Here is a 111941-nt window from a genome sequence, read left to right on the forward strand (position 1 = left end):
ACGCTGACCTGCCGCGCACTTGCTGCGGCTCTGCGCACGCGTAAGCCCGCGCAGGGCACATTGTTCCATAGCGATCGCGGCATCGAGTTCATCGCTGGCGAATTCAAGCGCCAGTTACAGCGCGCAGGCTTCGCCCAGTCGGTCAACCGCCCCAAGCGCATGAACGACAACGCGCACATGGAGTCCTGGAACAAATCCATGAAGTCAGATCTGTATCACCGGCAGACCTTCGCCAGCGACCAGGACCTGCACGCTGCCATCCGCAGCTACGTCGACTTCTATAACCACCAGCGCCTACACTCGGCGCTGGGTTACACCGCACCCGCCGCGTACGAGCGCACATGCGCCTAACCAACGGGTGTCCACTTTATCGAAGGAAGTCCCAGCCGCTTCGCGGCGCGTTTAACTTAAGTGCTAGCCCCTACAGAGAGGTTCCCGCAAATGGGTGAAAACAATCCATTTTCCCGCGCGCTTGCCGCATATGTGGAGGCCGTTCTCGCCAAGGATGTTGACGCATTCGCCGCACTCTATGACCAGGACATCCATGTCTTTGACATGTGGGGCACATGGTCAATTCACGGCCTGGCGGCATGGCGTGAGATGGCTGCGGGCTGGTTCTCATCGCTCGGGGATGAGCGTGTTGTTGTTAGTTGCGACAGTGCCGATTCAACTGTGTCCGAAGACCTGGCTATTGGCCATGCCATTCTCACCTACACTGCGGTGGCGCCTGACGGCACAGCGCTCAGATCTCTCAGCAATCGGGCCACCATGGCCCTGCGCAGGACTGGAGATTCATGGAAGATCTTCCATGAGCACACATCGGCACCCATCGATCATCAGTCACAGCAGGCAATCCTGCGTCGCGACGACGGCTGACAGTTCATTCAAGCCGCACCCGCTTCGCGGCGGGGCCTAATTCAAGCGTCAGCACTCCGGGAAAGTTCGATGCGGTTTGCAGCAATTGTGGGCGCGGCAATGCTTCTCGCCGCAGGCGCGCTGAGCGCCCAAGACCATCCGAAGATTCCAGACCGACCGGCACCGCTGAAAGCGCTGGACGGTGACTGGGTCATGTCTGGAGATGTCATGGGCGAGCCGGTGACTTACCGGATGGTCGCGGGGCCTACGCTCCAGGGCGCTTTCACCGAAATCCACATGAATGATGTGCAGGTGCCCTCGCAGTACGAAGCTCGGGTTCTGATCGGTTACGACACCGAGAGCGGGACTGTCATCGCTCATTGGATGGACAGTTTTGGGGCAAAGTACTCGGTACCGCACGGTAGCGGATCAGTTTCCGGAAACACGGTGCAGTTCACCATTCCTTACGAGAGCGGCGCGTTCCGCGATACGTTCACCTATAGCCCGGACACGGATACGTGGCTGTTCGTCCTGGAGGCTGCTCAGCCCGATGGCAAATGGAAGCACTTCGCACGCTACACGGCTCACCGTCCGTAGCTGAGTGGCAGCAATTCATTCAAGCCGCACTTCGCGGCGTGATCTGGTTCCAGCGCTGACCCACGCAGGAGCGGCCATGGGCAGTCGCAAGTCTCCTTCCGCAGGTTCCGTGGCCGACTACATTGCCGGCCTGTCCCCGCCACTGCGGGGGGACGTCGAAGCTTTGCGCTGCGCGATCCTTGCGTCCGCCGACGACATCGGGGAAGAGATCAAGTGGAATGCCCCCAGCTTCTGCACCGGCGAACACTTCGCCACCATGCGCTTGAACGGCAAGGTTCCCCTCCAGCTCATCCTGCACCTGGGCGCCAAGAAGAGTTCCATCGCGCACGACTCGATTGAAGATCCGCAACGCCTGTTGCAATGGCTCGGCCCGGATCGCGCCTGCATCAGCTTTCGGTCTCCCGGCGCTGTTGCGAAGCAGGTTGCTCCGGTCCAGCACATTGTTCGGCAATGGGTACACCATGTCCCGGCCCGGGCCGCGGGCTGAGAATCGTCCTGTCAGCCGACAAAGACAGGCTGCCAGGCGCGCTACTGCGGACCGATATCGCCTTGTCGTATGCCGGCCCCGATCTGCCCCCCTGCGTCGCGTGATCTGACGCGCGCGACGAGCATGACCACCCTGCCGGGTCCGCAGTGGCGATCACCCGTGGCAGCAGCGGATTGCGACGCCAAGGTGACATGTCCACGCATGCGGGCGGCGTCCGCCCGGCCCGAGGTTCCGGGCGCGTTGCATGTCCGCCGCCCCGTCGCGACTTGCCGACGGCGCACCGCGAGCGCAGCCGCCCTCACCGCGCCGCGATCCGTTTCCCGGTTGAATGCGCACATGCCGGAATCCCGATCAGCCTCCCCCGCCGCTCCAGCCGCACGCCCGCGAGATCTCACCCATGGTGCGATCGCGCCCACGCTGTTCGCGTTCGCGCTGCCGATCCTCGGCGGCAACGTCATGCAGTCGCTCAACGGTTCGGTCAACGCGGTCTGGATCGGCCGCTTTCTCGGCGAGGACGCGCTGGCGGCGATCGCGAACGCCAACAACATCCTGTTCTTCCTGCTGGGCGCGGTATTCGGGGTGGGCATGGCGGCGTCGATCCTGGTGGCACAGGCGATCGGCCGCAGCGACCTGGCCGGCGCCAAGCGGGTCATCGGCACCAGTGCGACGTTCTTCCTGAGCGCATCGGTACTGGTCGCGCTGATCGGCCTGCCGCTGTCGCGGCATGTGCTGGTGTGGATGGGCACGCCGGCAGGGGCGTTGCCGCACGCCGAAGCCTATCTGAAGCTGATCTTCCTGGCGGTGCCGTTCCTGTACGCGTTCGCGTTCCTGTCGGCGATCCTGCGTGGCGCCGGCGACGCACGCACGCCGTTCCTGTTCCTGCTGCTGGTGGTGGCGCTGGACATCGTGATGGTGCCGCTGCTGATGCTGGGTATCGGCCCGTGGCCGGCGATGGGCATGGCCGGCGCGGCCATGGCCAGCCTGATCGCCAACGCGCTGGGACTCGCCGCCCTGCTCGGCTGGCTGCGTCACCGCCGGCACCGGTTGTGGATCCACCGCAACGAGCGGAATCTCTATCGGCCCGACTGGGCCATCGTGCGTGCACTGCTGGTCAAGGGCGTGCCGATGGGCCTGCAGATGGTGATGCTGTCGGCGGCGATGATCGCGATGATCTCGATGGTCAATGTGCACGGCGTCGACACGACCGCAGGCTACGGCGCGGCGCTGCAGTTGTGGACCTATGTGCAGATGCCGGCGATGGCGATCGGCGCGGCATGTTCGACGATGGCCGCCCAGAATGTCGGCGCCGGGCGCTGGGACCGGGTGTCGCGCATCGCCGGCACCGCGGTGGCGTTCAACCTGCTGTTGACCGGCGGGCTCATCACCCTGCTGCTGCTGCTCGACCGCGCAGCGCTGTCGCTGTTCCTCGGCGATGCCAGCGTGGCGCTCGACACCGCGCGCCACCTCAACCGCATCGCGATCTGGTCGTTCCTGTTCTTCGGCGTGACCTTCGTGCTGTTTGGCGTGGTGCGCTCGACCGGCGCCGTGCTGGCGCCATTGCTGATCCTGGCGGGCACCCTGTGGGGCGTGCGCGTGCCGGTCGCCACCCTGCTGCAGCCCAGCCTTGGCATCGACGCGATCTGGTGGAGCTTTCCGGTCAGTGCCTTCGTCGCGATGCTGCTGGCGATCGCCTACTACCGCTGGGGCGGCTGGCGGCATGCGCACATGCTCGATGGCGAGGAGCGCGAGCCGGTGGCGATTCCCGCCGAAGTGCCCGGACAGCCGCCGTCGCCCGTCGCCGAGCTGGAACCCACGGATGCGGCAGGCGACCGGTCAGGGCCCGCACCCCGACCGCCCCTGAATCCACGGGGCGGCGCGGCTTGATCCAACGCCACCGGAGCGGCATCTGTCAGGCAGATGCGCGCCATGCGCGGACTTCCGGATTCCCATGCGAAGCGTCACCTTGCTGATGACCCTGCTGCTCGCCGCCTCGTTCCCGGCGCTTGCCCAGCAGCTGCGCAATCCCGCTGAACCACCCGCACGTGCAAGCGGCAGCTTGCGCCCGGTGGATGCGCCGTCGCGCCTGCCCGCGCAGATCGAGACCCCGGCGACGCGGGATCCCGCTCGCGAGCGCTGCCTGCAGCAGGCAGCGCGCACCATCACGCCGACCAGCGATGCGCGCATCCGCAGCGCGCAACGCCGCGCGGCCGCGATCGAAACGCAGCGCGCCGCGCGTGGCGGCGATGCGGCCGACCCCGCGGACCGCAGCGGCCTGCGTGCCAGTCGGGACGCGCAACAACGGGCCGCCGCGCGCGAGCGCAACGCCGCCAATCAGCGCATGGCGATTGCCGAGGCCAATTGCCGCTGAGGCGTCGCACTCTTCGCGCAACGTGCCCGCGCACAACGTGCGCCCGCGCCAGCTGCGCGTGATGCGGCAGCCGTTGCCAGCCGGGGATGCGCAGCGGCGCCGGTCGCGTTTCGGGACCGCGCAGCGCGCGGCTCGCGGGACCGGGATCGGTCAGAGCCGCGGATTCCTGCGGTGGCCCGGCTCGGCCGGGCAAGCGGGGCGGGCCTTCCCGCTCAATTCCACCCGGGCAGTCTGGTCCGGTCCAGACCCGCAACCTCGAAGACCGCGGTCCGGGTGCCGCCGGCCTTGACCGGGAACTCGATGGCAACGGTGCTGGCGCCGTCGAGCAGGCGCCACAGCGCGCGCTCGTCGTCGATGAACATCGCGATGGCTTCGTCGGTCCGGGGCCGGTTCGCGGCCATCCGGCGCGGCTCGCCGTCGTCGACACGCACCGAAACGCGGCAGCTGGGATAGCAGTCGAAATCGCCGGCCTGCAGCACGAGGTAGCTGCTGCGACCCCAGGATGGATGGTCGCGGAAGATCAGCCGCACCTGCTTGGCGCCGCTGCCGTCGACATCGACCTCGTCGCGGGCGTAGATCGCCGCCGAGAGCTGCTGGCCACCCTCGACATTGGCCGTGTTGTAGGACCACAGCGCCTGCGTGCGCGCCTGCTCGCGCACCGCGTCGCCCTTGGCCTTGACCTCGTCGAACTTCGCGCGCACCCGGGCCGCGGCCTCGGTGTCGGGATAGCGCGCCAGCAGCACGTCGGCCTGGGCCTTGGCCAGCGCCCAGTTCTCGGTGGCGACTGCGGACTCGAAATCGCGTTCGCTCGCTGCGGCCTGCGCCTCGTTCGTCGCGGCCTGCGCCTGGGCCTGGGCAGCGGCGCGGGCCTCCGGATCCTGGCAGGCGGTCAGCGCAAGCAGTGCTGCGGTCAGACCGGTGGCCAGCAGGTGTCGGGTTGTCATGTAGATCGTCCTCGTTGCAGCGATGCGCCGCGGCCGCGCGGCGAGACCATCAGGATGTTGCGTCCACTGTTCGGGCTGGCGGGTTCGCGCGCGGCGCTGTGCAGCCTAGCGCGTCACCGGGCGCGGATCGAACGACCCTCGCGCGGCAGCGCGCTTGCCGGCCTCGAAACGCACGCGGCCGCCACGAGGGCGGCCGCGCACGGATCCGATCGCCTGCAACTCAATTCGCGGGTGCAGGCTTCTCGTCTGCGGCCGCATCAGTGGCCGCAGGGGCCACCGGTGCGGGCGCCGGCTTGGCACCGGCGATCAGCGCTTCCACCGAGCCGGTGGTGATCGGGTGGTAGCCCGGGCGCGCGGTCTCGAAGATCTGCCTGGCGAGCGCCAGGCCGGGCTCGGTCTGCACCAGCGCGGTGTAGATCGGCATGATCAGCTTGCGACGGCCGACGCGCGCGGTGAACTCGGCCAGTGCCTCGTTCGCCTGCGTGTAGCCACTGCGCACGGCGAGCGGATACCAGCGCATCGCGATCTCGCCGTTGTCGGTCCCGGTGAAGCCGTAGGCTTCGTCGAGCTGGGCCAGCTGCTCGATGGTCAGGGTCGGCGGCAGGCTGTCGAGGAAGTGCAGCCATTCCTGCGTCGACCAGGCATCGGTGATCTGGCGCGGGGGCAGCTGGCCACTGCCCAGCCATGCCAGGCGCGCGGAATCGACGATGCCGAAATTGCGCGACATCACCTGCGGCGCGGAGGCCGGAATGCCCGGTGCATAGATCCACTCCTGGATCTCGGCATCGGTCACGGTGCCGGGGAACTTGTCGAACAGGTGCTCCTTGGCATAGGCGAGGAACTGCTCGGTGGTGACGCTCTGGAAGGCGAAGTGATCGAAGTAGCCGCGCAGGAAGGCGTCGAAGTTCTCACGGCCGAAGCGCTGCTCCAGGAACTGCAGGAACCACGCGCCCTTGTCGTAGGCGACCGCGCTGAGCGCGTCGTCGGCGTCGAGCTCCGTACCCGGCTTGACCGCCAGCGCCTGGGTGGCCTCGGGCATGCCGGCGATGTTCTCGCGCAGCGCATTGCGCGAGATCACGTACTCCATGTCGCTGACCTCCTTGCCGTACAGCGACTCGACGATGCGGTTCTCCACGTAGCTGGTGAAGCCTTCGTTGAGCCAGCCGTGCTTGGCGCTGGAGAACGTGACCAGGTTGCCCGACCAGCTGTGCGCGAGCTCGTGCGCGATCAGCGAGACCAGCGACTTGTCGCCGACGATGACGGTGGGGGTGATGAACGACAGGCGCGGGTTTTCCATGCCGCCATACGGGAACGACGGCGGCAGGATCAGCAGGTCGTAACGCCCCCAGCGGTAGGGGCCGTAAAGCTGCTCGGTGACCTCGATCATCTTCTCGGTGTCGGCGAACTCGGCGACCGCGCGGTCGACCATCGCCGGCTCCGCCCACACACCGGCGCGATCGGAGATCGGCTTGAACACCAGGTCGCCGGCGGCGATCGCCATCAGGTACGACGGGATCTTCTGCGGCATCTTGAAGGTGTACTCACCGGTGCGCTGCGCGGCCGGATCGTTGTCGGCGCTCATCAGCACCATCACGTCCGGACTCGTCGTGACACGGGCGGTGTAGGTGTAGCGGATCGCCGGGGTGTCCTGCAGCGGCACCCACGAACGCGCGTGGATCTGCTGCGACTGGCTGAACATGAAGGGCAACTGCTTGCCTTCGGTCATCTCCGGGGTGAGCCATTGCAGGCCCGAGGCCTCGGGCGAGGTCTTGTAGGTCACGCGGACCTTGGCGTTGCGCTCCGGGGTCTCGATCGTCAGCTTGCTGCCGAGCGTGGGATCGGCCTCGGCCAGCGTGTACTGCAGCGGCTGCCAGCCGTTGGCGGTTTCGCCTTCCACCTTCTCGATGGTCAGGTCGCGGGTATCGAGCACCAGCTGCGTGGCCGAGGGGTCCTTCCACTGCAGGGTGTAGGTCGCGGTGCCGGCGATGGTGCGCGCGTCGAAATCGAGCGCGATGTCCAGGGCGAGATCGTCGGTGACGACCTTGTCGGGCTCGGCATAGGAATGCTCGTCGCGGTCCGCCGCGACGGCGGGTGCGGAACCGGGCGCGGCGTTCACGGGATTGGGGTCTCCGGATTCGCGCTGGCAGCCAACGGCCAGCATGGCGAGCAGCAACGCCGGCAGGAACCGGCGGATATCCAGCTTGGATCGCATATTGGGGTTCGACAACGGACAGGGACGTACAGTCTAGCGCGCGGCCAGCGGGCGACTTTGGCCCGTGTATGCGGCGACCGGCATTTGGCACGCCGCCGGCCGGCTCGTATCCGCGCTTGCACGAAGCCGGCTGCAACAGTGCCTGCATCCTCTCGACCCGCATTTCCGTGAACGCCGTCAGGTTTTCGAACGTGCATCCCCGCGTGGACCCGTCAGACAGCGCCGCGCCTATGGCGAAAGCCCGCCGATCGCGGACAATGCAAACGTGAATGGACAATTTCAGAGCGCCGCGCTGCCCATGAGCCCGCCAAGGGCTCCGACGGCTGATGTGACCGGGCAGGCGAACGCAGGCCGGTCGGGCGGGTGCCGTTGGCCACCGGTGGCCATGTGTCGCCCGCAGGCGGTGCAGGCGCGATCGGGCACTCGCCCGTCCGCGTGCCTGCCCACCCGTCGGGCGCCTCAGGCCGGCGCGCGCCTTGCCCCCCGCCGCGGCGTGTGGCGGGGGCCTGATCAGCTCGAGCTTCGGCGCCGGGCACATGAGGCGATACGCCGCGTCACCGGACGTCACGCCGCGACTCCGGTGTGCACCCTCGATGCGGAGGCCGCATGAACGTGTCTGCCGACCAGACGGCGCCCGAGGACGTCGAAGTACGGTTCGACACGCCCCGTGCGGACGAAGATCCGCTGACCGGCCTGCCCAATCGCGCCGGCCTGCTGCGCGCGCTGGATAGGCGCCGGGCGCAGCACATCCCCACCGCGGTCGCCGTGCTCGGCATCGACAACTTCCACTCGCTGGGCGTGACGCTCGGCCCCGGCATGGCCGACATCATGCTGCAGGTGATCGCCGCGCGCCTGCTCGCGCGCCTGCCCGACGATGCGTTCCTGGCCCGCCTGGACGGCGACGAATTCGCGATCGCGCTGTCGGTCCGCGGCCAGAAACCGCGCGGGACCGAGGCCCTGCTCAACGCCATCCTGCTCGACCTCGCCCAGCCCTGCGAAGTCGACATGCACCGCGTGCACCTCGATGCCTGCGTCGGGGTGCTGCTCGACGCCGCCGACGACGACAGCGGCGCGACGCCCGTCGTGCCGGGCACACCCGACGACACCGGGGCCACCGACAGCCTGGAACTGGTCGCGCGGGCGCAGCTGGCGATGCATTACGCCAAACGCAGCCGCGGCCAGGTGCTCCGGCGCTTCGAGCCGAGCATGCGGACCGCCGCCATCGATCGCCGCCGGCTCGACCTCGAGCTGCGCCGAGCGCTCAACGAGCGGGAATTCGAACTGCACTACCAGCCGCAGATCCACCTGGAGACCGGACGCCCGGCCGGCGCCGAGGCGCTGCTGCGCTGGCGCCACCCCGAGCGTGGCCTGGTGATGCCCGCGGGCTTCATCGATGCGCTGGCGATGAGTGGCATCGCCGCGCTCGTGGGCTGGTGGATCCTCGACCGCGCCTGCCGCGACGCGGTGACATGGCCGAGGATCGACGGCCGCCCGATGTCGGTAAGCGTGAACCTGTTCCCCTCGCAGTTCGGGCATGCGGACTTCCTGCACCATGTCGATGCCGCCCTGCGCGACAGCGGCCTGCCGCCGGAATGTCTGGAACTGGAGCTGACCGAAACCATCGCACTGCGCGATGACGGCGCCGCCGCCGCCACGCTGCAGGCGTTGCGGCAGCGCGGCGTCCGCGTCGCCTACGACGATTTCGGCACCGGCTATGCCTCGCTGTCGATGCTGCGCCACCTTGCCGTGGACCGGGTCAAGATCGACCGCAGCTTCGTCTGTGACGTCGTCGACGATCGCGGCGATGCGGCCATCGTGCGCTCGATCCTGATGATCGCGCGCAACTTCGATATGCAGGTCACCGCCGAAGGCGTGGAATCGGCGCCGCAGGCCGACTTCCTGCGCAAGCTGGGTTGCGATGAGGTGCAGGGCTTCTATTACGCGCCGGCGCTGCCGCTGGCGCAGTTCGGCAGCTGGCTGTCGGACTACGAGCGCCACCGCGCCCGGGTCATGGCCATCGGCTGACCACCTGCGCTGCCGCGCTGGCATCGCGAGCATCCACGACCACCGGCACGCGGTCGGCAGCGCGGCGCCGATTGCCGCCGCGTGAGCCCGGTCGGTCGCGGCATCCACCCGGGCCGCGACGACAGGCGCATCCGCGGGCGTCACGCCCGGCCGCGTGCGTGCGCGATTGCCGGCAGGCATTCAGCCTCGTGCCGCATTGCTATGATTCCGTTCTTCATGTCGCGCAGGGAAATGCCGTGCATCTTGTCTTAGCGTGGGATCACGGTGACGAGGTCACGCGTTTGCAGAACGAACTCGCGACGCGCGGACTCGACTGGCGGGTCAGCTGGCTTCCGCCCGGCGTCGATGCGGGCAGTTCCGCCGCCGCGCTCGAGCCCGATGCATTCGTGTGCTCCGCCGACAGCGACTGGCCCCGCTGCAACCGTCTGCTGGACGAAGTCCGTGTCCGTCGTCCGCATGCGGTGCGCATCGTGCTGATGGAGTCCGGCGACAACGCCCGCGCGGTCGAGGCACTCGAATACGCCCAGCGCGTGCTGGCCGAACCGCTCGACACCCGCACCATCGCCGCAGCGGTGCAGGGCATGCAGGATCTCCAGCGCCTGCTCGATGATCCGGAACTCAAGCGCGTGATCGCGGGCATCGGCACCCTGCCCGCCGCGCCCCGGCAGTATCTCGCGCTGACGCGCCTGCTGCGCGACCCCGAAGCCGGCCTCCACGCGATCACGGCGATCACCGCGCAGGATCCGGCGCTGGCGGCGCGCGTGCTGCGTCTGAGCAATTCGGCCTACTACGCGGCGGGGCGCGAGATCTGCGATCTGCGCACCGCGGTGGTCCGCCTGGGCAAGGAGGCCCTGCGCCGCATGGTGCTGGTGAGCGAGGTGTTCGCCTCCGGGCCCGAGATGGATGGGCTGCGCGAGCGCGCCCTGCGCACGTCGTGGCTGGCCGGACAGCTCCTCCCGGGCGTTGGCGCCGGCGTCGCCGCGACCGCGGGCCTGCTCGCCGAAGTGGGGCGCCTGCTGCCCCAGGAAGACCTGGGCGAAGTACCGCACAGCGTCGCCGGGGCGTACCTGCTCGGGCTATGGGGCCTGCCGACGCCGATCGTCGAAGCGGTCGCCTATCACGACCAGCCCACGCAGATGTCGGGCGCGTTCTGGATCACCGGCGCGGTGCACGTCGCCGCGGCGCTGGTCCGCGGCACCGAGGTCGATCACGACTATCTGGCCCGCGTCGGCGCGCTGCCCATGCTGCCGCACTGGCGCGCGCTGGCGGCCGCGTCGCCCGGGGACGCCGGCACCGCGTCCTACTGACGCCTTGCGCGGCGCAGCGGCGCCGCGCGCTCGATCAGGCCTTGTAGCCGTCGTGGATCGCGACGATGCCGCCGTTGAGGTTGCGGTAGCGGCAGCGGGCGAAGCCGGCCGCCTCCATCATGGCCTTGAGCGCGTCCTGCGGCGGGTGCTTGCGGATCGATTCGGCCAGGTACTGGTAGCTGTCGGCATCACGCGCGAACAGCTTGCCCAGCCGCGGCAGCACCTTGAACGAATGGAAGTCGTAGATCGGCCTGAACCAGTCGGCCTTCACTTCCGAGAACTCCAGCACGCGCGCCTGGCCGCCCACCTTGAGCACGCGCAGCATCTCGCGCAGCGCCGCGTCCTTGTCGGTCACGTTGCGCAGGCCGAAAGCGATCGTGACGAGATCGAAGCTGTTGTCGGGGAACGGCAGCGTCTCGGCATTGCACTGCACGTACCCGAAGCCGCGCACCTGGCCACGGTCGGTCATGCGGTCGCGGCCGACGCGCAGCATCGAGGCGTTGATGTCGCCGAGCACCAGCTCGCCCGAGTCGCCGACGCGCTCACGCAGCAGCGCGGCGATGTCGCCGGTACCGCCGGCGAGATCGAGCACGCGGTCGCCGGTGCGCACCTGCGCGGTGGCCACGAAATACCGCTTCCAGACCCGATGGATACCCAGACTCATCAGGTCGTTCATCAGGTCGTAGTTGCCGGCGACCGAGGAGAACACCTCGCCGACGAGCTTCTGCTTGTCCCCGGTGGGCACGTCGCGGAAGCCGAAATGGGTGGTACCGGGCTTGCTGGATTCGTCGCTCATGGGCCGATTATCCCTCATCCGGCAATCGCGTGATCCGCAGCTTGCCCACGCGCCGCCGTTCCAGCGATTCCACACGCAGCAACTGGCCTTCCACGCGCAGTTCATCGCCTTCGACCGGCATGCGGTCGAGCAGGTGCAACACCAGGCCCGAGAGGGTCACGTAGGTCGCATCGCGCGGCAGGGTGATGCCCGTCGCATGCTCCAGGTCCTGCAGCGACATCGAAGCGTCAACCAGCCAGACCCCGTCCTCGATCCACTGCGCACCGTAGTCCGCGTCGCGGGTGTCGACCAGATCGCCGGCGATCGTCGCCAGCAGGTCGTTGGCGGTGACCATGCCTTCGATGCTGCCGTATTCATCGACCACCACGGCCACCGGGATCGGATGGGCGCGGATCTGCTCGAGCACGCGCAGGGTCGACGTGCCTTCGGGCACCACGAGCGGCTCGCGGACGAAATCGGTGACGTTCAGCGCGCGGCCCTGCAGCACGCTCGAGAGCAGTTCGCCGCTCTGCACGAGGCCCAGCATCTGGTCGAGCTCGCCGTCACAGACCAGCAGGCGCGTATGCGGCGATTCGATCAATCGGGCGGTCGCATGCTCGATGCCGCGCGTCGCGTCGATCCATTCCAGGTCGCTGCGCACCGTCATCACGCTCGACACCGGCCGCTCGGCCAGGGTCAGCACGCTGCGGATCATGTCGTGCTCGGCGGCCTCCAGCTGCTCGCCGCCGTCGCCGCGCGGGGCCTCGGGGGTGCCCGGCTCGAACTGGGTTTCCGGGCGCGTGCCCAGCAGACGCAGCACGGCGTCGGCGGTGCGCTGGCGGAACGGCAACTGCTGGACGTGCCGTTCGCGGTTGAAGCGCGACCACTGGTTGAAGGCCTCGACCAGGATCGAGAACACGATCGCCGCATACAGATAGCCCTTGGGGATCTTGAAGCCGAACCCCTCGGCGACCAGGCTGAAGCCGATCATCAACAGGAAACCCAGGCACAGCACGACGACGGTGGGATGCTTGTTGACGAAGGTCGTCAACGGCTTGCTGGCCAGCAGCATCACCGCCATGGCGATCGTGACCGCGGCATACATCACGCCGAGGTGCTCGACCATGCCGACCGCGGTGATCACCGAGTCGAGCGAGAACACCGCATCGAGCACGACGATCTGCGTCAGCACCACGCCGAACGAGGCGTAGACCTTCTTGGTATTGCTCTGGCTCTGATGCCCCTCCAGCCGCTCGTGCAGCTCCATCGTCGCCTTGAACAGCAGGAATACGCCGCCCAGCAACAGGATCAGGTCGCGTCCCGAGAATGCCTGGCCCCAGACCGTGAACAGCGGCGTGATCAGCCCGGCGATCCATGCGACCAGCGCGAGCAGCACCAGCCGCATCAGCAGCGCCAGCGTCAGGCCGATCACACGCGCCCTGTCGCGCTGCTCCGGGGGGAGCTTGTCGGCAAGGATCGCAATGAACACCAGATTGTCGATGCCCAGGATGATCTCGAGGACCACCAGGGTCGCCAGACCCATCCATATCGTCGGGTCGGCCAGCCATTCCATAGGTGTTCTTGCGTCACTAAAGGGAGGGGCGCGGATTCTGCCACGCAGTTGTTAAAAATTCGCAGCCTCGACCCGGCCCTGGACCAGGGGCAGACTGCGCGTCCGCATCCAGGAGACCGCTCCGATGATCAGCACACCCGACTACCGCGCCCTGCTCGACACCGCCATCGCCGAGGCCCGGAAGGGCCTGGCCGAAGGCGGCATCCCGATCGGCGCCGCGCTCTACCACCAGGACGGGCGCCTGCTCGGCTGTGGCCACAACCGCCGCGTGCAGGAGAACGACCCCTCGGTGCACGGGGAAACCGACGCCTTCCGCAAGGCCGGGCGCCAACGCAGCTATCGCGACACGATCATGGTCACCACGCTCGCGCCCTGCTGGTACTGCAGCGGTCTGGTGCGCCAGTTCGGCATCGGCACGGTGGTGGTGGGCGAATCGGTGACCTTCCAGGGCGGTATCGACTGGCTGCGCGAGAGCGGCGTCGAGGTCGTCGACCTGCAGAGCCAGGAATGCGTGGACCTGCTCGGCGGCTTCATCGCCGCACATCCGGACGTCTGGAACGAGGACATCGGCGAGGACTGAGCCGCGTCGCGTCCGCTAGACTGCGCGCCCCGTGTCTCACCCAGCTGCCCCTTCGATGACGACCACGCCACCATAGCCTCGACGTCGCGCCGCCCGACCGGGCTGGCCGCCTGCTATGCGTGCATACCGTCATTCCGCCGGCCGCGGGTTCCGCGTCCGGCCCGTCAGGGCTTTTCCCCATGCAATCGAAGATTCCGCTGCGCCAGCAATGGTTCGGCAACATCCGCGGCGACGTGCTCGCCGGACTCGTCGTCGCGCTGGCGCTGATTCCCGAGGCGATCGCGTTTTCGATCATCGCCGGCGTCGACCCCAGCGTCGGCCTCTACGCCTCGTTCTCGATCGCGGTGATCACCGCGATCGTCGGCGGCCGCCCGGCGATGATCTCCGCCGCGACCGGAGCGATGGCGCTGGTGATGGTCACCCTGGTGCGCGACCACGGCCTGCAATATCTGCTGGCGGCGACCATCCTCACCGGCCTGCTGCAGATCGCGGCCGGCGCATTGAAACTCGCGACGCTGATGCGCTTCGTGTCGCGCTCGGTGATCACCGGTTTCGTCAACGCGCTGGCGATCCTGATCTTCATGGCCCAACTGCCCGAGCTGATCGGCGTGCCGGCCCTGGTGTATCCGATCGTGATCGCAGGCCTGGCCTTGATCTACGGCCTGCCATGGCTGTCGCGCCGGCTGTTTCCCGGCATCGGGCAGATCCCGCTGGCCGTGGGGCTGGCGCTGGGGATCGCGAGCCTGGGCGACGGCCTGCTGTTGCCGGCGCTCGGCCTCGGCCTGTCGGCGGTCGCGGTGCTGCTGCGCTGGTCGCGTGGCGTAGCGGTGCCGCCGCCACTGGTTGCGATCGTGCTGCTGACCGGCGCGTCCCTGTACTTCGGCTGGGTGATCCCGACCGTCGGCGACAAGGGCGCCCTGCCCGACAGCCTGCCGGTGTTCCTGCTGCCGCAGATTCCGCTGAACTGGGAGACGCTTGCGATCATCTTCCCGGTATCGGCGACGCTGGCCGTGGTCGGCCTGCTCGAGTCGCTGATGACCGCGCGCATCGTCGATGACATGACCGATACCGCCAGCGACCGTCACCGCGAATGCGTGGGCCAAGGCACGGCCAATGTCGTCACCGGTTTCCTCGGCGGCATGGCGGGCTGCGCGATGATCGGCCAGTCGGTGATCAACGTGAAATCGGGCGGGCGCGGGCGCCTGTCGTCGCTGGTGGCCGGCACAGTGCTGCTGGCGCTGGTGGTGTTCGCCGGCGCGTGGGTGGCGCGCATCCCGATGGCGGCCCTGGTCGCGGTGATGATCATGGTCTCGATCGGCACTTTCAGCTGGCAGTCGCTGCGCGACCTGCGCCGGCATCCAGCGGGCTCGAGCGTGGTGATGCTGGCGACGGTCGCCGTCACCGTGGCCACCCACGATCTGGCCAAGGGCGTGCTGACCGGCGTGCTGCTGTCGGCGCTGTTCTTCGCGCGCCGCGTCGGGCACCTGCTCGATGTCGAAACGATGCAGGACGCCGACGGCACGCGCCGCTACGTCGTGCGTGGCCAGGTGTTCTTCGCGTCGGCCAATGCCTTCGGCGATGCCTTCGACCTGCTGGAGCCGGTGCAGCGCGTGGTGATCGATGTCAGCCATGCGCACTTCTGGGATCTCAGCGCGATCGGCGCATTGGACACCGTGGTGATGAAATTGCGTGCGCGGGGCGTCACTGTGGAGGTCCTCGGGCTCAATGCCGCCAGCGCCACCCTGGTCGAGCGGTTGGGCGTGCACGACAAGCCGGCTGCCGAGCCGCCGCCGCTGCACTGAAGGCCGGGCGGCGCAAGGACGCGCCACCTTCCGGGAGCAGAGCCGGCGATGGGCGGACGCCGGATACCGCTGCCAGCTGCGAGAAACGGCAGGTCAGGGCGCGCTGTCGAGCGCGGCTTCGAGCAACGGTTTCGCCCAGTCGGGCGTGGCCGCCAGCGCCTCGAGGTCATCGGCATCCGGCACCACCAGCGCGCCGCCGACCATCTCCAGAAGCAGCACCGGATCCGGCACCGACTCTCCACGCGCGACGTCGACGCTGTTGTCGTAGACCTGCAGCTGCGCGAGCACCGGCATCAGTGCAATGAGGTTCTCGCGGGCGCGGGTCCAGCGCGCGCGGATGCTGGCCTCGGGAATGTCGTGCCCGCCGGCGGCGACGCGGGCCTGCACACGGGCGATGTGCTGCTCTGGCGAGGCCAGGCCGCAGAACCACATCAGCACGTCGTGGGTACGCGCGGCCTGCGCGATGCGCGCCGGCACGGTGTTGCCGCCGAGCGTGGTCTCGAACGCGTGACTGCGGCCCGCCGCCAGTGCGATATCGAGCCGGCGCATGCCTTCCTGCCAGGCTTCGGCATTCGCTTCGGCCATCGTGCAGCCGGTGACTGCGGCGAGTTCGCGCGCGAAGGTGTCGGGGTTGAACCAGGCCATGCCGGCGCGCTGCAGCAGGTAGCCGCCAACCGAACTCTTGCCGGCGCCATTGACGCCGGCCAGCACGTAGAGGACCGGGCGCGTCACGCTCAGCAGGTCGCGCCGGCCTTGACCTTGCCGTCCAGCCGCGCCGGCCCGGCCATCACCGCGCGCAGGCGCGCGCCGGCGTCGTCGGCCTCCAGGGCGGCCAGGCGCTCGTCGAAGCGTGCGCGCAGGGTGTCCAGCGCCGAGCGCTGCGAGGCACCGGCCGCGTCGAGCGCGCGCAGGATCGCGTCGTACTCGTCGGCCGAGAGGATCACCGCCTCGGGGGTGTTGTGGTTCGTCACCACGACCTTGCCGCCACGCGCTATGGTCTTCATCACGCCGCGCCAGCCGAGCTTCTTGACGTCGGAGGCCGGCGTACGCGGCAGCGCATCGAGGGCATCGAGCTTCAGGGACATCGTCATCGCGACCACTCCGCGCCAGGGTGATGGCCAATATACCCCAATTGGCCCTTGCAGCCCTCACGCCGACACCGCGTACGGCCTGGGCCTTCAGCGCCGCGCGAAGCGCAGCACCAGCCAGAGCACCAGGGCCAGCAGGTTGACCCCGAGCACCGGGGTCGATGGGCCCGCCACCGCCAGACGCAGCGCTTCCGACGGCACCGACCAGTCGAGATCGAGGACGACGTGTCGCCCGAACCGCAACTGCAGCGGTACGGTCGCACCGACATGCCAGGCATAGCTCAGCCAGGGCGTGGCGATCACCGGAATCTGCAAGGCCAGCGCAATCCGCGACAGGCGTTCGCCAAGCGCGTCCCCCTCGAGCAGCAGCACGCCGGCGATCATCGCGAACGTCGACAGCAGCAGGCCGATCACCAACACCAGCACCGCACCCCCGCCACCCTGGCCGGAGGCGAGCCGCAGCAACGCATCCGCCAGGCCGTAGAAACCACCGGCGATCTGCAGGATCGCGACGAGTCGAAGCAACAGGGACATGGAAGATGCGCCAGGCAGGGCGCGCGATTGTGGCAACGACTTCCGGCAGGCTCAAGGCATACCGGCGGCCGGGTCGGCCACGCGCCACAGCACCGGCCAGTCATCGGGGGCCAGGCCGCCGCATCGCGTCATCTCGGCGTAGTGCGAGAGCGCGAAGCCCCGGCCGTCGAACTGCCATCTGGCGTGGTACCCGCAGTCGCCGATACCGCGCCCGCGCGCGTGTTGCGACAGTGTGCCGGTGCGCGGATCGTAGCCGGCGCCGACCAGCAGGCTGAAATCCTCCCGAGGCTCGGAGTCGCCGGACAGCCGAGGCGCCGGCAGGATCAGGCGGGTGGCCTCGGTGCCGTCCCGGGCGGCGCGGAACACAAGGGCGGCGCTCTGGTAGGCACCGCTGTAGCAGGTCACGAAAACCAGCGCCTGCGTCGCATCGAGCGGGAGGGCCGCGTCCTGGCGCGACACGTCGAACGCGCCGCCGGGGGCGTCGCATTCTTCGGCATGCAACGCGGCGGCCTGCGCCTCGCGCACGCTGCGGATGAGGCGCCCGGTTTCGTCTTCCGGGAGCGCCGGAGGCGAGGCCGCGGATTTCGCCAGCACGGGCAGCGCGGGCGCTGGAGGTACGGCCGCGTCATCGCGTTCGCCGCGTCGCGCCCATGCACCGGGGGTGTCGAGGCGTTGCTGGTGTTCGTCGATGTAAAGCAGCGCCGCATTGAGGCCCGACAGCGACACGCTGCGCTCCGCGCCATCGCCCAGATGCGTGCCGTCGCGGACCAGATCGATGAACCGTGCGATCGCCGTCGGGTCCTCGATGCGCAAGATGGCCGACTCGCGACCGTCGCGCTGCCAAGGCAACGCGACGATCGCCGGTGCAGCCGCGCCGTCCAAGGTCATGCCCGAGGTGTCGACCGTGCCTCCAGGTGCTTGCAGCACCAGCGCCTGCTCACCGTCCGCGCCCGCATCGCGGCGTAGCGACAGCACCAGCCCGGACGCGCCGTCGCCAACGCCGATGGCTGCGCAGCGACGGACGTTGTCGCAGGCCACGACGACATCGCGGAACGTCCGGTAGACCGGCTCGGCCGTCGTTCCCGCAGGGACTGCCCGCACATCGGACGACTGCGCGGCGGGCGCCGGGGCGGTGTCGGGTCGCGCCGCAGTCGCCGATGCATCCGGCACTGCCGCATCGCGTGGCGTGCAGGCAACCATCGATGCCAGCAAGGCACTGGCGGCGAGAAGCTTCGGTGCAGGGCTCGACATCGCGGCGCGACCACAAGAAAAAGGGCCCGCAATGATGCGGGCCCGATGGTCGACCGTGGTGAACGCTGTGCGGTCAGAGAATGTAGCGGCTGAGATCCTGGTCCTGCACCAGATCGCCCAGCTGCGCTTCGACATACGCGCGATCGATGACCACGGTGCCGCCCTTGTCCGGCGCCTCGAAACTCAGCGAATCGAGCAGGCGCTCGAGCACCGTGTGCAGGCGCCGCGCACCGATGTTCTCCTGGCGCTCGTTGACGTGCGCGGCGATCTCGGCGAGCCGCTCCACCGCATCGGGCGCGAAGGTCAGGCTGACACCTTCGGTCTTGAGCAGCTGCACGTACTGGGTGGTCAGCGCGGCCTTGGGCTCGGTGAGGATGCGGACGAAATCGTCCTTGGTCAGCGCGGTCAGTTCCACCCGGATCGGGAAGCGGCCCTGCATTTCGGGAATCAGGTCGCTTGGCTTGGCGAGGTGGAACGCGCCCGAGGCGATGAAGAGGATGTGGTCGGTCTTCACCGAGCCGTACTTGGTGCTGACCGTGCTGCCTTCGACCAGCGGAAGCAGGTCGCGCTGCACGCCCTCGCGGCTGACATCGGCGCCGCTCGCGCCGCCCTCGCTGCGCTTGGCGACCTTGTCGATCTCGTCGATGAAGACGATTCCGTGCTGTTCGCAGGCCTCGATCGCGGCCTCGCGCACCTCGTCCTCGTTGACCAGCTTGGCGGCTTCCTCGTCGATGAGTTGCGGCCGCGCGGCACGGATCGCGAGCTTGCGCTTGTGGGTCTTGCCGCCGCCGAGATTGGCGAACATCTGCCGCAGCTGCTGCCCCATTTCTTCCATGCCCGGTGGGGTCAGGATGTCCATGCCCTGCCCGGCGCTGAGTTCGAGTTCGATCTCGCGCTCGTCGAGTTCGCCTGCGCGCAACTGGCGGCGCAGCTTCTGCCGCGTCTCAGACTCCTTCGACGACGGCTCCGCGCCGATGTCGACCGTTGCGGTCTGCGCGCCGAAGCCGAAGCCCGGCTGCGGGGTTTCGCGCCTGGGCAGCAGCGCATCGAGGATGCGGTCCTCGGCGCGGTCCTCGGCCTGCGTGCGCACGCGCACCTTGGCCTGCTCGCGGTAGAGCTTGACCGCGGTGTCGGCGAGGTCGCGGATGATCTGCTCGACATCCTTGCCGACATAGCCGACTTCTGTGAAGCGAGTGGCCTCGACCTTGACGAACGGCGCGTTGGCGAGCGTCGCCAGACGGCGTGCGATCTCGGTCTTGCCGACGCCGGTCGGACCGATCATCAGGATGTTCTTGGGCATGACTTCATTGCGCAGATCGTCGTCGAGCTGCGCGCGGCGCCAGCGGTTGCGCAGCGCGATCGCGACCGCGCGCTTGGCCGCGTTCTGGCCGACGATATGGCGGTCGAGCTCCTGCACGATCTCGCGCGGGGTCATGGTCGAGGAATTGACGTTGGTCATGGGAATCGGGTGTCCGTAGAAGCGTGGGCGGGTGCGTGCGACCGGCAGGCGCGTTCGACCCGAGAGGCCGCCACGCGCCGCCGCAGGTCGGTCACAGCTCTTCGACCACCACGTTGCGGTTGGTGTAGATGCAGATATCGCCGGCGATGTTGAGCGCCTCGGTCGCCACCGTGCGGGCGTCGAGATCGGTATGCGCGAGCAGCGCGCGCGCCGCCGACAGGGCGTAGGAGCCGCCCGATCCGATCGCGATGATGCCGTCGTCGGGCTCGATGATGTCGCCGTTGCCGCTGATGATCAGCGAGGTCTCGGCATCGGCGACGGCGAGCAGCGCCTCGAGCTTTCCGTAGCGACGATCGGTGCGCCAGTCCTTGACCAGCTCCACCGCGGCGCGCACCAGCTGGCCGCCATGCTGCTGCAACTTGCCTTCGAAGAGTTCGAACAGGGTGAACGCGTCGGCCGCCGCACCGGCGAACCCGGCGAGCACCTTGCCGCCTTCGCCCAGGCGCCGCACCTTGCGCGCGTTGCCCTTCATGATGGTGTGGCCGAGCGTGACCTGGCCGTCGCCGGCGACGACCACCTTGCCGCCCTTGCGGATCGACACGATCGTCGTGGCGTGGAAAACGTTGGGATTCTGGCTGGGGTCCATGCGGCCTCCGTGGATCGAATCCACTGGATGGGGCCGCGACCGCCCGGATCAAGGCATCCGGCGCTGCGTCATTGCGTCGCGTCGGCCGCAGGCCCGCGTACGTGGCGGTCCAGCCGGCGTCCGGCGCGCACGCCCAGCACCGTGGCGATGCCGGAGACGACGATCGCCATCGCGTTCACAACCGCCGCATCCGCGAACGTGAACTGCCCGCCGCCGAGGCGCTGCACGACGAGCACGCTCGACACCCAGCCCACCGCCCACAGCACCAGCGCCGCGCGCATGAACGGCTGCCGCGCCGCGAAGGCGCCACCGGTCGAGGCCAGCAATGCGATCAGGCCGGCCTGCACCGCGGTCGACACCGGTGCCACGCCGGAGGGCATCGGCGGAAACAGCGAGGCGGCCAGCAGGCCGAGCAGCATCTGCAGGGAAACCGACACGGCCAGGCCGATGACGATGCGCAGGTTCATGGGCAGCTCCGGTTGCGCTTCAGGACTTGCGCCGCGCGCGTGGATGCGCGGCGTCGTAGACCTTGGACAGATGCTGGAAATCGAGATGCGTGTAGATCTGCGTGGTGGCGATGTCGGCGTGGCCCAGCAGTTCCTGCACGCCGCGCAGATCGCCGGAGGATTCGAGCACGTGGCTGGCGAACGAGTGCCGCAGCAGGTGCGGATGCACGCGCTTGAACATGCCCTGGCGCTGCGCCAGCACGCGCAGGCGCAGCTGCACCGCGCGCGCGGTGATCGGCCCGCCGCCACGGCCGGGAAACACCGGCCCCTCGGAAGTGCCATTACTTTCGCGGCGCCACTCCGCAAGGGCGCGCAGCGCATGGCTGCCGACCGGCACGCTGCGCTGGCGGCTGCCCTTGCCGAGCACGGTCACCAGGCCGCCGTCGAAATCCAGATCGCGCCAGCGCAGGCCGACCAGTTCCGACAGGCGCAGACCCGACGAATAGAACAGTTCCAGCAGCGCGCGATCGCGCAGGCCCAGCGGCGCATCGACCGGCACCTCGACCAGTTGCGCCGCCTCGTCGACGTCGAGCACCTGCGGCAGCTTGCGCGGGGCCTTGGGTCCACGCACGCCGGTCGCGGGATTGGCGGTGACGTGCCCATGCCGGAGCAGCCAGTGGTAGAAACTGCGACAGGCCGAGAGTCGCCGCTGCAGGCTTTTCGGCGACAGGCCGCCACGATGACCGGCGGCCACGAAGCTGCGGATGTCCTCGCCCTGCAATGCGCGCAGATCGTCGCGTGCATGCGCGGCGGCCCAGTCCACGAGGGCACCGAGGTCGCGGCGGTAGGCGTCGAGCGTATGCACCGACACCCGCCGTTCGACCTGCAGGTGCGCCAGAAACGCCTGGACGTCTGAATGCATGAGCTGGGCCGCAGACAGGCGTCAGGCGGTCTCGAACCGCCGCATCGCCGTGGCGAAGGCCTCACCCATCATGCGCAGGAACAGTGTGCCCATGCCCGGATAGAAGCGGTTGGCATCGCGGCTGCCGACCGACACCAGGCCGATGCCCGCCAGCGGCAGCAGCGCGCTGGACTGCACCTCGTCCACGCGTGGCCCGTACAGCAGCGACTGCTTGTCCGGATGCAGGCGGCCGCACAGCGGCTCTTCGTCCTTGAGGCAGTCGGCGAACGGCTGCAGCGCGCGGTCGTCGCGCGCGACGATCTGCAGCCAGTCCTCCTCGAGCCCGGGGACCGGGTTGAACAGCACGATGCGCACCAGGTCGCCGTTGAAGTCCTCGGCCAGCGTCGCGGCAAGCGCACGCACGGTGGAGGCGGCATCGGACTGGCGCATCAGCGCAAGGGTGAGCTGGTGTGTCCGCACCGCAAGACGCTCGTTCTCCTGCGAGATCGCGAACAGGTCGCGCAGGCGCTTGGACAGTTCACGGTTCTTGTCGCGCAGCACTTCGAGCTGGTAGCTCGCCAGCGACGCGGCGGGACCATCCTCGCGCGGCACCACCAGGGTCAACGCGAGATCCGGAAACTGCTGCAGGAAACGCGGCTGGCGGCGCAGCCAGGCGGCGACTTCGTGCGCGCCGAGCTTGTCGGTGGTCTCGCTCATGCAAATTCCCCTTCGAATACGAATGCGGCAGGCCCGGCCATCGACAGCGTCGCGTCGTCGTCCGGCCAGTCGATATGCAGTGTGCCGCCGGGCAACGATACGGCGACGCTGCGACCGGTGCGACCACGCCGCGCGAGCACCGCCACCGCCGCGCAGGCGCCGCTGCCACAGGCGAGCGTCTCGCCGACGCCGCGCTCGAATACACGCAGGCGGATACGGTCGGCGGCGACGACCTGGGCGAAGCCGACGTTGACCGATTCTGGAAACCAGGACGAGGCCTGCAGGGCGCGGCCGATCCGCTCGACCTCGGCAGTATCGATGTCGTCGACCTCGATCACCGCGTGCGGATTGCCCATCGACGCCGCGCCGAACGCGAGCGTGCCGACGCCATCGACCGGCAGCGTATACAGCGACAGTGGCGCATCGACACCGGCCATCGGAATGCGCGACGGCGCGAACTCCGGCACGCCCATCGCGACGCGGTAACCGTCACCGGCGCGGGTGACGCCGTGCAGGCCGGCCGGGCTTTCGAGCACGAAATCGTCCGTAGCCGCGCCATCGCGCACCAGCCACGCGGCCACGCAGCGCGCGCCATTGCCGCATTGCTGCGAGGACGAGCCATCGGCGTTCCAGATGCGATAACGCGCCAGTGCACCGGCCGCGCGCGGGGACTCGATGGTCAGGATCTGGTCGCAGCCGACGCCGGTGTGCCGATCGGCGAGTGCCCGGCACAGCGCGGCATCCGGAGGCGCCACGTCGCCGCGCAGGTCCAGCACGACGAAGTCGTTGCCGGCGCCGTGCATCTTGCTGAAGCGCAACGGTGCTGCCCGACGGGACATCAGCGCGCCGACCGCGGAAAGCAGGCGCGCGGCGCGCGCGGACTCACGGCGTGCCCGTGGCCGGTGGCACGTCGAGGATCACCGGCACCGCCGGCGGGGTCGTGACCTCTTCGACGTCAACCTCCTCCACCTCTTCGACCTCGGCGCCCCGGTCGACCTCGACCTCGACTTCTTCGACCTGGTCCGTCGTCGCGGCATCGTCCTCGTCCCAGGCCGCGGCATCCTCGGCTTCGAGCTGTTCGCGGGTCGGAATCGACGACTTGAAGATGTAGCGCCCGCGGTCTTCCGGCGGCACCTCCCGCGGCTGCAGGAGATCGGCCTTGTTGCCGCAGGCGGACAACAACATGGTGGCGGCGAGGAGCGGCAGGAGGCGGATGTGCATGCGCGGAAGTGTAGCCGCGTCGGGATGCGGGCAACACCATCGGCTCCCGCAGATGCCGAACGATCACGGCCGACCAAGGGTCGACCCCAGATTGTCCGCCCCGGCCGCCACTCCCAGACTTTCCGCACCGCGCCGACAGGACCGAAGGATGGGCATTCTCGATGGACTGGGCAACGCCGCCTCGCAGGTTGGCGGTGTCTTCAAGGGCGCGGGAGAGGTGCTCTGGGAAACCGGCGAAGGCGCCCTCGCCCTCGGCGGCAACGCGCTGAAGGCCGGTTACGACCTCGGCCCTGCCGGTTGGGCGGTGGATGGCGTCACCGGACTCTACGAACACGTCAGCGGGGAGACGGTGGCCACGCCGGACTGGCTGCCGTCGGCCGTACGCGGCGGGCACCGCATGGAGGCGGCCGCCGAGGTCGCCTCGACCATCGCGCGCAACCCCGGCCTCCTGGTCGACGCGGTGGTCCAGCCCATCGTCGCCGACTGGCAGGCCGGCAACTACGGCGAGGCGATCGGCCGCGGCGCGACCGAACTGCTGCTCACCGTGGTCGGCACGAAGGGCGTCGACAAGGCCGCGAAGGTCGCGAAGGCCACGGACGTGGCGGATGCCGCCGATGCCGCGCGCGTGGCCGACCGCGTGGAGGCCGCTGGCGACGCGGGCGGCACCAGCGCCGCGCGCGGCGCCGACGAGGCCGCGCTTGCCGACATCCTCGCCAATGCCCGCACCGATCGCAGCATTGGCGGGCGCCCGGTGCTGGCGTTCGAGTCGATGGACGACTTCAACCGCGCCGCCAACACCGCCCGCCCCGACACCGTCTACGAGTTCGGCAACTACCGCTGGACCACCGACGACGCCGGCCGCGTGATCAAGGCCGAAGGCAGCGTGTCGCTCGAGGCAGCGGGGCGCAACGATCCCACGCTGCAGCGCGCGATCGGCAACGAGGGCTACGCCACCGATGTCGGCTTCCATCTGATCGCCGACTCGTTCGCAGGCCCGACCAACCGTCTCAACGTCGTGCCCGGCAACGGCAAACCGCTGGCCGACGGCACCAAGAACCTCAACACCGGCGCCTACGGTCATCAGTTCGAGGGCCAGATCCGCGCGCTCAAGCGCGAGTCCCCCGACCTGGACATCCAGATGCGGGTCGAGCCGAGCTACGACGCCGGCAACACCAGCAACCGACCCGACAGCTTCATCGCGGCCTACCGCCAGGAAGGCGGCAAATGGGTGGAATTCGATTTCGATAACATCCGCTGATCTCCTGTCCGGCCCCTACCTCCATGATCGACGCCGTCGCCATCCAGCAAGCCCAGCAACAGGTCGTGCGTGAAGTCGCCGCCTGTGTCACCGATGTCATGGACGGCGAATGGGGCAACCGGGAGTGGAAGCGCATCGGGCTGCACGCCGAGATCGACACCGAAGGCGGCAAGCGCATCAGCTCGCAGACATCGGCGATCGCCGCGGCGCCGGGCGAGCCACTGGAGGATGTGGATTTCCGCCTCTCGCGCGCGGCCAAGGACGCGCTGGTCGCGCTGCGCGAGGCCATGCGCGACGATCGCGGCGCCTGGTCGAGCACGCTGCTGACGATCGAGCCCAGCGGCACTTTCTCGTTCGACTTCTCCTACGAACCGCCGCGGCGCCTGGCCGGTGACCTGCTCTACTCTCCGCTCGACGGCTTTCTCGAGCAATACGAGGCCCAGACCGGCGCGCGCTGAGCGCTTCACCCCGGCGGCGGCTCCGGTCGCAGCCACAACCAGCACCCGACGGCGACCATGCAGGCGATCGGCAGCGCGGTCATCCACCAGCGGTGCGCGGGGATCCACAGCATCAGTCCGACCAGCACCAGGCCGCAGCCGGTCATCGCCCCGGTCGCGAGCCATTTGGCGCGGCGGGTGACCGCGCCATGCGCCTGCCAGTCGCGGATCACCGGACCGAAGCGCGGGTCGGCGAGCAGCCGCCGCCGCAGGCGTTCCGATCCGCGCGCCGCGGCCCAGGCCGCGATCAGCACGAAGACCGTGGTCGGCAGGCCGGGCACGAACACGCCCGCAATCGCCAGGCCCAGGCTGGCATAGGCCAGCAACCACCAGGCCCAGCGGAAGCGCGCACGTCGTTGCATGCCCGCATTCTATGCGTGGCCCCCGACCGGCCACGTGTGCGAAGCCGGCGCCCCCGCCTCGTCGCGAGGGCCGCGCGTACTGGAGACGAGGCGCGCGCACTGTCGGAGTGCCGGTCCGGCCCCTCTACGCGGGCATGCCGGCGCTGGCACGCGGGCACGCGGCCTGGATGGACTCGAATCAGCGCGCTGGCCCCGCGATGCCCGCTCCCTGCAACGGATCACGGTCGCGGAACGGGACCTCCGCCTGGCCCGGCGGAGGTGGGGCCAAGCGTCCGCGAGGCGTGCGCGAGACGGATCGGACCGATCGATGGCCCGCAGCCCGGCGATGCCGGTGCGCGCATGCAGGCCGATGTTGTCATTGCCCCGGCGCCGGCCACGCCCGAGAATGCCGCATGGACATCTTCAAGGTTTTCACCCTCGAGGCGGCGCACCGGCTGCCCAACGTGCCGCCGGGGCACAAGTGCGCGCGTCTGCATGGGCACTCGTTCCAGGTCGAGGTCCACGTGTCCGGCGAGCCGGGCCCCGAGACCGGCTGGATCATGGACTTTGGCGATCTGAAAGCCGCCTTCCGGCCGCTCTACGACCAGCTGGACCATCACTATCTCAACGACATCGACGGGCTCGAGAATCCGACCAGCGAGCGGCTGGCGATCTGGATCTGGGATCGGCTCAAGCCGACCCTGCCGGCGCTGAGCGCGATCGTGATCCGTGAAACCTGTACTTCGGGCTGCCGCTATACCGGCCCCTGAGCCCACCCGGGATGACGTTTCAAGCGCCGCAAGCCCTTGATACGCAATAGAACTGAATACGCGGGGACCGTTCGTCGGAACAATGTTGCGATGCAACATGGGCGCGTTATGCTGCATCGCACAACCCGGCAGAGTGCCGGCACACGCAGGTAACCGCCATGTCGTATCAGTTCAACGAGCAGTTCACCGCCGCGTCGCGCCAGTTCGCCGATGCCGCCTCCCAGATCAATCACTTGGCGCTGGATAACTTCCAGAAGATCATCGGCCTGCAGCTGACGACCTTTGCCGAGAACGCCAACGCCACGTTCGCCCTTGCCAACGAAGCACTCGACGTCCGCGACATGGACGGCCTGAAGGCGCTGTTCCCGAAGGGCGCGCAGGTCGCCCGCGAAAACACCGAGCGGTTCGTCAATGCCTCGCAGGAAGTGGTGGGCCACACGGTGAAGACGCACGAAACCATCGCCCAGCTCGCGAAGTCCCAGGTCGAGGCCTCGACGGCCGATGTCCGCGCCCAAGCCGAGAAGGTCGCCAAGAGCACCGCGAAGACCGCCCGGCGCTGAGCGCGCTGCGGAGTTCCGGCTCCGCGCAATGAACTCCGGGCGATCCCTCCCTCGCCCGTAGCCGACCCGGCAGCCCCCACGCTGCCGGGTTTTTTTATGCGCCGCCCACCGGCCCGGGCGGCAGCACCATGCGCGCCATCAGGCGCGCGCACAGCCCGTCGGGATCGTCGGTGCGGCCGGTGTGCACCGGCGAGACCTGGATCATCGAGCTGCGCCGCGCGGTGAGCCAATGGAAGCGCGCGCGTGCCGGCAGCGCGGCGATCGGCCCGCCATCGGGATCGCCGCGGCAGATGCGCACGATCGCGTCGAGATGCCGCTGCAGCGTGGCGATGTCGGCATGTGGATCCAACGCGTGCAGGCGCGACGGATCCAGCGCCACCGCGGCCGCGAGCGTGCGTGCCCCCTGGCAGGACACGATCACGCCCGCGTTGATGAATTCCTCGCGTTCGACCCGTGGCACGACCCGGATCACCGCGTAGTCATAGACCCGCTGCATGCGCACGCTGCGCCTCCCCGACGAAGACGGACCGGTGCGCCAGGCGCGTGCAGAAGAACTCCACGTAGGCCGCGCGGTGCGCGTCGGCATCGGCGAAGCGCGGCTCTCCCGCGAGCCACTCGTCGGGCACCAGCGCGACGATGCGGCGGATGTCGGCCTCGCTGATGCGCGCGGACAGCGCCGCATCGGCGGCGTCGAGCGCGCTTGCGAACGGCAGCAGCACGTGGTCGGCGATCCGCGCGAAGGGCCCGGTCGCGATGCGCGCCGCACTGTCCCAGTCGTGGTGGAAATACAACGCCGCGCCGTGGTCGATCAGCGTCAGGCGTCGATGCCAGACCAGCAGATTGGTGTTGCGCGCAGTGCGGTCCACGTTGCAGATGAAGGCATCGAACCAGACGATCCGCGACGCCAGCGCGGCATCGGGCCGGTCCACCCCGGGATCGAAATTGATCGAACCGGGCAGGTAATCCAGGGCCAGGTTGCAGCCTGCGCTCGCGCGGATCAGATGCTGGATTTCCGGGTCGGGCTCGGTGGCGGCCATGTCCGGATCCAGATCGATGAAGACGATCTCCGGCATCGGCAGACCCAGCAGACGGGCGAACTCGCCGCCGATCAGCTCGGCCACCAGTGCCTTCGGCCCCTGCCCGGCGCCGCGGAATTTCATCACGTACATGCCGTCGTCGTCGGCTTCGACGACCGCCGGCAGCGAGCCGCCCTCGCGCAGCGGTGTGACGTAGCGCGTGGCTTCGACCGCGCGGATCACGCGACGAGCTCCGCGCGGCGCGGCAGCGACCAGTCGATCGGCGCGATGCCGCGCTTGCGCAGGAAGTTGTTGGTCCTGGAGAAGTGCCCGCTGCCCAGAAAACCACGGTGCGCCGACAACGGCGATGGGTGCGTGGTGCGCAGCACGCAATGGCGATGGGTGTCGATGACCTTGCCCTTGGCCTGCGCGTAGCTGCCCCACAAGAGGAACACCAGATCCTCGCGCTCGCGGTTGAGCACGTCGACGACGTGGTCGGTAAAGCCTTCCCAGCCCTTGCCCTGATGCACGCCGGGCCTGCCCTCCTCCACGGTCAGCACTGCGTTGAGCAACAGCACGCCGCGCTGCGCCCAGGGCATCAGCCAGCCGTGATCGGGCCGCGCCAGGCCCAGATCGCGTTCGATCTCCTTGTAGATGTTGACCAGCGACGGCGGCACCCGCACGTCCGGTCGCACCGAGAAACACAGGCCATGGGCCTGGCCCGCCCCGTGGTAGGGATCCTGGCCGAGGATCACGACCTTCACCGCGTCGAACGGCGTGGCATCGAAGGCGGCGAAGATCTCCGGACCGGGCGGAAAGATCCGGGCGCCGGCGGCCCTGCGCGCGCGCAGGAACGCCGACAGGGCCTGCATGTCGTCGCGGCGCAGCCACTCCCCGACATGTGCTTTCCACGACGGTTCGAGTCTGATGTCGGACATGTTCGGTTGGACGGCCGGGGGGGCGCGACAGGGTAGCGCGCCCTCAGTCCCGAATTGCCGACAGGCGCAGCTGGAACAGGGCCTTGGTCGCCAGCACCCGTTCTTCGGCCGGCTTGACCACCAGGTCGTTGGCACCGGCTCGCAGCAGCGCGACCTGATTGTCGTGGTTGCCGTCGCCGGTCATCACCAGCACCGGCAGCTGGCGCTTGCCATAGCCGAAATCACGCCGCACCGCGCGCAACAGGTCGTGGCCGCTGAGCTCGCCCTTGAGATAGACGTCGGTGAGCACGAGGTCCGCGCCGGGTGCGGCCGGGCCGTCGCGATAGGCCTCCAGATACGCCAGCGCATCCTCGGCGCTGAGCACATGGGTGACGCGCATCTGCTGGGCCTCGAGCATGCGCCGGGTTGCCAGCGCCACCGTGCGGCTGTCCTCGACGTAGAGCACGTGCGCATCGGGAATCGGCTCCGGCTGCACGTAGCCGCGGATGAACTCGGCCAGGGCGCGATGGCCCAGCGCCTTGTCGAAATGGTCGGTGACATCGTCGGTGAAGCGCCGCGCTTCGAGGTGCGCCTGGGCGTCGGCCGACACCACGATCACCGGCACGTAGCGCTGTCCGGTGGACTCGCGAACGCTGCGGGCCAGCTGCAGGCCGTCACCGTCAGGCAGCGACAGCGCGGTGCTGACCAGATCGACCGGCGCGGCGGCCAGGGCCTGCGTCGCATCGGCGAGGCTGGCGCAGTCGAGGATCTCCACGCCGGGCAGCGACTGTCGCAGCACGTCGCCGATCAGCCGGCGCACCAGCAGGGAGCCGTCGGCGACCATCACCCGGGGCGTGTCGCCGCCGAGGTGGCGGAGGTCTTCCATGCATCAGGTCTCGGTGGGTCGCGTCTGGCGCAGGAAGTGCCCGGTGACGATGCCGCCGCCGAGCCAGCCCAGCAACGCCGCGCCGCCCAGCACCGCCAGTACGCCCAGGGGCCCGAAGCCACGCAGGGCGAACGTGGCGCCATAGCTTGCGGCGAGTTCGGCAAGTGGCGGCTGCAGTGCGCGCCCGGCGAGCGCCAGCAGGCCCAGCGCGACCGCGCCGGCTGCGAGCCCGTACCAGGCGCCCAAGTAGAGGAACGGCCGCCGGATGAAGCCATCGGTGGCGCCGAGCAACTGCAGCACGCCGAGTTCCTCGCGTCGCGACTGGATATCGAGCCGAACCGTATTGCCGACCACCAGCAGGGCGCCGATGCCGAGCAGGGCCGCGAGCACCCAGACCACGCGTCCACCGAAGCGCAGCCAGCCGTCGAGCCGCTCGCGCCACTGGGCGTCGTGCTGGACAAGCTCGATCTCGGGCATCGCGCGCAGGGCGCCCGCCAGCAGCATCTCGTCGCCGCCGGGGGTCACGATCAACACGTGCGGCAGCGGATTCTCCCCCAGCACGTCGATGGTGTCGCCGAACTCGCCTCGCTCGCGCAGTTCCGCCAGCCCCTCGTCCGGCGAACGATGCACGACGCTGCCGACGTCGCCGCGCCCGCGAAGTTCCCCGGCCAGCGCCTGTGCACGCGCATCGTCGACATCCTGCTTGAGGAAGACGCTGATCTCGCGCGAGGCATCGATGCTGCCGCCAAGGCGGCCGACGTTGTCGAGCACCAGCCACAGGCCGAGCGGCAGCGCCAGCGCGACCGCCATGACGCCGATCGTCAGCGCTGCCGACCACGGCTTCCTGAAAAGCCGGCCGAGGCTGGCGAGCACGCTGTAGAGATGATGGTCGAACCAGGTTCCGACCGGAGAGCTGCCGCTGCGCGCAGGCTGGTTGCGGGGCGCCTCAGGCATCGGCGAGATCCTCCGGCGAGATGTCGTCGGCGAGCGTGCCGTGGTCGAGGACCAGGGTGCGCTTCTTCATGCGCTTGACCAGGCCCAGGTCGTGGCTGGCGATCAGCACGCTGGTACCGCGCTCGGGCAACTCGGCGAACAACGCCATGATCTCCGCCGAGAGGGTGGGATCGAGGTTGCCGGTGGGCTCGTCGGCGACCAGCAGCCGCGGTTCGCCGACGATGGCGCGGGCGATGCCGATGCGCTGCTGCTCGCCGGCCGACAGCTGGGTGGGCAATGCGCGCTCGCGGGCGCCGAGCGCCAGACGCTCGAGCACGCTGCGCACGCGCTTGCCGATCTCGGGTCGACGCATGCCGCGCAGGATCAGCGGCAGGGCGATGTTGTCGAACACCGTGCGGTCGGCCAGCAGGCGGTGGTCCTGGAACACCACGCCGATCTCGCGGCGATGCAGGGCGACCCGGCGGCCGCGGACCTTGAGCAGGTTGCGCTCGCCGAACATCACCGCGCCGCGGCTGGGCCGCTCGGCCAGATGGATGAGTTTGAGCAGCGTGCTCTTGCCCGCACCGGAATGCCCGGTGACGAAGATCATCTCGCCGGCCGCCACTTCGAAACTGACGTCCGCCAGCGCCACGTGGCCGCCGGAGTACTGCTTGCTGACATTGTCGAATCGCAGAACGCTCATGCTCCGAAGTATCGCAGGGAAACCGTGCGTGGCGATGTCATGCCCCGCACGCGGCTGCGACGCGCATCGCCGGGCGGGTGCGCGCGAGCGGCTCGACCACGCCCATGCGCCAGCGCCCTCGGGAGACAGCGTTGCGCTCCATGCGGGAGCGCGGCATGCGGTATCGAGTGCGAAGTTCGCGCATCGCGCCGGCCCCGCAGCGCCAGGCCCGGACTGCCGTGGCCGCGCTGCTGGCGGCGCTGCCGTTCCGGGGGCCGCAAGCGCGGCCATGGCCCGCATGCGGGTGCGACCGCCGAGCGCGGCATCGGGTGGAGTCACCGGCGCGCGTTCCCGCCCTGCTCGGTGATCCGCGCGGGAACCGCCCGCACGAAAAAGCCCCGCCGGAGCGGGGCTTTTTCTTCGACGGCCAGGCGACGCCGGATCAGCGCGTGTCGCCACCCGAGACCAGACGACGCAGCCCGCGACCGATGCGGCTGAGCAGCGACGGCGCCGTGTCGGCCTTCGGCGTGGTCGTCGCCGGCCGCTGGGTCGGGCGCACTTCACGCGGACCCTTGCCGGCATCGCCACGCGGCTTCGCCGGCGCCTCGACGGCTGCGGCCACACCGGGCTGCGGCGCGGCCGCACCCTGGACCTTCTTGCCGCCCCGCCGGCGGCGCGGCTTGCGCGGCGGACGCGATTCGTCCGGCGTCGCCTGGGCGACTGCAGCCGCGGCATCGATGACGGGCGCCGCTGCTGCGGCCGGCGCAGCGGGCGCAGCGTCGGCTGCGGCGTCTTCAGGCCGGCGACGCGGCTTGCGCGGTCCGCGCTCGCCACGGCCCTCGCTGCCCGACGCGCGCGCGCCGGGACCACTGCGGCCGCCACCGGCACCGCGGCCGCCGCCAGCGCTGCGACCGCCACCACGCTTGGCATCCTCGACCGCGCGGGCCTCGCGCACTTCCTTGAAGATCTCGCCGATGCTCTCGCCGTCCTCGGGATCGAGTTCGACGCCCTCGCGCGGCTTGCGCGGCAACGCGGTCAGCAACTCCGCGGTGACCGGCTCCACCGGGATCTTCTGTTCGATGTAGGCCTCGATCTCGGGCAGGCTCTGCGCATAGCGCTCGCAGGCGAAGCTGATCGCGTCGCCCTCGGCGCCCAGACGCGCGGTACGCCCGATGCGGTGGACGTAGTCCTCGGCATCGAACGGCAGGTCGTAGTTGAAGACATGGCTGACGCCGTCGATGTGCAGGCCGCGGGCGGCGACATCGGTGGCCACCAGCAGTTCGAGCTGGCCGGCCTGGAACTTCTTCAGCAGGCTCTCGCGCTTCTTCTGCGGCACATCGCCAGACAGCACGCCGACGCGGTAGCCGGCCTTCTCCAGCGCCCGCGCGACCCGCTCGATGAACGCCTTGGTATTGACGAACACCATCGTGCGCGCACCCTCGCTGCGCGAGAGCAGGCCCAGCAGAAGCTGCAGCTTCTCGTCGTCGGCGGGGAAGTACATCACCTGCCGGACCTTGGCATTGGTGATGAACTCGCTTTCGACGACCAGCTTCTCCGGCTCGTTCATGTGCTCGTAGGCGAGCTCGAGCACGCGGTGGCTCAGCGTCGCCGAGAACAGCAGCGTCTGCCGCTCGGTACGGATCGGCATGCGCCGCAGCAGGAAGCGGATGTCCTTGATGAAACCGAGGTCGAACATGCGGTCGGCTTCGTCGAGCACGCAGATCTCGCAGGCGTGCAGGCTGACGACCTTGTGCTGCTTGACGTAGTCGATCAGACGGCCGGGGGTCGCGATGATGACGTCGGCGCCCTCGGTGAGGATCTGCCGCTGCTTGTCGTAGTCCACGCCGCCGTAGACCAGGGCGAACTTCAACCCGAGGTGGCTGCCGAACTTCACCGCGTCCTTGTGGATCTGGATGGCGAGTTCGCGGGTCGGCGCGAGGATCAGCGCGCGCGGGTCTTCCGGCTTGCGGTCGGCCAGCGCCGGCTTCGACAACAGCCGGTTGATCACGGCGACCAGGAACGCCAGGGTCTTGCCGGTGCCGGTCTGGGCCTGGCCGGCGACGTCGCGGCCGGCGAGCGCCAGCGGCAGCGTCAGCGCCTGGATCGGCGTGCAGCGGGTGAACCCGGCCTCTTCCAGCCCGGCAAGCAACGCCGGATGCAGGTCGAAGGACGAGAAGGTGATGTCGGTAAGAGGCTTGTCGCTCATGCGTAGGAAGGTGTCCGGGGCGTCGCCGACTGGAGGGCGCCGCGTGCTTGCGTGGGAGGCAGTCGCGACGGCAGACTGCCTGGGCGCAGGACGCTATGCCGTCCCGCAGGAGCGCCACCTTGATTCCGGTCGGCGATTCCCCATTTTACATCCATCCCGGCCCCGCTGCTTCAAGCGGGCGCCCAGCCACCGGAGACCCCCGTGACCGAAGCCGTCATCCATGCCAGCGATTCAGATTTCGAAGCCACCGTGCTGCAGTCCGACGTGCCGGTGCTGGTCGATTTCTGGGCGCCCTGGTGTGGCCCCTGCAAGATGATCGCCCCGGCGCTCGACGAGCTGGCGGGCGATTACGCCGGCCGCGCCAAGGTGGTGAAGGTGGACGTGGACCAGAACCAGGCCACCGCGCTGAAGTATCACGTGCGCTCCATCCCGATGCTGCTGCTGTTCAAGGACGGTCAGGTCCAGGCGACCCAGATCGGCGCCGTCGGCAAGCCACAGCTTGCCCAGATGATCGACAAGGCGCTCTGAGTCCGTTCAAACCGTCGGCGGACCCTGCAAGGGCGATGCCGACTGAACCGACCGTGCGGCGCCCGCTTGCCGCCGGTCGGGCGCAGTGCTAGGTTTGCGCTGCTCCGGCGTGCCATCGGCCCGCCGCACCCATCTGACGTCACTCCAGACCGTCCATCTTCCGCCACCGCCCGTCCCGGGCGCTCGCACCGAGCGAGGATTTTCCGCTTGTCCGACAATACTTCCGATCCCGGCACGCCCGAGGGCGACACCGCGGTGAAGCGCGTGCGTAAGCCGCGCGTGGCCAAGAAGGCCGCCGATTCCGCACCATCCGACAGCCAGTCGCAGTTGCCGCTGGCCACCCAGGACGCCCCGGCGCCCAGGCCTGCGGCGATCAGTGCGCCTCCGCCCCGGGACGCCGCACCACAGCCCGAAACGCCACGTGCCGACCCGCCCCGGGCGAGCAGTGAATCCGGCCAGGGCAACGGCGACACCCAGCGCGGCAACCCGGGCAGCCCCGGCAATGGTCAGCCCAACGGCGGCCAGCACAATGTCCAGCAGGGCGGCGAACCGCGCCAGCAGGGTGGCGGCCAGCAGAACCAGAACCGCGGCAACAACAACGGCAACAACAACGATCAGGGCGGCAACAACCGCCGCGACCGCTTCAAGAACCGGCGCGACCGTCCGCGCGGCGGTGGGCGCGACGACGGCCTGCCGCAGGACGGCGGCAACGACCACGTCCAGCGCCTGCCGCCACCGAACATCCCGGAAGGCTTCCCGCAGTACACGCTGAGCGATCTGAAGCAGATGCCGGCGCACAAGCTGCTCGACATCGCCGACCAGCTGGCGATCGAAGGCGTGGCCCGCGCGCGCAAGCAGGACGTGATCTTCGGCCTGCTCAAGGTCCTGACCCGCCACGGCGAAGGTGTCGTCGCTGACGGCGTGCTCGAGATCCTGCCCGACGGCTACGGCTTCCTGCGCGCGGCCGAGGCGAGTTATCTCGCCGGCCCCGATGACGTCTACATCTCGCCCAGCCAGATCCGCCGCTTCAATCTGCGCACCGGCGACCATCTGCTGGGCCGCATCCGCTGGCCCAAGGATGGCGAGCGCTACTTCGCGCTGTCGGTCGTCGACACGATCAACGGCGAGCCGCCGGAAGCCAGCAAGGGCAAGGTGCTGTTCGAGAACCTGACCCCCCTGTTCCCGCGCAAGCGCTTCAAGCTCGAGCGTGGCGACGGGTCCAGCGAGGACATCGCCGGCCGCATCCTCGACCTGATGGCCCCGCAGGGCAAGGGCCAGCGCGCCCTGATCGTCTCGCCGCCGAAGGCCGGCAAGACGATGATGATGCAGCAGATCGCCAGCGCGATTACCTACAACCATCCCGACGTGCACATGATCGTGCTGCTGATCGACGAGCGGCCCGAAGAAGTGACCGAGATGCAGCGCACCGTGCGCGGCGAGGTCATTTCCTCGACGTTCGACGAGCCGGCCGCGCGCCATGTGCAGGTCGCCGAGATGGTGATCGAACGCGCCAAGCGCCTGGTCGAGCACAAGAAGGATGTCGTCATCCTGCTCGACTCGATCACCCGCCTCGCCCGCGCCTACAACAACGTGGTGCCGAGCTCGGGCAAGGTCCTGACCGGCGGCGTCGACGCCAACGCGATGCACCGCCCCAAGCGCTTCTTCGGCGCGGCGCGCAACGTCGAGGAAGGCGGCTCGCTGACCATCATCGCCACTGCCCTGGTCGACACCGGCAGCGCGATGGACAAGGTGATCTACGAAGAGTTCAAGGGCACCGGCAACTCGGAAGTGCACCTCGACCGCCGCATCACCGAAAAGCGCGTCTACCCGGCGATCAACGTCAACCAGTCGGGCACCCGCCGCGAGGATTACCTCATCGAGCCGGACCTGCTGCAGCGCATCTGGATCCTGCGCAAGCTCCTCCACCCGATGGACGAAATCGCCGCGATGGAGTTCCTGCTCGACAAGATGAAGAGCACGAAGTCCAACGACGAATTCTTCTCGTCGATGAAGCGCTGACGAAGCGTCGTCCAAGAAAAAGCCCCGCATCGCGGGGCTTTTTTTCGACTGTCCGCCCGTCGGCCGGCCCGATACTGCCCGCCAAACAGCATCGGGATGTCGCGAGTGGAGCTCCCACCCGCGCTCCACGATCAGCCCTCGAGCGCCGTCAGCAGCTTGAAGCGCGAGGACTCGGGTGTCATGCCGCCGGCGACCAGTGTGTCGGGACTGAAGCCCAGAGGCGTGGGCGCCGCCCACGCCGGTCGCTGCACCGGACCCGGGTGATAGGCAATCCACTTGCCATGGGCGGTCTCTCCGCTGTTGTCCAGCCGGAAATCGACAGGCACGCGGACCACCCAGTAGTCGCGTCCGGCGGCTTCGCCCGCATCCGGCGGCGTGAAGACCCAATGCTTGCGGGCATTGTCCACGGCCGTCTTCGCCAGGGCGGTCCGGATCATCTCCATCTCCCGCGCGCTGCCCACTGCAGTGAGGTTGACCTGCTCGGCCACGACATCCATGGGCCTGCCATCACGGCCCACCTGGACCAGCAGGTAGACCGTCCCCTTGCCACCGATCTGCGCGATGTTCATTGGATAGCGCGGCGGACGCAGGTTCGACCGCCGCACGCTGGTGCGATCGCTGTCGGAGTATTCCTCGCCGAAATGCGCGCCCGCGATGCGGAGTTGCATATTGCCGTCGCCATCGCCGGTCGGCTTGGCCACCAGCCGTATGCTCATCTTCGCCCGTGCGAGCACCGGGGCGCCGTCAACGAGGATCGGTTCGAAACGCAGCGCCGGGAGGGCGCGCTCGACCAGGTCGATGACGTAGGGCGGTAGCTTGTCAGGCCGGTCGAGGACGTGCGCGCTGACCCGGCCATCGCGATCGATGTCGACGTGGCCGGTGACCAGCATGCTGGCCTCGACTTGCTGGCGCGCCTGGCGCGCGTTCTGGGCGTCGGCGACGGGCGCGGCGGCGGCAAGAAATGCGATGCCGAGCAAGGCGGAGAGAGTTCGGTGCATGGGTGCGTCCTGCAAGTGACCGGACCTCGACTGTGCCGGCCCGGCCCCTGTCCGGCAAGCCCCGGGCTTGCCGGCCGGCGCCTGGCTCAGCGCTGCTCGCGCAGGAACCGGGCCATCGACACGCCATCCCCGGCCTGGGGCGGGGTGAATTCCGCCGCCACGTCGATGAAGCCGCGCATCACCGCGATCTCGCGCGGGGTGCGGTTGAGCGTGTCGCGCAGGTCCGGGTCGGCACCCGCCCTGAGCAGCCGGCGCGCGATGCGCAACTGGCCGTGCAGGCCCGACAGGTGCAGGGGACCGAAGCCGCGCTGGTCGCGCGATTCGAGCGAGACGCCTTCGTCGAGCAGATGTTCCATCGCCGCCAGCACCACGTCCTCGTCACAGGCAGTGCCGGGCTCGGCGCGGGCGCCGAGCAGCAGCAGCAGCGGCGTCACCCCGCCGGCGGCCGGCGCATCGACCTCGGCACCTGCCAGAAGCAGGGTGTCGAACAGGGCGAGCAGGCGAGGCCGATCGCGCGAGGTGAAGCCGTAGAGCGCCGCGCAGTGCAGCGCAGTGAGGCCCTGGGCGTCGGTGGCATGGATGTCGGCGCCCGCGGTCAAAAGGCGCCCGGCCAGATCCGGCAGGCCCAGTGCCGCCGCGAGCATCAGCACGCTGACCTCGCCCGGCAGACGATGGTCGAGCGAGGCACCCGCTTCGAGGAGACGGTCGACGACGTCGGCATGACGCATGCTGACCGCCGCCGACAGCGGCGTCGCCCCCGACTGCGCGGGACGCGCGGGATCGGCGCCGCGCGCCAGCAGCAGGTCGACAACGGCGCGGTGCCCGCCACCGGCAGCGCGCAGCAGCGCCGTGCAGCCCTGCCCATCGGCGGTATCGACCGGGAATCCCAGATCGAGCAGCCGACGCACTGCATCGGCGTCGCCAGAGCTGGCGGCGACCGGCAGGTCCGTCGGCTCCAGCGCACGGCCCGGCAGTTTCCAGCCCCGCCAGTCGAGCCAGTCGGCGAGATCACGGCGACCGGCCGACAGGGCCACGCCCAGCGGCGTCTGGCCGTCGGCAGCGCAGGCCACCGGCGAGGCGCCGTGGCGGATCAGCACCTTCAGCGCACCTTCGCGTCCCAGCGCGGCAGCCAGATGCAGGGCGGTCATGCCGCGGCTGTCGCGCAGGGCGAGGTCGACGCCGTGACAGACCAGGCGTTCGATCAGATGCAGCCAACCCAGTCGGACCGCCAGCGCCAGCGGCGGATCGCCATTGGGCGCGGCCGCGTAGGGATCCGCGCCGCGCGCCAGCAGGTCCAGCGCGAAGCTCTCGAACGCGCGCCCGGCCTGGTCGTCCTCGACGCAGGCGGCGAGATAGCGGGCGAGATTGCCGGCGCCGCCCGGGGACGCGCCGTGGCGCAGCAACGCCTGGAGGATGGGCAGCACGGTCGGCGCCGAGGACAGCAGCGCGCACAGCGGCGGCCGGCCCTCGGCATCGGCCACTTCGACGTCGGCGCCCTGCGCGAGCAGCCACTCGATGCGCGCGAGCGAAGGCGGCATTTCCGGGTCGAGCAACAAGCCGCCCAGATCGCGCGGGCCGAGCAGACGCAGCACCGGGCCCTGGTCCTCGAAGCGGCCCTCGCGCAGGCTCGCGCGCAGCAACAGCACCGGCGTGCGATCGCCGCCCGGGGCGAGATCATCGTCATCGTCGAGACCGAGATTCGCCGGCAACGGATAGTCGGGGTCGAGCAGGCGCACGAGCGTCCAGCGTCCGGTCTCGGCAGCGCGGTCGACCGGCTTGCGCCCGTCCCCATCGACCACGTCGGCCGGCACCCCCAGATCCAGCAACCGCTGCACCAGGGCTGCCGACGGCAGCTCTGCCGAGCAGGCCAGCATCAGCGCGTTGCGGCCGGCGATGTCGACCGCGGCGACGTCGGCGCCCGCAGCCAGCAGCGCATCGAGCGCCGCGAGGCGTCCGCCACGTGCGGCTTCCAGCAGTGGCGTGCGACCGTCGCTGTCACGCCCGCGCACGTCGGCGCCAGCGGCAAGCAGGGCCGCGAGGATGTCGGCGTGGCCATGGAAGGCCGCCACGTGCAGCGCGCTGCGGCGCTGCGCATCGCGCGCGTCCACGCGCGCCTTGTGGCGGATCAGCAACTGCACGCCAGCGGCGTCGTCCTCGTCGCCGCCGGCCGCGGCCAGCAGCGCGGGGGTGCCGCCCTCGCTCTCCGCTCGGGCTCCTCGCTCGAGCAGGAATTTCGCCAGCCGCCAGTTGCCCACCGCGCAGGCCATGCCGAGCGGGGTCAGACCGTCGTGGTTACGGGCCTCGAGCTCGGCCGCCGCATCACGCAGCAGCGCGGCGACGCCCGGATCGGAGCTGCGCGCCGCCAGATGCAGCGGCGTGTTGCCCTCGTGATCAACGATGCGCGGATCGGCGCCGTTCGCCAGCAGGGTCATCACCGCATCCGGGCGACCGTGCCAGCTGTCGCGGGTCGCGGCCAGCAGTGGCGTCATGCCGGCATGGGCGGCGTTGACGTCGACGCCCGCTGCGATCAGCGCCCGCAGCAGGCGCAGGTCGGGCAGCACCGCCGCGAGCACGGCCAGGCTGCGCTGGTCGCGATCGCCGGGTTCCGGCAATGCACGGACATCGGCGCCCGCTTCGATCAGCGCCAGCGCGCGATCCACGCGCCCGGCGCGCGCGGCAGCATAGAGCGCGACGTCGGGCGCGGCGTCGAGCGGAGCTTCGGTCAGCGCCGCCGCCGGATCGCCCGGCATCTCGATGATCGGCATCGCCAACGCGGCGGGCGGGGCCAGCCCTTGCAGGACTGCATGCAGGCCGCCCCAGGCCACGATGGAGAAGACCGCAAGGCCGATCCGCGGACCGATACCGCCGGGCGGCAGCCACGCCGGCGCGAGCACCAGCGCCACGATGGCGGCGACGCAGAGCGCAGCGCCGACGCCGCGCCAGTGGCTGGTGTCGCGTTCGGCCAGGGTGCGCCAGTGCACGCGCAGATCGCCGCCATCGCGCTCGAGCGCGTGCCACAGCGGCCAGGTGCGCCAGAACGCGATGACCGCAAGGCCCGCGGCCACGCTCAGCACCAGCACCGCGCCGAGTTGTCCGCCCTGGCGCAGGGCCGAGAGCGGCCAGACGATCAGGGCCGCGGTCATCACCGTCGCGCCGCTCCACGCGACCGCGAGCGAGACCAGGTCGGTCTGCAGCGCGGGGCCGGGCGGAGCCGCGCGCGTCCGCAGCGCGCGGACGAACAATGCGAATGCCGGCTGCGCGAGCGCACCGGCCAATGCGGCGACCGGGCCGCCCACGACGGTCAGCGCGGCCAGCGCCAGGCCGGCCAGGAACACGAGACTCAGGGGGCGACCGGTGACGGACGAGAAACGCTGGGTCGACTCAGGCATCGGTGCCCCAGTCCTCCGTCAGCGGATCCATCAGCCCACGCGGCGGCATCTGCAGATGGAATCCCTGGGTGCGCAGGCGCTCGCGTACGGTCGAAGCGTCCTCGCGGGCGAGCCTGCGCTCGGGCGTGAGGGCGACATCCAGCACGAAGCTCAACGTGCCCAACTGCTCGCGTACTGCATCGGGCAGGACGTCGAACGCGTCGCGCTTGGCGAGGTACACGTAGGTGTCCGCCTTGCGCTGGCTTTTGTAGACGTAGGCGTGCATGGGCGAAGACCGCGGAAACACACGGGATTGTGCGGCATTCGCGCGACCTTGGGTATGGCGGGGACCGGGCTGCGGCGCGCGGCGATGACGCGGGGTTCAGTGATAGCCGGCGTCGGCGGCCACCTTGCCGCGGAAGACGCGGTATGACCACGCCGTGTAGCCGAGGACCAGCGGCAGCAGCACCACCAGCCCCGCGAGCACGAAGCCCTGCGACGAGGGCGGCGACGCCGCCTCCCAGATGCTCAGCGACGGCGGCACGATGTTGGGCCAGATCCCCAGCACCAGGCCGGCGAAGCCAAGGCCGAAGAAACTCAGCGTCAGCAGGAACGGGCGCGCGTCGCGGCCTTCGCGCATCGCCGCGCGCCACAGCCAGACCGCATTGACCAGCGCCAGCATCGGCACCGGCGACAACCACCAGAAGTTCCCGTCCTCGAACCAGCGCGCCATGATCCGCGAGTCGAGGAACGGCAGCCACGCGCTGACCAGGCCCATGAACGCCGCGACGACCATCACCAGCGGCCGCGTGAGCGTGCGCGCGATCAGCTGCAGCCGGCCCTCGGTCTTGAGGATCAACCAGGTACTGCCGAGCAACGCATACCCGAACACCACCGCCACACCGGTCAGCATCGAGAACGGACTGAACCAGTCGAGCGCGCCGCCTGCGTACTTGCCCTCCTCGAGCGGCATGCCCTCGACCAGCGCACCGAGGATCACGCCCTGCGCGAACGCCGTGAGCAGCGAGCCCACCGCGAACGCCGCGCCCCAGAAGCGCTTGCCGCGCCGGGCCTTGAAGCGGAATTCAAACGCGACGCCGCGGAACACCAGCGCGATCAGCATCAGCAGCACCGGCAGGTACAGCGCCGACAGCACGATCGCGTAGGCGCGCGGGAATGCCGCCAGCAGACCGGCGCCGCCCAGCACCAGCCAGGTCTCGTTGCCGTCCCAGATGGGCGCAGCGGTGGTCATCATGTGGTCGAGCTGGCTGCCATCCTCGGCGAAGGGCGCCAGCACGCCCAGCCCCAGCACGAAACCGTCGAGCAGCACGTACATCAGTACGCCGAATCCGATCACGCCGAACCAGATCACCGGCAGCACGGTCGCCATGTCCATCAGTCGTCTCCCACCGGACCGTCGGCGGCGGAGATCGGCCGCGCCGGTGTTCGCTCGCCCTCGTCGGAGTCCGGGCCGTCATCGAAGGGCTGCGGGCCCTTGCGGATCATCTTCAGGATGTAGCCGCCGCCCGCGCCGAACACCACGGCATACGCCAGCAGGAAGGCGCCCAGCGAGACGATCACACTGGTGTGGTCGATGTCGCTGACCGCGTCCGCAGTGCGAAGCAGGCCCTGGATCACCCAGGGCTGGCGGCCCATCTCGACGACCACCCAGCCGGCCAGCACCGCGATGAAGCCACTCGGCGCCATCAGCCGCCAGGCGTTGAGCAGCCAGGTCGACTCGAACAGCCACCGGCGCCGCCATGCCCACAGCGAGACCACGCTCAGCGCGAGCATCGCCAGGCCGATGGCGACCATGATCCGGAACGCATAGAAGACCGGCGCGACCGGCGGCCGCTCGTCGCGCGGCACGGCGGTCAGCGGCGTGATCGTGCCGTCCCAGCTGTGGGTCAGGATCAGGCTCCCGAGCCGCGGGATCGCGAACTCGAAGTCGTTCCGTTCCGCTTCCGCATCGGGCACCGCGAACACCACCAGCGGCACGCCCTGGCCCGGCGCGCTTTCGTGCCAGTGCCCCTCCATCGCCGCGAGCTTGATCGGCTGGACCTCGGCGGTATTGAGGCCATGCAGGTCACCGACGACGATCTGCACCGGCACGGTGATCGCGGCGAACGCGACGGCCAGCTTGAGCATCCGCCTGGCGCCATCGACATGTTCGCCGCGGCGCAGGTACCACGCCGCGACGCCCCCGATGACGAAGCAGGTGGTGATGAACGCCGCCAGCACCATGTGCGTCAGCCGGTACGGAAACGAGGGATTGAAGATGATCGACATCCAGTCGGCAGGCTGGAACACGCCGTCGATCAGCGCATAGCCGTCTGGCGTATGCAGCCAGCTGTTGGCCGAGAGGATCCAGAACGTCGAGATCACGGTTCCCAGCGCGACCAGGAAGGTCGACAGGAAGTGCAGCTTCTCCGACACCCGGCCCCAGCCGAACAGCATCACACCGAGGAAACCCGCCTCGAGGAAGAACGCCGTCAGCACCTCGTAGCTCAGCAGCGGCCCGAGGATGTTTCCGGCCGCGATGCTCAGCGCCGACCAGTTGGTGCCGAACTGGAAGCTCATGACGATGCCCGACACCACGCCCATGCCGAACGACACGGCGAAGATCCGCATCCAGAAGAAATAGAGCTCGCGCCAGACCGGATCGCGTGTGCGCAGCCACCGCCATTCCAGGAACGCCAGCCAACTCGACAACCCGATCGTGAATGCGGGGAACAGCACATGGAACGAAACCACGAAGCCGAACTGGATCCGCGACAGCAGCAACGCGTCCAATGTGGTCGTCTCCGATCATCGCGAACCAACGGGAGTCTGCGGCGCTCCTCGTGAAACGGGCGTGCGACCCGACGTGCATGCGACACCCGATCGCGCCACCGTGACCTTCGCCAGTGCTGGGGCCATGCCGGCGGCCGGTACACTCCGCGGTCCTTTCGTCCTGGAACCGCCGAATGCGTCGACTGCCGCTGAGCTGGGTGCTCGCCTGCGCCCTCGTGTCCCCTCTCGCCCTTGCGCAACCGGCGCAGCCGCTGACGATGGAGCGGATCATGGCCGATCCTGACTGGATCGGCGCCCCAGTTGAGCGTACGTGGTGGCGCTGGGACGGCCAGGCGGCGTACTACGCGCAAAAGCGCGAAGGCAGCAATGTCCGCGACACCTGGATGCAGCCGCTCACCGGCGGGGCCGCCACGCGTGTCGAGGACGGTGCGCGCGCCGAAATCGACGGCCAGGGCCCCATCTCCGATGCGACCGGCACGCGCATGGCCTTCCTGCGCAACGGCGACCTGTTCGTGCGCGACCTGCGTACCGGCGCGCTGACCCAGATCACCCGCACCGACGCGCAGGAGGCCCAGCCGCAGTGGACCCCGGCCGGCGGGCTGGTGTGGCGCACCGGCAACGACTGGTTCGGCTGGGACGCGCAGCGTGGCACCGCCCAGCTCGCGAGCCTCAAGGCCGAGGACGATCCCACGAAGCCGCCGAAGGCCGACGATCTGCGTGAGCGCCAGCTGCGCATGATCGAGACCCTGCGGGTCGAACGCGACCGCCGCGAGGAATTGCGCAGCCAGAACGAGGCCTGGCGCCGCGGCGATGCCACGCGCGCGCCCGGCCCGGTGTTCCTCGGCAAGGACGTGACGATTGCCGGCAGCGCGCTGTCTCCTGCCGGCGACCGGATGATCGTGGTCACCACCGCCAAGAGCGGCAACGCGGGGCAGGACGGCAAGATGCCCAGGTACGTGACCGAGTCGGGCTATGAGGAATTCGAGGACGTCCGCACGCGCGTGGGCCGCAACGATCCGCTGCCGCATACGCTGTGGCTGGTGGATGTGGCCAGCGGCCAGGTCCGCGAACTCAAGACCGATGCCCTGCCCGGCATCGCCAGCGACCCGCTGGCCGATCTGCGCCGCGCCGCCGGCAAGGATGCGCTCAAGGGCAACCGCCCGGTGCGCCTGGAACTCGATGGCCGCGGCGGCGGGGGCGGGGCGATCCGCTGGAGCGATGACGGCCGCAACGTCGCGCTGTCGATCCACTCGGTCGACAACAAGGACCGCTGGCTGGCCACGGTCGACCTCGCGAACGCCTCGCTGCAGAACCGCGACCGCCTGAGCGACCAGGCGTGGATCAACTGGGACTTCAACGAGTTCGGCTGGCTGCCCGACAACCGCACGTTGTGGTTCCTGTCCGAGGCCACCGGCTATTCGCACCTCTATCTCAACGACGGCAGCCGCTCGCGCGCGCTCACGTCCGGCAAGTGGGAGGTGTCCTCGCCGGTGATGTCACGCGACGGCACGCGCTTCTTCTTCATGTGCAACCGCCAGTGGCCGGGCCGCTATGACGTCTGCAGCGCCTCCGGCGGCAGCGTCGCCGAGGTCACCAATGTCGGCAACGTCGACGACTTCGCCCTCTCGCCGGACGAGACCCGACTGCTGCTGCGCACATCCAGCAGCTACACGCCGCAGCAGCTTGCCGTCGCCGACGTCGCGGGTGGCCAGGTGCGCGTGCTCACCGACACCCGCAGCGCCGAGTACAAGGCCTACGACTGGCTGCAGCCCGAGTACGTCCAGATCCCGTCCAAGCACGGCGCCGGCACCGTCTGGGGCAAGTTCTACGGCCCCAGAACCTACGAGCCCGGCCGCAAGTACCCGGTCGTGCTGTTCGTCCATGGCGCCGGTTACCTGCAGAACGTGCACGAGCGTTATCCGAACTACTTCCGCGAGCAGATGTTCCACAACCTGCTGGTGCAGCAGGGCTACATCGTGCTGGACCTCGATTTCCGCGCCTCCAGCGGCTACGGCCGCGACTGGCGCACGGCGATCTACCGGCAGATGGGCCACCCGGAACTCGAGGACTATCTCGACGGCATCGACTGGCTGGTCGACAACCACCAGGCCGATCGCGACCGCGTGGGCATCTACGGCGGCAGCTATGGCGGCTTCATGACCTTCATGGCGCTGTTCCGCGAGCCGGGCAAGTTCAAGGCGGGCGCGGCGTTGCGGCCGGTAACGGACTGGTCGCAGTACAACCACGCCTACACCGCCAATATCCTCAACACGCCGGACATCGATCCCGAGGCTTATCTGAAGTCCTCGCCGATGGAATACGCCGACCGCCTGCAGGACAACCTGCTGATCGCGCACGGCATGATCGACGACAACGTGTTCTATCGCGACTCGGTGATGATGTCCCAGCGCCTGATCGAGCTGCGCAAGGACAAGTGGGAACTGGCGAGCTATCCGCTCGAGCGTCATGCCTACCAGCATCCCGCCTCCTGGTACGACCAGTACCGCCGCATCCATGAGCTGTTCGAGCGCACGCTGAAATGACCGCGCCCGGCGCCCTGCCGGCGGTGGAGCTGCTGCGGCCGGCGCCGTGGAAGATGCTCGCGCTGCTGGCGATCAGCGCCGGCCTGGTCTGGGTTGCGGTCGGTCTCGCCGACCGCAGTCCGATGATCGCGTGGACCTGCGGTGGCTTTTTCGCGCTGTGCGGCCTCGTGGCGGCGGTGTCTCTGGTCCCGGGCGCCAACCACCTGCGGCTCGATGCGAACGGCATCGAGCTGCGCGCGTTGTTCCGGGTCACCCGCTGGCACTGGCGCGATATCGTGCGTTTCGGCCCCACGCGGGTCGGCCTGCACACGGTGGTCGGCATCGACTTCGCCGACCACGTCGATGCCGCGGGGCGGGTGCGACGCGTCAACCGCGGCCTGACCGGTTTCGATGGCGCGTTGCCCGACACCTACGGCCAGCGCGCCGCCGTACTGGCCGCGCGGCTCGATGCCTGGCGCCAGGCCTACAGCTGACACCAGGTCCTGCAGCCGGCGCTGCGCCGCCGACGCGGCCGATCGCTCCCGATCAGACGCCCCGATGCTTGTACGGACCCACGGGACCTGCGTGCTGGCGCCCGCCCGGGCGCGGCGGCACCCACCGGATAGGCCGTGCTTGCATTGACCACGATCAATGTTGCCGCGTACGCGCCGCCTACAATGCATGGCATGAACGATTTCGACACCATCCGCGACTACCTGACCGGCCTGCAGGACCGGATCTGCCAGGCCATCGAGGGCGCCGACGGACGCGCCCGCTTCACCGAGGACCTGTGGGAGCGTGCCGAAGGCGGCGGCGGCCGCACCCGCGTCCTGCGCGATGGGGCGGTCTTCGAACAGGCAGGCATCGGCTTTTCCGACGTCTCCGGCGCGGCATTGCCGCCTTCGGCGAGCGCCAACCGCCCCGAGCTCGCCGGCGCTTCATGGCGCGCCTGCGGCGTGTCGCTGGTGTTCCACCCCCGCAACCCCTACCTGCCGACCACCCACGCCAACGTGCGCCATTTCCGCGCGATGCGCGATGGCGAGACCGTGGCCTCGTGGTTCGGTGGCGGCTTCGACCTGACCCCGTTCTATCCGGTCGACGAGGACGTGCTGCACTGGCACCGCACCGCACGGGAGCTGTGCGAGCCTTTCGGCGGACAGGCGCGCTACGAGGCTCACAAGCAATGGTGCGACGAGTATTTCTTCCTCAGGCACCGCAACGAGACGCGCGGTGTCGGCGGCCTGTTCTTCGACGACCTGCACGGTGATTTCGACCAGGACTTCGCATATATGCGCGCGGTCGGTGACGGATTCCTCGATGCCTACCTGCCGATCGTCGCGCGCCGCAAGGACATGGCGTATGGCGAGCGCGAACGCGAATTCCAGCTCTACCGGCGCGGCCGCTATGTCGAGTTCAACCTGGTCTACGACCGTGGAACCCTGTTCGGGCTGCAGTCGGGCGGCCGCGCCGAATCGATCCTGATGAGCCTGCCGCCGCGCGTGCGCTGGGAATACGGCTTCACGCCCGAGGCCGGCAGCGACGAGGCACGCCTCGCCGCCTACCTGCATCCGCGCGACTGGCTGTCCGAACTCGCCTGAGCCGGTGACCGCCGGAGTCGACATGTGTCCGGAGGTCGCGCCCGGCGGCCTGCACGTACTGCATGTCGATGCGCACCTGCTGGCCTTCGACAAGCCCGGCGGCCTGCTGTCGGTGCCCGGCCGCGGTGCCGACAAGCAGGACTGCCTCGCCGCACGGGTGCTCGCGCAATGGCCCGACGCACGGGTCGTCCACCGCCTGGACCAGGCGACCTCGGGCGTCATCGTGTTCGCACGTGGGCCGGACATGCAGCGCAGGCTCGGCGCGGCCTTCGAACAGCGGCGCATCGACAAGGCCTACATCGCCATCGTCGACGGCTGGCTGGCCGAGGCCGCCGGCCTGATCGACCTGCCCGTAGGGGCCGACTGGCCGAACCGGCCGCGACAGGCGGTCGACCATCTGAACGGCAAACCGGCGCGTACCCGGTGGCGCCTCTTGGAGCACCTGCTGGCCGCCGATGACGCCCCCTGCACGCGTCTGGCCCTGGCGCCGGAGACAGGCCGCACCCACCAGCTGCGTGTTCACTTGCAGGCGGTCGGCCACCCTATCCTGGGCGACACCCTGTATGCGCCTCCCGAGACGACCGCCCGCGCACACCGCCTGCTGCTGCACGCCGAGGCACTGGTCTTCGATCATCCGCACACCGGGGAGCGCTTGCGCATCGCGTCGAGCGCACCGTTCTGACCCAGAGGTCCAGCCTCCTGGCAGTCGCACCGGTGCTATTCAAACGTCGTGTCCCGGTGTGCTTCGGAGGCCCGCCTCGAATCGCGGACATAAAAAAGCCCCGCAGGCAGGGGGGGCCTACGGGGCTCGGGAACCGGGCGCGGGGAGACGCCTGATGGTTCCGGCGATCGCTCCAGGGGAGGAAGCGATCTGCGACAGACCTTGCATCTGTCGAGGGACATAAGACCATTTGGCAGATGGATGGATCGTGAAGGAGCCGGTTAATTTTCCGTTGGATTCAGGGGCCATTTAGAAGGCTGCGGCCAGCACCCGGCTGCGGCCAGATTCGGCAAATCCGCCGGTCAATGTGCCTCGTCCCAGTTGTCGCCGACGCCGCTGTCGACGACAAGCGGCACCCGCAGATCCGCCGCCCCGGTCATCAGTTCGACGACCTGGGTACGCAACGTTTCCACGAAGTCGAGATCGGACTCGAAAACAAGTTCGTCATGCACCTGCAGGATCATCTTGGCGCGCGCCGCGTGTGCGGCGATCCAGCCGTCCACGCGGATCATCGCCCGCTTGATGATGTCGGCCGCCGTGCCCTGCATCGGTGCGTTGATCGCCGCACGTTCGGCGCCGGCGCGCTGCGAGGCGTTGCCCTTCTGGATGAAGTCGAGGGTCAGGCGACGGCCGAACACGGTTTCGACGTAACCGCACTCGCGCGCCTGCTGACGGGTGCGTTCCATGAAATCGCGCACCCCGGGATAGCGCGAGAAGTACAGCGCGATGTAGTCCTGCGCCTCGCCGCGGCTGATGCCGAGGTTGCGCGCCAGGCCGAACGCGCTCATGCCGTACATCAGCCCGAAGTTGATGGCCTTCGCCGCGCGGCGCTCATTGATCGTGACTTCGTCGAGCGGGCGGCCGAAGACTTCGGCGGCAGTGGCGCGATGGACGTCCACGCCGGATTCGAAGGCCCGGACCAGGCCGGGATCCTCCGACAGGTGGGCCATGATCCGCAGCTCGATCTGCGAGTAGTCACAGGCGATCAGCTTGCGGCCGGGCGGGGCGACGAAGGCGCGGCGGATGCGGCGACCGTCGTCGGTGCGGATCGGGATGTTCTGCAGGTTGGGATCGCTCGACGACAACCGGCCCGTAGCGGCGCCCGCCTGGTGGTAGCTGGTGTGCACGCGCCCGGTGGCGACGTTGACCATTTCCGGAAGCTTGTCGGTATAGGTGCTGCGCAGCTTGGCGAGGCCGCGGTATTCGAGGATCACGCGCGGCAGTTCGTGCTGGTCGGCGATCGCTTCGAGCGCTTCTTCGTTGGTGCTCGGCTGACCCTTGGGCGTCTTGACCACGGCGGGCAGGCCCAGTTCCTCGAACAGCAGCGCGCAGAGTTGCTTGGGCGAATCGAGATTGAAGGCGCGGCCGGCGAGTTCGGTGGCCTTCTGCTGGGCGGCGAGCATGCGCCGCGACAGGTCGGCGCTCTGCCTGCGCAGTTCGTCGCCATCGACCATGACGCCATTGGCTTCGATGCGCGCGAGCACCGGCACCAGCGGAATCTCGATCTCGCCGTACACGCGGGCGAGCCCCGCATCAGCTTCGATGCGCGGTTTGAGAACGCGGTGCAGCCGCAGGGTGATATCGGCATCCTCGGCGGCATATCGCGTCGCGTCGTCGATCGCCACCTGGGCGAACGAGATCTGCTTGGCGCCCTTGCCGGCGACGTCCTCGAACTTGATCGTGTCGCGGCCGAGATGGCGCCGGGCCAGGGAATCGAGATCGTGACGGGCAATGCCCGCATCCAGCACGAAGCTCTCCAGCAGGGTGTCGTCGGCGTAGCCGCGCAACTCGACGCCGTGCCGGCGCAGGACATGGATGTCGTATTTGCCGTGCTGGCCGAGCTTGCGCTTGCCCGGATCCTCGAGCAGCGGGCGCAGCGCGTCGAGCACTTCGGCGCGGTCGAGCTGCTGCGGAGCCCCGGGATAATCGTGGGCGACCGGGATGTAGGCGGCGCGACCGGGCTCCACCGCCACGCTCAGGCCGACGAGGCCGGAGCGCATGGCGTCGAGCGCATCGGTCTCGGTATCCAGCGCGAACTCGTCGGCCGCCTGCAGCTGCTGGACCCAGGCATCGAGACGCTCGCGTGTGGTCACGGTCTCGTACTCGCCGCCCCCCGACAGCGCGGGATCGAGCGATGCAGGCGCCGACAGCGGCGCCGCCGCCGCGATGGCGGGCGCCGAAGCGGCCGTCCCACCGTCGAGGTCGCGCAGCGCCTGGTTGAATCCGTAGCGCGCGTACAGCACGCGCAAGGCGTCGGTATCGCGCTCGCGCAACACCAGGGATTCTGCCGTGCAGTCGAGTTCGACATCGGTCTTGATCGTCGCCAGCTCGCGGCTCAGGGGCAGCTGCCCGAGCACCTCGCGCAGGTTCTCGCCGATCTTGCCCTTGATGTTGCCCGCATTCGCGATCACGCCATCGAGCGATTCGTATTCGACCAGCCACTTGGCCGCGGTCTTCGGCCCGCACTTGGCCACGCCGGGGATGTTGTCGATGCTGTCGCCCATCAGGGCGAGCAGGTCGGCGATCTGGTCCGGGCGGACGCCGAACTTGTCGACCACGCTCTGTTCGCTGTCCATGCGGCTGCCGCTCATCGTATTGACGAGCGTGATGCGCGGACGCACGAGCTGGGCGAAGTCCTTGTCGCCGGTCGAGATGGTGACGTCGATGCCGGCCTCGCTCGCCTGCAGTGCCAGGGTGCCGATGACATCGTCGGCCTCGACGCCCCCGATGCGCAGGATCGGAAAGCCCAGCGCCTCGACGATCGTGCACATGGGCTCGACCTGCGCGCGCAGTTCGTCGGGCATCGGCGGGCGATTGGCCTTGTAGGCGGCGTAGAGGTCGTCGCGGAACGTGCGGCCGGGCGCGTCGACGACAAAGGCGGCGAAGTCCGGCGCTTCCTTGATCGTGGCCCGCAGCATGTTGACGATGCCGAACAATGCGCCGGTGGGCTCGCCTTGCGCATTGGTGAGAGGTGGCAGCGCGTGGAAGGCGCGATACAGGTACGAGGACCCGTCGATCAGGATGAGGCGTTTCATGATGCGATTCTACCGCCGCACCCCGCCCGCCCCGTGAGACGCATCACTGCGATGCGACCGCCTGCCCCGCATACTGCCCGCCCACCGATTGCGCCGGAGACCGTCATGCACCGCTTCCGCACCGCCCTGCTCGCTGCTGCCCTGTGCGGCCTGACCGCTTGTGCGACGACCGGCGACGGCCTGCCTGAAGGCATTCCGGCCGACGCCGAGCAGGTGACCCGCAGGGAAGCCAATGGCGACCAGATCACCGAGTACCGGATCGCGGGCCAGCTGCGCGCCGTGCAGGTCGTGCCCTCGCGCGGCCCGACCTATTACCTGTACGACCGCGACGGCGACGGCAGCATCGACAACGAAGGCGACGACGTGCCGCAGACCTATTACCGCCTCTTCAGCTGGTAGCACAGGGTGGAGGACGGCCTGCTGGTGGCGCTGGTCGGCTACGGCCTCGCCGGGCGGGTCTTCCACGCGCCGCTGATCGAGGCGACACCGGGCCTGCGGCTGCATACCGTGGTGTCGAGCAACGCCGACAAGGTCCATGCGGATTTCGCAGATGCCCGCGTGGTCGCCGATTCCGGGGTGGCCTTCGCTGACCCTGCAATCGACCTCGTGGTGATCGCGTCGCCGAACCACACGCATGCGCCACTGGCGATCGCCGCGCTCGCCGCTGGTCGTCATGTGGTGGTCGACAAGCCGTTCGCGCTGGATCCCGACGAGGCCCGCGCGATGGCTGCAGCCGCGCGGCGTGCCGACCGCCTGCTCACCGTGTTCCACAACCGGCGCTGGGATGCGGATTTCCTGGCGCTGCGTGCGCTGGTCGCCGCAGGCGCGCTCGGCGATATCGCCGAGCTGCATTCGCATTTCGACCGCTTCCGGCCGCAGGTGCTCGATCGCTGGCGCGAACGCCCCGGCCCCGGCGCGGGGCTATGGCTCGACCTCGGCCCGCATCTCGTCGATCAGGCGCTGCAGTTGTTCGGCCTGCCCGATGCGGTGCAGGCCGATATCGCGATCCAGCGCGAAGCGGCCGAGGTCGATGATTTCTTCCACGTGGTGCTGCGCTATGCGCGCCTGCGCGTGGTGCTGCATGCCGGCGCCCTGGTGCCCGGCGCCGGACTGCGCTTCGCGGTGCACGGCACGCGCGGCAGCTGGTTCAAGCACGGGCTCGATCCGCAGGAAGCCGCGCTGCGGACAGGGGCGAGTCCAACCGGCGATGGCTGGGGCGTCGACACGGCGCCGGGACGACTGCTGCAGGTGGACGCTGAAGGCACACTTCGGGAGATGCCATCGCCCGCGCCGGCCGGCGACTACCCCGCGTTCTACGCTGGGGTCCGCGATGCGATCAGCTCGGGCGCCGCGCCGCCGGTCACGCTCGACGAAGCGCTCGCCGTGATGCGGGTGCTGCAGGCCGGGCTCGACAGCGCTGCGAGTGGGCGGGTCGTCAGGCCCTAGGGCGGAAACAGCGACGGCGCCCCGCAAACCAGGGCGCCGTTGCGGGAGCCGCGACTCGAATGCCTACTTCTGCAGCAGTTCCTCCACCACCGCATCCGCCCCGTACACCGACTTCAGCGACTCGATGATCGCCGCGCTGTGCACCGAGACCGTGCGGTTGAGGCGCGGGTCATACCAGAAGTTGCCGCCCAGCGAGTGGATGTTGCCGTCGAACGCCAGCCCGACGACCTCGGCATCGCGGTTGATGACCGGGCTGCCGGAATTGCCACCGATGATGTCGTTGGTGCTGACGAAGTTGAACGGCGTGTCCTGGGCGATCCGGCCCTGGGCGTCCAGCCAACGCTTGGGCAGCGCGTAGGGTTCGGCGCCGGTGTTGCGGGCGAACACGCCGCCCATCGTCGTGAACGGTTCGATCGCCTTGCCATTCTCGTCCCAGCCGGCGACATCGCCGTAGGACAGGCGCAGCGTGAACGTCGCATCCGGATAGACCGTGGTCCCGAGCTTGTCGAAGCGCACCTTGGCGATCTGCGTGGCCGCGCGCGACTCGATCGATGACACCTCCGATTCCTGGCGCTTGCGCACCGCGCGGGCCGGCGCATCGACAATGCGAGCGAGCCGGATGAAGGGATCGTCCGAGGCCTCGATGGCCGCCGCGCCACCGTTCCAGAGACGCTCGCGCTCGGCGACATCGGCCAGGCTCGAACCTTCGACCAGCGCGGTGGCCACCTGCGCCGGCGACTGCGTGCCGAGTACGGCCTTGACCAGCGGGTCGTCGGTGCCCAGCAACTCGCGGAACTTGGTCAGCGACCACGTCAGCTTGGCGATCTCGTATTCCGGATAGACCGGCGCCTTGCTCAACAGTGTCTGCTGCAGGCGGCCCTGACCGGCCTCCTGGTACTCGGGCAGGCGCGATTCGTTGGGCTTGGCGCGCTCGTCAGCGCCCCGCACCAGGGTGCGCGCGATGCCGAACAGGCGCGAGTCGAAACCGCGGCCCTGCTCGAGCAGCATGTAGGGGACCGCCAACTGGCGCGCGGTGGCCTGCGCGGCCTCGACCTCGTTCCACGGCGCGGCGTCGACGCCTTCGCGCAGGCGCGCTTCCTCGGCACGCTTGCCGGCGAAGACCTGCGGATCGAGCAGCGCCTGCAACTGGCCGCGGACAACCTTGTAGCTGTTGTCGGTGAAGGTGAGGTCCGACTGCGCCTGGCGCGCGGCCTCCTCGCTGCTGCGGCCGTACTGGCCGAGCATCGCCCGGCGTTCGGCCAGCCACAACAGGGTGTTGATCAGACTGACGTCGCGCACGGTCTCGAGCTGCGCCACGGTGAGCTGGCGCTGGGTGCGACCGGGGTGGCCGGTGACCATGACCAGTTCGCCCGCCTCGGCGCCTTCGGGCTTGATCGTGAAGTGATGGTCGACCTGCGCCGGCTTGCCGTCCTCGTAGGCGCGCAGCAACGCCGCGTCGAGGTTGTAGCGCGGGAAGTTGAAATTGTCCGGATCGCCGCCGAAGAAACCGACCGAGTACTCGGGGCTGAACACCAGGCGCACGTCGGAATAGCGGTGGTAGCGATAGAGGTGCTGCTGGCCGCCGTTGTAGAGCTCGACCACATCGCAGCGCGTCTTCGCCTCGTCGTCGCCCACGCATTCCGACTCGATACGGCTCTTCTCGGCATTGCGGGCGTCCACGTAGGCCTGGCCCTGCTTGCCGGCGGCCGCGCTGGCCAGACGCCCGCTGACGTCGGTGATCTCGCGCAGCACGTTGAGTTCCTCGGCGGGGCATTGCAGCTCCTCCTCGCGCGTCCGGGCGACAAAACCGTCGTTCTGCAGGTCGCGCTCGGCCGAGGACAGACCCTGTACGCAGCCGACGACGCAGTGGGCGTTGGTGAGCACCAGGCCGTCCGGGGAGACGAACGACCCCGAACAACCGCCAGCCAGTCGCACCGAGGCCTGCATCGCATGGTCGATCCAGACCTGGTCGGGCTTGAAGCCGTACTGCGACTGCAAGGCGGCCTTGGGCAGGTTGTCGAGCGTCCACATGCCTTCGTCGGCGAGGACCGCCGGTGCGCCGAGCAGGCCGCCGATGCACACGGCAAGCAGATGGCGGGAGCGGACGGGGCGCGATCGGGTGAACGCGGAAGCGGCAGGCGCCATGGGATCTCCAGTCGATGCGACCTCGACGCGGCCGCTGGGCCGCCAGCGTACGCCCGCCGAAGGCGCCTGCGAAGGCGGCAGCCCGGGCTCGCGGCCGGTTTGGCCGCAATTACCCCTTCACGTAGCATGTCCGATTGTGCGCGGCGCGCGCCGTCGCCTGTCACGACGCCCGAGGACCCCATGAGCCGCGAACGCCGCAGCCCTGCGCCGCCCGACACCGCCACCCTCCGCGCCGGCCTTACGCCGGCCCAGGCGAGTGCGATCGCGACCCTCGAGGTCTTCGGCTGGGAACTGCGCTTCGTCCGCCGCCCGTTGTTCCGCGATCCGGTGCCGGTACTGTTCGACAAGAGCGGCAACCGCTGGATCGTCGTGGATGGCGACGGCGCCCTGGAGGAGAACCCGGGTTTCGAAATCCGCGAATGATGTCGTTGGATCATTCAGCTGAATGCGGATGGCCCTCACATCGGCCCCGCTAGCATCCGCCGTCATTTCCATAGGAGCGGCCGATGTCTTCGTTCTCGATCTATCTGGTAGGCATGCTGGTACTCATCGGCGGCCTCGCCTACGGTGCCTATCTCGCCGGCCTGGCGCCGCAATGGATCGCGGTCGGCGTGGTCGTGCTTTTGGGCCTCGGCATTGTCAAGGCCGTTTCGCGGACACGGCGTCCGGATCCGCCGGCGGCCTGACAACCCGCGACCCTGCGCCGGCCTCAGGCCGGTTGCAGGTTCGCGTAAGCCAGCACCAGCCACTTGCTGCCGGCCTCGTCGAAATTGACCTGCACGCGCGCGTGGGCGCCATCGCCTTCGATGTCGGTCACGGTGCCGGCGCCGAATTTCGCATGGGTCACGCTCTGGCCCAGGCGCACACCGACCGAGGGCGCCAGGCTGGCGTGTCCGTAGCCGGCACGCTGGCGCTGCGGGAACGAGGCGCGCATGACCTGCGGCTTGGGCCGTACCTCGTGGAGCAGCACGGGTGGAATCTCGCGCAGGAACCGCGACGGAATGCCGAGCATGTCCTGGCCGTGCAGCCGCCGCGCCTCGGCATAGGTCAGCACCAGCTTCTGCCGCGCGCGGGTGATGCCCACGTAGGCCAGACGACGTTCTTCCTCCAGCCGGCCGCTTTCTTCGGCGGTGCGGGCGCTGGGAAACAGGCCTTCTTCGAGGCCGACCAGGAAGACCAGTGGAAACTCGAGCCCCTTGGCGCTGTGCAGCGTCATCAACTGCACGCCGTCCTCGCCGGCCTGGGCCTGGCCTTCGCCGGCCTCGAGCGAGGCATAGGCGAGGAAGGCTACGAGTTCGGTCAGCTGCGCACTTTCCTCATCGTCGCCGCGGGTGAAGCGCGAGGCCACCGAGACCAGCTCGTCGAGATTCTCGACCCGCGAATCGGCGCTGCCCTTGGATTCGTTGGCGTAATGCACGCGCAGGTTGGAACGCGCCAGCACATGGTCGATCTTGTCCTTGAGCGGCAGATCGGCCAGTTCCACTGACAGCTGGTCGATGAGCTGGGCGAAGCCGGCCAGCGCATTGCGTGCGCGTCCGGCCAGCACATCGCCCTGTGCGCATCGCAGCGCCGCTTCCCACAGCGGGATGCCGTGCGCGCGCGCCTGCTGGCGCACTTCGTCGAGCGTGCGCTCGCCGATGCCGCGCGGGGGCGTATTGACCGCGCGCTCGAACGCGGCATCGTCGTCGCGGTTGCTGACCAGACGCAGGTAGGCGAGCGTGTCCTTGATCTCGGCACGCTCGAAGAAGCGCACACCGCCGTAGACGCGGTATGGCACCTGCTCGGCGACCAGCTGTTCCTCGAGCGCGCGCGATTGCGCATTGCTGCGGTAGAGAATCGCGATCTCCCCGTGGCTGCCGCCGTCGCGCACCCATTGCAGCGCGCGCTCGACGACATAGCGGGCTTCGTCGATCTCGTTGTAGGCCGCGTAGAGATCGATCGGGTCGCCATCGCCGCTGTCGGTCCACAGCTGCTTGCCGAGGCGTTCGGGGTTGTGGGCGATCACCGCATTCGCGGCCCCGAGGATGTTGGCGCTGGAGCGGTAGTTCTGTTCCAGGCGGATCGTCTCGGCGCCCGGGTAGTCGGTCAGGAAGCGCTGCACGTTCTCGACCTTGGCGCCGCGCCAGCCATAGATCGCCTGGTCGTCGTCGCCGACGACGAACACCTTGCCGGTGTCGCCGGCCAGCACGCGGATGAAGGCGTACTGGATGGCATTGGTGTCCTGGAACTCGTCGACCAGCAGGTGGCCGAAACGCTGGCGGTAGTGCGCCAGCAGCGCCGGCGTGTCGCGCAGCAGTTCGTGCGCGCGCAGCAGGATTTCGGCAAAGTCGACCAGACCCGCCCGGTCGCAACGCTCCTGGTAGAGCGCATACGCCTTGCGCATGACGTCCGACCACTCGTCGGCGCCATCCTGGATGTGCTGCGGCCGCCGTCCCTCGTCCTTCTGGGCGTTGATCCACCAGGCGATCTGACGCGGCGGGAAGCGCGCATCGTCGAGCTCAAGCTGCTGGACCACGCGCTTGACCAGGCGCAGCTGGTCGTCGCTGTCGAGAATCTGGAAGCCCTCGGGCAGCTTCGCGTCCTGCCAGTGCAGGCGCAGCAGGCGATGGGCCAGGCCATGGAAGGTGCCGATCCACGCCCCGCGCGCGCCATGACGCAGTTGCGCATCGACCCGATGGCGCATCTCCGCCGCGGCCTTGTTGGTGAAGGTCACCGCGAAGATGCCGTGCGCAGGCACGCCGACCACCTCGTTCAGCCAGGCGATGCGATGCGTCAGCACGCGGGTCTTGCCGCTGCCGGCGCCGGCGAGCACGAGATAGTGGGAATCGGGCGCGGAAACCGCCTGGCGCTGGGCCGGGTTCAGCCCGTCGAGCAAATGCGAAACATCCATCGCCGCATTCTACGCGTGCACCGTCTAACGGGATGAGACCCCGCCGGTCAGTGGGCCACGTGCTCGCGCTTGGCGGTGCTGCCGGTCATCAACCGGTCGGTGTAGGCGATGCCGATCGCCGACAGGATGAAACCGCCGTGGATGATCGTCTGCCACATCACGCCCGCCGCGGTGACCTTGGTGCACACCGGCGCCGCCAGCGACAGGCCGCCGGCAATCGCCTGGGCATGGGCGACCGATGCGGCGATGAAGTCGCCCGAACCGCAGACCGGCAGGCCCACCTCGCCCGCGGCGATGAAGGTCTTCAGCAGGTGGATCGACGAAATGCCGATGATCGCCATCGCCAGCTTGACCTTCAGCACGCTGGCGTTGACGTGGCTCAGCCACTCGGGCTGGTCGGGATGGTTCTGCAGCCCCAGGCGCGAGACGAAAGTCTCGTAGCCACCGACGATCACCATCACCAGCAGGTTGGAGATCATCACCACGTCGATGAGCCCCAGCACCAGCAGCATGATCCCCTGTTCGGTCAGCGTGTTGGCGTCCTGGACCAGGTGGGTGAGTTCCTTGACGAACAGGAACACGTACACGCACTGGGCGACGATCAATCCGAGATAGAGCGGCAGCTGCAGCCAGCGCGAACCGAAGATGATGTAGGTCAGCGGCGCCTGGCGCGGCGGGTTCGGGGCGATCGACATGGGGCAGATTCCTTGGGGACGCGCGGGGGAGCGACGGCTCAGCGCCTTGCCGACCGCGATGAATGCCGCGATACGGTAGCGCCGCGACGTGCTGCGCTGCAACACCCGCGGACCGCAGCGTTGCGCCATGTGGCCGATGGCTGGACCGTCGCCGCGCGATTGCGATTTCGCGTTGACAGCGTTGTCATGCGTCGCTTACAAGTCCGCCCCTGGACCGCTCGGGTCTGCCGTTCTCGAGGACACAAGATGCATCGACAGATCTCCGCCCAAGCCGGTCGCTACGCATGAACGCACAGTCCTCGACGCTTTCGAAGCCGGCCGCGATCGCGGTCGTCAGCCTCATCTTCTTCACCTGGGGCGGCCTGACCAGCCTCAACGACGTGCTGATCCCGCATCTCAAGGCCGTGTTCTCGATGAACTACACGCAGACGATGCTGATCCAGTTCACGTTCTTCGGCGCGTACTTCCTGATGTCGATGCCGGCGGGCGCGCTGGTCGCGCGCGTGGGATACAAGGCGGGCATCGTCATGGGTCTCGTGGTCGCCGCGGTCGGCGCGGCGCTGTTCTATCCGGCCGCGCGCATGCCGTCCTATCCGGTGTTCCTGACCGCGCTGTTCGTGCTCGCCAGCGGCATCACGCTGCTGCAGGTCGCCGCCAATCCCTACATCAGCCTGCTGGGCCGACCGGAAACCTCGCACAGCCGGCTGAATCTCGCGCAGGCGCTGAACTCGCTCGGCACCACGGTATTCCCGCTGCTGATCGGCCCGCTGATCCTGGTCGGCGCGGTGCTGGGCGCCGACGAGATCGCGGCGATGGGCGCCGCCGAGCAGATGGCCTACCGCGCCGCCGAGGCGCGCTCGGTCGAGATGCCCTATCTGATGCTGTCGGGCGCCCTGCTGCTGCTCGCGGTTTTCGTGCTGCTGATGCGCATCCCCAGCCTGCGCGACGCCACGGAGGCCGGCCCCGCCGTCTACCACACCTATCTCGAAGCACTGCGCCAGCCGCACCTGCGCTGGGGCGTGCTCGGCATCTTCTGCTATGTCGGCGCCGAGGTCGCGATCGGCAGCTTCCTGATCAACTACATGGCCGAGCCTTCGATCGGCGGCCTGAGCGAAGCGGAGGCGTCGCGGTTCCTGGCCTTCTACTGGGGCGGCGCGATGGTCGGCCGCTTCATCGGCGCAGCATTGATGACCCGCATCGACGCGCGTCGCCTGCTCGGCTTCGCCGGCGCGATGGTCTGCGTGCTGCTGGTGACGACGATGACCACCACGGGCAGCGTCGCGATGTGGAGCGCACTGGCGATCGGCCTGTTCAACTCGATCATGTTCCCGACCATCTTCACCACCGCGATCGAGCGCCTCGGCACGCTGACCAGCAAGGCCTCCAGCCTGCTGGTGATGGCGATCGTCGGCGGCGCGGTGATCCCGCTGGCCCAGGGCGCACTGGCCGATCGCATCGGCATCCAGCTGGCGTTCGTCGTGCCGCTGGTCTGCTACGTCTACATCATCTGGTACGGCCTGCGCGGTTCGCGCCTGCACGGTTCGACGCCGGTCGGCGGCAGCGCAGTCGTGTCGCGCTCCGGGGCGATGCACTGACGCAGCCCTGCGGTCCCGGTGATGCCCCAGCGCGGGAGCGTGGAAGCAGTCGTTGGCCCGCATCCGCCGGACCGCATGCGGGCTCGCGGGCTCTCGAACCCCGCAAAAAAGCGGGGTCCCGCCTCGCAGGACGTCGTGTTTCGACGGCGAGATGCAGTGCGCAACCGCGCATCGCACTCGCCAATATCTGCTGCAGCGCAACAAGCGCAAGCGTATTTCCTCAAGGTTCCGCGCACTTGCAATGGCGAGTCGCCGTTTCATTGACAACGCTGTCAACCTGACTTCCAATTCCGCTGCCTCGGCGCGTCCGCACTGTGGACGACGGGTCCATCTTTAAAACCACATGAGAATTCCTTGGGAGGGGAAATCCATGAAAACCATCAACACTGCGCCCAGAAAACGGCTTCTGACCTCCGCCCTGCTGCTGGCCCTCGCGCCGCCGCTGGCCGCACAGGTCGCCGACGAGAACCAGACCGCGACGCCCTACACCACCGCCAGCTCCGATGACCCGACCGAGCTCGACGCGATCACCGTCACCGGTATCCGCGGCAGCCTGACGTCCTCGATGAACCTCAAGCGCGATTCGCAGGGCATCGTCGACGGCATCGTCGCCGAAGACATCGGCAAGTTCCCCGATACCAACCTGGCCGAATCGCTGCAGCGCATCTCGGGCGTGTCGATCGACCGCACCTCCAGCGGCGAAGGCTCGAAGGTCACGGTCCGTGGCGTCGGCCCGGATTTCAACCTCGTCCTGCTCAACGGCCGCCAGATGCCGGCCTCGAACCTCGGCCCGGGCGGCGGCGGCACGTCGAACTCGCGCGCCTTCGACTTCGCCAACCTCGCATCGGAATCGGTGTCGGAGATCGAAGTCTTCAAGACCAGCCGCGCATCGGCTCCGACGGGTGGCATCGGCGCGACGATCAACGTCAAGACCGCGCGCCCGCTCGACAACCCCGGTTCCGTCGCCAACGTGGGCATCAAGGGCGTGCACGACACGTCCGTCGACAACCTGCCCGACACGTATCCGGGCCAGTCGATCACCGGCGAACTGTCCGGCATCTTCAGCCACACCTTCGGTGACGACCGTTTCGGCATCGCCCTGAGCGGCAGCTACCAGGAGCGTGACTCCGGCTTCAGCCAGGCTTCGGTGGCCGATGGCTGGGCGATGTTCCGCGGCGACGACACCGACTCGTGGAACCGCCTGCCGGTCGCCGGCGAGCCCGGCTTCGACCGCATCACCAATCGCCCGGGCCCGGACACCATCTACGGCCGTCCGCAGAACACCGGCTACAGCGTCAACGGCGTGCAGCGCCAGCGCACCAACGGCCAGGCCACCTTCCAGTGGCAGCCGACCGACAACGTGCGCACCACGCTCGACTACACCTACGCCGAGAACAAGGTGCAGCAGCAGCGCAACGAACTGTCGGTGTGGTTCAACTACGGCCCCGGCGACAGCAGCTGGGCCGACGGCCCGATCGCCGCGCCGATCGTCTACGGCGAGGACAACGTGTCGTTCGACGAGAACGGCAACCCGGTCTACGCCGACATCGCGATGGGCGGCATGGAGCTGGCGACCCGCAATACGCTGGAATCCACGGGCTTCAATGTCGAGTGGGATGCGAGCGATTCGCTCAAGCTGTACCTCGACTACCACAACTCCACGGCCGAATCGCGCCCCGACAGCCCGTTCGGCTCGGCCGGCGTGCTCGGCACGGCGGCGTTCCGTCGTGCGTCCACGTCGGTGGACTACAGCGGCGACTTCCCGATCCTCACGATCGGCCTGCCGCCGGGCGTGGACCAGATCTCCCCGTCGGATGTCGTGGTGACCGGCTCGGTCTTCCAGAACAGCTACAACAAATCCGAAGTGGAGCAGATCCAGGCTGGCGGCCGCTTCACGTTCGAGAACTACTCCAACCTCGATTTCGGCGTGTCGATGACCCAGGTCAACAACCGCACCGCATCGGCCGTCATGCAGCGCGACACCTGGGGCGGCGTGGGCAATCCGTCGGACTACGACGACAGCATCTTCTACGCCGACGACATGGGCCGTTACTTCGACGCCTTCCGCGGCCATGACGATCCGCGCTTCACCGGCCGCTTCATGATGTTCGACTTCGACCGCCTGCGCACCCGTGCGGCCGAAATCGCCGGGGATGACGCGCTCTATCGCGCCCCGACCGAGTTCACCGAAGACCTGCGCACCGAAGAGAAGTCGAAGGCCGCGTACGTGCAGTGGAACACCGTATTCGACTGGTCGATGCCGCTGCGCGTCGCCGCCGGCGTGCGCTACGAGGAAACCGACGTCACGTCCGAGGCGCTGGCCCGCGTCGCCAACGGCATCAGCTGGGACTCGGCGAACGAGCTCTACGTGGTCTACGACGGTGAGCGCGACTTCATTTCCCAGACCGGCAAGTACGACCACTTCCTGCCGAGCCTCGACCTGAGCCTGGAAGTGGCCGAGAACATGGTCCTGCGCGGCAGCTACAGCCAGACCATCGGACGCCCCGGCTGGCAGCAGATCCAGGGCGGCCTGAGCCTGGCCAACATCGTGCGCGTGGACGGCGGTGACGGCTCGCAGGGCAACCCGGCGCTCGAGCCGCTCAAGTCCAGCAACTTCGACCTGTCGTTCGAGTGGTACTACGGCGAGGCCAGCTACGTGTCGGTGGGCTGGTTCCGCAAGAACATCTCGAACTTCATCAGCAACACCATCGTCCGCGACACGCCGTTCAACCTCCACACGCCGGTGGGCGGGGCGTACTGGAACGACGCCGTCGCCAATGGCTGCGGAACGTCCGATCTGGTCTGCATCCGCAACTACATCTTCATCAACCACGCCGGCGATCCGGGCGTCACCTATACCGGCATCAACGCAAACGGCGAGCGCACCGGCAGCATCGTCGGTCTGCCGACCGATCCGATCGCCGGGTTCGACATCAACACGCCGGCCAACCAGCGCTCCGATTCGCTTGACGGCTGGGAGTTCAACGTCCAGCACATGTTCGGAGAGAGCGGCTTCGGCGTAGCGGCGAACTACACCATCGTCGATTCGGGTCTGACCTTCGACAATCTCAGCCTCGGCGACCAGTACCCGATGATCGGGCTGAGCGATTCGGCCAACGTTGTCGCGTTCTACGACAAGAACAAGTGGCAGGTGCGTGCGGCCTACAACTGGCGCGACGAGTTCCTGTCGGGCATCGGTGGCCAGGGTCCGAACCCGAACTACACCGAAGCCTATGGCCAGCTCGACCTCAACATCAGCTACCAGGTCACGCCGCAGTTCTCGCTGCATGCCGAGGCGATCAACCTGACCGACGAGACGTACCGCACGCACGCGCGGCACACCAACCAGCTGCGGTTCGCCACCCAGACCGGTCCGCGTTACATGTTCGGCGCGCGCTACAGCTTCTGACGCGTCATGCCGCCGCGCACCTGCAAGGGGTGCGCGGCGGTCCCGTGGTCCACGCGGCGTTATGCTGCGCACGCGCTTCCCGCGCCAGGAACCGTCGGCACCCGATGACCAATCACGTACAGCTCGATCCGGTCGCGCATCGCGACCTGCGTATCGATATCCGCCATGCGCCCTCGCTCGGCGACGATGTCATGGTCGCCCCGACCTTCCCCGAAGAGTTCCGCGACCTGCAGCCGCATTACCCCGTCGTCTTCCGCGTCGACGGCGACCGCGTGCAACCACTGGCGCTGCTCGGCCTGCAGCAAGGCAGCAACCTTTTTCTCGACGCGTCCGGATGGGGCGCCCACCACGTGCCGCTTGCGATCGCGCGGCAACCTTTCCTGATCGGCATGAGCGGCGGCTCGTCCACGATCCACATCGACCTGGATCATCCACGCGCCCGCAGTGGCGAGGGCGAACCGCTGTTCCTGGCGCACGGCGGCATCGCGCCGCATCTGCAGCGCATCCAGGAGATCCTGCTGCGTCTGCAGGCCGGCATCGCCGCCCTGCCGGACTTCGTGGCCGCGCTGCAGGGCCATGCACTGCTCGAACCATTCACGCTCGACATCCGGCTCGACGATGGCCAGCCGCACCGGCTGAGCGGCTTCCACATCATCGACGAGGCTCGGCTGCGCGCACTCGACGGCGCTGCGATCGCGGCATTGCACACTGGCGGCCATCTCGAGCCGATCTACATGGCGATCGCCTCCATGTCGCGTTTCCGCGACCTCATCGACCGCATGAACCGGCGCCATGTCCGGGCCTGAGGCGATCCCCGAGCGTCACGACGTGCGTGCGGAGGCGCTGCCCGACGCACTCCTCGACGGCGACCGCCCCGTGGTGCTGCGCGGCGTGGTCGGCCATTGGCCGATGGTGCAGGCCGCCCGCGCAGGCGCGGCGTCGGCAGCGGAGTATCTACGCCGCTTCCTGCGTCCCGACGCTGCACCGGTCGTGGCTACGGTCGGGCCGCCGGAGATCCAGGGGCGCTTCTTCTACAACGACGACCTGCGCGGCTTCAACTTCCGCCGCGAGCACGTGCCGCTCGACGTGGTCCTGCGCACGCTGCTGCGCGAGGCCGCATCCGCGGCGCCGCCGTCGATCTATGTCGCCTCGACGACGGTCGATACCTGGCTGCCGGGCTTCCGCTCCGACAACCCCATCGGTTTCGGCCCGCGCGATCCGCTGGCGAGCATCTGGATCGGCAACCGCAGCCGCATCGCCGCGCACCAGGACGTACCGGACAATCTGGCCTGCGTCGTCGCCGGACGGCGCCGCGTGACACTGTTTCCACCCGGGCAGCTGCGCAATCTCTACATCGGTCCGCTGGACCTCACCCCGGCCGGCCAGCCGATCAGCCTGGTCGATTTCGCAGCGCCCGACCTGCAGCGTTTCCCGCGCTTTGCCGAAGCGATGCGCCATGCGATGGTCGCCGAGCTCGACCCGGGCGATGCGATCCTCATCCCCTCGATGTGGTGGCACCACATGGAAGGCCTCGCGGATTTCAATGTGCTGGTGAACTACTGGTGGCGCCAGTCGCCGGCCCGGATGGACACGCCGATGAACGCCCTGATGCTGGCGTTGATGACGGTGCGCGACCTGCCGCCGGCGCAGCGCGAGATCTGGCGCGACGTGTTCGACCACTACGTCTTCGGCGCCGATGCCGACACTGCCGGCCATATTCCCGAGGCGGCGCGCGGCCTGCTGGCACCGCTCGATGACGAGCGCGCGCGCAGGCTGCGCAGCCGCCTGCTGCAACGACTCAACCGCTGACCGGAGCACACGATGCAAGAGACCCCTCCCAACACGGCGGTACGCCGCGTCGTGATTGCCGGCGGCGGCACCGCGGGCTGGATGGCGGCCGCCGGCATTTCCCGCACCTTGGGTCCGATGCTCGACATCGTGCTCGTCGAGTCGGACGAGATTCCGACCGTCGGCGTCGGCGAGGCGACGATCCCGACACTGGTGACGTTCCACCGCGCGCTCGGGCTCGACGAGCGCGAGTTCATGGCCGCGACCCAAGCCACCTTCAAGCTCGGCATCCGCTTCGCCGACTGGAAGGCGCGCGGCGAGGAGTACGTCCATTCGTTCGGCACCACCGGCAAGGACCATTGGAGCGCGGGCTTCCAGCACTTCTGGCATCGCGGCCGCGCGCGCGGCCTCGCCGGCGATTACGGCGACTACTGCCTGGAACTGCGCGCCGCGCTCGAGGACCGCTTCGCACATCTGCCCGAGAACGGTCTCAACTATGCCTTCCACATGGACGCCGGCCTGTACGCGCGCTACCTGCGCAGGTTCAGCGAATCGCATGGCGTGCGCCGCATCGAGGGACGCATCGCCGAGGTGCAGGCCGACCGTGCCTCGGGGAATATCGAGGCCCTGGTACTCGCTTCGGGCGAGCGCATCGAAGGCGATCTCTTCATCGATTGCACGGGTTTTCGCGGCCTGCTGATCGAGCAGGCGCTCGGTGTGGGCTACGAGGACTGGTCGCACTGGCTGCTGTGCGACAGCGCGATCGCGGTCCAGACCGCGTCGGTCGGGCCCGCGGTGCCGTACACGCGCTCGACCGCGCGCGAGGCGGGCTGGCAATGGCGGATTCCGCTGCAGCACCGCGTCGGCAACGGCATCGTCTACGCCAGCCGCTACATCGACGATGCGCAGGCGCGCGAGACGCTGCTGGCCAACCTCCAGGGCGAGCGACTGGTGGAGCCGCGCACCATCCGCTTCCGGCCGGGTCAGCGCGAGCGTACCTGGCACGGCAACTGCGTCGCGCTCGGGCTTGCGAGCGGCTTTCTCGAACCGCTGGAATCGACCAGCATCCATCTGATCCAGCGCGGCATCATCCGCCTGCTCCAGCTGTTCCCCGCCGCCGGCATCAGGCAGACCGATGTCGACGAGTACAACCGGCAGTCGCGCGAGGAGATCGAGAGCATCCGCGATTTCGTGATCCTGCACTACAAGGTGACCGACCGCGACGACACCCCGTTCTGGCGCGCCTGCCGGGAGATGCAGGTGCCCGACTCGCTGGCGCATCGCATCGCCCTGTTCGCCGACAGCGGCCGGGTGTTCCGCGAGGGCTTCGAGCTGTTCGCCGAGAATTCGTGGGTCCAGGTCATGCTCGGCCAGGGGCTCGTGCCGCGCAGCCACCACCCGACGGCCGACCTGATGGACGATGCGGAACTCTCACGCTTCCTGGGCCAGATCCGCGAACGCGTGGCGCGCACGCTCGCCCAGCTGCCCGCGCACGAGACCTACGTACGCGGCTACTGCCCTGCCGCACCGGTCTGAGCCTGCAGGTCCGGTGCGCGCGTCAGGCGCGCACCGGTCCCGTCGATTTGCGCACCTGCAGCGCGTAGGGCAGCTCCAGGGTTTCGCCGGCGCTGCTGTCGCGGATCGCCTTGAGCAGTTCCAGGCCAGCCAGGCGCCCCATCTCGCGGCTGGGCTGGCGCACCGTGGTCAGCGACGGATAGATGTGCCGTGCGATCGGCATGTCGTCGAAGCCGCAGACCGAAACGTCCCTGGGGACCGAGAGACCGCGCTCGCAGATGGCGCAGATCGCGCCGGCGGCCATGTCGTCGTTGGCAGCGAAGACGGCGGTCGGCGGCTGCGGCAGGTCGAGCAGCCTGTTGGTCGCATCGAAGCCGGATTCGTAGAAGAACTTGCCGGCAACCACCAGCGAGGCGTCGTACTCCAGACCCGCCTCCTTGAGGCCATCGCGGTAGCCCGCCAGGCGCCAGCGGCTGGCGCCGTGCGCGGCGTGGCCCTTGATGTGGGCGATGCGCCGGTGGCCGAGCGATGCGAGATGCAGCACGACGTCGCGGGCGGCGCTGCGCTCGTCGACCACCGTGCCGATGCGGCGGTTCTGCTCCTGCGCCGAAATGCTCGCGTACGGGACGCCCAGTTCATCCAGCCGCGCCAGTAGCGAGGCATCGTCGGTGATCGGTGGCGTGAGCACCACGCCATCGAGCTGGGACTGCGCGATCATCGCCTCGACCTTGGCCACGATGTCGCGCGCGGTGTAGTCGACCGGCGCCAGCATCAGGTTGTAGTGCTGCGACTGGCAGGCATCGAGCACGCCGAGTTCGACCTCCATCAGGTAGTTGCTCGATGGATTGTCGTAGAGCATCGCGACCAGATAGGAGCGGCGGCCGGCCAGCAGCCGGGCCGATGCGAGCGGGCGGTACTGCAGCTTTTCCACTGCCGTCTCGACGGCGACGCGCGTGCGCTCCGAGACATTCGGCTCATGGTTGAGCACGCGCGAGACCGTCTTCATCGACACGCCCGCCGCTTCCGCGACATCCTCGATCCGCACCCGCATGCTGTTCAATCCGGCCATCCTCGTTTCGGTCCCGATTCTGCCAGAGTCGCCGCAGGATCCCGCGCCGGCGTGCATGTCGCCGTGCAGCAAGCGCCCGCGGGCTTGCGCCGGTATGCTAGCCGCCGCGTGACAACGCTGTCATCGCTGCGCCAGCGTGACAGCCCATCCTGCGGCCTCTGCCGCTTTCCCGGAGCTCTTCGATGATCGAATCGCGTCGCCCCGTCCGCCATGTCCTTCGCCGCGCACTGTTGCCGGCCATGCTCGCCGCGCTTGTCGTTGGCGTCGCCGGATGTGCGCGCGACGAGACCCCCGCCGCCCAGGCAACCGCACAGGCCGGTGCAGCCGATGCCGACCCGGGCGCCATCGATGCAGCGAACTGGCCCGATACCGCATGGCCCCTGCCGCACGACGCCGAGCTGGAGAAGAAGATCGACGACCTGCTGGCGACGATGAGCGTCGAGGAAAAGGTCGGCCAGATCGTGCAGGGCGACATCGCCGACGTCACGCCCGAGGACGTGCGCAAGTACCGCCTGGGGTCGATCCTCGCCGGCGGCAACTCCGATCCGGGCGGCCGCTATGACGCCTCGCCGGCGGAATGGCTGGCGCTGTCGGATGCCTTCTGGGAAGCGTCGATGGACACCTCGGGCGGCGGCAAGGCGATCCCGGTGATCTTCGGCATCGACGCCGTACACGGCCAGAGCAACATCGTCGGCGCGACGCTGTTCCCGCACAACATCGGCCTTGGCGCGACCCGCAATGCCGAGCTGATGCGCGAGATCGGACGCGTCACCGCGATCGAAACGCGCACCACCGGCATGGAATGGGCGTTCGCGCCGACCGTCGCCGTGCCGCAGGACGACCGCTGGGGTCGTACCTACGAGGGCTATTCCGAATCGCCCGACATCGTCGCTGCGTTCGCGCCGGCCGTGGTCGAAGGCATGCAGGGCAAGGCGGGCTCGCCGGAGTTCCTCAACGACCAGCATGTGATGGTCTCGGTGAAGCACTACCTGGGCGACGGCGGCACCGCCGGCGGCAAGGACCAGGGCGAGACCGCCGTGAGCGAAGCGCAGCTGCGCGACATCCACGGCGCCGGCTATCCGCCGGCGATCGCCGCGGGCGCGCAAGCGGTCATGGCCTCCTTCAACAGCGTCCACGGCCAGCGCATGCACGGCCACAAGCCGCTGCTGACCGACGTGCTGAAGGACCGCATGAACTTCGGCGGCTTTGTCGTGGGTGACTGGAACGGCCACGGCCAGCTGCCGGGCTGCACCACGACCGATTGCGCAGCGACGTTCAACGCCGGGCTCGACATGGCGATGGCGCCCGACAGCTGGCGCGGCCTCTTTGATAGCACGGTCAAGCACGTGCAGTCGGGTGAGATTCCGATGGAGCGCCTCGACGACGCGGTGCGCCGCATCCTGCGGGTGAAGTTCCGCATGGGCCTGTTCGATGCGCCCAAGCCCTCGGAGCGCGCGCTCGGCGGCAAGTTCGAACTGCTCGGCGCACCCGAACATCGCGAGGTCGCGCGTCGCGCGGTGCGCGAATCGCTGGTGCTGCTGAAGAACCAGGACGGCATCCTGCCGATCGCCGCGAACCAGCGCGTACTGGTGGCCGGCGACGGCGCCGACGACATGGGCAAGCAGTCCGGCGGCTGGACGTTGAACTGGCAGGGCACGGGCACCAAGCGCGCCGACTACCCCAACGGCGACACCATCTGGGACGGCATCCGCAAGCAGGTCGGCGCCGCCGGCGGCACCGCGGAACTCGCGATCGACGGCAGCTACCGGCAGAAGCCGGACGTCGCGATCGTGGTGTTCGGCGAGGAGCCCTATGCCGAGTTCCTCGGCGACCTGCCGAACCTGTTGTACAAGCCCGGCGACGACGCCGACCTCGAGCTGGTCAAGCGCCTGCGCGCCGACGGCATTCCGGTGGTCTCGGTGTTCCTCAGCGGCCGTCCGTTGTGGATGAACCGCGAGATCAACGCGTCCAATGCCTTCGTCGCAGCCTGGCTGCCGGGCTCGGAGGGTGCCGGCATCGCCGACGTGCTCCTGCGCGGCGCAGACGGTCAGCCGCAGCACGACTTCAAGGGCAAGCTCAGCTTCTCCTGGCCGCGCCGCGCCGACCAGTACGTCAACAACGTGGGCATGGAAGGCTACGACCCACTGTTCGCGTTCGGCCATGGCCTGACCTACGCCGATGACGGCAACCTCGCCGCGTTGCCGGAAGACGCCGGGGTCAGCGCCGACGACGGCAAGAGCGCCGGCTTCTTCGCCCGTGGCGTGCCGGGACCCGGCATCCGCCTGGTGGTCACCGGCGCGGATGGCCGCGGCGCCGACGTGCTGCACCCGCGCGTCGCCACGCCCGACGGCACGTTGACCCTCGCCGCGGTCGATCACCAGACCCAGGAAGGCGCTCGACTGCTCACCTGGACCGGCAATGCCACCGCCGAACTGCTGTCGCATTCGCCGGTCGATCTGAGCCGCGAGACCAATGGCGATTCGCTGCTGCTGGTGACGCTGCGTGTCGATGCACTGCCGGCCAGTGGCGACATCGTCCTGTCCGCCGGTTGCGGCGAGGCCTGCAAGGGCGAGCTGCCGGTGCGCGAATGGCTGGCCACGTTGCCGCGCAACGAGTGGGTGACCGCGGGCATCCCGCTCAAGTGCCTGGCGGGCGCGGGGCTCGACGCCACGCGGGTCAGCACGCCGTTCGCGCTGCGCGCCCCGGCCGGTCTGACCCTGGGTCTGGCAGAGGTGCGCATCGGCACCGATGCCACGCACCGGCTCGACTGCGCCGCGCAGTAAGGCCTGCCGCGGGAACCCCCTCCGACGCCGCCCCCCCCCCGGGCGGCGTCGTCATATGCGCGCTTGGGCGGCAACCGCAACGCACCGTGCGCGGCGTGTCGACGCCGCCCGACGCCGACGCGCCTAGACTCGAGGCACCTTCCCCGAGCGCGCATCCCATGATCGACCTCTACTACTGGCCCACCCCCAACGGCCACAAGATCACCCTCTTCCTCGAAGAGGCCGGACTCGATTACACGCTCCGTCCGGTCAACATCGGCAAGGGCGACCAGTTCAAGCCGGAATTCCTCGCGTTCTCGCCGAACAACAAGATGCCGGCGATCATCGACCATGCTCCTGCCGACGGCGGCGCGCCGCAGACCGTGTTCGAATCCGGGGCGATCCTGCTGTATCTGGCGGAGAAGTCCGGCCAGTTCCTGTCCACCGGGCCGCGCACGCGCATCGAGACGCTGGAATGGCTGTTCTGGCAGATGGCCGGCCTTGGCCCGATGACCGGCCAGTACGGCCACTTCAACGTCTATGCGCCGGAGAAGATTCCCTACGCGATCGAGCGCTACACCAACGAGGTCAACCGCCTGCTGCAGGTCCTCGACACGCACCTGAAGGGCCGCGACTTCATCGCCGGCAACGCGTATTCGATCGCCGACATGGCGGCCTATCCGTGGATCGGCGTCTACGACAAGGCGCCGATCGACATGACGCCCTACCCGCAAGTCCAGCGCTGGCACGCCGCGATCAAGGCGCGCCCGGCAACGCAGCGTGCCTATGCGAAGGCGAAGGAGGTCAATCCGGATGCCGGCAAGCCGATGAGCGAGGAGGAGAAGCAGCTGCTGTTCGGGCAGGGCCGGCGCTGAGGCACCGATATGCGTGGCGGCCTGCACCGCCACGCGCGCTTGCGTAGGATCGGTCGCCTCTCCGGATCAAGGATGATGTCCGATGCGAACGATCGCGCTTTCGACCGCGACTTGCCTGCTCGCCGCATGCGCGACGACGCCTGCATCCCTGACCGCCGACCCGACGCGCTGCGATGCACTCGCCGGCGATGACTGGCAACGCACGGCGGCGCCCGACGTGGCTGCGGAGCTGCTCACGCTGGCGCATGTGACTGCGGCGCCCGACCGCGCGCTCTGGTATCTGGCCCCCGATGGCGCGCGGGCCGCGTGCCTGCCGCCGGCCACAGTCGGCACCTGCGGCCATGTGCTGCACACCTTCCAGCCGCAGGTGCATCGCATGTGGGCCTGGTCGGGCGGCGCGACGCGCCGGGAAGCCTGCGCGGACTGAAGCGTCAGCGCGGTCTGCCCGCCCGATACACTGACGCCTTCGCTCCAATGGACACGCCATGCGCTCCGTACTTGCCGCTGCCGCCCTGATGATCGCCACGTCCTCCGCCCTCGCCGCCACCCCGCCCGCCTCCGGCGGTCTCACGCTCGAGGCCATCACCGGCGATGCGCCGCTGTCGGGGCCGACGCTGATGAAGCCGCAGGTCGCGCCGGACGGTTCGCGCGTGACCTTCCTGCGCGGCAAGGACGAGAACCGCAACCAGCTCGACCTGTGGGAGTACGACATCGCCAGCGGGCAGACACGGATGCTGGTCGATTCGAAGGTCGTGCTGCCGGGCGAGGAAACGCTCAGCGATGCGGAGAAAGCGCGCCGCGAGCGCCAGCGCATCGCGGGGCAATCGGGCATCGTCGATTACCAGTGGGCCCCGGATGCGCAGCGCCTGCTGTTTCCGCTCGGCGGCGAGCTGTATCTCTACGACCTGTCGAAGTCGGGCAGCGACGCGGTACGGCAGCTCACCGACGGCGGCGGCTTCGCGACCGATCCCAAGGTCTCGCCGCGCGGTGGCTTGGTCAGCTTCGTACGTGCGCGCAATCTGTGGGTCATCGATCTCGCCAGCGGCATCGAGCGACAGCTCACGACCGACGGCAGCGACGTGATCGGCAATGGCGTCGCCGAATTCGTCGCCGACGAGGAAATGGATCGCCACACCGGTTACTGGTGGGCGCCCGACGACAGCGCGATCGCCTTTGCCCGCATCGACGAGTCACCGGTGCCGGTGCAGAAGCGCTACGAGGTCTATGCCGACCGCACCGATGTGATCGAACAACGCTACCCGGCGGCGGGCGACCCGAACGTGCGCATCAGCCTGCACGTGGTCGCGCCGCAGGGTGGCGCGGTGCGCGACGTCGATCTTGGCCCCGATCCGGACATCTACCTCGCCCGGGTGCAGTGGCGCGATCCGCAGCGGCTGACGTTCCAGCGCCAGTCGCGCGACCAGCAGACCCTGGAGCTCATCGAGACCACACTGGCCACCGGCGCGCGGCGCACACTGGTCACCGAGCGCAGCCGCACCTGGGTGCCGCTGCACAACAGCCTGCGCTTCCTCGACGACGGCCGCTTCATCTGGTCGTCCGAGCGCGACGGCTTCCAGCACCTGTACCTGGCCTCGGAAGACGGGCGGCGCATGACCCCCCTGACCCGGGGCGAGTGGCCGGTGGACGAACTGCTGGCGGTCGACGAGGCGAAGGGCCTGCTGTTCTTCCGTGCCGGCATGGTGCTCGAAGACGGCAAGGCACGACCGCGCGCGACCGAATCACGGATCTACAGCGTCGGCCTCGACGGCAGGCAGGCCTACACCGCGCTGTCGGACGCGCCCGGCATGCATGGCGCGAGCTTCGCCCGCAACGCCTCGGTCTTCGTCGACAGCTGGTCCAACACCACCACGCCGCCGCAGATCGCACTGCGCCGCGCCGACGGCACGCGGCTTGCCACGCTGGTCGAGAACGACCTCGCCGCCGCCGATCATCCGTATGCGCCATACCGCGCCGCGCACCGGCCCACCGAGTTCGGCACGCTCACGGCCGCCGACGGTCGCACGCCCCTGCACTACTCGCTGATCAGGCCGGCGGACTTCGACGAGCGCAACACGTATCCGGTCGTCGTATTCGTCTACGGCGGCCCGGCCGCGCAGACCGTGCTCGACACCTGGCCCGGCCGCGCCGATGCGAGCTTCCACCAGTACCTTGCCCAGCGCGGCTATGTGGTGTTCTCGCTGGACAACCGCGGCACGCCGCGCCGGGGCCGCGATTTCGGCGGTGCGCTGTATGAGCGCCAGGGCACGGTGGAAGTCGAGGACCAGCTGCGAGGCGTCGAATGGCTGAAGTCGCAGCCCTGGGTGGACGGCCAGCGCATTGCGGTCAACGGCTGGTCCAATGGCGGCTACATGACGCTGATGCTGCTGGCCAAGGCACCCGAAGCCTACGCCTGCGGCATCGCCGGCGCGCCGGTCGCCGACTGGGCGCTCTACGACACCCACTACACCGAGCGCTACATGAACCTGCCCAAGGCCAATGTCGACGGCTACCGAGAGGCCAGCGTGTTCACCCACGCCGGCAACATCCGCCCCAACGCGCTGCTGCTGATCCATGGCATGGCCGATGACAACGTGCTGTTCTCCAATGCAACGCAGTTGATGAGCCAGTTGCAGCAGGCCGGCACGCCGTTCGAGCTGATGACCTATCCCGGCGCCAAGCACGGCCTGCGCGGCAAGGACGCACTGCATCGCTACCGCACCAGCGAGGCGTTTTTCGCGCGTTGTCTGGCGCCCTGATGTCCGCGGCCCCGCCGCCGTTGCCGCCATCGCCGGAGCCGGCCAGCGCGTCGCCTGCGCTGCGTGGCTGGCGGCAGCGCAACGGGAAGTGGCCCTCGCCCTGGGCGTGGCCAGCCTCGTCGTGGAGCTCGTGTGCATCGCCGTGCTCCCGGTTCGCGCCCTACTGCGGAACTCGGCGGTGTAGGCCGATGCCGTGGGACGCGCCCGCCTGCATCCGCAGGTGGCTGCGCGGCTGGGAACGCCGACCGAGCCGGGTTCATGCCGCTGGGCGACATCAGCATTTCCACCGACGGCGGTGGCAGCGCCGCCCTGCGCATTCCGCTGCGGGGGCCGCGGGGCGAGGCGCGCCTGGTCGCGGTCGCCGAGCGCCGAGGCGGTGTGTGGCGGTACAAGTCACTGACGCTCGATGACGACGACGCATTCCCGCTCGCCGTGCCGGGTACGTCGATCGGGGAGCCGCCAGCACCGTAATGACCTACCGCAATGACCTCCGGCCATTGCCGCGACGCGCGCGAACGCCTACATACGACATTCGTCCTTCGCCGCTGGTACCTCGATGAAACCACTCGTCCTCGCGATCGCCCTGTCCCTCGCCGCGCCGCTCGGCGCGTTTGCCCATACCGACGACGCCAGGGCGGCAGCCACGACCGCGGCGCCTGCCGCGTCGCCGGCCTGGGTTGCCCGCAGCAATGCGCTTTCACAGATCCTGATCGACGCGCAGGCCCCGTTCCAGCCCGAATGGGCCGGCTTCTTCGGCATTCCCGGCTACGACGATCGGGTCGCCGACCTCGGTCCCGACCATGCGGAACGCTACCGCGCTGCGATGGCCGGCGCGCGCGCCAAGCTGCAGGCCCAGCTGGAGGTCGAACGCGATGCGAACGTGCGCCAGGACCTGCAGATCCTGCTCGGCAGCATCGACGAGAGCATCGAGGGCAGCACGCTCAGCGAGCGTTACCTGTTGCCGTGGACCGATGCGCCGCAGCTGATCTTCGGCGGCATCAACGGCCTGCTGTCGGCGCAGACGCCACCTGAGCGGCGGGCGTTCGCACTCGAGCGGCTCAAGCGTTACGCCGGACTGGCCGAAGGCAGCACCCCGATCACCACGCTCGCCCGCCAGCGCTACGAGGAGCGCCTGACGAACCCCGACCTGTTGCAGCCCACGAAGCTCGAGGTCCAGCGTGCCATCGACAGCGCCGACACCTACGTCGCCGGCATCCGCAAGCTGTTCGAGGAATACGGAATCCAGGGCGCTGACGAAGCGCTCGACGCGATCGCCAGGGAGATCACCGCCTACGCCGACTGGACCCGCACCAACGTCCTGCCCAAGGCGCGCGAAGACACGCGCCTGCCGCCGGAACTGTATGCGTTCGGGTTGAAGCAGTACGGCACCGACATCGATCCGCAGCTGCTGATGCAGCGCGCGCAGCTGGCCTTCATGGAGATCCGCGCCCAGATGCAGCAGCTTGCGCCGCTGGTTGCGCAGGCGAAAGGCATCGACGCGACCGACTACCGCGGTGTCATCACCGCGCTCAAGCGCGACACGATTCCCAACGACCGGCTCGAGGCCAGTTACCGCCAGGTCATCGACGCGATCGATCCGATCATCGACCGCGAGGGGATCGTCGACGTGCCGCAACGCGAGATGCAGATGCGCCTGGGTTCTGCAGCCGAATCGGCTGCACAACCCGCGCCGCATTTCCGTCCCGCGCCGCTGGTGGGCAACACCGGACAGCAGGGAACGTTCGTGCTGCCGGTCGGCAATCCGGGCGGAAGCGGCGACGCTGCCGGCGATGCCTACGACGATTTCAACTTCGACGCGGTGCGCTGGACGCTGTCCGCGCACGAGGGCCGCCCGGGCCACGAGCTGCAGTTCACCGCGATGGTCGAACGCGGCGTGTCGCTGGCGCGTTCGATGTTCGCGTTCAATTCGGTCAACGTCGAAGGCTGGGCGCTGTATGCCGAGGCCGAACTGGTGCCCTACGAACCGCTCGACGGCCAGCTGATCGCGCTGCAGTTCCGCCTGCTGCGGGCCGCGCGCGCCATGCTCGACCCGATGCTCAACCTCGGCATGATCGACCGCGAACACGCCGGCCGCGTGCTGACCGAAGAGGTGATGCTGTCGCCGGCGATGGCGCGCCAGGAACTCGACCGCTACACCTTCAACGCACCGGGCCAGGCCACGAGCTACTTCTACGGCTACACCCGCATCCTCGAACTGCGCATGCGCACCGAACTCGCGCTCGGCGACAAGTTCGACCGACGCGCGTTCAACAACTTCCTGCTCGACCAGGGCCTGCTGCCGCCCGACCAGCTGGCCGAGGCGGTGGAGACGACGTTCATTCCGGCGCAGATGCAGGGCCCGCGCCAACCCCGCTGAGGGGCGCCAGCGCGCATCCGGACAAAAAACGACGGCCGCAGCTGCGGCCGTCGTGTCAGCTCAGGCGTTCCAGAAGCCGGCGATAACCGATCAGCCGCGCCCAGCGCGCGCCGATGTCCAGCCAGCAGACGTAGCCCGCCTCACCGGCGATGCGCCAGAGCGTGCCCGGCCGCCAGTCCAGCTTCGGCTCGGCTGCGCACAGTTCCCAGCGCAGGCCCAGGTTGCCGGCGAACAGCGCGCAGCGGGCGAGGTGATAGCGGCTGCTGAGGAGGGTGACTTCGCGCGTGGCTGACGCGGAATCGAGCTCCGCAGTCGCCAGCAGGCTGCGCGCGTTGCGCAGGTTCTGCAGGGTGTCGCGCGACGTATCCTCGAGCAGCAGTGGCGCGTCCGGTGCCACGCCCAGTGCCAACAGCGTCTTACGCGCGACCGCCGCCTCGGTCGGACTGCCCGCGGGGCCACCGCCCAGCAGCAGCACACGGCTGGGCGCATGCGAATCCCACAGCGCCGCGGCGCGCGTGAGGCGCGCGTTGAAATCCCGGTCGAGCCGTCCTGCCGGGGCGTGCTTGCCGAAGACCAGCACGCAGTCACCGCGCTCGGGCACGCAGGGCGCGTTGCGCGCAGTCCGCCACACGTGCAGGAAATAGCCCACGTACACCACTCCCATGCTGAGCACGCAGGCTGCGCCGGCCACGGCGAGCGCGTGCAGGGCATGCGCGTCTGTGAGCAGGCGCAGGCGATGGGCGATGTGGCTGACGGCCATGCCGGCCATTATGTCGCCTGCAGGTGAACGCATGGCGGGCCCTCCCGGTCCCGCCACGAGGCTGTCGTTATACTCGGCCGCCGCCCCGCCCCCGGATCCATCGCGTGCCCCAAATGCAGCCTCCGCCGATGCCGGCGATCGCCATCCGCGCCTTCACCGCGACGAGCGCACTCGGTCGCGGCAATGCGGCGCACGCGGCGGCGCTGCGCACGCGGCGCGGTGGCCTGCGGCGCAACGATTTCGGCCCGACGCCGCTGCCGACCTGGATCGGCCGCGTCGATGGCCTCGAAGACGCGCCGCTGCCGTCGGCGCTGTCGCGCTGGGAATGCCGCAACAACCGGCTGGCCTGGATCGCCCTGCAGCACGACGGCGTGCAAACCGCACTCGAGGCCGTGGTCGCGCGGCATGGCGTCGACCGCGTGGCCCTCGTGGTGGGCACGTCGACCTCGAGCATCGGTGCCAGCGAGGAGGCCTATTCGCGCGCGCAGGAGGATGAAACCGGCACCCGCCGGTTCCCGGACGATCTGGCCCGGCCCATCGTCCATACCCCGCATTCGCTGGGCGATTTCCTGCAGCACGCCACCGGCCTGCGTGGCCCGTGCATCACCGTGGCCACTGCGTGCTCGTCGAGCGCCAAGGTCTTTGCGCAGGCCGCCCGGATGATCGAGGCGGGCCTGGTCGACGCGGCGCTGGTCGGCGGCGTCGACACGCTCTGCGGCAGCGTGCTGTTCGGCTTCAACGCCCTGGGCCTGGTGTCGAGCGCGCCCTGCCGTCCGTTCGATGCCGCCCGCGACGGCCTGTCGCTCGGCGAGGCCGGCGGATTCGCGGTACTCGAGCGGGCGGGGCCCGCCGACACCGGCTTGCAGCTGCGCGGCTACGGCGAGTCCAGCGATGCGCATCACATGTCGGCGCCGCACCCCGAGGGCCTCGGCGCGACGCTGGCGATGCGCGCGGCACTCGACCGCGCCGGCATCGCGCCGGACGCGGTCGGCTATCTCAACCTGCACGGCACTTCGACCCCGGCCAACGATTCGGTCGAGGCGCGCGCGGTCGACGCGCTGTTCCCCGCATCGCTGCACGCCAGCTCGACCAAGGGATGGACCGGCCACACGCTCGGCGCGGCCGGCATCGTCGAGTCCGTGATCGCCCTGCTCGCGCTCGAGACCGGCGTCCTGCCGGGGATCCTCGAAAGCAGCGTGCGCGATCCCGCCTGCGGCCCGCAGATCCGCTTCGACAACGCCGAGGCCGATATCGGATTCGCGATGAACAACTCCTTCGGCTTCGGCGGCAACAACTGCTCGCTGGTGTTCGGCAAGGTGGCGGCATGAGCGCCGCCCTGCAGGACGGCCTGACGGCGACGATCGCCGGTGTCGGCTTCTGGACCGACGGCCTGCCCGACTGGCCCTCGGCGCGCGCCTTCGCGATCGATGGAACGCGCCCCGACGCAGCGCCCGCGCGCCCCTCGCCGCAGCTGCTCGCGCCCAACGAACGCCGCCGCGCGCCGGGCTCGGTCGCGGTCGCACTGGAAGTCGCGCTGGCCGCATGCCGGGACGCCGGCATCGCGCCGGAGACATTGCCTTCGGTGTTCGCATCCACCCACGGCGACCTGGGCATCACCGACTACATGTGCGAGACGCTGGCGACCGATGCCACTGCGATCTCGCCCACCCGGTTCCACAACTCCGTGCACAACGCCGCTGCCGGGTACTGGACCATCGGCACCGGCTGCACCGAGGCCACGACCGCGCTGAGCGCCTTCGATGCGACCTTCGCCCAGGGCCTGCTCGAAGCGCTGATGCAGCTGGCGACCGGTGCGCCTGCAGTGCTGCTGGTCGCCTACGACACTGCGTCGAGCGGCCTGCTCGGCACCGTGACCCATAGCGAAGGCCTGCTCGGCGCCGCCCTTGTGCTGGTCCGGGACGGCGGCGGCCCACGCCTGAGCGCGCGCCTGGGCGATGGTGCCGAGCTCGCGCCGCCCGGCCCGCTGCAGGCGCACGCCGCGAACAATGCGATGGTGCAGATGCTGCCGCTGTTCGACGCACTCGCCTCGGGCGCGGCGCGCACCCTCCTGCGCGCCGGCCCGCACCGCCTCCTGTCCCTAGAGCTCGCCCATGACTGAGCAGGTCCAGCTGCACCGCGGCAACGTCGCCGTGGTGATCCCGGCGCTCAACGAAGCGCTGCGCATCGATGGCGTGGTCGGCGATGCGCTGGCCCACTGCGAGCACGTGATCGTGGTCGACGACGGTTCCGAGGATGCCACCGCCGATATCGTCGCCGCCCTGCCGGTGACGCTGCTGCGTCACCCCCGGCGCATGGGCAAGGGTCAGGCGCTTCGAGCCGGTTTCGCCGAAGCGCGGCGGCGCGGATTCGCCGCCGTGGTGACCATGGACGGCGACGGACAGCACCGCGCCAGCGACATCCCCCGGATGATCGATGCCGCGAACCGCTATCCCGACTGCATCGTCAACGGGGCCCGGCTGCGCAAGCGCGACTCGCAGCCCTGGTACCGCCGCATCGGCAACGATTTCGGCGACTGGGGCATCTCCGCGGCCTGCGGCTTCGGCATGGTCGACACCCAGAGCGGCCAGCGCCTGTACCCGGCCGCGGTCCTCGCCCTCGACGACGTATCCGCCGAGGGCTTCGTGTTCGAGGCGCAGATCCTGATCAGCGCGGCCCGCCGGCTCGGATACCGGCTGGTGTCGGTGCCGGTGGAAACGCGCTACCACTGCGCGGAATCGACCGAGCAGTTCCGCAAGAGTCACTTCCGGCTGTTCCGCGATCTCTACAACATCACCTCGCATGTCGTGGTCCAGGCGCTGTCGCATGGTCATCCCATCGCCACCTACCGCAGCGCCCGCGCCCGGCCGCCGGTGATCTTCGATCCAGGTGCGGCGGCCGACGGCGCCGCACCCATGGCCGAACACGCGCAGGGCGCCGGCTGATGCGCGCCGAACCTGCGGTGGCCCGTGACCATCGGACCGATGTCGCGATCCTGGGTGGCGGCCTGTCCGGCCTGACGCTGGCGATCCAGCTGCGCCAGCGCCATCCCGACCTCGCGGTGACCGTGATCGAACGGCGCCAACATCCCGTTCGCGAAGCCGCGCACAAGGTCGGCGAATCCAGCGTCGAGATCGGCGCGCATTACTTCGCCAGCGTGCTCGGCCTGCGCGAGCATCTCGACCAGCAGCACATCCGCAAGTTCGGCTTCCGGTTCTTCTTCTCCGACGGCAGCGATCGCGTCGACCAGTGCACCGAGCTCGGGGTCAGCGAACTGATGCCGACCCCGTCGTGGCAGATCGACCGCGGCCGCTTCGAGAACCATCTGGGCGTGCGCGCGCGCGAACTGGGGGTGCGTTTCGATGACGGCGCGACGGTGCGCGAGATCGATCTGGCCGAAGACGATGGCGACCATGCGGTCCAGGTCGAACAGGGCGACTCCAGGCACACGGTGACCTGTCGCTGGCTGGTCGATGCCGGCGGGCGCGCCGGACTGCTCAAGCGCAAGCTCGGCCTGGCCATGGCCAACGGCCACGACGCCAATGCGGTGTGGTGGCGCGTGGACGGGTTCATCGATCCCAACAGCTGGTCACAGGACCCGCAGTGGCTGCAGCGCTGCGATCCACCGGATCGTTGGCGTTCGACCAACCACATGTGCGGGCCAGGCTACTGGTTCTGGCTGATCCCGCTGTCGTCGGGCGCGCATTCGGTAGGCATCGTCTGCGACGGGCAGATGCATCCGCTCGAGACCATGAACACCCACGCCAAGGCGATGGCCTGGCTGCGCCGCCACCAGCCACAGGTCGCAGCGACTCTCGACGGTGGTCAGCATGCCCTGCAGGACTTCATGTTCCTGCGGCATTTTTCCCACGGCGCCAAACAGGTGTTCTCCAGCCGGCGCTGGGCGCTGACCGGCGATGCCGGCCTGTTCCTGGATCCGTTCTATTCACCGGGCAGCGACTTCATCGCGATCAGCAATACCTACATCTGCGATCTGATCGACAAGGATCGCGCGGGTGCCGACCTCACGCCCTATGCCGATCTCTACCAGCAGCTGTACGTCTCGTTCTACGAGAACACCCTGACCCTCTATCAGGACCAGTACCCGCTGTTCGGCGATACGCAGGTGATGCCGCTCAAGGTGATCTGGGACTACACCTATTACTGGGCGCTGCTGGCGCCGCTGTTCTTCGCCGACCGGATGACCGACCTGGCCACGCTCGGCCGGCTGCGTCCGGCGTTCCAGCAGGCCGGCGCGCTCAATCTGGCGATCCAGCCACTGCTGCGCGAATGGGGCCAGCGGAACGCGGGGCGTCCGGTGCCCGGTGCGCGCCTGCTCGACCAGTTCCGTATCGACTGGTTCCGGGAGATGAACGGCGCGCTGTCGGATACGCTCGACACGGCTGCCTTCGTGGCGCGCATTGGCGCGAACGTCGAGCGCATGCGCTGGCTGGCCGCGGAACTGCTGCAACGCGCGCGCAGCGAGCACCCGGCGATCGGCGACCACGGTCTCGACGCCCTGCTCGGCGACACGTCCCAGCTTCCCGTGTCGCTCGACGCCAGCTGGTACGCCGACGCGGCCTGAGCCCCTCAGCGCTGGGGCGGCGACGTCACCTGTGGCGCGGTTTCGGGCGGCGGATTCGGCACCCAGATCGCGATGCCGTTGGCGTACTTCGGCCTCGGACTGACGTTCACGCCCACACCGGCCGACGAGAACCAGCGCCCGCTGCCGCGACCCAAGCCGCCGCCGACCCTGATGCCACCGTCGCGGTGGCCATCCGCGGTGCCCTGGAACAGCACGCCATTGGCGCCGAGCTTGGCCGCCTCCCGACGCAGCTTCTGCAGCGCCGAATCGATCTTGTTCTGGTCGCCATAGGTCAGCGCGCCACTGCTGGCGTTGAGGATGGCGATTTCCTCGTACTGGCCCGGCGGCGGGCCGTAGTAGATGCGGACCTGGGCCGGATCGATCGGCGCCCGCGGCGTCCCGGTCAGGACGTGGGAACTGGCGCACCCGGCAAGGGCAAGGGTGGCCAGCAGCACTACGGTGCGGAAGACGCGCATGGCGATTCCTTGGTCGGTCGGGACCCGGACGGGTACTGCGCGATCATCTGCCCGGCGACATAAAGCTGGCGTGGACACGACGCAGCCCGTGCGCGGGCGCTCAGCCCATGCCGCCGTTGATGCCGATGACCTGGCCGTTGATGTAGCCCGCCTGCTCCGAGCACAGGAAGGCGACCAGCGCTGCGACCTCGTCGGGAGTGCCGGGCCGGGCCGCCGGCACGATCTGCCGGATGGTCTCGGCCGGAAACACCTCGTCGGCCATGCTGCCGGCGATCACGCCCGGAGCGACCACGTTCGCGGTGATGCCGCGGCTGGCCATCTCGCGCGCCAGCGACTTCGAGGCGCCGTGCAGCGCCGCTTTCGCGGCTGCGTAGTTGGTCTGCCCCCGGTTGCCGGTCACCGCGGCCACGGACGATACGCTGACGATGCGACCCCAGCGCTTGCGCGCCATCGGCAGCAGCAGCGGCTGGGTGACATGGAAGAAGCCGTGCAGCGAGACATCGATCACCCGCTTCCACTGCACTTCCGACATGCCGGCCATTGGCGCGTCGTCGTGCACACCGGCATTGTTGACGACCACCTGGACCGGCCCGGCTTCGAGCAAGGCGTCGAGCGCGCCGCGGGTCGCGGCCCCATCGGCGACATCGAAGGCGATCGCCTCGGCGCTGCCGCCCGCGGCAACGATGTCGGCGACCACGCTTTGGGCACGTGCGAGATTGGCATTGGCGTGGACGATCACATGCAATCCGTCGGCCGCGAGCCGGCGACAGACCGCGCCACCGATGTCGCCACTGCCGCCGGTCACGAGTGCACGGCGCGCGGGCGCCTGGTTCGGGGATTCGCTCATCGGGTGATTGTAGCGAGCGCGCCGCGATTGCTCGCGGCATGGAATGCGCATCGGCCGTGGGCACTGCGATGCGCTCGATGTCGGCCGCACGCGGCAAGGTCGGAGCCGGGCGGATCACGCGGGTCGGGCTCCGGGCCATGGGACGATCAGCTGCATGCGCCCCGACTGGGCCCATGCAGGCGCCGGGCCCGATGACGCACGTCGCACATTGAAGCGTCCGCGGCGGAAGCGGCGCGCGGGAATCTGTTTCCTTGCCCGGACCGAAGCCCTCGAGCGGGACGTCTAGAGCGGCGCCGGCCCCAGCATTACCGCAGCGCGACCCTCGGCGAGGAGTACGCCGTCACACACGATGCGGAAGGCGTACTGCTGGCTGTCCTCCGATTCGACAAGCACCTCGGCGACGCATTCCACGTCGCCGGAAAGCGCGTCGATCCGCGCCACGTGCAGCTGCACGCCGCGCAGCGCCACCAGCATGCCGGGGCGCACGGACGCGCCGCTCGCACGCGCGCGCAGGCCACCGTGGACCGCCATTGCCTGCGCACCGTATTCGCACAGATGCAGCGCGCGCAGCATGCCGTCGCTGCGCAGCGGATTGGCCGGATCGCGATGGCTTGCGCTGCGCAGTGTGACGCTCGACGCATCCCACCCAGTCACCGCGTCCCACAGGCACATCGCACCCTGGTGCGGGATCATCGATTCGATGGTGTCGCGATCGACGAGCGTCATGGCACCGGCGCCGGTTCGGCGCGCGCCGCAGTGATCGCGGCCCGCCGGCGCGCGACCAGCAGCGACAGGACGAAGTTGCAGACCACGCCGAGCGCGACGGTGCTGCCGATCGCCCGCAGCACCGGGATCGACGAAAGCGCCAGCAGGCTGAAGACCAGCAGCGTCATCAGGCTGCAGACGAGCACCGCATGCAGGGTGCGGATCTGGTCGTCGCGATCATCGCCGGCGTGTTCGAAGAAGAGCGCGTAGTCCAGGCCGAGGCCGGCGGCGAGGATCAGGGCCACCAGATGGAACAGGGTCAACTCCACGCCCGCCAGCCGCAGCACGGCCACCACCACCACCAGGGTCAGCAGGGTCGGCAGCAGCACGCGCCAGACCCGGCGCGGCTGCCGGAGCGCGATCCACACCGTGACGACCAGCAGCACCAGCGCGACCGCCATCGCCGCCAGTACCCGGCCGCGGTACTCGATCACCAGCGATTCGGATGCGTCCTTCATGTCGAGCAGGCGCACATCGATGCCGGGGGCAGCCGCCTGCGCGGCGAGCGCGGCAACATCCGCCGGGTCGTCCAGACCGCTGAGCGAGACCAGGGCGGTCGAGCTGCCTTCCCCTTCCAGCAGCAGACCCGAGACCGCGGTCGCGAGCGGCGAGCCGTCGAGCGTGGCCCGGGTCAGCGGCGCCGCCGCCCTGGCCCGCGCGACGTCCTCGACGAAGGGCTCGAAGGCATCGTCGTTGAACGGCGAGCCTGCCAGCGCCTCGGCCAGCATCGCGCGCAGCGCGGGCGTGTCCGGCAGCGCATCCTGACGCGCGCGTTGCGTGGCGGCGTCGGGCAGGTAACGGGCCGCCATGTCGTAGCCGTCGAGGCGACCCGCGGCGACCAGCGCGTCCAGCGACGGTCGCAGCGCGGCGGTGGCACCGAGTACGGCGTCGCTGTCGTCGGCCTGTGCGACCAGGACATAACGCACGTCGGGCGCACCGAGTTCGGCGCGCAGTTCGGTGTCGCGCTGTATCGAATCCGGATCGACCGGCGTCAGCTTCGACAGGTCGTTCTGCCAGAACGCACCGGGGCTCAAAGCGATCGCCGCGCCAGCCGCGACGGCCAGCACCGCCAGCGACCACTTCGGCCGCGGCAGCGCTTCGATGCGGTGCCACAGGCGCTGCAGCCGCAGCGAACCCGCGAGATCCGGCGGCGAGGGGTCGACCAGACCCGGCAGCAGATAGCGCGTGGTCAGCGCGGCGACGGCCAGCGCGGTGATCGTGAACACCGCGAGCTGGCGCAGCCCGTCGACGCCGGAGAACAGGAACGTCGCGTACGCGATGCAGGTCGCGATGACGCCGGTCGACAACGCGGGCCACAGCCCGCGCACGTTCTTCCACGGCGACAGGCCGGCGCGCTGGTGGCTGAAGAAGTGGATCGGGTAGTCCTGCACCACGCCGATCAGGGTGAAGCCGAACGCGATGGTGATGCCGTGCACGCCGCCGGGGAACAGCAATGCCACCGCGGTGAGTCCGGCGATGCCCGCGCTCGCCAGCGGCAGCACGCCGAGCAGCGGCATCTTCCAGCTGCGGTAGGCGACGAGCAGCAGCAGGACCAACCCGATCGTGTCGACCAGTCCGATGCGCTGTGCCTCTGCCTGGGTGCGGCCACCGATATCGACCGAGAACGCGCCGGGCCCGACGACTTCGAGCGTCGCACCGCTCCCGCCCGCCTGCTGCGCGAAGGTGTCGCGGATCGTGCCGACCGCGTCGAGCTGGCCCGTGGGGTCGAAGCCGGCCGCACGCGTCTCCACCAGCAGCAGTGCCTGTTCGCCCGCGGCGTCGAACCACACGTCGTGCAGCCGCTGCGGCGCGCCCGCGGGCTGCCAGGCTTCGGCCAGCGTCAGGACCTCGAGCGTCGGGTCGGACGGGATCAAGGGCTCGACAAGGCCAGCGGCGGGCGAGCCGAGATCCTGCAGCCGCGCATCGAGCGCGTCGCGCAGGACACCGGCATCGAGCGGCGCATCGTCAAACGAGGATGTCAGCAGATAGCGATACGCCAGCAGGTCTTCGGGAAACGCGTCCAGCCCGGCTTCGCCGCCATTGGTGACCAGGGTGAAGCGCGGATCGCCGGCCAGTGCGGCATGCAGATCGCGCGAGCGCGCGGCGAGCACTTCAGGCGCATCGCCCGAGATCGCCAGCATCAGCAGGCGCGAGCCCGGCCCGTCGCCGAGTTCTTCCATCAGCAGGCGCTGCTCGGGCGTGCGCGCATCGGGCAGGAAGCGGCGCAGGTCGCCACTGAACTGGAGTTGCGAGGCGGCGATCGCACCGAGCGCGAGCAGGGCGAGCAGCCACGCGACCGCAAGCGTCAGCCGCAGGCCGGGACGCTGCAGCAGCGCATCACGCAGGCGCGGGCGCCCGCTCAACGCGGCACGTCGTGGCACAGCCGCTGCGCCGCTTCGAGCGAATCGAGGCCGGCCGCCGCGGTCGCGGCGCTGCCGAGCAGGGTCGGCTGCGGCTCGCCCTGCTTCGGGCGGGTCTCGATGCAGCGCAGTTCGCCATCACGGCCGCGCAGCACGATGCCGGCAATGCGCGCGGCGGTCCGCGGCTCGCGCGGGACCAGGGTCAGCGTCCAGTCGGCCGGCACGCCATCGGCCTCGACGGCATAGACGGTTTCCAGCGCCTTGCGGTCCCCGGCGAGCAGCGCGCCGAAGCTGCCCTGCAGCACCGCAAGTTCCGGCACGCGCGAGAGCGAGAACGTACGCGGGCTGCGGCCCTCGCGGGCGATCGTCGCTTCGCCGCCACGGATCGTCGTGGTCTCGACATAGGGCGTGCGCACTTCGCGCACCAGGGTATCGGCATCGGGGCGCCGGTACTCGCCCGACAGCAGCAGCGGCCGCTTGAGCATTGGGGAGACGCGCAACTCGACGAACGGCGTGGCGCTTGCCGCGCCCTGGGTCAGCCGATGCAGGATCCAGTCCGCATCGACGCTGCGCGGCGCAACGGCGGCCGGTGCCGGCACGCGGTCGCGCGACTGGCTCGCGCGCGCCGCCTCAGTGTTCTGCGCTGCGGCCCAGCCCGGCAGCAGCAGCGTCGCCAGCAGCAGATGCGTGCGCCTGGACCGGCGCCTCGTCGTCGCGTTTCCAGAAGTCATAGAAATTGAACCAGTTGTAGGGGGCACTGCGCGCGTGATGTTCCAGCCGCGCGGCGTAACGGTGGATAAGCGCGGCCACACCGGCCTGGCGTTCGCGGCGCGGCAGGTCGATGCCGTCGCTGAAGGGTTCGAACAACAGGTCGTAGCGGTTGCCGCCACGGTACAGGCCGAAGGCCAGCATCACCGGCACCTTGAGTACCGAGGCCAGCAACCAGGGCGCGACCGGGAACTGCGCCGTCTCGCCGAGGAAAGGCACGCCGAGGGTGCTGCCGCCCTCCTGGCTGCGGTCCACCAGCAACGCGACCATCGCGCCTTGTGCGAGGCCTTCCTGGATCGCCAGTGCGACCGCGGGCCCGCCGTCGCCGGCATCGATCACCGTCGCGGCAATGTCCGGATTGAGGGTCTCGAGCAGTTCGGTCATCGCCTGACCGTGCGCGCGGTCGAGGACGACCCGGATGGCGTAGTCCGGCCGCTGGCTCGCGAGTACGCGCAACACTTCGAAACTGCCCAGGTGCGAGCCGAACAGCAGCACGCCGCGACCGGTATCGAGATGGCCGTGCAGGATGTCGAGCCCCTGCGCGTGGACGTCGAAGCGGCGCGTGTTCTCGCTGAGCAGGAACAGCCGGTCGAGGATGGTTGCGGCGAAGGTCAGGAAGTGGCGGCCCACTTCGCGCAGCGTGGCTGGCCGGCCGAACATGCGCGTCAGGTACAGGCGCGAATCGCGACGCTCGGCGCCCCGCCGCAGCATGAAATACAACGCGATCGGATACAGCAACGCGCGTGAGGGGCCGCGGCCGAGGACCGAAGCGACCGCGATCAGGGTCCGCAATGCGATCCGCCCGCCGCCTTCGCGGCGCGCCTTCCACTCGCTGCTCATGCCAGCGCCGGGCCGTCGGCGACGAGTTCACCGCTGGCCAGCAACGCCCCCTCGCGCTCCACCCGGAAGCGCCAGCGCGGGGTGCCGTCACGGCGGGTGTCTTCGAGCACGATGCTCGCGCGCTCGCCGGGCCGCAGGGGCTGGACGAACTTCACCTGCGGCAGTCGCAGCGTGGCGAGCGGCCCATGCAGCGCCTCGACCGCGGCGACCACCCGGTCCAGGATCACCACGCCCGGCACCAGCGGCTGGCCGGGAAAATGGCCGGGCAGGCAGGGATGGGTCGCCTCGATCACGAACGGGTGCGTCGCCATCGTTCAGCGCCTGCCGAGCATCGCGGCCACGGCGTCCTGCGCCTCGCGGGCGAGGGCCTGGCGGCCGGCGGCGCCGATCCGGCCCTGGACCGGGATCGGCTTGCCCACCGTAGCCCGCATCGGGCCGCGGCAGGTGCGGAAGAAGCCGGTGGCCGGCAACACATCGCCGGTGCCATGCAGCGCGATCGGCAGTACGTCGACGCCCGCGTCGATCGCGGCCTGGAACGAGCCCGACTTGAACTCCCCCAGGCGCCCGTCGCGCGAACGCGTGCCTTCGGGGAACAGGCACAACGACTTGCCCGCCGCCAGCAGCCCGGCGACCTGGCGCCGCAGCACCGGCCCGGCGCGGCGATCCTCGCGGCTGATGAACAGCATGCCGGTGGCACGCGCGTAGCCGGCCAGGAACGGCACCCGGCGCATTTCCTCCTTGAGCAGGAAACGCAGCGGCGCCGGCACGGCCATGAACAGCACGCAGATGTCGAGCAGGGATTCGTGGTTGGCGACCACCATGTACGGACGCGACCAGTCCACCGCCTCGCGGCCTTCCACGGTCAGCCCGCCGGCCGGTCCGACCAGGCCCGGCGCCCAGTGGGTGCGCGCCATCGTCAGGGCGAGATCGCGCCGACCGGTCACCGCCTGGCGGATCAACGCCACGCTGATCCAGCCCGCCGTCCATAGCAGGGTGTAGAGACATTCCAGAACGTTGAGCGTCCGCGCGGACAGGGCCGCGAGCGCCGTCGCCCCGGTCTCGGCGCGGGTCTGTCGGTATTCCATGAGGCGCATAGGATATCCCGTGTGACGCGCGCTGATCGCGGCAGGTCCGTTCAGCAAGCCGATGGGGGCGGAGCGGCCTTCAGCGCAGCAGGTCGCGCCAGAACGTCGGGCCGAGATCGGCCAGCTTGCGCAGGAAATCGAAAAATCCGTGATATCGGCCCGGGAAACGCCGTTTCCGGATCGCGAACTCGATGACGAAGAAGCCGCCGATCACGCCGTAGTTCAACAGGTTCGCCCACCACGACCACTGCGCCTGGCTGATCGGCAGCGGCGACGGCACGCCGAGACTTTCGAGCAGGCCGGCCGGGCTGGCCAGCAGGGCGAGCAGCAGGTTGCCGCCGGCCATGCCCAGCAGCACGGCGGCCCAGGCGGCGGTCAGGCCGCGGGTGTAGCGCAGCAGGTCGGGCGCCAGTTCGGTCGCATCAGCATGGCCTTCGATGCCGATCACGATGCGGGTGATCAGCGCCGTGCGGCCGGGCCGCAAGGTGCGCGCGAAGATCCAGGCGATGCCGACCACGAACACCACCGGCACCAGCAGCAGCGGCAGGGCCGCATGGCCTGCGGCGTAGAGCGCCCAGGCGCCCCAGGCAAGCAGCGGCAAGGCGACGAAGGCCCAGGGCCGGCGCGCCAGCAGCGGCTCGACGACCAACATCGCGATCAACGCCGCGAGGGCGCCGAGGGCGAGACCGTCGTGATGCCGGAGACTGGCCAGGTGCGCCAGGGCCGTGTAGCCAAGCCCCAGCAGCAGTTGCAGCAGCAGGATCAAGTGGTGCGGTGCTGCTCGACGTGCGCCGACAGGGCGCGCAGCGAGGCGAAGATCTTGCGGTTCTCGTCGTTGTCGGAGCGCAGCTGGAAGCCGTAGCGCTTGCTGATCGCCAGCGCGAGTTCCAGCGCGTCGATCGAGTCCAGGCCGAGGCCGGCATTGAACAGCGGAGCCTCGGGATCGATGTCGGCCGCTTGCACGTCCTCGAGGTTCAGGCTCTCGACCAGCAGGTCGGCCAGCGCGCGTTCGGCTTCGGTTTGTGCGGACATCGGGACTTCCGTGGGGTGACAGGGCTGCAACGATCCGGCATCGGCCCCGCGGGCGCAAGGGCGGGCCGGGCGCCGCGGCGCTTCCGCTATGATGCGCGCCTGTTCGCCGCCCATTCCAGCTGGATGACACCGACGCCGCACGCTGCAGCCCCTGCTTCCACTGCCGATGCCGATCTGCGCGACATCGACGTGGTGGTCATCGGCGGCGGTCCGGCCGGCAGCACCGCGGCCACCCTGCTCGCCCGCGCCGGGCATTCGGTGGTGATGCTCGAGAAGGACGCCCACCCGCGGTTCCACATCGGCGAATCGCTGCTGCCGATGAACATGCCCATCCTCGACGAGCTGGGCGTGCTCGACGAGGTCCGCGCGATCGGCGTGCACAAGGCCGGCGCCGACTTCCCGATGCCGGGCGAGACGGGCCGCAGCCATGTGTTCCACTTCACCCGCGCGCTCGATCCGAAATCGGACTTCGCCGTGCACGTGCGCCGCGACCAGTTCGACCAGTTGCTGTTTGCGCATGCGCAGCGCAACGGCGTGGAGGCGCACCAGCGGACCCGGGTCACCGACGTCGTCTTCGGCGACGACGGTCGCCCCGCGCGGGTCGAGGCGGCGACGCACGACGGCACGCGCCTGCGCTTTGCCCCGCGCTACGTGATCGACGCGAGCGGCCGCGACACCTTCCTGGCCTCGAAGCTCGGCACCAAGCGCCGCAGCCGCACCCACCAGTCGGCGGCGCTCTTCAGCCATTTCCGCGGCGTGCGCCGGCAGCCCGGCGCGGACGCCGGCAACATCACCATCGCCCGTTTCGCGTCCGGCTGGGTGTGGATGATTCCGCTGCCCGACGACGTGATGAGCGTCGGCGCGGTGTGTTTTCCCGACTACCTCAAACAGCGTGGCGCAGGCCCGGACCGTCTCGACAACGAAGCGCTGCTGATGCGCACGCTGCAGGGCATCCCCGCGGTCCGGGGGCGCATGCAGGCGGCCGAGCGCATCGCGCCCGTGCACGCCACCGGCAACTATTCGTACGGCGCGACCCGCATGTGCGGCCCGGGCTGGCTGCTGGTCGGCGATGCCTACACCTTCATCGATCCGATCTTCTCGTCGGGCGTGTTCCTGGCGATGGACAGCGCGCGCCGCGGCGCCGCGCTGGTCGATGCGGCGCTGCACGCGCCCGAGCGCGAGGCCTCGCTGCAGCGCGCGATGCAGGCGCAGCTGCGGCGCGGCCTGCGCCATTTCACCTGGTTCATCCACCGCTTCAACACGCCGGTCATGCAACGCCTGTTCGCGGCGCCGCGCAACGCCCTGCAGGTGGAGCAGGCGGTGATTTCGATGCTGGCGGGCGATGTCTTCGACAATGACGCGGTCCGCTGGCGCCTTTACCTGTTCCGCATGATCTACGCCATGAACGCCATCGCGATCGCCCCCCGGGCGCTGCACGGCTGGCTGATCCGCCGCCGCCAGGGGCTGGCCGGCTTCCGCGGCGAGACTCTGCACGAGGGCAACCCATGAACCGTCCCGCCACGCATCCCTTGCCCCCGCTGCCCCGCCTGCGCGTCGATTACGTCGACGGCGTGTCGCCGGAGAGCTTGCTGGCGCAGGCCGATGTCCTCGCCGTGTTCGGGTTCGGCGACGCGGCCCCGGCCATCGACGACCCGCGCTGGCTGCGCGTGCCGCTGCAGCCTTTCGGGGCCTCGCTGCTCGAAGTCTGGCGCGGCCAGGCGCCGGTGCGGCACGGCCGTGACGGCAACATCGCCTGGTCGACCGATGGGGAACTGATCTTCGGCGCGATCGAGGTCGACGAACCCGAGGGCCACACCGGCGAGGGCGACCACTCCGGCATCCTGCTCGCCGCCGAGCAGGCCTACCGCGAGCTGACCGATTTCATCGGCGCCGGGGAATTCCCGCACCTGCTGCGGATCTGGAACTACCTCGACGCGATCACCCATGGGGACGGCGACAGCGAGCGCTACCGCCAGTTCTGCGTGGGCCGGGCGCGCGGGCTGGGGGCGTTCGACACCTCCCAGCTGCCCGCCGCGACCGCGATCGGCCGTTGCGACGCCGATCGCCGGATCCAGGTCTACTGGCTGGCCGGGCGCCTGCCGGGTACGCCGGTCGAAAACCCTCGCCAGGTCAGCGCCTACCGCTACCCGCGCCAGTACGGGCCGCAGGCGCCGAGCTTCGCCCGCGCGATGCTGCCGCCCGCCGGCAGCGAGATGCCGCTGATGCTGTCGGGCACCGCCAGCGTGGTCGGCCATGCCTCGCAGCACGAGGGCGAGCTGCTCGCCCAGCTCGACGAGACCTTCGCCAATTTCGATGCATTGATCGCCTCGGCGCGGCGGCACCGCCCGGACCTGCCGGCCGAATTCGGCCCCGGCTCGCGGCTCAAGGTGTACGTGCGCGATGCCAGCGACCTGCCGGCGGTCGCGGAGGCGTTCGAAACCCGCTACGGCGATCGCCTGCCGCGCCTGCTGCTGCATGCGGCGATCTGCCGGCGGGAGCTCGCGCTGGAGATCGACGGCGTCCACGACGCCGGCTGAGGCTGGCGCGCGGCCGCCCCAGGGGTTGGCAAACGTCGTTTCGACCGCCTGCGCCCGGCGCAAGCGGTCGCCGCGTCGCCCGTGACCGGCGCGACGCCGCCTCCTGCAGCGCCTGCCTGCGACCCCGCGCCGCAGGCCGCCGGGCGGGCGCACGCGTAGAATTCGCGCCATGACCCGACCCGATACCCGCATGCGGCGGATGCGCCGCGACGACTTCTCGCGCAGGCTCATGCGCGAGTCCACGCTGACCGTCGACGACCTGATCTATCCGGTGTTCGTGCACGAGGCCCGGGGCCGCGCCGCGGTGCCGTCGATGCCGGGCGTGGAGCGCCTGTCGATCGACGAACTCCTGCGCGTGGCCGAGACCGCGAGCGAACTGCGCATTCCGGCGATCGCCCTGTTTCCGGTCACTGCCCCGGACGCGAAATCGCTCGACGCCGCGGCCGCCTGGGACGACGAAGGCCTGTGCCAGCGCGCGGTGCGGGCACTGAAATCGCGCTTCCCCGGCCTGGGCGTGATCACCGACGTCGCCCTCGACCCCTATACCTCGCACGGCCAGGACGGCATCACCGACGACGTCGGCTACGTGGTCAACGACATCACCGTCGAGGCGCTCGTGCGCCAGGCGCTGAGCCACGCACGCGCCGGGGCCGATGTCGTGGCGCCCAGCGACATGATGGACGGCCGGGTGCGGGCGATCCGCGAGGCGCTCGAGGCCGACGGTCATGTGCATACGCGCATCCTCGCCTACGCGGCCAAATACGCCAGCGCGTTCTACGGCCCGTTCCGCGACGCGGTCGGTTCGGCCGGCGCACTCGGCAAGGCGGACAAGTCGACCTACCAGATGGATCCCGGCAATGCCGACGAGGCCATGCGCGAGATCGCGCAGGATCTCGACGAGGGCGCCGACATGGTCATGGTCAAACCGGGCATGCCGTACCTGGACATCGTGCGTCGCGCCAAGGACGAATTCGGCGTGCCGGTGTTCGCGTACCAGGTGAGCGGCGAGTACGCGATGCTCAAGGCCGCCGCGGCCAATGGCTGGCTGGACGAGCGCAGATGCGTGCTCGAGGCCCTGCTTGGGTTCAAGCGCGCCGGCGCCGATGGCGTACTGACCTACTTCGCGCTCGACGCGGCGCGCTGGCTGCGCGAAGGCTGAGCACCCGCAGGCGTCCGGCGCCGGCGCTGGACGCATCAGCGGCAGCGGGCCCGAAAGCGCCGGGCAATGCCCGTCGCCCTGCGTGGCCGGGACCGACTGAAGGTCCGCGGCGGCCCGGCGCCACCGCCAGCCGGGCAAGGGCCTTCGACTTGCAGTCGGGCCGGTGCCCAAAAAAGAACGCCCGGGCAAGCCCGGGCGTTCCCGTTGTGCGATTGCGCCCGGTCAGTTCACTGTCAGCACCACCGGCGCAGCCGCCTTCGGCGTCGCCGGATCATTGCTGCTCACGCACAAGTGACCGACGTGGCGCCCGGGCGACAGCCCCGCCGCGCTGAGCGAGACGCGGTTGGCCTGGACCGCACCGGCCTGCACCGTGCCCGAGGCCGGGGTGACGGCACCCATCCACGGCGCGCCGCATGCCACCTCGCCACGCACCTGCATCGACAGCCCCGCGTAGTTGTTCAACAGCGACCAGCTGCCCGCGCCAGTCGAGGCGATCTCGATGAACGCGAAGCTGCCGTTACCCGCCGGCGATGCGTACCACGCCCAGCTCGAGGCATAGGGCCCGCGGGTATAGGCGACCAGCCAGTACCGGCCCGGCTGCAGCACGACGTCCTGGCCCGCGGCACCGAAGTTGAAGCCGAGGTTGGTGCCCGAGACCTGCACCCCCGGGGCGTTCGGCGCACCGAGGAAACGCCACACCGCGGCGCCGGGCGTGGTCACCGGGTTGCCGGCGGGCACGCCATTGGCATCGGCGAAGATCGCCCAGCCCACCTGGGTGGCAGTGAACGTGCCACCGACCGCAAAGCCCTCGTTGAGGATCGCCGTCAGCCGCGTCGGCGATTCGACGACGAAATCGTCGGCCACCATCTGCGCCACCGGGCTGCCGGCATCGGAGCGGTAGATGCCGCGATAGCCGTTGGTCAGGGTGCCACGCAGGCGATCGACAAGCGCCAGGCTGCCGGCGCCGGTGTTGGCGACGCTGTAGGCCAGCGGCGAGCCGCCGACGTTGGCCACCGAACCGGTCGCGGTCCCGCTGCGGCCGGCCGCAAGGGCCAGCGAAATCGACTCGGGCAGCTTGACCACCGGCGCCTGGACCGCGATGGCGATCGGCAGCGTCAGCGGCGTGCGCTGCACGCCCAGGATCGGGCCGCTGGACTCGAGCCGCATCTCGCCGAAGCTCCAGCTGCCGTTGGCGGCCACATCGCGGGTGTTGACCGTGATGCGGACGGAGGCCGTACCGCCCGCAGGCACCTTGAGCGTCGACGGCGTCGCCGTCGCGTTGACGCCGCTGAAGCTGATGCGCCAGCTCGACGCGCTGCCGTGCGGGTTGCGGAAAGTGCGCACGAAGCTGCAGCTGCTGTAGCAACTGCGGTTGGCGATGCTCGGCTGGTTGAGCGTCGACTCGTCACCACCCAGCGCGGGATCGGCCGCGCGGTAGTTCGCGGTCGTTTCGTGCATCACCAGACCGGCGTTGATCGCGCGGTCCACCTGGACCCGGCCGCTGCCCTTGTCGAACGGCGTCGCCGGGGTGACCGAATCCTCCTTGAACACTTCGGTCTTGGCGGTCATCGCCAGCGCCGACTTGATCTCGGGGACGGACCAGCCCGGCCGCGCCTGACGGATCAGACCGGCGGCGCCGGCCTGGTGCGGCGACGCCATCGAGGTGCCGTTGATCGACTCAACCAGGCTCTCGAAGCCGGTGATCGTGGCTCCGGCGTAGGCCGCGAGGATGCTCACGCCGGGGGCGGTCATGTCGGGCTTGACCAGGTTGAACGTGCCTGCGGGGCCGCGCGAGCTGAAGGCGCCGAGCGCGTCGGCGGTGTTGGGCAGCGCGATCGGCGGGTACAGCACGCTAGCCGTCGCAGTCGGGTTGGCCCGCACGAAGTCGCGCAGCACGTCGGCATCGGCCTGGGGCATGCCGAACACCGGAATCGTGGCGCCGGGCACCGACGGAATGATGGCGCCGGCGGCGTTGTTGGCGATCACCACCGCGATCGCGCCGGCGTTGCGGGCATTGTCGGCCTTGATCACGAACGAGCAGGTGCCGCGGCGGACCACCGCGATCGCGCCCTGGAAGCTGCCGGCCGGGAACCCGTTGCAGCCGTCGTCGACGCTATCGAGCGTTGCGCTGACCCGCAGCGGCGTATTGCCCGGAATCGTCGCATTGAACGCCACGCCGCCCGAGCCCTCGTCGACCAGCACCGGACGCAGCTGCTCGGGCACGTTGCCCGGACCGGTCACCTCGAGGGCGAGTGCGAACGAGCCGCGGCCGTGCTGCGCCGCTGCCGTCGAGGAGACCCATGGTTCCAGATGCCCCATGGTGTTCGGCCCCGGGCCGCTGTTGCCTGCCGAGGACGCGACGTAGATGCCGGCATCGGTCGCATTGAGGAACGCCAGCGAGACGACTTCGGCCCACGGCTGGGCGCCGCCACTGATCGAGTAGTTGAGGACATCCACCACACCGTCGGCGATCGCCTGGTTGATCGCCGCGACCGCAGCGACGTTCGGGCACTGGCCCTGGCCGGTGGCGATGTTGGTGTAGCAGATGTCGTAGGCGACGAGGTTGCCGCGCGGCGCCACGCCCGAAATGCGACGCGTGTTGCCGCGATAGGACACGTCGCGGCGATTGCCGGCGACGGTCGAGGCCACGTGCGTGCCGTGGCCGTTGGTGTCACCGAACCCGCGCTCCTCGCGGAAGCTGGAGTTGCCGCAAGTGTTGCCCGGCGCTTCGCAGACGAAGTCGTAGCCACCGATGAGCTTGTCGTTGCAACGTCCCGCGTCGACGCCGCCGGCCGCGCAGCTGCCCAGATAGGTGCCGGCGCCCAGTGGATTGACGTGCTGGTAGCCGTCGATCGGATCCACCGCCGCGAACGAGGGCGAGCCGAAGTTGATGCCCGAATCGAGGATGCCGTAGACGATGCCCTCGCCCTGGAACTGGCCGGTTGCCCCGGTCCAGCTACCATCCCAGACCGCCTCGGCGCCGATCAGGCGCGGGCCGGTATCGGTATCGAGCGTGTACTCGCGATAGGCCTCGACCAGGCGGACATCGTCGAGCTTCTCGATCCTGCTGGCCTCGGTCGCGGTCAACTCGACGACGACGCCGTTGACCGCGTGCTGCATGCGCCGCTCGACGTCGAGCGGACGGCCGACGCGCAGGGCCATCGCCCCCACGAGGTCGGACTGGCGTCCCTGCAGATAGCTGACGTAGCTGCGCGCGCTGGCGCTCCTGACGTCCAGCCGCGACTTGCCGCGTGCGTCGACACGCCGTGCGGGTGCGGCCAGCCCGCCGAGGCCGCCCTTGTAGGCGGCCAGCGCCGGCTCTTCGAATACGACGATGTAGCGCTCGGGCGTACCCGGCTGCGCGACCCCGGGTTCAGCCGGCGCGCCCGTGCCGCCACCGCGGGTGACGGTTGCAGCGCCGCGCGTGTCGACCGGCGACGTGCCGCCCAGCAGGGCACCGATACTGGCCTTGGCGGAATCGACCGCATTCCCGAGGGCCGGGACACGGGACGGGAGCGCGGTACTGGCGACCGCGACGACAGCGAGGCCGAGCAGCGCGGACGCCGCTCCCACCTTTCGGATGCGTGACATGCGGATGTTCCCTCGTGGATGGACCTTCCTGACCCAGACGACGCCGCCGTCGAACGATCGACCCCAGCGTCTTCTCCCCCGGTGGCGGCACAACCTGACGCGCCACGCTCCGGCTCTGACGTTCTACACAACTTTCTGCCCCGATAGGGCATGCCGCCGCCATTTTTTTGCCATACCCCGGCGTCTGGTCCGGTGAGGCAGGCCTGCCTGCACGCCCCGTGTCCGCCCCCCCACTAGACTTGTCGGCACGCCAGTCCGGCGCGCCCGCCACCGAGGCTTCCATGTCCACCGCCCGCTACGCCGTGTTCGGCCATCCGGTCGCACACTCCCTGTCACCCCGCATCCATCAGGCGTTCGGCCGGCAGACCGGCATCGACCTGGTGTACGAGGCGATCGATGCGCCGCCGGCGACCTTTGCCGACGCGCTGGCGGCCTTCGCCGCCGCGGGCGGAGCCGGGGCCAACATCACCCTGCCGCTGAAGACGCTCGCCTACGACCTGGCCTCGACGCGCAGCGAGCGGGCCACGCGCGCCGGTGCGGTCAATACGCTCGTGCGCCGCGGGGAGACCTGGCATGGCGACACGACCGACGGCGTCGGCCTGGTCCGCGACCTGACCGACCGCCGCAGCCTCGACCTGCGCGGGCGTCGCACCCTGCTGATCGGCGCAGGCGGCGCGGCAAGGAGCGTGGCACCCGCGCTGCTCGACGCAGGGGTCTCCGAGCTCTACGTGGTCAACCGCACGCCCGCGCGCGCCGACGCACTGGCCGACGCGCTCGGCGAGCCCGGCGTGGTGCATCCGCGCTATTTCGAGCAGCTCGGCGAGATGGGCGAGTTCGAGCTGATCATCAACGCGACTTCGGCAGGCCGCGATGGCAGCGTGCCGGCACTGCCGCGCTCGCTCGTGGGCATGCGCACCGATGCGGTCGACCTCAGCTACGGGGAAGCGGCGGTGCCGTTCCTGGCGTGGGCGCGCGCGCACGGCTGCCAGGGAGTGATCGACGGTCTGGGCATGCTGGTCGAACAGGCGGCCGAGAGCTTCGAGTTGTGGCATGGCGTGCGCCCGGAAACCGATGCCGTGTTCGATGCACTGCAGGCGCGGAACATCTCGCTGACCACGGCCGACTAGGCTTCGTGGATGCCGCGTCCGTGTCGATGCCCTGCGTCAGCCCGCGCCACCTGACGGGCGGCGCGTCACTGCCCTGCGGGCGCTAGGCCGGTGGACTGCCGGCACCTCTGCGCCGCCTGCTGCATCGCGCCGTCGATCACCTCGCCGATCCCCGGCATGCCGCAGGGCAAGCCGGCGGGGGTGCCCTGCGTGCAGCTCGACGAGCACCTGCGCTGCCGTCTTTTCGGCCGGGCCGAACGGCCTGCATTCTGCGCATCGCTGCGCCCGGCGCCCGACATGTGCGGGGACTCGCGCGACGCGGCGTTCCTCTTCCTGGATACGCTGGAACGGCTGACGGCGCCCTAGAACGGAAAAGGGCGGCCGAAGCCGCCCATCCGACGCATCCTGCGCCAAGTTCAACGCTTCTTGCGCGCGTCGTCGCTGGCCTTGCCGACCGCGCTCTGCGCCTTGCCGGCCGTTTTCTGGACCTTGCCGGCGACTTCTTTCGACGTATTGCCGGTGACCTTGCCAGCCACTTCCTTCGCAGCGCCCTTGACCTGGTTCTTGGCGCCTTCTGTGCGGTTCTTGTCCATGGGTCTCTCCCGCCTGCGGAGTGCAGGGTGTGAGGGGATATGCCCGCGACCGCGCCACGCCGAAGTGAAGAAACGCGGCCGCGGTCAGTGGGCTACAGGATCGGCATCCCGCCAGTGACGGCGTAGCGGCCGCCAGTCATGTAGCTGCCCTCGTCGGAGGCCAGCAGCACATAGATCGGCGCGCACTCGGCCGGCTGGCCGGGACGCTTGAGAGGGGTCTGCTTACCGAAGGAGGCGACCGCATCGGGGGGCAGGGTCGCCGGGATCAGCGGGGTCCAGATCGGACCCGGCGCCACCGAATTGACCCGGATGCCCTTGTCGGCCAGCAACTGCGCCAGACCCGCGCTGAAATTGGCGATCGCACCCTTGGTCGCCGCATAGGGCAGCAGTGTGGGGTTGGGCTTGTCGGAATTGATCGAGCTGGTGTTGATGATCGAGGCGCCGGGCTTCATGTGCGGCACCGCGGCCTTGCACAGGTGGAACATCGCGGTGACATTGACCTGGAAGGTGTAATCCCACTTGTCGTCGGGAATCTCGTCGAGCGAGTCGTAGCTCATCTGATAGGCCGCATTGTTGACCAGGATGTCGAGACGGCCGAACGCATCGACGGCCTTCTGCACGATCGCCCGGCAATGCGCCGGGTCGGCGATGTCACCCGGCAACAGCTCGCAGCGTCGCCCGGCCTGGCCCACCCAGCGCCTGGTCTCGCGCGCGTCCTCGTCTTCGTTGAGATAACTCACCAGCACGTCGGCCCCTTCGCGCGCATAGGCGATCGCCACCGCGCGACCGATACCGCTGTCGCCACCGGTGATGATGGCGACCTTGCCTTCGAGGCGGCCACTGCCGCGGTAGCTCTGCTCGCCATGGTCAGCCTGGGGATCGAGGTTCTTCTCGACGCCTGGGACGTCCTGCTGCTGCGCGGGCTGATTCATCGCGGATGCTCCTGGCTGGGGGCCCGCTACGCTCGCGCCGCGCACGTCGCATGGCCGTGAATCCGCAGCCCGGGCGCGCAGCGCCGCCCCATGCGTTACCCGCACACCGGCGCCCGAATCACGCGCGGGTGGCGACAGCGACACCCGCTACACGTGATGATCGCCACGATACGCGCCCGCTCTTGCTATCCAAGGACTCACGATGCGCCTGCTGGCCGGCTGCGAGCTCATCGTCGAGGCGGATGTCGATTGCGCGGTCGTCGCGATGCTCCGGCCCCGCAGCGGCGACGCCCAGTGGCTGGTCAGCGAGCACTACGCATTCGACCCCCACGTGCGCCCGACGGAGTTCGTGGATTCCTTCGGCAACCTGTGCCAGCGCTTCGTCGTGCCCAGCGGGCGGATGCGCATCCGCACCGAACTGGAGGTCGAGACCGAGCGCAGCATCGCGGTGGCGCCGTGGTCGGCGCCGATGGCGCCGGCGTCGCTGCCCGGCCACACCCTGCAGTACCTGCTGCCGAGCCGTTACTGCCCGAGCGATCGTGCATTCGAGCGCGCGCAGGAGATCGTCGATCAGGCGGGGCCGCGTAGCGGCCAGGTCGGCGCCATCGTGGCGTGGATCCGCCGGCACATCGCCTACCGGTACGGCGTCAGTGACGCGACCACCGATGCACTCGACACCATCGCGCACGGCGCCGGTGTGTGCCGCGACTACGCGCACGTCGGCATCACCCTGTGCCGCAGCCTGCGCATTCCCGCCCGCATGGTGGTCGGCTATCTGTACGGCCTCGAGCCGATGGATCTGCATGCCTGGTTCGAGGCTTACCTCGATGATCGCTGGTACACCTTCGATGCGACCCAGGACGCGCCGCGCGGTGGACGCATCGTCATCGCCTACGGACGCGATGCCGCCGACGTGGCGTTCCTGACCAACTACGGGCTGCTGCAGACGGTGGAGATGCAGGTGTGGGTCGGCGAGAAGCAGTGAGGCGCGCGCAGCCCCTTCACTTCGAACCCAGGAACAGACGCATGCGGTCCAGCTCCTGCGCCAGCCCCTCGGCGAATACCGGGTCGCGTGGCGGCCGGCCTTCCACGTAACCCAACTCCACCGACAGCGCGCCGTCGACGACCGCCAGGTTGCCCCAGCCGATCACCCGCTCACTCCACAGCAGCGGCAGTGCGTAATAGCCCAGCCGTCGCTCCGGTGCGGGTGTGTAGGCCTCGAAGCGATAGCGCCAGCCCCAGAACAGTTCGAACCGGCGACGGTCCCAGACCACCGGATCGAACGGAGTCAGCAAGCGCACTGCGGCGTCGGCCCGCCAGCGTCTGCTGCGCGGCGTCTCGCCGGCGGGCCAGAGCCAATCGACGCCATCGATCCGTGCCCCGTCCAGGCGCGCGCGGGCGCGGTCCAGCGCCGCGGAGCGTGCATCGCGCCATTGCGGGACGCCGCGTGCCAGATACGCCATCAGCTGCCGCAGGCTGGCCTCGGGCAGCGGCGCGTAGGTGCGCACCAGCAGGTCCAACAGCGCGTCCATGCGGAATGCGACGGCGTCGGGATCGGCTGGCGCCGGCAACGGTGCGCGGACCGCATAGACGCGTGTGCCGTTGTGCCGGCGCGCCACGCGCAACAGGCCGCGGTAGTGCATGTCATCGAGCAGTCGCGTGCTGGCATTGGACGAGCCGCCGAACCAGTTGACGACCTTGCCGTGCGCGAAGTGCGCGTCGACCTCGCGCGGATGTGCGCTGCCACGTTCGGCAACGAACGCAAGGACCGCCTGCGCCTGCCGTCGACGCGCGGCCGTCCAGTCCTCCCGGGCGATGCGCGGGTGCATCAGCGCCTGGTGCGTGCGGTGAAGGAATCCGTAGTTGACGAAGAAGTCCTCTTCCAGCGGCAGCCGCGGGTAGCGCCGCTCCAGATCCCCGGCGCGATAGCCGATCACGCGGTGGCGCAGGCTCAGATCCTGCGCGCGTGCCGGTGCACGGATCGGATCGGCCTGGACGAAGCCGACCCGCTCGATCGCGCGCATCAACGTGGTCGGCTTGAACAGCGAACGCGCCAGGGCATAGCGACGGAGCTGGTCGAGGGTCAACGGCGACATGCGCCGATGATGCCAGCGCCGCGCGGGTCCAGCGCTGCGCCACATCTCCCGCGGACGCGACAGACTGGTTCGCCTTCCCGGGCGGAGGCGAAGTCCCTCCTGCACGGTGCAGGCTCGACGACCCGCCAGCGCAGAAGCAAGAACGGGCGCCTTGCGGCGCCCGTTCGGTCACGCACGCGCGAACACGTCGATCAGAACGCGTATTCCGCGGTCAGGCCGAGCAGCGCGGTCGAGCGCTTGGGACCTTCGAAGCGCACACCGCTGACCGGATCACGCACATCGCCCGACTTGGCGCGGTAGTAGTCGTAGTGGACACCGATGCTGAAGTTCTCGGTGGCGTTCCAGCCGGTGCCGATACCCGCGTACCAGCTGTTGCGGCCGTCGCTGCCGCCGCTTTCCAGACCGAGATCCTGGCCGACCGAGTTGTAGTAATCGATGTTGTTGTCGGACGCGCGGAAGAAGCCGCCGCGGCCGCTGATGTACCACTCCGGCGTCACGTTGAGGCGGGCGTTGCCGCCGACCTGCCAGCCGCGCAGCGCGTTGCGGTCGCTGCGCTGGTTCACGTCGTCGCCGTTGTCGATGTTGCGGACTTCGATGTTGCCCAGATCCGTGTAACCACCCTCGACACCCAGGCCGAAGTTCTGCGAGAGCTTCCAGCGGTAACCGCCGACCAGGCCGTAGCCGGTCTTGCGGCCGTCGCGGCTCTCGAACACGTTGAAATCACCGGTGCCGAAGCGGCCGGCGGTACCGCCATCGGTGCGGCCCACGTTGCCGGCCACGAAACCGTTGCCTTCACCGACCTGCAGGTCCGGGCGATAGGTGTCGCCGGCGGTGCTCTGGGCGAACGCGCTCGGCGCGCACAGCGCGGCCGCAATCGCGGCGGGAATCAGAAGCTTCTTCATCGGGGGGCTATCCTTTCTGGTCTTGGATGCGCGGGGGCGCATCTGCGGGGGAAATGTCCCGACACCCAGCGGGCGTCGGGGGCGCAGTAGAGACGGCCGCACCTGAAGCGCACACAAACCTTCACATGGCCTCCACGCATTCGCGCGGTTTCCGTTCAAGCGAGGTTTACGGCTGTGATGAATACGATGCCGCCCTCTCCCGAGTGCCAGCCTGTTTCTGTGGGCGGATGCGCGGGGCGCAGGTTACGATGCGCCGCCGCGTACGCCCCACCCCTCATGCCCCAGGTCCCCCGCCCCCTGCTGACCCGTGCGACCGTCGAGGCGATGCGCGCGGCCCAGCGTGACGGGCACTCCGCTTGGACGGGTTCGCTGGACCTGGGGCGCACGACCACCACCGTGACCTTGGCACCCGACCACTGGCTCTGGGAGGGCACCCGGCAGCCCTGGCCCGACGCGCTCAAGGACCGCACGATCTACGTGCGCGAAGGAGATGGCTGGGCCTCCGTCTCGCGCTACGGCGGGTCACTGATCAAGCTCGTGCCCACCGACTGGGGCCCGCCGACCTTCGAGATCGACGGCATCAAGATGCTGGTGTCGGCGCGGATTTCGCCGATGGACGATGCCCGGCAGAAGGTCGCACTGGTGGCGCCGCGCGGCAAGACGGTGCTCGACACCTGCGGCGGACTGGGCTACTTCGCCGCATGTTGCCTGGAGTCTGGCGTCACCCGCATCCGCTCGTTTGAGAAGAACGAGGACGTGCTGTGGCTGCGCACGCTCAACCCGTGGTCACCAGATCCGGACGCTGCCGAAACCGCAGGACGCCTCGAGCTCACGCACGGCGATGTCTCGCAGGCGATCCTCGGCATCGCCGATGCCAGCGTCGATGCCGCGCTGCATGATCCGCCGCGCTTCGGCATCGCCGGTGAGCTGTACTCGCAGGCCTTCTACGACCAGCTTGCCCGCGTCCTGCGTCGTGGCGGCCGGCTGTTCCATTACACCGGCGCGCCGAACCGGCTCACCAGCGGCCGTGACGTGCCGCGCGAGGTCGCGCGCCGCCTGGAAAAGGCGGGGCTGCGCAGCGAACTCGCGCTCGACGGCGTGCTCGCGAGCAAGCGCTAGGCATCGCGCCGGCCGGCGCGGTCGTGTCACGCGCGCGACCGTGGCTCGTGCGCATGCTGGCGAGCGCAACGGATGAACGCGGGTTCTGCCGGCCGCCGCCTGTGGGGGCAAACCCCGGCGAAAGTCACGCATGGCTCACCCGCCGCGCTCTAAACCTGACGCCCCTTTCCCATGCGGATTTCTGCCATGAAGATTCTGAGGATCGTCGCCGCCGGTGCGCTGAGCTATTTTGCCTACAAGGCCTTCTCCAAGCGCACCGCACAGGGCGGGTCGCGCGACAAGGACACGGACAACGCAGCCATCGGCGACTCGCGTGAGCGCGACTCCAACGAACGTATGAGCTCTCGTGCCCCGCTCGCAGACGAAGGCGAGCGCACGACGCCCCATGGCGACCCGCTCGCCCAGGACATGATCGACGACGGTGCCGACGTGGGGGGCAGCCCGCAGTCGAGCCGGAGCTTCGGCGAGAGCTGATCGCTGGGATCGGCGCCGCAGCGGCTCGCTGCGGCGCAGTCCTCGGCGGGCGCGTGCCCGGCGCCGACGGGGCCCCGTTCGGTGCGATGTTGCGGCTCCAGTCTCGCCCACGCCCTGCGGAAGGCGGCGGTGCCGACGTTCGCCCGATCGCATGAACACGCATCCGGGTCGACGTGGCGGCGCGCCGCAACAGGCCAGCTCGCTCGGCTTCGGATGGCCATGCAGCCAACCTGGTGCCCCTGTCTTCCAGTCCTCGCCCCTGCGCGTAGACCCGTCTTCTGCTCCGGCAATCTCATGTACGGCTGACGGCGCAGCGATGGCGCCGGGGGTGAAGCTGGTCGGTGCGGAATCTCCGCGAAGCTGCGCATGAATGCCGCCACCTCGCCCGGAGTTCACGGCCTCCAGCGCAGCGTACGCCCTCCAGCGAAGGCGGACCCGCATGAGCCACAACACGTCACCCGACCGCGATACCGACGTTACCCGTTCCGACCAGGCCCAAGGTCGCGAGCGCCAGCAGGCGGGCCAGACCGGCGCTCCTCGGCCGGACGCCAACCCAGCCACCACCGACGTCCCCGGCGACGAAGTCTCGCCCGGGACGCCCGACTGAACTCTTCTTTTCACCCACCACCACAGGAGACAGATGCATGGGACTTTTCAAGATGGCAGCCGTTGGCGCAGTCGGTTACTTCGCCTACCAGGCCCTGCAGCGCAAGCAGGCGAACAGCGCGCCACTCGGCAATGACCGCAGCGAGGGCACGGCCCAGCGACTGGTGAGCGATATCTCCGATGCATCCGCCGGCAACCCGCAGGGCAGCATGCGCAGCAGTCAGGGCAACAGCGCACCCTGAGCAATACCGTGTTTTCCCGCTGCGCGTCGGAGACGGCGCGCAGCGGCCGCTTTTCCCTTACGGAGATTCCGATGGATTCGATCAATCGTGACCAGCCCGAGCACAATCGCCAGGATCTCTCGGCAGCCGACGCCGTGGCGCGAATCCAGGACATGTCCGACGATGCGGACTCGTGCTTCTTCTGCACCACTGCGCTGGCCGACAGCCCGACCGGCGGTACGCGTCCCATGTCGATCAAGAAGGCCGACGAAACCGGTGCGCTGTGGTTCCTCAGCGCGGCCGACAGCCACAAGAATGCCGAGATCGCAGCCGACCCTGCGGTGCGCCTGTTCCTGCAGTCCTCCAGGCACTCCGGGTTTTTGGCCCTCCATGGCACGGCGACGATCAGTCGCGACCGCGATCGTATCGAGGAACTCTGGAACCCGATCGTGAAAACATGGTTCACCGAGGGCAAGGCCGACCCGCGCATCACCGTGATCAAGGTGACGCCGACCGACGGCTATTACTGGGACAACAAGCATGGCGACTTCGTCGCCGCGACGAAGATGATGATCGGTGCCGCGGTCGGCAAGACACTGGACGACTCGATCGAAGGCGCGATCGCGCCCTGAGGGAACGGGCGTTCGTGTGGGCACTGGCCCCGGACCCACCGTGCGGCGACGGATGCGCTGTACGCAACTCCGCATTGCTCCAGCACGCAGTACCCGAACCGGCTCCGGCGGAGGCCGTGCACTGCCGGGCTCAGGGTCGGGCGTCTACGTTGCTCCAGATTGCGCTGATCCTGGCCTCGATGGCCAGCGCGTCGTCGGGCTCGAGTTTGCGGAACGCCTCGGCCCGCAGTGGATCGGCGAAGCTGTCGAACATCTGCCGGGCGTCCTCGCCGGCGTCGGCCGCCGCCGCAATCAGGTCCTGCATGTCGGAGAGCCGATCGACCCGCCCCTCGAAATAGGTCCTGCGCGCCTCGCGCACCGATCTTGGATTCAAGGCCGCGGCGAGTTCCCGCATCAGGGCGATCGTCGACGGCTGGATCACGATCGGCGCCATGTCGAACTGGCAGAGCAGGCCGAAGATCGCGCCGCTCTCCACGCACAGGGGCAAGCTGCAATACGCCTGGACGAGCGCGGCAAGCGGATGCTCCACGCAGGTGAGATCGGGCGATGCGTCATCCCCCGCCGGCATGTCCGCCATCGCTTCGACGAAGCTGCGGCAGAGTTCGTGCCGCTGCATCCACTCGGCCGTCGGGCGACCGGAATCATCACGGTCCACAAGCAGGAAATCACCGGTGGCGACGCCGGCGTAGCGGTACAGCGCGGTGAAGCGCAGTCCCGATTGCAGGTTCAGATGCTCCAGCGCCGCCTGCAGATTGCCCGAGCTCACCAGAAACCTGAGCTGGTCGAGAAATCCATTCGAAGCACGCTCCATTGCGGGACGATAGCGCCGTACCGTGCCCGCCTGCGTGCGCTAGCAAACATATATAGCTCCGGGACGTGGAGAATCTTCCGCAGGCGGACGGGCGATCAGACGCCGCGCAGCATCAGGAAACTCTCACGCACCGCATTCAGCAGTTCCTTGAGATTGAACGGCTTGGGCAGCATGCCCATGCCGTTGCCGAGGAAACTCTGGCGGTTCTGCGCGTTCTCGGCATAGCCGGTGATGAAGAGCACGCGGATGTCGGGCAGGCGTTCGAGCACCCGGTCAGCCAGTTCCCGGCCGCTGATGCCGGGCAGGCCGACGTCGGTCAGCAGCAGATCGAAAGGGCGGTCCGCGGCCTCGACCGCGGCCAGCGCGTCGCTGCCGTTGGCGCAGGCGACAACGTCGTAACCCGCATCGAGCAGCGCCTCCATCGCCATCGCGCGCACCATTTCATCGTCATCCACGAGCAGGATGCGCTCTGCGCCGCCGGCGGGCGCCTGCGGCTCGACAGCAGGCTCGGTCTGCGGCGCCTCGCCGCGGGGCAACAGCACTTCGATCGTCGTGCCCTCGTCGACCACGCTGCGGATGCGCGCGGTGCCGCCACTCTGGCGGGCGAATCCATAGGTCATCGACAGGCCGAGCCCGGTGCCCTCGCCGATCGGCTTGGTGGTGAAGAACGGCTCGAACACCTTGTGCACGATCTCGGCTGGAATGCCGGGGCCGTCGTCGGTGACGGTCAGGCTGACGTACTCGCCGGCCTCGAGATCGGCCGACTGCGCAAGCGACACCGGCCGCGCGGCAATCGTGATGCGTCCCGCGCCCTTGAGCGCATCGCGTGCATTGATCGCCAGGTTCAGCACGACGTTGTCGAGCTGGTTGGGATCGGCGACCGCGATCAGCGGCGCCTGCGGCATGTCCAGCGACAGCTGGATGTTCTCGCCGATCGACTGGCCGAGCAGCGCCGACACCGCCTCGATGCGCGCGCCGACATCGAAAGCCACCGCATCGAGCGATTGCTTGCGGGCGAACGCGAGCATGCGCTGGGTCAACGCGGCCGCCCGCAGCGCGGCGCCCACGCCCAGCTCCACATAGCGCGGAACCCGGTCGAGGCGGTCGCGTTCGACCGCGGTGCTGATCATGTCGAACGCACCGATGATGCCGGTGAGCATGTTGTTGAAGTCGTGCGCGATTCCGCCGGTCAGCTTGCCGAGCGAATCCATCTTCAGCGCCTGCTGCAGCTCGATCTCGGTGCGCTCGCGCTCGGCGATCTGCAACGCGAGTTCGCTGTTGGCCGAATCGAGCTGGCGACGCTGCGCCTGTTCGCGTGCGTGCTGCTCGGTCTGGTCGTCGACATACAGCAGGCCGACGCCGGGCTCCTTGTAGGGGGTCACCCGCCACTCGGTGACGCGCACGCCGCCGGGCATCTGCAGCCGGAAGGTACCGCGCCAGCCATCGTCGCTGCGCAGCGCGTCCTGCAGCTCGGACACCGGCTGGTCGCCGAACAGGGCCGACAGCGTCTGCACGCCGGCCTCGTCCATCAGGGCCTTGAACGCCGCGTTGGCCTCGCGCACCTGGAGGTCGGCGGCGACCGCGGCGATCGGCGCACCGATATGTTCGAAGATCTCGCGGAAGCGGGCCTCGCGCGTGTGCAGCGCATCCTCGGCCCGGCGCACGCGCAACAGCGTACGCAGCGTGGCCATCAGCACGTCACGGTCGACCGGGTGGATCAGGTACGCATCCGCGCCCGCCTCCAGGCCGGTGATCAGGTCACCGGTCGCGATCGATGCCGCCGATACGTGCACGACCGGCAGCAACGCGGTGCGTGGCGAGGCCCGCAGCGCGCGCACCACGTCGAAACCGCTCATGTCGGGCAGATTGACGTCCAGCACCAGCGCGTCGTAGGCCGCATCTGCCAGCCGTGCCAGGCCTTCAGTGCCGGTACCCGCTTCGTCCACCTGGCAGCCGTGGAACTCGAGCACGCGACGGATGGAATATCGCGTGGCGACGTTGTCGTCCACCACCAGCACACGGTCAGGCGCCATCGTCGGATACCCCCGGTTGGAGCTTGATCGGCAGGGTCACGAAGAACTCCGAGCCTTCTCCGAGCTCGCTGTGCACGCCCACGGAGCCATCGAGCAGTTCGGCGAACCGCCGGCACAGCGCCAGGCCCAGTCCGGTGCCGCGCAGGCGCTTCTGGATCGGCGAATCCACCTGCACGAAATCCTCGAACAGCGCGCCGAGCATGTGTTCGGGAATGCCGATACCGGTATCGCGCACGCTGAAGCGGATATGCCCCTCGTCCTCCATTCCCGCCGACACGGTCACCTTGCCGTTCGGGGTGAACTTGAGCGCATTGGAAATGAAGTTGCGCAGGATCTGCGCGAGCTTGGTGTCGTCGGTGTAGAGCATCGGCAGGGACGGCGGATCCTCGAACACCAGCTCCACGCTGCCCGCGCCCTCGACCAGCGGCCGGAACATGCCGCGCAGCGCCGAGAACAGATCCATCAGATCGAACCAGGCCGGCGAGATCGAGATGCGGCCGGCCTCGATCTTGGCCAGGTCCAGCAGGTCATCCACCATGTCGCGCAACTCCACCGCGCCGGCATTGATGAAGCGCACCTGCTTGAGCTGTTCGGCATTGAGCGGACCGTCCAAGCCGTCCTCGAGCAACCTGGTCATGCTGAGGATCGAACCCAGCGGCGTGCGGAATTCGTGGCTCATGTAGGACAGGAACCGGCTCTTGAGCTCGGAGACTTCCCTGAGCTGCTCGGCCTGCTGGTCGAGCTCGGCGTACAGCGCCAGCACGCCCTGGTTGGTTTCGTCGAGTTCCGCGCGCAGCGCGGCGTTCTCTTCGAGCGCCCGGGCCAGCTCGGCGGCGGTTCCTTCGATGTCGCTCATGCCCGTCCTCCCAGGCGGATCGCGAGAATTCCCGTGTCGTCCCGGCCGCGGTTGAAATCGCGATGCAGCACCGCCGCCACCAGCGCAGGATGCCGATACGCCAGTCCTTCGTACCGGGCGAGGCTCCAGCGTGCCTGCAGCCCGTCACTGTGCATCAGCAGCAGAGCATCGGTGGGAACCTGGAACCCGAAGGCCTGCACGCGGCGGTAGTTGCCGCCGACGATACCCGGATGCGACGGCATTCCGCGCGAGGCGCCGCCTTCATGCACCGCGGCCGAAATGTTGCCGATACCGGCGAACTGCCCCAGCCGGGTGTCCCCGTCGAAGCAGAACACCGCCGCGGCGCCGCCGCGCGAGCGGCTCATCCGTGCATGCATCCGGCCGATGATGTCTTCGGCCGCCATGTCGCCTGCATCCGCCGCCGCAGCGACACCCAGTTGGGACGCTTCGCTGGCCGGCAGGCCGTGGCCGAGGCCGTCGACCAATGTGGCGACCAACCGCGGTCCGTTCCACTCCAGGTGCCAGCTGTCGCCGCACACCACTTCGTGGCGCATCGGGATGCGCAGCGCGCCGTAAGGCAGGTCGTTGTCCTTGGCGCGGGCGCCGTAGATGCGCGCCAGCACCACCGCGCCGGCATCGTCGGACCACACGTCCAGCACCGTGGCCTGGCGCTGGATCGCGCCCAGCCCCTGTCCCTGGCTGCCGCCGGTGGAATAGCCGTCAGGCAGGCAGCGCGCGAGCGAGAAGCCCGGCCCGCGGTCGACGCTGCAGATCTCCACGCCCTTGCCCGCCGCGCCCTGCACCAGCGACAGCAGCACGCGCCCGCCCAGCCCGTGGCGCAGCAGGTTGGTAGTGATTTCGGTGGCGGCCAGCGCCACGCGTCCGGCATCGGTCTCGTCGAAATCCGCCAGCGTCGCCAGGCTGAGCGCCTCGCGCCGCACCTGCCCCACCTGCGACGATTCTTCTACCGGTATGACACGCGTGATATGGCCGGAAAAACTTATGCCCATTTCGTGATCGTCACGCGCGTGCCCCGACCGGGCGCGCTGTCGAGCTCGAACACATCGACCAGCCGGCGGGAGCCCGACAGCCCCAGCCCCATGCCCTTGCCGGATGTCCAGCCGTCGGTCAGCGCCTGCTCGATGTCCGGGATGCCGGGTCCCTCGTCGGCGAATTCCAGGCGCACGCCCTTGCGCAGCCCGTCCTGCACGATCGTCCACTGCATCAGTCCGCCCCCGCCGTACACCACCGCGTTGCGCGCCAGTTCGCTCGCCGCAGTGATCAGCTTGGTCTGGTCGACCAGGCGCAGGCCGCAGCCGACCGCCGCCTGGCGCGCGGCTTGGCGCGCCAGCACCACGTCCTGCTCGGTGCGGACCGGCAACTGGCCGCTGGTGTTCATGCGTCGGTGTCGCCGATCTGCTGCAGCAGCTTCATGCCGCGATCGACATTCAGCGCCGTACGCACGCCCGCCAGGTTGAGGCCCAGCTCCACCAGCGTGATCGCGACCGCCGGCTGCATGCCCACCACCACGGTGCGCGCATCCATGATCCGGGCCAGCGCCGAGATCGTGTCGATCATCCGGCCGATGAAGGAATCGACGATGTCGAGCGCGGAGATCTCGATCAGCACGCCGCGCGCGGACGTGGCGCGGATGCGTTCGGTCAGATCGTCCTGCAGGGTCAGCGCCAGCTGGTCGTGCATGTCGACCTGGATGGTGACCAGCAGGATGTCACCCATCTGCAGGATCGGAATGCGCTCCATCTCAGGCCGCCTTGTTCACGGTCACGCCGGTGCGCTTGAGTGCCAGCGCCAGCGCGTCGGCCAAGTTGGCCTTCGTGACGATACCCTGCAGGTCCAGGCCGAGGTGCACGATGGTCTGGGCGATCTGCGGCCGCACGCCGCTGATGATCGCGTCGGCGCCCATCAGGCGGATCGCGGTGACGGTCTTGAGCAGGTGCTGGGCGACCAGGGTGTCCACGGTGGGCACGCCTGTGATGTCG

Annotated in this window: 106 protein-coding genes (1 of these 106 running past the window's edge); 50 read left to right on the forward strand and 56 right to left on the reverse strand. The window is 69.2% G+C overall.

Annotation, left to right across the window (positions count from 1 at the left end):
* From EGK76_RS13670 to EGK76_RS13695, 6 genes are all read left to right on the forward strand, one after another.
* Window positions 1–351: integrase core domain-containing protein (locus tag EGK76_RS13670; RefSeq protein ID WP_148087432.1), on the forward strand; the 351-nt coding region annotated here is incomplete at its 5' end.
* Window positions 352–441: 90 nt separating this feature from the next.
* Window positions 442–876: a nuclear transport factor 2 family protein gene (locus EGK76_RS13675; protein ID WP_123832977.1), complete on the forward strand. Its 435-nt coding sequence runs from the start codon at window positions 442–444 to the stop codon at window positions 874–876.
* Between the two features lie 69 nt (window positions 877–945).
* The gene (locus EGK76_RS13680) at window positions 946–1452 is read left to right on the forward strand and encodes a DUF1579 family protein (RefSeq protein WP_123832978.1); all 507 of its coding nucleotides are present in this window, start codon (window positions 946–948) and stop codon (window positions 1450–1452) included.
* 76 nt (window positions 1453–1528) lie between these two features.
* On the forward strand, window positions 1529–1939 hold the full coding sequence (locus tag EGK76_RS13685) for a DUF1801 domain-containing protein (RefSeq protein WP_123832979.1): 411 nt from the start codon (window positions 1529–1531) through the stop codon (window positions 1937–1939).
* Between the two features lie 336 nt (window positions 1940–2275).
* Window positions 2276–3823, forward strand: coding sequence for an MATE family efflux transporter (locus tag EGK76_RS13690; protein WP_123832980.1), 1548 nt, complete (start codon window positions 2276–2278; stop codon window positions 3821–3823).
* A 64-nt stretch (window positions 3824–3887) separates the two neighbouring features.
* Window positions 3888–4307 (forward strand): hypothetical protein, encoded by a 420-nt coding sequence (locus EGK76_RS13695; protein WP_123832981.1) that lies wholly within the window; start codon window positions 3888–3890, stop codon window positions 4305–4307.
* A gap of 212 nt (window positions 4308–4519) precedes the next feature.
* Here EGK76_RS13695 and EGK76_RS13700 read toward each other — a convergent pair whose 3' ends face one another.
* Both EGK76_RS13700 and EGK76_RS13705 read right to left on the reverse strand, forming a co-directional pair.
* Complete coding sequence (locus tag EGK76_RS13700; RefSeq protein WP_123832982.1) at window positions 4520–5251, reverse strand: hypothetical protein; 732 nt, start codon at window positions 5249–5251, stop codon at window positions 4520–4522.
* 220 nt (window positions 5252–5471) lie between these two features.
* Window positions 5472–7463, reverse strand: a complete 1992-nt coding sequence (locus EGK76_RS13705) for a M1 family metallopeptidase (protein WP_123832983.1) — start codon at window positions 7461–7463, stop codon at window positions 5472–5474.
* 606 nt (window positions 7464–8069) lie between these two features.
* Here EGK76_RS13705 and EGK76_RS13710 point away from each other — a divergent pair.
* Together EGK76_RS13710 and EGK76_RS13715 are read left to right on the forward strand one after the other, a co-directional pair.
* Entirely contained in the window at window positions 8070–9488 is a 1419-nt protein-coding gene (locus tag EGK76_RS13710; RefSeq protein WP_123832984.1) for a bifunctional diguanylate cyclase/phosphodiesterase, read from the forward strand.
* 236 nt (window positions 9489–9724) lie between these two features.
* Window positions 9725–10795 carry an HDOD domain-containing protein gene (locus tag EGK76_RS13715; RefSeq protein WP_123832985.1) on the forward strand — a complete coding sequence of 357 codons (1071 nt, stop codon included), beginning with the start codon at window positions 9725–9727 and terminating at the stop codon, window positions 10793–10795.
* Window positions 10796–10829: 34 nt separating this feature from the next.
* On the opposite strand, the gene ubiE is transcribed toward EGK76_RS13715, so the two are convergent.
* Together ubiE and EGK76_RS13725 are read right to left on the reverse strand one after the other, a co-directional pair.
* Window positions 10830–11591, reverse strand: coding sequence for a bifunctional demethylmenaquinone methyltransferase/2-methoxy-6-polyprenyl-1,4-benzoquinol methylase UbiE (gene ubiE / locus EGK76_RS13720; RefSeq protein WP_096297106.1), 762 nt, complete (start codon window positions 11589–11591; stop codon window positions 10830–10832).
* A 7-nt stretch (window positions 11592–11598) separates the two neighbouring features.
* Complete coding sequence (locus EGK76_RS13725) at window positions 11599–13143, reverse strand: TerC family protein (RefSeq protein ID WP_096297105.1); 1545 nt, start codon at window positions 13141–13143, stop codon at window positions 11599–11601.
* Between the two features lie 124 nt (window positions 13144–13267).
* On the opposite strand from EGK76_RS13725, the gene EGK76_RS13730 reads away from it, so the two are divergent.
* Together EGK76_RS13730 and EGK76_RS13735 are read left to right on the forward strand one after the other, a co-directional pair.
* Window positions 13268–13723 carry a nucleoside deaminase gene (locus tag EGK76_RS13730; RefSeq protein WP_123832986.1) on the forward strand — a complete coding sequence of 152 codons (456 nt, stop codon included), beginning with the start codon at window positions 13268–13270 and terminating at the stop codon, window positions 13721–13723.
* Window positions 13724–13902: 179 nt separating this feature from the next.
* Window positions 13903–15525, forward strand: a complete 1623-nt coding sequence (locus tag EGK76_RS13735) for a SulP family inorganic anion transporter (protein ID WP_123832987.1) — start codon at window positions 13903–13905, stop codon at window positions 15523–15525.
* Window positions 15526–15618: 93 nt separating this feature from the next.
* On the opposite strand, the gene EGK76_RS13740 is transcribed toward EGK76_RS13735, so the two are convergent.
* From EGK76_RS13740 to EGK76_RS13790, 11 genes are all read right to left on the reverse strand, one after another.
* The gene (locus EGK76_RS13740; protein ID WP_199730918.1) at window positions 15619–16257 is read right to left on the reverse strand and encodes an AAA family ATPase; all 639 of its coding nucleotides are present in this window, start codon (window positions 16255–16257) and stop codon (window positions 15619–15621) included.
* 2 nt (window positions 16258–16259) lie between these two features.
* Window positions 16260–16616 (reverse strand): type II toxin-antitoxin system prevent-host-death family antitoxin, encoded by a 357-nt coding sequence (locus tag EGK76_RS13745; protein ID WP_123832988.1) that lies wholly within the window; start codon window positions 16614–16616, stop codon window positions 16260–16262.
* Between the two features lie 87 nt (window positions 16617–16703).
* On the reverse strand, window positions 16704–17147 hold the full coding sequence (locus tag EGK76_RS13750) for a hypothetical protein (RefSeq protein WP_123832989.1): 444 nt from the start codon (window positions 17145–17147) through the stop codon (window positions 16704–16706).
* Window positions 17148–17198: 51 nt separating this feature from the next.
* Window positions 17199–18398: a DUF1176 domain-containing protein gene (locus tag EGK76_RS13755; RefSeq protein ID WP_158613505.1), complete on the reverse strand. Its 1200-nt coding sequence runs from the start codon at window positions 18396–18398 to the stop codon at window positions 17199–17201.
* Between the two features lie 73 nt (window positions 18399–18471).
* Window positions 18472–19857 (reverse strand): ATP-dependent protease ATPase subunit HslU, encoded by a 1386-nt coding sequence (gene hslU, locus EGK76_RS13760; RefSeq protein WP_096297101.1) that lies wholly within the window; start codon window positions 19855–19857, stop codon window positions 18472–18474.
* A gap of 91 nt (window positions 19858–19948) precedes the next feature.
* Entirely contained in the window at window positions 19949–20503 is a 555-nt protein-coding gene (gene hslV, locus EGK76_RS13765) for an ATP-dependent protease subunit HslV (RefSeq protein ID WP_096297100.1), read from the reverse strand.
* Between the two features lie 68 nt (window positions 20504–20571).
* A complete protein-coding gene (locus EGK76_RS13770; protein WP_096297099.1) occupies window positions 20572–20970 on the reverse strand; it encodes a hypothetical protein in 399 nt (132 codons plus the stop codon).
* 19 nt (window positions 20971–20989) lie between these two features.
* Window positions 20990–21871, reverse strand: a complete 882-nt coding sequence (gene xerC, locus EGK76_RS13775; RefSeq protein WP_123832991.1) for a tyrosine recombinase XerC — start codon at window positions 21869–21871, stop codon at window positions 20990–20992.
* A 21-nt stretch (window positions 21872–21892) separates the two neighbouring features.
* Window positions 21893–22567 carry a DUF484 family protein gene (locus EGK76_RS13780; protein ID WP_096297097.1) on the reverse strand — a complete coding sequence of 225 codons (675 nt, stop codon included), beginning with the start codon at window positions 22565–22567 and terminating at the stop codon, window positions 21893–21895.
* Window positions 22564–23406: a diaminopimelate epimerase gene (gene dapF / locus EGK76_RS13785; RefSeq protein ID WP_123832992.1), complete on the reverse strand. Its 843-nt coding sequence runs from the start codon at window positions 23404–23406 to the stop codon at window positions 22564–22566. Before dapF ends, EGK76_RS13780 begins: the two co-directional genes overlap by 4 nt.
* A 43-nt stretch (window positions 23407–23449) precedes the next feature.
* The gene (locus EGK76_RS13790) at window positions 23450–23788 is read right to left on the reverse strand and encodes a hypothetical protein (protein ID WP_123832993.1); all 339 of its coding nucleotides are present in this window, start codon (window positions 23786–23788) and stop codon (window positions 23450–23452) included.
* A gap of 148 nt (window positions 23789–23936) precedes the next feature.
* Between EGK76_RS13790 and EGK76_RS13795 the strand changes: the two genes are divergently transcribed.
* Both EGK76_RS13795 and EGK76_RS13800 read left to right on the forward strand, forming a co-directional pair.
* Window positions 23937–25046 carry a DNA/RNA non-specific endonuclease gene (locus EGK76_RS13795; protein WP_123832994.1) on the forward strand — a complete coding sequence of 370 codons (1110 nt, stop codon included), beginning with the start codon at window positions 23937–23939 and terminating at the stop codon, window positions 25044–25046.
* 23 nt (window positions 25047–25069) lie between these two features.
* Window positions 25070–25504: a hypothetical protein gene (locus EGK76_RS13800; RefSeq protein WP_096297093.1), complete on the forward strand. Its 435-nt coding sequence runs from the start codon at window positions 25070–25072 to the stop codon at window positions 25502–25504.
* A gap of 5 nt (window positions 25505–25509) precedes the next feature.
* Here the strand turns inward: EGK76_RS13800 and EGK76_RS13805 are convergent, their stop codons facing one another.
* A complete protein-coding gene (locus EGK76_RS13805; protein ID WP_123832995.1) occupies window positions 25510–25905 on the reverse strand; it encodes a YbaN family protein in 396 nt (131 codons plus the stop codon).
* Window positions 25906–26297: 392 nt separating this feature from the next.
* Between EGK76_RS13805 and queD the strand changes: the two genes are divergently transcribed.
* Window positions 26298–26654 carry a 6-carboxytetrahydropterin synthase QueD gene (gene queD / locus EGK76_RS13810; RefSeq protein ID WP_123832996.1) on the forward strand — a complete coding sequence of 119 codons (357 nt, stop codon included), beginning with the start codon at window positions 26298–26300 and terminating at the stop codon, window positions 26652–26654.
* A 158-nt stretch (window positions 26655–26812) separates the two neighbouring features.
* Window positions 26813–27214: a phasin family protein gene (locus EGK76_RS13815; RefSeq protein WP_123832997.1), complete on the forward strand. Its 402-nt coding sequence runs from the start codon at window positions 26813–26815 to the stop codon at window positions 27212–27214.
* A gap of 94 nt (window positions 27215–27308) precedes the next feature.
* Here EGK76_RS13815 and EGK76_RS13820 read toward each other — a convergent pair whose 3' ends face one another.
* The 7 genes from EGK76_RS13820 to rhlB form a co-directional block, all read right to left on the reverse strand.
* On the reverse strand, window positions 27309–27710 hold the full coding sequence (locus tag EGK76_RS13820) for a DUF3037 domain-containing protein (protein ID WP_096297089.1): 402 nt from the start codon (window positions 27708–27710) through the stop codon (window positions 27309–27311).
* Complete coding sequence (locus EGK76_RS13825) at window positions 27694–28470, reverse strand: HipA family kinase (RefSeq protein WP_096300283.1); 777 nt, start codon at window positions 28468–28470, stop codon at window positions 27694–27696. The genes EGK76_RS13820 and EGK76_RS13825 overlap by 17 nt, the downstream gene beginning before the upstream one ends.
* A complete protein-coding gene (ung, locus tag EGK76_RS13830) occupies window positions 28470–29168 on the reverse strand; it encodes a uracil-DNA glycosylase (protein ID WP_123832998.1) in 699 nt (232 codons plus the stop codon). Before ung ends, EGK76_RS13825 begins: the two co-directional genes overlap by 1 nt.
* A gap of 43 nt (window positions 29169–29211) precedes the next feature.
* A complete protein-coding gene (locus EGK76_RS13835; RefSeq protein ID WP_123832999.1) occupies window positions 29212–30033 on the reverse strand; it encodes a response regulator in 822 nt (273 codons plus the stop codon).
* Between the two features lie 3 nt (window positions 30034–30036).
* Window positions 30037–30987, reverse strand: coding sequence for a permease-like cell division protein FtsX (gene ftsX / locus EGK76_RS13840; protein ID WP_123833000.1), 951 nt, complete (start codon window positions 30985–30987; stop codon window positions 30037–30039).
* Window positions 30980–31669 (reverse strand): cell division ATP-binding protein FtsE, encoded by a 690-nt coding sequence (gene ftsE, locus EGK76_RS13845; protein ID WP_096300281.1) that lies wholly within the window; start codon window positions 31667–31669, stop codon window positions 30980–30982. The genes ftsX and ftsE overlap by 8 nt, the downstream gene beginning before the upstream one ends.
* 421 nt (window positions 31670–32090) lie before the next feature.
* The gene (rhlB, locus tag EGK76_RS13850; protein ID WP_123833001.1) at window positions 32091–33854 is read right to left on the reverse strand and encodes an ATP-dependent RNA helicase RhlB; all 1764 of its coding nucleotides are present in this window, start codon (window positions 33852–33854) and stop codon (window positions 32091–32093) included.
* 201 nt (window positions 33855–34055) lie between these two features.
* Here rhlB and trxA point away from each other — a divergent pair, with 201 nt between their 5' ends.
* On the forward strand, window positions 34056–34382 hold the full coding sequence (gene trxA / locus EGK76_RS13855) for a thioredoxin (RefSeq protein ID WP_096297084.1): 327 nt from the start codon (window positions 34056–34058) through the stop codon (window positions 34380–34382).
* Between the two features lie 207 nt (window positions 34383–34589).
* The gene (rho, locus tag EGK76_RS13860) at window positions 34590–36401 is read left to right on the forward strand and encodes a transcription termination factor Rho (RefSeq protein ID WP_123833002.1); all 1812 of its coding nucleotides are present in this window, start codon (window positions 34590–34592) and stop codon (window positions 36399–36401) included.
* Between the two features lie 131 nt (window positions 36402–36532).
* On the opposite strand, the gene EGK76_RS13865 is transcribed toward rho, so the two are convergent.
* The 5 genes from EGK76_RS13865 to EGK76_RS13885 all read right to left on the reverse strand — a co-directional run bounded on the left by EGK76_RS13865 (window position 36533) and on the right by EGK76_RS13885 (window position 43560).
* Entirely contained in the window at window positions 36533–37399 is an 867-nt protein-coding gene (locus EGK76_RS13865) for a protein tonB (RefSeq protein WP_123833003.1), read from the reverse strand.
* 86 nt (window positions 37400–37485) lie between these two features.
* Window positions 37486–40788, reverse strand: a complete 3303-nt coding sequence (locus EGK76_RS13870; protein WP_123833004.1) for an ankyrin repeat domain-containing protein — start codon at window positions 40786–40788, stop codon at window positions 37486–37488.
* Entirely contained in the window at window positions 40781–41053 is a 273-nt protein-coding gene (locus tag EGK76_RS13875; protein WP_096297080.1) for a YcgL domain-containing protein, read from the reverse strand. Before EGK76_RS13875 ends, EGK76_RS13870 begins: the two co-directional genes overlap by 8 nt.
* A gap of 96 nt (window positions 41054–41149) precedes the next feature.
* A complete protein-coding gene (cydB, locus tag EGK76_RS13880) occupies window positions 41150–42163 on the reverse strand; it encodes a cytochrome d ubiquinol oxidase subunit II (RefSeq protein WP_123833005.1) in 1014 nt (337 codons plus the stop codon).
* Window positions 42163–43560, reverse strand: coding sequence for a cytochrome ubiquinol oxidase subunit I (locus tag EGK76_RS13885; RefSeq protein ID WP_123833006.1), 1398 nt, complete (start codon window positions 43558–43560; stop codon window positions 42163–42165). Before EGK76_RS13885 ends, cydB begins: the two co-directional genes overlap by 1 nt.
* 173 nt (window positions 43561–43733) lie before the next feature.
* Between EGK76_RS13885 and EGK76_RS13890 the strand changes: the two genes are divergently transcribed.
* From EGK76_RS13890 to EGK76_RS13905, 4 genes are all read left to right on the forward strand, one after another.
* Complete coding sequence (locus EGK76_RS13890; protein ID WP_123833007.1) at window positions 43734–46103, forward strand: S9 family peptidase; 2370 nt, start codon at window positions 43734–43736, stop codon at window positions 46101–46103.
* Window positions 46100–46576, forward strand: a complete 477-nt coding sequence (locus EGK76_RS13895; protein ID WP_096297076.1) for a hypothetical protein — start codon at window positions 46100–46102, stop codon at window positions 46574–46576. Before EGK76_RS13890 ends, EGK76_RS13895 begins: the two co-directional genes overlap by 4 nt.
* Window positions 46577–46768: 192 nt before the next feature.
* Window positions 46769–47680, forward strand: coding sequence for an oxygen-dependent coproporphyrinogen oxidase (gene hemF, locus EGK76_RS13900; protein ID WP_123833008.1), 912 nt, complete (start codon window positions 46769–46771; stop codon window positions 47678–47680).
* 22 nt (window positions 47681–47702) lie between these two features.
* On the forward strand, window positions 47703–48362 hold the full coding sequence (locus tag EGK76_RS13905) for an RluA family pseudouridine synthase (RefSeq protein ID WP_123833009.1): 660 nt from the start codon (window positions 47703–47705) through the stop codon (window positions 48360–48362).
* A 341-nt stretch (window positions 48363–48703) separates the two neighbouring features.
* On the opposite strand, the gene polA is transcribed toward EGK76_RS13905, so the two are convergent.
* Window positions 48704–51436, reverse strand: a complete 2733-nt coding sequence (gene polA, locus EGK76_RS13910; RefSeq protein ID WP_123833010.1) for a DNA polymerase I — start codon at window positions 51434–51436, stop codon at window positions 48704–48706.
* A gap of 105 nt (window positions 51437–51541) precedes the next feature.
* Between polA and EGK76_RS13915 the strand changes: the two genes are divergently transcribed.
* Window positions 51542–51835, forward strand: coding sequence for a DUF2782 domain-containing protein (locus EGK76_RS13915; RefSeq protein ID WP_096297073.1), 294 nt, complete (start codon window positions 51542–51544; stop codon window positions 51833–51835).
* Between the two features lie 6 nt (window positions 51836–51841).
* On the forward strand, window positions 51842–52882 hold the full coding sequence (locus EGK76_RS13920; protein WP_123833011.1) for an oxidoreductase: 1041 nt from the start codon (window positions 51842–51844) through the stop codon (window positions 52880–52882).
* 63 nt (window positions 52883–52945) lie between these two features.
* On the opposite strand, the gene EGK76_RS13925 is transcribed toward EGK76_RS13920, so the two are convergent.
* Window positions 52946–55027, reverse strand: a complete 2082-nt coding sequence (locus tag EGK76_RS13925) for a S46 family peptidase (protein WP_123833012.1) — start codon at window positions 55025–55027, stop codon at window positions 52946–52948.
* Window positions 55028–55207: 180 nt separating this feature from the next.
* On the opposite strand from EGK76_RS13925, the gene EGK76_RS13930 reads away from it, so the two are divergent.
* Both EGK76_RS13930 and EGK76_RS13935 read left to right on the forward strand, forming a co-directional pair.
* Window positions 55208–55450, forward strand: coding sequence for a hypothetical protein (locus EGK76_RS13930; RefSeq protein ID WP_123833013.1), 243 nt, complete (start codon window positions 55208–55210; stop codon window positions 55448–55450).
* 83 nt (window positions 55451–55533) lie between these two features.
* Window positions 55534–55713, forward strand: a complete 180-nt coding sequence (locus EGK76_RS13935; protein ID WP_096297070.1) for a hypothetical protein — start codon at window positions 55534–55536, stop codon at window positions 55711–55713.
* A 23-nt stretch (window positions 55714–55736) separates the two neighbouring features.
* Here the strand turns inward: EGK76_RS13935 and uvrD are convergent, their stop codons facing one another.
* Both uvrD and EGK76_RS13945 read right to left on the reverse strand, forming a co-directional pair.
* Window positions 55737–57917 (reverse strand): DNA helicase II, encoded by a 2181-nt coding sequence (gene uvrD, locus EGK76_RS13940; RefSeq protein WP_123833014.1) that lies wholly within the window; start codon window positions 57915–57917, stop codon window positions 55737–55739.
* Window positions 57918–57964: 47 nt separating this feature from the next.
* Window positions 57965–58606, reverse strand: coding sequence for a TIGR00645 family protein (locus tag EGK76_RS13945; RefSeq protein ID WP_096300276.1), 642 nt, complete (start codon window positions 58604–58606; stop codon window positions 57965–57967).
* 290 nt (window positions 58607–58896) lie between these two features.
* On the opposite strand from EGK76_RS13945, the gene EGK76_RS13950 reads away from it, so the two are divergent.
* From EGK76_RS13950 to EGK76_RS13970, 5 genes are all read left to right on the forward strand, one after another.
* Complete coding sequence (locus EGK76_RS13950; protein WP_096297068.1) at window positions 58897–60207, forward strand: sugar MFS transporter; 1311 nt, start codon at window positions 58897–58899, stop codon at window positions 60205–60207.
* A gap of 370 nt (window positions 60208–60577) precedes the next feature.
* Entirely contained in the window at window positions 60578–63616 is a 3039-nt protein-coding gene (locus EGK76_RS13955) for a TonB-dependent receptor (RefSeq protein ID WP_123833015.1), read from the forward strand.
* Between the two features lie 104 nt (window positions 63617–63720).
* On the forward strand, window positions 63721–64422 hold the full coding sequence (locus EGK76_RS13960) for a SapC family protein (RefSeq protein WP_123833016.1): 702 nt from the start codon (window positions 63721–63723) through the stop codon (window positions 64420–64422).
* On the forward strand, window positions 64409–65425 hold the full coding sequence (locus tag EGK76_RS13965; RefSeq protein WP_123833017.1) for a cupin-like domain-containing protein: 1017 nt from the start codon (window positions 64409–64411) through the stop codon (window positions 65423–65425). The genes EGK76_RS13960 and EGK76_RS13965 overlap by 14 nt, the downstream gene beginning before the upstream one ends.
* 12 nt (window positions 65426–65437) lie before the next feature.
* Window positions 65438–66940, forward strand: coding sequence for a tryptophan halogenase family protein (locus tag EGK76_RS13970; protein ID WP_123833018.1), 1503 nt, complete (start codon window positions 65438–65440; stop codon window positions 66938–66940).
* Window positions 66941–66962: 22 nt separating this feature from the next.
* Here EGK76_RS13970 and EGK76_RS13975 read toward each other — a convergent pair whose 3' ends face one another.
* Entirely contained in the window at window positions 66963–67988 is a 1026-nt protein-coding gene (locus EGK76_RS13975) for a LacI family DNA-binding transcriptional regulator (protein WP_233580314.1), read from the reverse strand.
* 182 nt (window positions 67989–68170) lie between these two features.
* On the opposite strand from EGK76_RS13975, the gene EGK76_RS13980 reads away from it, so the two are divergent.
* The 6 genes from EGK76_RS13980 (at window position 68171) to EGK76_RS14005 (ending at window position 76758) form a co-directional block, all read left to right on the forward strand.
* Complete coding sequence (locus EGK76_RS13980) at window positions 68171–70771, forward strand: exo 1,3/1,4-beta-D-glucan glucohydrolase (RefSeq protein ID WP_123833019.1); 2601 nt, start codon at window positions 68171–68173, stop codon at window positions 70769–70771.
* Between the two features lie 158 nt (window positions 70772–70929).
* The gene (locus EGK76_RS13985; RefSeq protein ID WP_123833020.1) at window positions 70930–71625 is read left to right on the forward strand and encodes a glutathione binding-like protein; all 696 of its coding nucleotides are present in this window, start codon (window positions 70930–70932) and stop codon (window positions 71623–71625) included.
* An 82-nt stretch (window positions 71626–71707) separates the two neighbouring features.
* Window positions 71708–72052, forward strand: a complete 345-nt coding sequence (locus tag EGK76_RS13990) for a hypothetical protein (protein ID WP_123833021.1) — start codon at window positions 71708–71710, stop codon at window positions 72050–72052.
* Window positions 72053–72110: 58 nt separating this feature from the next.
* On the forward strand, window positions 72111–74381 hold the full coding sequence (locus tag EGK76_RS13995; RefSeq protein WP_123833022.1) for a S9 family peptidase: 2271 nt from the start codon (window positions 72111–72113) through the stop codon (window positions 74379–74381).
* Between the two features lie 258 nt (window positions 74382–74639).
* A complete protein-coding gene (locus EGK76_RS14000) occupies window positions 74640–74852 on the forward strand; it encodes a hypothetical protein (protein WP_123833023.1) in 213 nt (70 codons plus the stop codon).
* Between the two features lie 85 nt (window positions 74853–74937).
* Window positions 74938–76758 (forward strand): DUF885 domain-containing protein, encoded by a 1821-nt coding sequence (locus tag EGK76_RS14005; protein WP_123833024.1) that lies wholly within the window; start codon window positions 74938–74940, stop codon window positions 76756–76758.
* A 55-nt stretch (window positions 76759–76813) separates the two neighbouring features.
* Here EGK76_RS14005 and EGK76_RS14010 read toward each other — a convergent pair whose 3' ends face one another.
* Entirely contained in the window at window positions 76814–77551 is a 738-nt protein-coding gene (locus EGK76_RS14010; protein ID WP_123833025.1) for a YdcF family protein, read from the reverse strand.
* Window positions 77552–77646: 95 nt separating this feature from the next.
* Between EGK76_RS14010 and EGK76_RS14015 the strand changes: the two genes are divergently transcribed.
* Genes EGK76_RS14015 through EGK76_RS14030 form a run of 4 tightly spaced genes read left to right on the forward strand, consistent with a single transcriptional unit; the run spans window position 77647 to window position 82100 of the window.
* Window positions 77647–78846 (forward strand): beta-ketoacyl-[acyl-carrier-protein] synthase family protein, encoded by a 1200-nt coding sequence (locus EGK76_RS14015; RefSeq protein WP_123833065.1) that lies wholly within the window; start codon window positions 77647–77649, stop codon window positions 78844–78846.
* Window positions 78843–79637 (forward strand): beta-ketoacyl synthase chain length factor, encoded by a 795-nt coding sequence (locus EGK76_RS14020; RefSeq protein WP_123833026.1) that lies wholly within the window; start codon window positions 78843–78845, stop codon window positions 79635–79637. Before EGK76_RS14015 ends, EGK76_RS14020 begins: the two co-directional genes overlap by 4 nt.
* Window positions 79630–80460: a glycosyltransferase family 2 protein gene (locus tag EGK76_RS14025; protein WP_096297054.1), complete on the forward strand. Its 831-nt coding sequence runs from the start codon at window positions 79630–79632 to the stop codon at window positions 80458–80460. The genes EGK76_RS14020 and EGK76_RS14025 overlap by 8 nt, the downstream gene beginning before the upstream one ends.
* On the forward strand, window positions 80460–82100 hold the full coding sequence (locus EGK76_RS14030) for a tryptophan 7-halogenase (protein WP_123833027.1): 1641 nt from the start codon (window positions 80460–80462) through the stop codon (window positions 82098–82100). The genes EGK76_RS14025 and EGK76_RS14030 overlap by 1 nt, the downstream gene beginning before the upstream one ends.
* A 5-nt stretch (window positions 82101–82105) precedes the next feature.
* Here the strand turns inward: EGK76_RS14030 and EGK76_RS14035 are convergent, their stop codons facing one another.
* The 10 genes from EGK76_RS14035 to EGK76_RS14080 form a co-directional block, all read right to left on the reverse strand.
* Window positions 82106–82576 (reverse strand): hypothetical protein, encoded by a 471-nt coding sequence (locus EGK76_RS14035; protein ID WP_096297052.1) that lies wholly within the window; start codon window positions 82574–82576, stop codon window positions 82106–82108.
* A 100-nt stretch (window positions 82577–82676) separates the two neighbouring features.
* Window positions 82677–83423 carry a 3-oxoacyl-ACP reductase FabG gene (gene fabG, locus EGK76_RS14040; protein WP_123833028.1) on the reverse strand — a complete coding sequence of 249 codons (747 nt, stop codon included), beginning with the start codon at window positions 83421–83423 and terminating at the stop codon, window positions 82677–82679.
* 282 nt (window positions 83424–83705) lie between these two features.
* Complete coding sequence (locus EGK76_RS14045; protein WP_123833029.1) at window positions 83706–84149, reverse strand: phosphotransferase; 444 nt, start codon at window positions 84147–84149, stop codon at window positions 83706–83708.
* Window positions 84146–86476 (reverse strand): MMPL family transporter, encoded by a 2331-nt coding sequence (locus EGK76_RS14050; protein WP_233580322.1) that lies wholly within the window; start codon window positions 86474–86476, stop codon window positions 84146–84148. The genes EGK76_RS14045 and EGK76_RS14050 overlap by 4 nt, the downstream gene beginning before the upstream one ends.
* A 71-nt stretch (window positions 86477–86547) precedes the next feature.
* A complete protein-coding gene (locus EGK76_RS14055; protein WP_222843131.1) occupies window positions 86548–87279 on the reverse strand; it encodes a LolA-related protein in 732 nt (243 codons plus the stop codon).
* A complete protein-coding gene (locus EGK76_RS14060) occupies window positions 87179–88156 on the reverse strand; it encodes an acyltransferase (RefSeq protein ID WP_096297049.1) in 978 nt (325 codons plus the stop codon). Before EGK76_RS14060 ends, EGK76_RS14055 begins: the two co-directional genes overlap by 101 nt.
* Window positions 88153–88467, reverse strand: a complete 315-nt coding sequence (locus EGK76_RS14065) for a hypothetical protein (protein WP_096297048.1) — start codon at window positions 88465–88467, stop codon at window positions 88153–88155. Before EGK76_RS14065 ends, EGK76_RS14060 begins: the two co-directional genes overlap by 4 nt.
* Before the next feature lie 3 nt (window positions 88468–88470).
* Complete coding sequence (locus EGK76_RS14070; RefSeq protein ID WP_233580315.1) at window positions 88471–89250, reverse strand: lysophospholipid acyltransferase family protein; 780 nt, start codon at window positions 89248–89250, stop codon at window positions 88471–88473.
* 70 nt (window positions 89251–89320) lie between these two features.
* Window positions 89321–90007: a ketosynthase gene (locus tag EGK76_RS14075; protein WP_233580316.1), complete on the reverse strand. Its 687-nt coding sequence runs from the start codon at window positions 90005–90007 to the stop codon at window positions 89321–89323.
* Complete coding sequence (locus EGK76_RS14080; protein WP_055251389.1) at window positions 90004–90273, reverse strand: phosphopantetheine-binding protein; 270 nt, start codon at window positions 90271–90273, stop codon at window positions 90004–90006. Before EGK76_RS14080 ends, EGK76_RS14075 begins: the two co-directional genes overlap by 4 nt.
* A gap of 123 nt (window positions 90274–90396) precedes the next feature.
* Here EGK76_RS14080 and EGK76_RS14085 point away from each other — a divergent pair, with 123 nt between their 5' ends.
* The 3 genes from EGK76_RS14085 (at window position 90397) to hemB (ending at window position 93969) form a co-directional block, all read left to right on the forward strand.
* Window positions 90397–91782: an NAD(P)/FAD-dependent oxidoreductase gene (locus tag EGK76_RS14085; protein WP_123833030.1), complete on the forward strand. Its 1386-nt coding sequence runs from the start codon at window positions 90397–90399 to the stop codon at window positions 91780–91782.
* A complete protein-coding gene (locus EGK76_RS14090) occupies window positions 91779–92810 on the forward strand; it encodes a pteridine-dependent deoxygenase (protein WP_199730919.1) in 1032 nt (343 codons plus the stop codon). The genes EGK76_RS14085 and EGK76_RS14090 overlap by 4 nt, the downstream gene beginning before the upstream one ends.
* Window positions 92811–92979: 169 nt before the next feature.
* On the forward strand, window positions 92980–93969 hold the full coding sequence (gene hemB / locus EGK76_RS14095; protein WP_096297046.1) for a porphobilinogen synthase: 990 nt from the start codon (window positions 92980–92982) through the stop codon (window positions 93967–93969).
* A gap of 222 nt (window positions 93970–94191) precedes the next feature.
* On the opposite strand, the gene EGK76_RS14100 is transcribed toward hemB, so the two are convergent.
* Window positions 94192–97560, reverse strand: a complete 3369-nt coding sequence (locus EGK76_RS14100; protein WP_123833031.1) for a S8 family serine peptidase — start codon at window positions 97558–97560, stop codon at window positions 94192–94194.
* 281 nt (window positions 97561–97841) lie between these two features.
* Here EGK76_RS14100 and aroE point away from each other — a divergent pair, with 281 nt between their 5' ends.
* Window positions 97842–98687, forward strand: coding sequence for a shikimate dehydrogenase (aroE, locus tag EGK76_RS14105; protein WP_123833032.1), 846 nt, complete (start codon window positions 97842–97844; stop codon window positions 98685–98687).
* Between the two features lie 90 nt (window positions 98688–98777).
* Complete coding sequence (locus tag EGK76_RS14110; protein WP_096297043.1) at window positions 98778–99032, forward strand: YkgJ family cysteine cluster protein; 255 nt, start codon at window positions 98778–98780, stop codon at window positions 99030–99032.
* 50 nt (window positions 99033–99082) lie between these two features.
* On the opposite strand, the gene EGK76_RS14115 is transcribed toward EGK76_RS14110, so the two are convergent.
* Both EGK76_RS14115 and EGK76_RS14120 read right to left on the reverse strand, forming a co-directional pair.
* Entirely contained in the window at window positions 99083–99259 is a 177-nt protein-coding gene (locus EGK76_RS14115; protein WP_096297042.1) for a CsbD family protein, read from the reverse strand.
* Between the two features lie 92 nt (window positions 99260–99351).
* Window positions 99352–100191 carry an SDR family oxidoreductase gene (locus tag EGK76_RS14120; protein WP_123833033.1) on the reverse strand — a complete coding sequence of 280 codons (840 nt, stop codon included), beginning with the start codon at window positions 100189–100191 and terminating at the stop codon, window positions 99352–99354.
* Between the two features lie 202 nt (window positions 100192–100393).
* Between EGK76_RS14120 and EGK76_RS14125 the strand changes: the two genes are divergently transcribed.
* Window positions 100394–101176 (forward strand): transglutaminase family protein, encoded by a 783-nt coding sequence (locus EGK76_RS14125; RefSeq protein ID WP_096297040.1) that lies wholly within the window; start codon window positions 100394–100396, stop codon window positions 101174–101176.
* Window positions 101177–101192: 16 nt separating this feature from the next.
* On the opposite strand, the gene EGK76_RS14130 is transcribed toward EGK76_RS14125, so the two are convergent.
* Both EGK76_RS14130 and EGK76_RS14135 read right to left on the reverse strand, forming a co-directional pair.
* On the reverse strand, window positions 101193–102287 hold the full coding sequence (locus EGK76_RS14130) for a crosslink repair DNA glycosylase YcaQ family protein (RefSeq protein ID WP_123833034.1): 1095 nt from the start codon (window positions 102285–102287) through the stop codon (window positions 101193–101195).
* A gap of 191 nt (window positions 102288–102478) precedes the next feature.
* Window positions 102479–103189: an outer membrane beta-barrel protein gene (locus EGK76_RS14135; protein WP_158613506.1), complete on the reverse strand. Its 711-nt coding sequence runs from the start codon at window positions 103187–103189 to the stop codon at window positions 102479–102481.
* A gap of 276 nt (window positions 103190–103465) precedes the next feature.
* Between EGK76_RS14135 and EGK76_RS14140 the strand changes: the two genes are divergently transcribed.
* The 5 genes from EGK76_RS14140 to EGK76_RS14155 all read left to right on the forward strand — a co-directional run bounded on the left by EGK76_RS14140 (window position 103466) and on the right by EGK76_RS14155 (window position 106241).
* Window positions 103466–104308, forward strand: a complete 843-nt coding sequence (locus tag EGK76_RS14140) for an SAM-dependent methyltransferase (protein WP_123833036.1) — start codon at window positions 103466–103468, stop codon at window positions 104306–104308.
* A gap of 186 nt (window positions 104309–104494) precedes the next feature.
* Entirely contained in the window at window positions 104495–104782 is a 288-nt protein-coding gene (locus EGK76_RS14145) for a hypothetical protein (protein WP_123833037.1), read from the forward strand.
* 439 nt (window positions 104783–105221) lie between these two features.
* On the forward strand, window positions 105222–105389 hold the full coding sequence (locus EGK76_RS15440; protein ID WP_158613507.1) for a hypothetical protein: 168 nt from the start codon (window positions 105222–105224) through the stop codon (window positions 105387–105389).
* Window positions 105390–105426: 37 nt separating this feature from the next.
* Window positions 105427–105630, forward strand: a complete 204-nt coding sequence (locus EGK76_RS14150) for a hypothetical protein (RefSeq protein WP_123833038.1) — start codon at window positions 105427–105429, stop codon at window positions 105628–105630.
* Window positions 105631–105701: 71 nt separating this feature from the next.
* Window positions 105702–106241 (forward strand): pyridoxamine 5'-phosphate oxidase family protein, encoded by a 540-nt coding sequence (locus tag EGK76_RS14155; protein WP_123833039.1) that lies wholly within the window; start codon window positions 105702–105704, stop codon window positions 106239–106241.
* A gap of 130 nt (window positions 106242–106371) precedes the next feature.
* On the opposite strand, the gene EGK76_RS14160 is transcribed toward EGK76_RS14155, so the two are convergent.
* The 7 genes from EGK76_RS14160 to EGK76_RS14190 form a co-directional block, all read right to left on the reverse strand.
* Window positions 106372–107052, reverse strand: coding sequence for a hypothetical protein (locus EGK76_RS14160; RefSeq protein ID WP_123833040.1), 681 nt, complete (start codon window positions 107050–107052; stop codon window positions 106372–106374).
* Between the two features lie 95 nt (window positions 107053–107147).
* The gene (locus tag EGK76_RS14165; RefSeq protein ID WP_096297032.1) at window positions 107148–109085 is read right to left on the reverse strand and encodes a response regulator; all 1938 of its coding nucleotides are present in this window, start codon (window positions 109083–109085) and stop codon (window positions 107148–107150) included.
* Window positions 109075–109941: an ATP-binding protein gene (locus EGK76_RS14170; RefSeq protein ID WP_123833041.1), complete on the reverse strand. Its 867-nt coding sequence runs from the start codon at window positions 109939–109941 to the stop codon at window positions 109075–109077. Before EGK76_RS14170 ends, EGK76_RS14165 begins: the two co-directional genes overlap by 11 nt.
* Entirely contained in the window at window positions 109938–110951 is a 1014-nt protein-coding gene (locus EGK76_RS14175) for an ATP-binding protein (protein ID WP_096297030.1), read from the reverse strand. Before EGK76_RS14175 ends, EGK76_RS14170 begins: the two co-directional genes overlap by 4 nt.
* Window positions 110942–111340: an anti-sigma regulatory factor gene (locus EGK76_RS14180; RefSeq protein WP_123833042.1), complete on the reverse strand. Its 399-nt coding sequence runs from the start codon at window positions 111338–111340 to the stop codon at window positions 110942–110944. Before EGK76_RS14180 ends, EGK76_RS14175 begins: the two co-directional genes overlap by 10 nt.
* Window positions 111337–111702 carry an STAS domain-containing protein gene (locus tag EGK76_RS14185; protein WP_096297028.1) on the reverse strand — a complete coding sequence of 122 codons (366 nt, stop codon included), beginning with the start codon at window positions 111700–111702 and terminating at the stop codon, window positions 111337–111339. Before EGK76_RS14185 ends, EGK76_RS14180 begins: the two co-directional genes overlap by 4 nt.
* 1 nt (window position 111703) lies before the next feature.
* On the reverse strand, window positions 111704–111941 hold the 3' end of the coding sequence (locus EGK76_RS14190) for an STAS domain-containing protein (RefSeq protein WP_123833043.1). 614 nt of this gene lie beyond the right edge of the window; the window shows 238 of its 852 coding nt (coding positions 615–852); its start codon lies beyond the right edge, outside the window; its stop codon occupies window positions 111704–111706.

It is taken from the genome of Luteimonas sp. 100069 (genome assembly GCF_003813845.1).
Taxonomy (GTDB): domain Bacteria; phylum Pseudomonadota; class Gammaproteobacteria; order Xanthomonadales; family Xanthomonadaceae; genus Luteimonas; species Luteimonas chenhongjianii.

What these genes read in the sequence shown, in the direction of transcription:
- EGK76_RS13950 (WP_096297068.1), top strand. Translation starts at nt 58,897, where the DNA reads ATGAACGCACAGTCCTCGACGCTTTCGAAGCCGGCCGCGATCGCGGTC.
- EGK76_RS13795 (WP_123832994.1), top strand. Translation starts at nt 23,937, where the DNA reads ATGGGCATTCTCGATGGACTGGGCAACGCCGCCTCGCAGGTTGGCGGT.
- aroE (WP_123833032.1), top strand. Translation starts at nt 97,842, where the DNA reads ATGTCCACCGCCCGCTACGCCGTGTTCGGCCATCCGGTCGCACACTCC.
- EGK76_RS13690 (WP_123832980.1), top strand. Translation starts at nt 2,276, where the DNA reads ATGCCGGAATCCCGATCAGCCTCCCCCGCCGCTCCAGCCGCACGCCCG.
- EGK76_RS14055 (WP_222843131.1), bottom strand. Translation starts at nt 87,279, where the DNA reads ATGACTTCTGGAAACGCGACGACGAGGCGCCGGTCCAGGCGCACGCAT.
- EGK76_RS14130 (WP_123833034.1), bottom strand. Translation starts at nt 102,287, where the DNA reads ATGTCGCCGTTGACCCTCGACCAGCTCCGTCGCTATGCCCTGGCGCGT.
- EGK76_RS14115 (WP_096297042.1), bottom strand. Translation starts at nt 99,259, where the DNA reads ATGGACAAGAACCGCACAGAAGGCGCCAAGAACCAGGTCAAGGGCGCT.
- EGK76_RS13700 (WP_123832982.1), bottom strand. Translation starts at nt 5,251, where the DNA reads ATGACAACCCGACACCTGCTGGCCACCGGTCTGACCGCAGCACTGCTT.
- EGK76_RS13790 (WP_123832993.1), bottom strand. Translation starts at nt 23,788, where the DNA reads ATGCACATCCGCCTCCTGCCGCTCCTCGCCGCCACCATGTTGTTGTCC.
- EGK76_RS13895 (WP_096297076.1), top strand. Translation starts at nt 46,100, where the DNA reads ATGACCGCGCCCGGCGCCCTGCCGGCGGTGGAGCTGCTGCGGCCGGCG.
- ung (WP_123832998.1), bottom strand. Translation starts at nt 29,168, where the DNA reads ATGTCCGACATCAGACTCGAACCGTCGTGGAAAGCACATGTCGGGGAG.
- rhlB (WP_123833001.1), bottom strand. Translation starts at nt 33,854, where the DNA reads ATGAGCGACAAGCCTCTTACCGACATCACCTTCTCGTCCTTCGACCTG.
- EGK76_RS14060 (WP_096297049.1), bottom strand. Translation starts at nt 88,156, where the DNA reads ATGAGCAGCGAGTGGAAGGCGCGCCGCGAAGGCGGCGGGCGGATCGCA.
- EGK76_RS14090 (WP_199730919.1), top strand. Translation starts at nt 91,779, where the DNA reads ATGAACCGTCCCGCCACGCATCCCTTGCCCCCGCTGCCCCGCCTGCGC.
- EGK76_RS13985 (WP_123833020.1), top strand. Translation starts at nt 70,930, where the DNA reads ATGATCGACCTCTACTACTGGCCCACCCCCAACGGCCACAAGATCACC.
- EGK76_RS13735 (WP_123832987.1), top strand. Translation starts at nt 13,903, where the DNA reads ATGCAATCGAAGATTCCGCTGCGCCAGCAATGGTTCGGCAACATCCGC.
- EGK76_RS14080 (WP_055251389.1), bottom strand. Translation starts at nt 90,273, where the DNA reads ATGTCCGCACAAACCGAAGCCGAACGCGCGCTGGCCGACCTGCTGGTC.
- EGK76_RS14160 (WP_123833040.1), bottom strand. Translation starts at nt 107,052, where the DNA reads ATGGAGCGTGCTTCGAATGGATTTCTCGACCAGCTCAGGTTTCTGGTG.
- EGK76_RS14030 (WP_123833027.1), top strand. Translation starts at nt 80,460, where the DNA reads ATGCGCGCCGAACCTGCGGTGGCCCGTGACCATCGGACCGATGTCGCG.
- EGK76_RS14020 (WP_123833026.1), top strand. Translation starts at nt 78,843, where the DNA reads ATGAGCGCCGCCCTGCAGGACGGCCTGACGGCGACGATCGCCGGTGTC.
- EGK76_RS14140 (WP_123833036.1), top strand. Translation starts at nt 103,466, where the DNA reads ATGCCCCAGGTCCCCCGCCCCCTGCTGACCCGTGCGACCGTCGAGGCG.
- hslV (WP_096297100.1), bottom strand. Translation starts at nt 20,503, where the DNA reads ATGGACCCCAGCCAGAATCCCAACGTTTTCCACGCCACGACGATCGTG.
- EGK76_RS13965 (WP_123833017.1), top strand. Translation starts at nt 64,409, where the DNA reads ATGTCCGGGCCTGAGGCGATCCCCGAGCGTCACGACGTGCGTGCGGAG.
- dapF (WP_123832992.1), bottom strand. Translation starts at nt 23,406, where the DNA reads ATGTCCCGTCGGGCAGCACCGTTGCGCTTCAGCAAGATGCACGGCGCC.
- EGK76_RS13905 (WP_123833009.1), top strand. Translation starts at nt 47,703, where the DNA reads ATGTGTCCGGAGGTCGCGCCCGGCGGCCTGCACGTACTGCATGTCGAT.
- ftsX (WP_123833000.1), bottom strand. Translation starts at nt 30,987, where the DNA reads ATGCCTGAGGCGCCCCGCAACCAGCCTGCGCGCAGCGGCAGCTCTCCG.
- EGK76_RS14145 (WP_123833037.1), top strand. Translation starts at nt 104,495, where the DNA reads ATGAAGATTCTGAGGATCGTCGCCGCCGGTGCGCTGAGCTATTTTGCC.
- EGK76_RS14185 (WP_096297028.1), bottom strand. Translation starts at nt 111,702, where the DNA reads ATGGAGCGCATTCCGATCCTGCAGATGGGTGACATCCTGCTGGTCACC.
- EGK76_RS13815 (WP_123832997.1), top strand. Translation starts at nt 26,813, where the DNA reads ATGTCGTATCAGTTCAACGAGCAGTTCACCGCCGCGTCGCGCCAGTTC.
- EGK76_RS13870 (WP_123833004.1), bottom strand. Translation starts at nt 40,788, where the DNA reads ATGCCTGAGTCGACCCAGCGTTTCTCGTCCGTCACCGGTCGCCCCCTG.
- EGK76_RS13745 (WP_123832988.1), bottom strand. Translation starts at nt 16,616, where the DNA reads ATGACGATGTCCCTGAAGCTCGATGCCCTCGATGCGCTGCCGCGTACG.
- EGK76_RS13770 (WP_096297099.1), bottom strand. Translation starts at nt 20,970, where the DNA reads ATGAACCTGCGCATCGTCATCGGCCTGGCCGTGTCGGTTTCCCTGCAG.
- EGK76_RS13710 (WP_123832984.1), top strand. Translation starts at nt 8,070, where the DNA reads ATGAACGTGTCTGCCGACCAGACGGCGCCCGAGGACGTCGAAGTACGG.
- EGK76_RS13685 (WP_123832979.1), top strand. Translation starts at nt 1,529, where the DNA reads ATGGGCAGTCGCAAGTCTCCTTCCGCAGGTTCCGTGGCCGACTACATT.
- EGK76_RS13865 (WP_123833003.1), bottom strand. Translation starts at nt 37,399, where the DNA reads ATGCACCGAACTCTCTCCGCCTTGCTCGGCATCGCATTTCTTGCCGCC.
- EGK76_RS14125 (WP_096297040.1), top strand. Translation starts at nt 100,394, where the DNA reads ATGCGCCTGCTGGCCGGCTGCGAGCTCATCGTCGAGGCGGATGTCGAT.
- EGK76_RS13970 (WP_123833018.1), top strand. Translation starts at nt 65,438, where the DNA reads ATGCAAGAGACCCCTCCCAACACGGCGGTACGCCGCGTCGTGATTGCC.
- EGK76_RS13695 (WP_123832981.1), top strand. Translation starts at nt 3,888, where the DNA reads ATGCGAAGCGTCACCTTGCTGATGACCCTGCTGCTCGCCGCCTCGTTC.
- EGK76_RS13980 (WP_123833019.1), top strand. Translation starts at nt 68,171, where the DNA reads ATGATCGAATCGCGTCGCCCCGTCCGCCATGTCCTTCGCCGCGCACTG.
- EGK76_RS13675 (WP_123832977.1), top strand. Translation starts at nt 442, where the DNA reads ATGGGTGAAAACAATCCATTTTCCCGCGCGCTTGCCGCATATGTGGAG.
- EGK76_RS14025 (WP_096297054.1), top strand. Translation starts at nt 79,630, where the DNA reads ATGACTGAGCAGGTCCAGCTGCACCGCGGCAACGTCGCCGTGGTGATC.
- EGK76_RS13915 (WP_096297073.1), top strand. Translation starts at nt 51,542, where the DNA reads ATGCACCGCTTCCGCACCGCCCTGCTCGCTGCTGCCCTGTGCGGCCTG.
- EGK76_RS13960 (WP_123833016.1), top strand. Translation starts at nt 63,721, where the DNA reads ATGACCAATCACGTACAGCTCGATCCGGTCGCGCATCGCGACCTGCGT.
- EGK76_RS14015 (WP_123833065.1), top strand. Translation starts at nt 77,647, where the DNA reads ATGCCGGCGATCGCCATCCGCGCCTTCACCGCGACGAGCGCACTCGGT.
- EGK76_RS14045 (WP_123833029.1), bottom strand. Translation starts at nt 84,149, where the DNA reads ATGACGCTCGTCGATCGCGACACCATCGAATCGATGATCCCGCACCAG.
- EGK76_RS13890 (WP_123833007.1), top strand. Translation starts at nt 43,734, where the DNA reads ATGCGTCGACTGCCGCTGAGCTGGGTGCTCGCCTGCGCCCTCGTGTCC.
- EGK76_RS13725 (WP_096297105.1), bottom strand. Translation starts at nt 13,143, where the DNA reads ATGGAATGGCTGGCCGACCCGACGATATGGATGGGTCTGGCGACCCTG.
- EGK76_RS14170 (WP_123833041.1), bottom strand. Translation starts at nt 109,941, where the DNA reads ATGAGCGACATCGAAGGAACCGCCGCCGAGCTGGCCCGGGCGCTCGAA.
- ftsE (WP_096300281.1), bottom strand. Translation starts at nt 31,669, where the DNA reads ATGAGCGTTCTGCGATTCGACAATGTCAGCAAGCAGTACTCCGGCGGC.
- EGK76_RS13805 (WP_123832995.1), bottom strand. Translation starts at nt 25,905, where the DNA reads ATGCAACGACGTGCGCGCTTCCGCTGGGCCTGGTGGTTGCTGGCCTAT.
- EGK76_RS13730 (WP_123832986.1), top strand. Translation starts at nt 13,268, where the DNA reads ATGATCAGCACACCCGACTACCGCGCCCTGCTCGACACCGCCATCGCC.
- EGK76_RS13935 (WP_096297070.1), top strand. Translation starts at nt 55,534, where the DNA reads ATGTCTTCGTTCTCGATCTATCTGGTAGGCATGCTGGTACTCATCGGC.
- EGK76_RS13975 (WP_233580314.1), bottom strand. Translation starts at nt 67,988, where the DNA reads ATGGCCGGATTGAACAGCATGCGGGTGCGGATCGAGGATGTCGCGGAA.
- ubiE (WP_096297106.1), bottom strand. Translation starts at nt 11,591, where the DNA reads ATGAGCGACGAATCCAGCAAGCCCGGTACCACCCATTTCGGCTTCCGC.
- EGK76_RS13930 (WP_123833013.1), top strand. Translation starts at nt 55,208, where the DNA reads ATGAGCCGCGAACGCCGCAGCCCTGCGCCGCCCGACACCGCCACCCTC.
- EGK76_RS13750 (WP_123832989.1), bottom strand. Translation starts at nt 17,147, where the DNA reads ATGTCCCTGTTGCTTCGACTCGTCGCGATCCTGCAGATCGCCGGTGGT.
- xerC (WP_123832991.1), bottom strand. Translation starts at nt 21,871, where the DNA reads ATGCATTCAGACGTCCAGGCGTTTCTGGCGCACCTGCAGGTCGAACGG.
- EGK76_RS13820 (WP_096297089.1), bottom strand. Translation starts at nt 27,710, where the DNA reads ATGCAGCGGGTCTATGACTACGCGGTGATCCGGGTCGTGCCACGGGTC.
- EGK76_RS14155 (WP_123833039.1), top strand. Translation starts at nt 105,702, where the DNA reads ATGGATTCGATCAATCGTGACCAGCCCGAGCACAATCGCCAGGATCTC.
- EGK76_RS13955 (WP_123833015.1), top strand. Translation starts at nt 60,578, where the DNA reads ATGAAAACCATCAACACTGCGCCCAGAAAACGGCTTCTGACCTCCGCC.
- fabG (WP_123833028.1), bottom strand. Translation starts at nt 83,423, where the DNA reads ATGAGCGAATCCCCGAACCAGGCGCCCGCGCGCCGTGCACTCGTGACC.
- EGK76_RS13705 (WP_123832983.1), bottom strand. Translation starts at nt 7,463, where the DNA reads ATGCGATCCAAGCTGGATATCCGCCGGTTCCTGCCGGCGTTGCTGCTC.
- EGK76_RS13755 (WP_158613505.1), bottom strand. Translation starts at nt 18,398, where the DNA reads ATGTCGAGCCCTGCACCGAAGCTTCTCGCCGCCAGTGCCTTGCTGGCA.
- EGK76_RS13990 (WP_123833021.1), top strand. Translation starts at nt 71,708, where the DNA reads ATGCGAACGATCGCGCTTTCGACCGCGACTTGCCTGCTCGCCGCATGC.
- EGK76_RS14180 (WP_123833042.1), bottom strand. Translation starts at nt 111,340, where the DNA reads ATGAACACCAGCGGCCAGTTGCCGGTCCGCACCGAGCAGGACGTGGTG.
- EGK76_RS13995 (WP_123833022.1), top strand. Translation starts at nt 72,111, where the DNA reads ATGCGCTCCGTACTTGCCGCTGCCGCCCTGATGATCGCCACGTCCTCC.
- EGK76_RS14070 (WP_233580315.1), bottom strand. Translation starts at nt 89,250, where the DNA reads ATGCGCCTCATGGAATACCGACAGACCCGCGCCGAGACCGGGGCGACG.
- EGK76_RS13835 (WP_123832999.1), bottom strand. Translation starts at nt 30,033, where the DNA reads ATGGAAGACCTCCGCCACCTCGGCGGCGACACGCCCCGGGTGATGGTC.
- EGK76_RS14005 (WP_123833024.1), top strand. Translation starts at nt 74,938, where the DNA reads ATGAAACCACTCGTCCTCGCGATCGCCCTGTCCCTCGCCGCGCCGCTC.
- EGK76_RS13780 (WP_096297097.1), bottom strand. Translation starts at nt 22,567, where the DNA reads ATGAGCGAGACCACCGACAAGCTCGGCGCGCACGAAGTCGCCGCCTGG.
- EGK76_RS14000 (WP_123833023.1), top strand. Translation starts at nt 74,640, where the DNA reads ATGCCGCTGGGCGACATCAGCATTTCCACCGACGGCGGTGGCAGCGCC.
- EGK76_RS13875 (WP_096297080.1), bottom strand. Translation starts at nt 41,053, where the DNA reads ATGCACGCCTACGTCTACAAAAGCCAGCGCAAGGCGGACACCTACGTG.
- EGK76_RS13680 (WP_123832978.1), top strand. Translation starts at nt 946, where the DNA reads ATGCGGTTTGCAGCAATTGTGGGCGCGGCAATGCTTCTCGCCGCAGGC.
- EGK76_RS14065 (WP_096297048.1), bottom strand. Translation starts at nt 88,467, where the DNA reads ATGGCGACGCACCCGTTCGTGATCGAGGCGACCCATCCCTGCCTGCCC.
- hemB (WP_096297046.1), top strand. Translation starts at nt 92,980, where the DNA reads ATGACCCGACCCGATACCCGCATGCGGCGGATGCGCCGCGACGACTTC.
- cydB (WP_123833005.1), bottom strand. Translation starts at nt 42,163, where the DNA reads ATGGACATGGCGACCGTGCTGCCGGTGATCTGGTTCGGCGTGATCGGA.
- EGK76_RS13800 (WP_096297093.1), top strand. Translation starts at nt 25,070, where the DNA reads ATGATCGACGCCGTCGCCATCCAGCAAGCCCAGCAACAGGTCGTGCGT.
- EGK76_RS14035 (WP_096297052.1), bottom strand. Translation starts at nt 82,576, where the DNA reads ATGCGCGTCTTCCGCACCGTAGTGCTGCTGGCCACCCTTGCCCTTGCC.
- hslU (WP_096297101.1), bottom strand. Translation starts at nt 19,857, where the DNA reads ATGACCAACGTCAATTCCTCGACCATGACCCCGCGCGAGATCGTGCAG.
- EGK76_RS14165 (WP_096297032.1), bottom strand. Translation starts at nt 109,085, where the DNA reads ATGGCGCCTGACCGTGTGCTGGTGGTGGACGACAACGTCGCCACGCGA.
- EGK76_RS14010 (WP_123833025.1), bottom strand. Translation starts at nt 77,551, where the DNA reads ATGCGTTCACCTGCAGGCGACATAATGGCCGGCATGGCCGTCAGCCAC.
- EGK76_RS15440 (WP_158613507.1), top strand. Translation starts at nt 105,222, where the DNA reads ATGAGCCACAACACGTCACCCGACCGCGATACCGACGTTACCCGTTCC.
- queD (WP_123832996.1), top strand. Translation starts at nt 26,298, where the DNA reads ATGGACATCTTCAAGGTTTTCACCCTCGAGGCGGCGCACCGGCTGCCC.
- hemF (WP_123833008.1), top strand. Translation starts at nt 46,769, where the DNA reads ATGAACGATTTCGACACCATCCGCGACTACCTGACCGGCCTGCAGGAC.
- polA (WP_123833010.1), bottom strand. Translation starts at nt 51,436, where the DNA reads ATGAAACGCCTCATCCTGATCGACGGGTCCTCGTACCTGTATCGCGCC.
- EGK76_RS14100 (WP_123833031.1), bottom strand. Translation starts at nt 97,560, where the DNA reads ATGTCACGCATCCGAAAGGTGGGAGCGGCGTCCGCGCTGCTCGGCCTC.
- uvrD (WP_123833014.1), bottom strand. Translation starts at nt 57,917, where the DNA reads ATGGATGTTTCGCATTTGCTCGACGGGCTGAACCCGGCCCAGCGCCAG.
- EGK76_RS14175 (WP_096297030.1), bottom strand. Translation starts at nt 110,951, where the DNA reads ATGGGCATAAGTTTTTCCGGCCATATCACGCGTGTCATACCGGTAGAA.
- EGK76_RS14120 (WP_123833033.1), bottom strand. Translation starts at nt 100,191, where the DNA reads ATGAATCAGCCCGCGCAGCAGCAGGACGTCCCAGGCGTCGAGAAGAAC.
- EGK76_RS14135 (WP_158613506.1), bottom strand. Translation starts at nt 103,189, where the DNA reads ATGAAGAAGCTTCTGATTCCCGCCGCGATTGCGGCCGCGCTGTGCGCG.
- EGK76_RS14150 (WP_123833038.1), top strand. Translation starts at nt 105,427, where the DNA reads ATGGGACTTTTCAAGATGGCAGCCGTTGGCGCAGTCGGTTACTTCGCC.
- EGK76_RS13925 (WP_123833012.1), bottom strand. Translation starts at nt 55,027, where the DNA reads ATGGCGCCTGCCGCTTCCGCGTTCACCCGATCGCGCCCCGTCCGCTCC.
- EGK76_RS14085 (WP_123833030.1), top strand. Translation starts at nt 90,397, where the DNA reads ATGACACCGACGCCGCACGCTGCAGCCCCTGCTTCCACTGCCGATGCC.